The sequence below is a fragment of the Mycobacterium sp. URHB0044 genome (genome assembly GCF_000620625.1).
Taxonomy (GTDB): domain Bacteria; phylum Actinomycetota; class Actinomycetes; order Mycobacteriales; family Mycobacteriaceae; genus Mycobacterium.
This window is the reverse complement of sequence record NZ_JIAW01000002.1, coordinates 167,970-281,028: the sequence shown is the minus strand read 5'-3', so window position 1 is coordinate 281,028 and position 113,059 is coordinate 167,970. Positions and strand designations below refer to the sequence as shown.

121 protein-coding genes (2 of these 121 only partly in view) are annotated in these 113,059 nt (G+C 66.9%); 69 read left to right on the top strand and 52 right to left on the bottom strand.

Annotation, left to right across the window (positions count from 1 at the left end):
* Positions 1-415, bottom strand: the 5' end (the start) of a protein-coding gene (locus N536_RS0105425; RefSeq protein WP_029112677.1) for an APC family permease. The gene continues 1,583 nt to the left of window position 1, outside the view; only the first 415 of its 1,998 coding nucleotides appear in the window; it begins with the start codon at positions 413-415; the stop codon falls past the left edge of the window.
* 99 nt (positions 416-514) lie between these two features.
* Here N536_RS0105425 and N536_RS0105420 point away from each other — a divergent pair, with 99 nt between their 5' ends.
* Entirely contained in the window at positions 515-1,189 is a 675-nt protein-coding gene (locus N536_RS0105420; RefSeq protein ID WP_029112676.1) for a TrkA family potassium uptake protein, read from the top strand.
* 7 nt (positions 1,190-1,196) lie between these two features.
* Entirely contained in the window at positions 1,197-1,865 is a 669-nt protein-coding gene (locus N536_RS0105415; protein WP_029112675.1) for a TrkA family potassium uptake protein, read from the top strand.
* Here N536_RS0105415 and N536_RS0105410 read toward each other — a convergent pair.
* The 3 genes from N536_RS0105410 to N536_RS0105400 all read right to left on the bottom strand — a co-directional run bounded on the left by N536_RS0105410 (position 1,862) and on the right by N536_RS0105400 (position 4,457).
* Positions 1,862-3,322 carry an MFS transporter gene (locus N536_RS0105410; RefSeq protein WP_029112674.1) on the bottom strand — a complete coding sequence of 487 codons (1,461 nt, stop codon included), beginning with the start codon at positions 3,320-3,322 and terminating at the stop codon, positions 1,862-1,864. The genes N536_RS0105415 and N536_RS0105410 overlap by 4 nt on opposite strands.
* Positions 3,323-3,333: 11 nt before the next feature.
* Positions 3,334-3,993, bottom strand: a complete 660-nt coding sequence (locus N536_RS37530) for a DUF3159 domain-containing protein (protein ID WP_155948461.1) — start codon at positions 3,991-3,993, stop codon at positions 3,334-3,336.
* 92 nt (positions 3,994-4,085) lie between these two features.
* Positions 4,086-4,457: an OB-fold nucleic acid binding domain-containing protein gene (locus tag N536_RS0105400; protein ID WP_029112673.1), complete on the bottom strand. Its 372-nt coding sequence runs from the start codon at positions 4,455-4,457 to the stop codon at positions 4,086-4,088.
* 136 nt (positions 4,458-4,593) lie between these two features.
* Between N536_RS0105400 and N536_RS0105395 the strand changes: the two genes are divergently transcribed.
* Positions 4,594-5,307, top strand: a complete 714-nt coding sequence (locus N536_RS0105395; protein WP_029112672.1) for a hypothetical protein — start codon at positions 4,594-4,596, stop codon at positions 5,305-5,307.
* On the opposite strand, the gene N536_RS0105390 is transcribed toward N536_RS0105395, so the two are convergent.
* On the bottom strand, positions 5,294-6,055 hold the full coding sequence (locus tag N536_RS0105390) for a DUF3710 domain-containing protein (protein WP_029112671.1): 762 nt from the start codon (positions 6,053-6,055) through the stop codon (positions 5,294-5,296). The genes N536_RS0105395 and N536_RS0105390 overlap by 14 nt on opposite strands.
* The gene (dut, locus tag N536_RS0105385) at positions 6,055-6,519 is read right to left on the bottom strand and encodes a dUTP diphosphatase (RefSeq protein WP_029112670.1); all 465 of its coding nucleotides are present in this window, start codon (positions 6,517-6,519) and stop codon (positions 6,055-6,057) included. The genes N536_RS0105390 and dut overlap by 1 nt, the downstream gene beginning before the upstream one ends.
* A 25-nt stretch (positions 6,520-6,544) precedes the next feature.
* On the opposite strand from dut, the gene N536_RS0105380 reads away from it, so the two are divergent.
* A complete protein-coding gene (locus N536_RS0105380; RefSeq protein WP_029112669.1) occupies positions 6,545-7,024 on the top strand; it encodes a DUF3093 domain-containing protein in 480 nt (159 codons plus the stop codon).
* 50 nt (positions 7,025-7,074) lie between these two features.
* Here N536_RS0105380 and N536_RS0105375 read toward each other — a convergent pair whose 3' ends face one another.
* A complete protein-coding gene (locus tag N536_RS0105375) occupies positions 7,075-7,377 on the bottom strand; it encodes a DUF4193 domain-containing protein (protein ID WP_029112668.1) in 303 nt (100 codons plus the stop codon).
* Between the two features lie 162 nt (positions 7,378-7,539).
* Between N536_RS0105375 and cei the strand changes: the two genes are divergently transcribed.
* The gene (gene cei, locus N536_RS0105370; protein ID WP_029112667.1) at positions 7,540-8,190 is read left to right on the top strand and encodes an envelope integrity protein Cei; all 651 of its coding nucleotides are present in this window, start codon (positions 7,540-7,542) and stop codon (positions 8,188-8,190) included.
* Positions 8,191-8,230: 40 nt separating this feature from the next.
* Here cei and N536_RS0105365 read toward each other — a convergent pair whose 3' ends face one another.
* Entirely contained in the window at positions 8,231-9,076 is an 846-nt protein-coding gene (locus tag N536_RS0105365; protein WP_029112666.1) for an inositol monophosphatase family protein, read from the bottom strand.
* Positions 9,077-9,191: 115 nt separating this feature from the next.
* Between N536_RS0105365 and ppgK the strand changes: the two genes are divergently transcribed.
* The 12 genes from ppgK to N536_RS0105310 all read left to right on the top strand — a co-directional run bounded on the left by ppgK (position 9,192) and on the right by N536_RS0105310 (position 18,697).
* Positions 9,192-9,992, top strand: a complete 801-nt coding sequence (gene ppgK, locus N536_RS0105360) for a polyphosphate--glucose phosphotransferase (RefSeq protein WP_029112665.1) — start codon at positions 9,192-9,194, stop codon at positions 9,990-9,992.
* A 206-nt stretch (positions 9,993-10,198) separates the two neighbouring features.
* Positions 10,199-11,632 (top strand): RNA polymerase sigma factor, encoded by a 1,434-nt coding sequence (locus N536_RS0105355; protein WP_029112664.1) that lies wholly within the window; start codon positions 10,199-10,201, stop codon positions 11,630-11,632.
* A gap of 92 nt (positions 11,633-11,724) precedes the next feature.
* Positions 11,725-12,633, top strand: coding sequence for a tyrosine-type recombinase/integrase (locus N536_RS0105350; protein ID WP_081809062.1), 909 nt, complete (start codon positions 11,725-11,727; stop codon positions 12,631-12,633).
* Between the two features lie 86 nt (positions 12,634-12,719).
* Entirely contained in the window at positions 12,720-13,091 is a 372-nt protein-coding gene (locus tag N536_RS0105345) for a hypothetical protein (RefSeq protein ID WP_155948433.1), read from the top strand.
* A 386-nt stretch (positions 13,092-13,477) separates the two neighbouring features.
* Positions 13,478-13,738: a hypothetical protein gene (locus N536_RS37525; RefSeq protein ID WP_036435533.1), complete on the top strand. Its 261-nt coding sequence runs from the start codon at positions 13,478-13,480 to the stop codon at positions 13,736-13,738.
* Positions 13,739-13,871: 133 nt separating this feature from the next.
* The gene (locus N536_RS40630; protein WP_051574265.1) at positions 13,872-14,243 is read left to right on the top strand and encodes a hypothetical protein; all 372 of its coding nucleotides are present in this window, start codon (positions 13,872-13,874) and stop codon (positions 14,241-14,243) included.
* Positions 14,240-15,118: a hypothetical protein gene (locus tag N536_RS42065; RefSeq protein ID WP_155948432.1), complete on the top strand. Its 879-nt coding sequence runs from the start codon at positions 14,240-14,242 to the stop codon at positions 15,116-15,118. Before N536_RS40630 ends, N536_RS42065 begins: the two co-directional genes overlap by 4 nt.
* Positions 15,115-15,654: a hypothetical protein gene (locus N536_RS40625; RefSeq protein WP_051574264.1), complete on the top strand. Its 540-nt coding sequence runs from the start codon at positions 15,115-15,117 to the stop codon at positions 15,652-15,654. The genes N536_RS42065 and N536_RS40625 overlap by 4 nt, the downstream gene beginning before the upstream one ends.
* Before the next feature lie 125 nt (positions 15,655-15,779).
* Positions 15,780-16,028 (top strand): hypothetical protein, encoded by a 249-nt coding sequence (locus N536_RS42060; RefSeq protein WP_155948430.1) that lies wholly within the window; start codon positions 15,780-15,782, stop codon positions 16,026-16,028.
* Positions 16,029-16,344: 316 nt separating this feature from the next.
* Positions 16,345-16,629 carry a hypothetical protein gene (locus N536_RS0105320; protein ID WP_029112660.1) on the top strand — a complete coding sequence of 95 codons (285 nt, stop codon included), beginning with the start codon at positions 16,345-16,347 and terminating at the stop codon, positions 16,627-16,629.
* Positions 16,613-16,771 (top strand): hypothetical protein, encoded by a 159-nt coding sequence (locus tag N536_RS42055; RefSeq protein ID WP_155948428.1) that lies wholly within the window; start codon positions 16,613-16,615, stop codon positions 16,769-16,771. The genes N536_RS0105320 and N536_RS42055 overlap by 17 nt, the downstream gene beginning before the upstream one ends.
* A gap of 207 nt (positions 16,772-16,978) precedes the next feature.
* A complete protein-coding gene (locus N536_RS0105310; RefSeq protein WP_029112659.1) occupies positions 16,979-18,697 on the top strand; it encodes an HK97 family phage prohead protease in 1,719 nt (572 codons plus the stop codon).
* 738 nt (positions 18,698-19,435) lie between these two features.
* Here the strand turns inward: N536_RS0105310 and N536_RS0105305 are convergent.
* The 6 genes from N536_RS0105305 to N536_RS0105280 all read right to left on the bottom strand — a co-directional run bounded on the left by N536_RS0105305 (position 19,436) and on the right by N536_RS0105280 (position 25,146).
* The gene (locus N536_RS0105305) at positions 19,436-19,927 is read right to left on the bottom strand and encodes a hypothetical protein (RefSeq protein WP_155948426.1); all 492 of its coding nucleotides are present in this window, start codon (positions 19,925-19,927) and stop codon (positions 19,436-19,438) included.
* Positions 19,928-19,960: 33 nt separating this feature from the next.
* On the bottom strand, positions 19,961-20,365 hold the full coding sequence (locus N536_RS41245) for a helix-turn-helix transcriptional regulator (protein ID WP_231514435.1): 405 nt from the start codon (positions 20,363-20,365) through the stop codon (positions 19,961-19,963).
* 45 nt (positions 20,366-20,410) lie between these two features.
* On the bottom strand, positions 20,411-20,629 hold the full coding sequence (locus tag N536_RS0105295; protein WP_029112656.1) for a hypothetical protein: 219 nt from the start codon (positions 20,627-20,629) through the stop codon (positions 20,411-20,413).
* Between the two features lie 712 nt (positions 20,630-21,341).
* On the bottom strand, positions 21,342-22,742 hold the full coding sequence (locus tag N536_RS37510) for an FAD-binding oxidoreductase (RefSeq protein WP_036435530.1): 1,401 nt from the start codon (positions 22,740-22,742) through the stop codon (positions 21,342-21,344).
* Positions 22,739-24,223, bottom strand: coding sequence for an APC family permease (locus tag N536_RS0105285; RefSeq protein ID WP_029112655.1), 1,485 nt, complete (start codon positions 24,221-24,223; stop codon positions 22,739-22,741). The genes N536_RS37510 and N536_RS0105285 overlap by 4 nt, the downstream gene beginning before the upstream one ends.
* 137 nt (positions 24,224-24,360) lie before the next feature.
* Complete coding sequence (locus N536_RS0105280; RefSeq protein ID WP_029112654.1) at positions 24,361-25,146, bottom strand: hypothetical protein; 786 nt, start codon at positions 25,144-25,146, stop codon at positions 24,361-24,363.
* Positions 25,147-25,218: 72 nt separating this feature from the next.
* Between N536_RS0105280 and N536_RS0105275 the strand changes: the two genes are divergently transcribed.
* Together N536_RS0105275 and N536_RS37505 are read left to right on the top strand one after the other, a co-directional pair.
* Positions 25,219-26,310 (top strand): methyltransferase, encoded by a 1,092-nt coding sequence (locus N536_RS0105275; RefSeq protein ID WP_029112653.1) that lies wholly within the window; start codon positions 25,219-25,221, stop codon positions 26,308-26,310.
* A 10-nt stretch (positions 26,311-26,320) separates the two neighbouring features.
* On the top strand, positions 26,321-26,695 hold the full coding sequence (locus tag N536_RS37505) for a RidA family protein (protein ID WP_036435526.1): 375 nt from the start codon (positions 26,321-26,323) through the stop codon (positions 26,693-26,695).
* Here the strand turns inward: N536_RS37505 and N536_RS0105265 are convergent.
* A complete protein-coding gene (locus N536_RS0105265; protein WP_029112652.1) occupies positions 26,677-27,054 on the bottom strand; it encodes a DUF952 domain-containing protein in 378 nt (125 codons plus the stop codon). The two genes, N536_RS37505 and N536_RS0105265, sit on opposite strands and share 19 nt — an antisense overlap.
* A gap of 128 nt (positions 27,055-27,182) precedes the next feature.
* On the opposite strand from N536_RS0105265, the gene N536_RS0105260 reads away from it, so the two are divergent.
* Positions 27,183-27,374 carry a hypothetical protein gene (locus tag N536_RS0105260; RefSeq protein WP_029112651.1) on the top strand — a complete coding sequence of 64 codons (192 nt, stop codon included), beginning with the start codon at positions 27,183-27,185 and terminating at the stop codon, positions 27,372-27,374.
* 64 nt (positions 27,375-27,438) lie between these two features.
* The gene (locus tag N536_RS0105255; protein ID WP_029112650.1) at positions 27,439-28,467 is read left to right on the top strand and encodes a YihY/virulence factor BrkB family protein; all 1,029 of its coding nucleotides are present in this window, start codon (positions 27,439-27,441) and stop codon (positions 28,465-28,467) included.
* Here N536_RS0105255 and N536_RS0105250 read toward each other — a convergent pair.
* A complete protein-coding gene (locus N536_RS0105250; RefSeq protein ID WP_029112649.1) occupies positions 28,457-28,693 on the bottom strand; it encodes a DUF3039 domain-containing protein in 237 nt (78 codons plus the stop codon). The two genes, N536_RS0105255 and N536_RS0105250, sit on opposite strands and share 11 nt — an antisense overlap.
* 77 nt (positions 28,694-28,770) lie before the next feature.
* Between N536_RS0105250 and N536_RS0105245 the strand changes: the two genes are divergently transcribed.
* From N536_RS0105245 to N536_RS0105235, 3 genes are all read left to right on the top strand, one after another.
* Complete coding sequence (locus N536_RS0105245; RefSeq protein ID WP_029112648.1) at positions 28,771-29,169, top strand: DUF3099 domain-containing protein; 399 nt, start codon at positions 28,771-28,773, stop codon at positions 29,167-29,169.
* Positions 29,170-29,319: 150 nt separating this feature from the next.
* Complete coding sequence (locus N536_RS0105240; protein WP_029112647.1) at positions 29,320-30,279, top strand: sigma-70 family RNA polymerase sigma factor; 960 nt, start codon at positions 29,320-29,322, stop codon at positions 30,277-30,279.
* A gap of 127 nt (positions 30,280-30,406) precedes the next feature.
* Entirely contained in the window at positions 30,407-31,096 is a 690-nt protein-coding gene (locus N536_RS0105235) for a metal-dependent transcriptional regulator (RefSeq protein ID WP_029112646.1), read from the top strand.
* Here the strand turns inward: N536_RS0105235 and N536_RS0105230 are convergent.
* Entirely contained in the window at positions 31,093-32,148 is a 1,056-nt protein-coding gene (locus N536_RS0105230) for a DUF4192 domain-containing protein (protein ID WP_029112645.1), read from the bottom strand. The genes N536_RS0105235 and N536_RS0105230 overlap by 4 nt on opposite strands.
* A gap of 159 nt (positions 32,149-32,307) precedes the next feature.
* On the opposite strand from N536_RS0105230, the gene sthA reads away from it, so the two are divergent.
* Positions 32,308-33,723 carry a Si-specific NAD(P)(+) transhydrogenase gene (sthA, locus tag N536_RS0105225; protein ID WP_029112644.1) on the top strand — a complete coding sequence of 472 codons (1,416 nt, stop codon included), beginning with the start codon at positions 32,308-32,310 and terminating at the stop codon, positions 33,721-33,723.
* On the opposite strand, the gene N536_RS0105220 is transcribed toward sthA, so the two are convergent.
* Positions 33,720-34,508 (bottom strand): serine protease, encoded by a 789-nt coding sequence (locus N536_RS0105220; RefSeq protein ID WP_029112643.1) that lies wholly within the window; start codon positions 34,506-34,508, stop codon positions 33,720-33,722. The two genes, sthA and N536_RS0105220, sit on opposite strands and share 4 nt — an antisense overlap.
* A gap of 185 nt (positions 34,509-34,693) precedes the next feature.
* Between N536_RS0105220 and N536_RS0105215 the strand changes: the two genes are divergently transcribed.
* The 3 genes from N536_RS0105215 to N536_RS0105205 are packed head-to-tail and all read left to right on the top strand — an operon-like array spanning position 34,694 to position 37,496.
* A complete protein-coding gene (locus tag N536_RS0105215) occupies positions 34,694-35,677 on the top strand; it encodes a proteasome assembly chaperone family protein (protein WP_029112642.1) in 984 nt (327 codons plus the stop codon).
* A 51-nt stretch (positions 35,678-35,728) separates the two neighbouring features.
* Entirely contained in the window at positions 35,729-36,751 is a 1,023-nt protein-coding gene (locus N536_RS0105210; RefSeq protein ID WP_029112641.1) for an alpha/beta fold hydrolase, read from the top strand.
* Between the two features lie 46 nt (positions 36,752-36,797).
* On the top strand, positions 36,798-37,496 hold the full coding sequence (locus tag N536_RS0105205) for a PhzF family phenazine biosynthesis protein (protein ID WP_029112640.1): 699 nt from the start codon (positions 36,798-36,800) through the stop codon (positions 37,494-37,496).
* A gap of 9 nt (positions 37,497-37,505) precedes the next feature.
* Here the strand turns inward: N536_RS0105205 and nrdR are convergent, their stop codons facing one another.
* Together nrdR and N536_RS0105195 are read right to left on the bottom strand one after the other, a co-directional pair.
* Positions 37,506-37,967 (bottom strand): transcriptional regulator NrdR, encoded by a 462-nt coding sequence (gene nrdR / locus N536_RS0105200; RefSeq protein WP_029112639.1) that lies wholly within the window; start codon positions 37,965-37,967, stop codon positions 37,506-37,508.
* A gap of 96 nt (positions 37,968-38,063) precedes the next feature.
* Positions 38,064-38,504 carry a LysM peptidoglycan-binding domain-containing protein gene (locus tag N536_RS0105195; RefSeq protein ID WP_029112638.1) on the bottom strand — a complete coding sequence of 147 codons (441 nt, stop codon included), beginning with the start codon at positions 38,502-38,504 and terminating at the stop codon, positions 38,064-38,066.
* A 211-nt stretch (positions 38,505-38,715) separates the two neighbouring features.
* On the opposite strand from N536_RS0105195, the gene lexA reads away from it, so the two are divergent.
* On the top strand, positions 38,716-39,384 hold the full coding sequence (gene lexA, locus N536_RS0105190) for a transcriptional repressor LexA (protein ID WP_029112637.1): 669 nt from the start codon (positions 38,716-38,718) through the stop codon (positions 39,382-39,384).
* 13 nt (positions 39,385-39,397) lie between these two features.
* Here lexA and N536_RS0105185 read toward each other — a convergent pair whose 3' ends face one another.
* Both N536_RS0105185 and N536_RS0105180 read right to left on the bottom strand, forming a co-directional pair.
* Positions 39,398-41,341: an LGFP repeat-containing protein gene (locus N536_RS0105185; RefSeq protein ID WP_029112636.1), complete on the bottom strand. Its 1,944-nt coding sequence runs from the start codon at positions 41,339-41,341 to the stop codon at positions 39,398-39,400.
* A 149-nt stretch (positions 41,342-41,490) separates the two neighbouring features.
* A complete protein-coding gene (locus N536_RS0105180) occupies positions 41,491-42,660 on the bottom strand; it encodes an acyl-CoA dehydrogenase family protein (RefSeq protein ID WP_029112635.1) in 1,170 nt (389 codons plus the stop codon).
* A gap of 117 nt (positions 42,661-42,777) precedes the next feature.
* Here N536_RS0105180 and N536_RS0105175 point away from each other — a divergent pair, with 117 nt between their 5' ends.
* Positions 42,778-45,066, top strand: coding sequence for a molybdopterin guanine dinucleotide-containing S/N-oxide reductase (locus N536_RS0105175; RefSeq protein WP_029112634.1), 2,289 nt, complete (start codon positions 42,778-42,780; stop codon positions 45,064-45,066).
* Positions 45,063-45,569 carry a hypothetical protein gene (locus tag N536_RS0105170; RefSeq protein ID WP_029112633.1) on the top strand — a complete coding sequence of 169 codons (507 nt, stop codon included), beginning with the start codon at positions 45,063-45,065 and terminating at the stop codon, positions 45,567-45,569. The genes N536_RS0105175 and N536_RS0105170 overlap by 4 nt, the downstream gene beginning before the upstream one ends.
* A 15-nt stretch (positions 45,570-45,584) precedes the next feature.
* Here the strand turns inward: N536_RS0105170 and N536_RS0105165 are convergent, their stop codons facing one another.
* On the bottom strand, positions 45,585-46,385 hold the full coding sequence (locus tag N536_RS0105165; RefSeq protein WP_029112632.1) for a hypothetical protein: 801 nt from the start codon (positions 46,383-46,385) through the stop codon (positions 45,585-45,587).
* Between the two features lie 174 nt (positions 46,386-46,559).
* Here N536_RS0105165 and N536_RS0105160 point away from each other — a divergent pair, with 174 nt between their 5' ends.
* Positions 46,560-48,164, top strand: a complete 1,605-nt coding sequence (locus N536_RS0105160) for a hypothetical protein (RefSeq protein ID WP_155948425.1) — start codon at positions 46,560-46,562, stop codon at positions 48,162-48,164.
* Positions 48,165-48,168: 4 nt separating this feature from the next.
* Here N536_RS0105160 and N536_RS40620 read toward each other — a convergent pair whose 3' ends face one another.
* Genes N536_RS40620 through N536_RS0105130 form a run of 6 tightly spaced genes read right to left on the bottom strand, consistent with a single transcriptional unit; the run spans position 48,169 to position 53,953 of the window.
* Positions 48,169-49,068: an alpha/beta fold hydrolase gene (locus N536_RS40620; RefSeq protein ID WP_051574263.1), complete on the bottom strand. Its 900-nt coding sequence runs from the start codon at positions 49,066-49,068 to the stop codon at positions 48,169-48,171.
* Between the two features lie 13 nt (positions 49,069-49,081).
* Entirely contained in the window at positions 49,082-50,491 is a 1,410-nt protein-coding gene (gene hflX, locus N536_RS0105150) for a GTPase HflX (RefSeq protein ID WP_029112630.1), read from the bottom strand.
* 51 nt (positions 50,492-50,542) lie between these two features.
* Positions 50,543-51,412: a diaminopimelate epimerase gene (gene dapF / locus N536_RS0105145; RefSeq protein ID WP_029112629.1), complete on the bottom strand. Its 870-nt coding sequence runs from the start codon at positions 51,410-51,412 to the stop codon at positions 50,543-50,545.
* A 4-nt stretch (positions 51,413-51,416) separates the two neighbouring features.
* Positions 51,417-52,370 (bottom strand): tRNA (adenosine(37)-N6)-dimethylallyltransferase MiaA, encoded by a 954-nt coding sequence (miaA, locus tag N536_RS0105140; RefSeq protein ID WP_029112628.1) that lies wholly within the window; start codon positions 52,368-52,370, stop codon positions 51,417-51,419.
* Complete coding sequence (locus N536_RS0105135) at positions 52,367-53,056, bottom strand: hypothetical protein (protein ID WP_029112627.1); 690 nt, start codon at positions 53,054-53,056, stop codon at positions 52,367-52,369. The genes miaA and N536_RS0105135 overlap by 4 nt, the downstream gene beginning before the upstream one ends.
* Before the next feature lie 9 nt (positions 53,057-53,065).
* Positions 53,066-53,953 (bottom strand): DMT family transporter, encoded by an 888-nt coding sequence (locus N536_RS0105130; protein ID WP_029112626.1) that lies wholly within the window; start codon positions 53,951-53,953, stop codon positions 53,066-53,068.
* A gap of 199 nt (positions 53,954-54,152) precedes the next feature.
* On the opposite strand from N536_RS0105130, the gene N536_RS0105125 reads away from it, so the two are divergent.
* The gene (locus N536_RS0105125) at positions 54,153-55,484 is read left to right on the top strand and encodes a DUF349 domain-containing protein (protein WP_081809059.1); all 1,332 of its coding nucleotides are present in this window, start codon (positions 54,153-54,155) and stop codon (positions 55,482-55,484) included.
* Between the two features lie 10 nt (positions 55,485-55,494).
* Here N536_RS0105125 and N536_RS0105120 read toward each other — a convergent pair whose 3' ends face one another.
* A complete protein-coding gene (locus tag N536_RS0105120; RefSeq protein WP_369798380.1) occupies positions 55,495-56,070 on the bottom strand; it encodes a hypothetical protein in 576 nt (191 codons plus the stop codon).
* Positions 56,067-57,596, bottom strand: a complete 1,530-nt coding sequence (gene miaB, locus N536_RS0105115; RefSeq protein ID WP_029112623.1) for a tRNA (N6-isopentenyl adenosine(37)-C2)-methylthiotransferase MiaB — start codon at positions 57,594-57,596, stop codon at positions 56,067-56,069. Before miaB ends, N536_RS0105120 begins: the two co-directional genes overlap by 4 nt.
* Positions 57,597-57,765: 169 nt before the next feature.
* Here miaB and N536_RS0105110 point away from each other — a divergent pair, with 169 nt between their 5' ends.
* The 4 genes from N536_RS0105110 to N536_RS0105095 are packed head-to-tail and all read left to right on the top strand — an operon-like array spanning position 57,766 to position 60,941.
* Positions 57,766-58,494, top strand: a complete 729-nt coding sequence (locus N536_RS0105110; RefSeq protein WP_029112622.1) for an amino acid ABC transporter ATP-binding protein — start codon at positions 57,766-57,768, stop codon at positions 58,492-58,494.
* A gap of 23 nt (positions 58,495-58,517) precedes the next feature.
* The gene (locus N536_RS0105105; protein ID WP_036435618.1) at positions 58,518-59,348 is read left to right on the top strand and encodes a glutamate ABC transporter substrate-binding protein; all 831 of its coding nucleotides are present in this window, start codon (positions 58,518-58,520) and stop codon (positions 59,346-59,348) included.
* A gap of 27 nt (positions 59,349-59,375) precedes the next feature.
* Entirely contained in the window at positions 59,376-60,056 is a 681-nt protein-coding gene (locus N536_RS0105100; protein ID WP_029112620.1) for an amino acid ABC transporter permease, read from the top strand.
* Positions 60,057-60,941: an amino acid ABC transporter permease gene (locus N536_RS0105095; RefSeq protein ID WP_029112619.1), complete on the top strand. Its 885-nt coding sequence runs from the start codon at positions 60,057-60,059 to the stop codon at positions 60,939-60,941.
* Between the two features lie 136 nt (positions 60,942-61,077).
* On the opposite strand, the gene recX is transcribed toward N536_RS0105095, so the two are convergent.
* Positions 61,078-61,623, bottom strand: coding sequence for a recombination regulator RecX (gene recX / locus N536_RS0105090; protein WP_029112618.1), 546 nt, complete (start codon positions 61,621-61,623; stop codon positions 61,078-61,080).
* Entirely contained in the window at positions 61,589-62,641 is a 1,053-nt protein-coding gene (gene recA / locus N536_RS0105085; RefSeq protein ID WP_029112617.1) for a recombinase RecA, read from the bottom strand. Before recA ends, recX begins: the two co-directional genes overlap by 35 nt.
* Before the next feature lie 287 nt (positions 62,642-62,928).
* Between recA and N536_RS0105080 the strand changes: the two genes are divergently transcribed.
* From N536_RS0105080 to N536_RS37495, 18 genes are all read left to right on the top strand, one after another.
* On the top strand, positions 62,929-63,258 hold the full coding sequence (locus tag N536_RS0105080) for a hydrogenase maturation nickel metallochaperone HypA (protein WP_029112616.1): 330 nt from the start codon (positions 62,929-62,931) through the stop codon (positions 63,256-63,258).
* A gap of 2 nt (positions 63,259-63,260) precedes the next feature.
* Positions 63,261-64,055, top strand: a complete 795-nt coding sequence (gene hypB / locus N536_RS0105075; protein ID WP_029112615.1) for a hydrogenase nickel incorporation protein HypB — start codon at positions 63,261-63,263, stop codon at positions 64,053-64,055.
* Between the two features lie 112 nt (positions 64,056-64,167).
* Positions 64,168-65,223: a hydrogenase expression protein HypE gene (locus N536_RS0105070; protein WP_029112614.1), complete on the top strand. Its 1,056-nt coding sequence runs from the start codon at positions 64,168-64,170 to the stop codon at positions 65,221-65,223.
* Between the two features lie 61 nt (positions 65,224-65,284).
* Positions 65,285-67,081, top strand: coding sequence for a nickel-dependent hydrogenase large subunit (locus N536_RS0105065; protein ID WP_029112613.1), 1,797 nt, complete (start codon positions 65,285-65,287; stop codon positions 67,079-67,081).
* A 3-nt stretch (positions 67,082-67,084) separates the two neighbouring features.
* The gene (locus tag N536_RS0105060; RefSeq protein ID WP_029112612.1) at positions 67,085-68,026 is read left to right on the top strand and encodes a NifU family protein; all 942 of its coding nucleotides are present in this window, start codon (positions 67,085-67,087) and stop codon (positions 68,024-68,026) included.
* Positions 68,023-68,655, top strand: coding sequence for a DUF5947 family protein (locus tag N536_RS0105055; protein ID WP_029112611.1), 633 nt, complete (start codon positions 68,023-68,025; stop codon positions 68,653-68,655). Before N536_RS0105060 ends, N536_RS0105055 begins: the two co-directional genes overlap by 4 nt.
* Positions 68,652-69,296, top strand: coding sequence for a DUF6084 family protein (locus tag N536_RS0105050; protein ID WP_029112610.1), 645 nt, complete (start codon positions 68,652-68,654; stop codon positions 69,294-69,296). The genes N536_RS0105055 and N536_RS0105050 overlap by 4 nt, the downstream gene beginning before the upstream one ends.
* Positions 69,293-70,636, top strand: coding sequence for a hypothetical protein (locus N536_RS0105045; RefSeq protein ID WP_029112609.1), 1,344 nt, complete (start codon positions 69,293-69,295; stop codon positions 70,634-70,636). Before N536_RS0105050 ends, N536_RS0105045 begins: the two co-directional genes overlap by 4 nt.
* A gap of 72 nt (positions 70,637-70,708) precedes the next feature.
* Entirely contained in the window at positions 70,709-71,251 is a 543-nt protein-coding gene (locus N536_RS0105040) for a hydrogenase maturation protease (protein WP_051574260.1), read from the top strand.
* Between the two features lie 3 nt (positions 71,252-71,254).
* On the top strand, positions 71,255-71,503 hold the full coding sequence (locus tag N536_RS0105035; protein WP_029112607.1) for a HypC/HybG/HupF family hydrogenase formation chaperone: 249 nt from the start codon (positions 71,255-71,257) through the stop codon (positions 71,501-71,503).
* Positions 71,500-73,791, top strand: a complete 2,292-nt coding sequence (gene hypF / locus N536_RS0105030) for a carbamoyltransferase HypF (protein ID WP_029112606.1) — start codon at positions 71,500-71,502, stop codon at positions 73,789-73,791. Before N536_RS0105035 ends, hypF begins: the two co-directional genes overlap by 4 nt.
* 3 nt (positions 73,792-73,794) lie before the next feature.
* Entirely contained in the window at positions 73,795-74,547 is a 753-nt protein-coding gene (locus N536_RS0105025) for a DUF6390 family protein (RefSeq protein ID WP_036435519.1), read from the top strand.
* Positions 74,548-74,653: 106 nt separating this feature from the next.
* Entirely contained in the window at positions 74,654-75,397 is a 744-nt protein-coding gene (locus N536_RS0105020; protein WP_029112604.1) for a HypC/HybG/HupF family hydrogenase formation chaperone, read from the top strand.
* Positions 75,394-76,071, top strand: coding sequence for an SIS domain-containing protein (locus N536_RS0105015; protein ID WP_029112603.1), 678 nt, complete (start codon positions 75,394-75,396; stop codon positions 76,069-76,071). Before N536_RS0105020 ends, N536_RS0105015 begins: the two co-directional genes overlap by 4 nt.
* A complete protein-coding gene (gene hypE / locus N536_RS0105010) occupies positions 76,068-77,168 on the top strand; it encodes a hydrogenase expression/formation protein HypE (protein WP_081809058.1) in 1,101 nt (366 codons plus the stop codon). The genes N536_RS0105015 and hypE overlap by 4 nt, the downstream gene beginning before the upstream one ends.
* 13 nt (positions 77,169-77,181) lie before the next feature.
* A complete protein-coding gene (locus N536_RS0105005; protein WP_029112601.1) occupies positions 77,182-77,454 on the top strand; it encodes a HypC/HybG/HupF family hydrogenase formation chaperone in 273 nt (90 codons plus the stop codon).
* Positions 77,455-77,471: 17 nt separating this feature from the next.
* Positions 77,472-78,635 carry a hydrogenase formation protein HypD gene (gene hypD, locus N536_RS0105000; protein WP_029112600.1) on the top strand — a complete coding sequence of 388 codons (1,164 nt, stop codon included), beginning with the start codon at positions 77,472-77,474 and terminating at the stop codon, positions 78,633-78,635.
* A 77-nt stretch (positions 78,636-78,712) separates the two neighbouring features.
* On the top strand, positions 78,713-79,201 hold the full coding sequence (locus N536_RS37495) for a hypothetical protein (protein WP_029112599.1): 489 nt from the start codon (positions 78,713-78,715) through the stop codon (positions 79,199-79,201).
* Between the two features lies 1 nt (position 79,202).
* Here N536_RS37495 and N536_RS0104990 read toward each other — a convergent pair whose 3' ends face one another.
* Together N536_RS0104990 and N536_RS0104985 are read right to left on the bottom strand one after the other, a co-directional pair.
* Complete coding sequence (locus N536_RS0104990) at positions 79,203-79,397, bottom strand: DUF3046 domain-containing protein (protein WP_029112598.1); 195 nt, start codon at positions 79,395-79,397, stop codon at positions 79,203-79,205.
* A 9-nt stretch (positions 79,398-79,406) separates the two neighbouring features.
* On the bottom strand, positions 79,407-80,579 hold the full coding sequence (locus N536_RS0104985; RefSeq protein ID WP_029112597.1) for a glycosyltransferase: 1,173 nt from the start codon (positions 80,577-80,579) through the stop codon (positions 79,407-79,409).
* A 64-nt stretch (positions 80,580-80,643) separates the two neighbouring features.
* On the opposite strand from N536_RS0104985, the gene N536_RS0104980 reads away from it, so the two are divergent.
* Both N536_RS0104980 and N536_RS0104975 read left to right on the top strand, forming a co-directional pair.
* The gene (locus N536_RS0104980; RefSeq protein ID WP_029112596.1) at positions 80,644-81,081 is read left to right on the top strand and encodes a limonene-1,2-epoxide hydrolase family protein; all 438 of its coding nucleotides are present in this window, start codon (positions 80,644-80,646) and stop codon (positions 81,079-81,081) included.
* Between the two features lie 10 nt (positions 81,082-81,091).
* Entirely contained in the window at positions 81,092-81,508 is a 417-nt protein-coding gene (locus N536_RS0104975) for a DUF5313 domain-containing protein (protein WP_029112595.1), read from the top strand.
* Positions 81,509-81,512: 4 nt separating this feature from the next.
* Here the strand turns inward: N536_RS0104975 and N536_RS0104970 are convergent, their stop codons facing one another.
* From N536_RS0104970 to pgsA, 4 genes are all read right to left on the bottom strand, one after another.
* On the bottom strand, positions 81,513-82,331 hold the full coding sequence (locus tag N536_RS0104970; protein WP_051574259.1) for a hypothetical protein: 819 nt from the start codon (positions 82,329-82,331) through the stop codon (positions 81,513-81,515).
* Between the two features lie 11 nt (positions 82,332-82,342).
* Positions 82,343-83,155 (bottom strand): phage shock protein PspA, encoded by an 813-nt coding sequence (pspA, locus tag N536_RS0104965; RefSeq protein WP_029112593.1) that lies wholly within the window; start codon positions 83,153-83,155, stop codon positions 82,343-82,345.
* Between the two features lie 162 nt (positions 83,156-83,317).
* The gene (gene clgR / locus N536_RS0104960) at positions 83,318-83,650 is read right to left on the bottom strand and encodes a transcriptional regulator ClgR (RefSeq protein WP_029112592.1); all 333 of its coding nucleotides are present in this window, start codon (positions 83,648-83,650) and stop codon (positions 83,318-83,320) included.
* Positions 83,651-83,736: 86 nt separating this feature from the next.
* Positions 83,737-84,333 (bottom strand): CDP-diacylglycerol--glycerol-3-phosphate 3-phosphatidyltransferase, encoded by a 597-nt coding sequence (gene pgsA, locus N536_RS0104955; RefSeq protein WP_036435517.1) that lies wholly within the window; start codon positions 84,331-84,333, stop codon positions 83,737-83,739.
* Positions 84,334-84,393: 60 nt separating this feature from the next.
* Here pgsA and N536_RS0104950 point away from each other — a divergent pair, with 60 nt between their 5' ends.
* Positions 84,394-84,894: an amino-acid N-acetyltransferase gene (locus N536_RS0104950; RefSeq protein ID WP_036435514.1), complete on the top strand. Its 501-nt coding sequence runs from the start codon at positions 84,394-84,396 to the stop codon at positions 84,892-84,894.
* Between the two features lie 14 nt (positions 84,895-84,908).
* On the opposite strand, the gene N536_RS0104945 is transcribed toward N536_RS0104950, so the two are convergent.
* On the bottom strand, positions 84,909-87,443 hold the full coding sequence (locus tag N536_RS0104945) for a DNA translocase FtsK (RefSeq protein WP_029112589.1): 2,535 nt from the start codon (positions 87,441-87,443) through the stop codon (positions 84,909-84,911).
* Positions 87,444-87,591: 148 nt separating this feature from the next.
* Here N536_RS0104945 and N536_RS0104940 point away from each other — a divergent pair, with 148 nt between their 5' ends.
* Genes N536_RS0104940 through N536_RS0104930 form a run of 3 tightly spaced genes read left to right on the top strand, consistent with a single transcriptional unit; the run spans position 87,592 to position 89,609 of the window.
* Positions 87,592-87,906 (top strand): putative quinol monooxygenase, encoded by a 315-nt coding sequence (locus N536_RS0104940; protein ID WP_029112588.1) that lies wholly within the window; start codon positions 87,592-87,594, stop codon positions 87,904-87,906.
* Between the two features lie 8 nt (positions 87,907-87,914).
* Positions 87,915-88,733 carry a mycofactocin-coupled SDR family oxidoreductase gene (locus N536_RS0104935; protein ID WP_029112587.1) on the top strand — a complete coding sequence of 273 codons (819 nt, stop codon included), beginning with the start codon at positions 87,915-87,917 and terminating at the stop codon, positions 88,731-88,733.
* Positions 88,734-88,736: 3 nt separating this feature from the next.
* Entirely contained in the window at positions 88,737-89,609 is an 873-nt protein-coding gene (locus N536_RS0104930; protein ID WP_029112586.1) for an SAM-dependent methyltransferase, read from the top strand.
* Here the strand turns inward: N536_RS0104930 and N536_RS0104925 are convergent.
* A complete protein-coding gene (locus tag N536_RS0104925; protein ID WP_029112585.1) occupies positions 89,606-90,484 on the bottom strand; it encodes a mycofactocin-coupled SDR family oxidoreductase in 879 nt (292 codons plus the stop codon). The two genes, N536_RS0104930 and N536_RS0104925, sit on opposite strands and share 4 nt — an antisense overlap.
* A gap of 286 nt (positions 90,485-90,770) precedes the next feature.
* Between N536_RS0104925 and N536_RS0104915 the strand changes: the two genes are divergently transcribed.
* Together N536_RS0104915 and N536_RS0104910 are read left to right on the top strand one after the other, a co-directional pair.
* Positions 90,771-91,556, top strand: coding sequence for a spirocyclase AveC family protein (locus N536_RS0104915; RefSeq protein ID WP_029112584.1), 786 nt, complete (start codon positions 90,771-90,773; stop codon positions 91,554-91,556).
* A 32-nt stretch (positions 91,557-91,588) separates the two neighbouring features.
* Positions 91,589-92,791, top strand: a complete 1,203-nt coding sequence (locus N536_RS0104910; RefSeq protein ID WP_029112583.1) for a cytochrome P450 — start codon at positions 91,589-91,591, stop codon at positions 92,789-92,791.
* Here the strand turns inward: N536_RS0104910 and N536_RS0104905 are convergent.
* From N536_RS0104905 to N536_RS0104870, 8 genes are all read right to left on the bottom strand, one after another.
* A complete protein-coding gene (locus tag N536_RS0104905) occupies positions 92,784-94,055 on the bottom strand; it encodes a cytochrome P450 (protein WP_029112582.1) in 1,272 nt (423 codons plus the stop codon). The genes N536_RS0104910 and N536_RS0104905 overlap by 8 nt on opposite strands.
* Positions 94,052-95,278: a cytochrome P450 gene (locus tag N536_RS0104900; protein WP_029112581.1), complete on the bottom strand. Its 1,227-nt coding sequence runs from the start codon at positions 95,276-95,278 to the stop codon at positions 94,052-94,054. Before N536_RS0104900 ends, N536_RS0104905 begins: the two co-directional genes overlap by 4 nt.
* An 18-nt stretch (positions 95,279-95,296) precedes the next feature.
* Positions 95,297-96,745, bottom strand: a complete 1,449-nt coding sequence (locus N536_RS0104895) for an aldehyde dehydrogenase family protein (protein WP_081809057.1) — start codon at positions 96,743-96,745, stop codon at positions 95,297-95,299.
* Positions 96,746-96,767: 22 nt separating this feature from the next.
* The gene (locus N536_RS37490; protein WP_036435613.1) at positions 96,768-97,793 is read right to left on the bottom strand and encodes an SDR family oxidoreductase; all 1,026 of its coding nucleotides are present in this window, start codon (positions 97,791-97,793) and stop codon (positions 96,768-96,770) included.
* Positions 97,786-98,934, bottom strand: coding sequence for a spirocyclase AveC family protein (locus N536_RS0104885; protein WP_029112579.1), 1,149 nt, complete (start codon positions 98,932-98,934; stop codon positions 97,786-97,788). Before N536_RS0104885 ends, N536_RS37490 begins: the two co-directional genes overlap by 8 nt.
* Positions 98,935-98,938: 4 nt before the next feature.
* Positions 98,939-100,054 (bottom strand): ABC transporter substrate-binding protein, encoded by a 1,116-nt coding sequence (locus tag N536_RS0104880; RefSeq protein WP_029112578.1) that lies wholly within the window; start codon positions 100,052-100,054, stop codon positions 98,939-98,941.
* A 101-nt stretch (positions 100,055-100,155) separates the two neighbouring features.
* Positions 100,156-100,995 (bottom strand): CbbQ/NirQ/NorQ/GpvN family protein, encoded by an 840-nt coding sequence (locus tag N536_RS0104875; RefSeq protein ID WP_051574258.1) that lies wholly within the window; start codon positions 100,993-100,995, stop codon positions 100,156-100,158.
* Positions 100,996-101,021: 26 nt separating this feature from the next.
* Positions 101,022-102,683 carry a nitric oxide reductase activation protein NorD gene (locus tag N536_RS0104870; protein ID WP_051574288.1) on the bottom strand — a complete coding sequence of 554 codons (1,662 nt, stop codon included), beginning with the start codon at positions 102,681-102,683 and terminating at the stop codon, positions 101,022-101,024.
* Positions 102,684-102,821: 138 nt separating this feature from the next.
* On the opposite strand from N536_RS0104870, the gene N536_RS0104865 reads away from it, so the two are divergent.
* The 4 genes from N536_RS0104865 (at position 102,822) to N536_RS0104850 (ending at position 107,866) form a co-directional block, all read left to right on the top strand.
* Positions 102,822-103,979, top strand: coding sequence for an acyl-CoA dehydrogenase family protein (locus N536_RS0104865; RefSeq protein ID WP_029112575.1), 1,158 nt, complete (start codon positions 102,822-102,824; stop codon positions 103,977-103,979).
* Positions 103,976-105,130, top strand: a complete 1,155-nt coding sequence (locus N536_RS37485) for an acyl-CoA dehydrogenase family protein (RefSeq protein ID WP_051574257.1) — start codon at positions 103,976-103,978, stop codon at positions 105,128-105,130. The genes N536_RS0104865 and N536_RS37485 overlap by 4 nt, the downstream gene beginning before the upstream one ends.
* Positions 105,131-105,140: 10 nt before the next feature.
* Positions 105,141-106,421 carry an amidohydrolase family protein gene (locus N536_RS0104855; RefSeq protein ID WP_029112574.1) on the top strand — a complete coding sequence of 427 codons (1,281 nt, stop codon included), beginning with the start codon at positions 105,141-105,143 and terminating at the stop codon, positions 106,419-106,421.
* 203 nt (positions 106,422-106,624) lie between these two features.
* Positions 106,625-107,866 carry a TetR/AcrR family transcriptional regulator gene (locus N536_RS0104850; protein WP_029112573.1) on the top strand — a complete coding sequence of 414 codons (1,242 nt, stop codon included), beginning with the start codon at positions 106,625-106,627 and terminating at the stop codon, positions 107,864-107,866.
* Between the two features lie 31 nt (positions 107,867-107,897).
* Here N536_RS0104850 and N536_RS0104845 read toward each other — a convergent pair whose 3' ends face one another.
* The 3 genes from N536_RS0104845 to N536_RS0104835 are packed head-to-tail and all read right to left on the bottom strand — an operon-like array spanning position 107,898 to position 111,321.
* A complete protein-coding gene (locus tag N536_RS0104845; protein ID WP_051574256.1) occupies positions 107,898-109,607 on the bottom strand; it encodes a ribonuclease J in 1,710 nt (569 codons plus the stop codon).
* Positions 109,604-110,506 carry a 4-hydroxy-tetrahydrodipicolinate synthase gene (dapA, locus tag N536_RS0104840; RefSeq protein WP_029112571.1) on the bottom strand — a complete coding sequence of 301 codons (903 nt, stop codon included), beginning with the start codon at positions 110,504-110,506 and terminating at the stop codon, positions 109,604-109,606. The genes N536_RS0104845 and dapA overlap by 4 nt, the downstream gene beginning before the upstream one ends.
* Before the next feature lie 47 nt (positions 110,507-110,553).
* On the bottom strand, positions 110,554-111,321 hold the full coding sequence (locus N536_RS0104835; RefSeq protein WP_029112570.1) for a FadR/GntR family transcriptional regulator: 768 nt from the start codon (positions 111,319-111,321) through the stop codon (positions 110,554-110,556).
* 88 nt (positions 111,322-111,409) lie between these two features.
* Between N536_RS0104835 and N536_RS0104830 the strand changes: the two genes are divergently transcribed.
* Both N536_RS0104830 and N536_RS0104825 read left to right on the top strand, forming a co-directional pair.
* The gene (locus N536_RS0104830) at positions 111,410-112,324 is read left to right on the top strand and encodes a proline iminopeptidase-family hydrolase (protein ID WP_231514424.1); all 915 of its coding nucleotides are present in this window, start codon (positions 111,410-111,412) and stop codon (positions 112,322-112,324) included.
* Between the two features lie 28 nt (positions 112,325-112,352).
* Positions 112,353-113,059, top strand: partial view of an APC family permease gene (locus N536_RS0104825; RefSeq protein ID WP_029112568.1) — the 5' portion only. The gene runs 691 nt beyond the window's last position; only the first 707 of its 1,398 coding nucleotides appear in the window; the start codon lies at positions 112,353-112,355; the stop codon falls past the right edge of the window.

Below are 113,059 nucleotides of genomic sequence, written 5' to 3'. Positions count from 1 at the left end.
CGGATCCGATGTTGGACATCGCCGAAGCCATCGACACCGCCACGGTCAGCACGTAGTCCACCAGCAGCGCGCTCGCCACCGTCAGGCCGGCGGTCCCGCCGAGGTTCGTGGTCACCACCTCGTAGTCACCACCGCCGGAGGGGTAGGCGTGCACGTTCTGCCGGTAGCTCGCGATCACGATCAGCATCACCACGGCCACGGCGAGGCCGATCCAGGGCGCCATCGTGATCGCGCTCAGGCCGGCGACCGACAGCACCAGGAAGATTTCCTCAGGCGCGTAGGCGACCGAGGACAGTGCATCGGAGGCGAAGACCGGGAGCGCGATCCGCTTCGGCAACAGCGTGTGCGCCAACGTGTCGCTGCGGAAGGGACTTCCTATGAGCAATCGGCGGGCGGCGGTCGAGAGCTTGGACACGAGAGCCAAGAGTATGCGCATGCACCGATGGCTGTAGCGTTCCGTGTGCGCAGGTTGGGCACGAGCTTTTTCTGGGAGACCGGCTGGAAGGACCGACGCGTGCGTGTAGTGGTGATGGGATGCGGCCGAGTAGGCGCGTCGCTGTCGGACGGCCTGGCCCGCATCGGCCACGAAGTGGCCGTCATCGATCGCGACGGCACCGCCTTTCACCGGCTGTCCCCCGAGTTCTCGGGCGAGCGGGTGCTCGGCATGGGCTTCGACCGAGACGTGCTGCTGCGCGCGGGCATCGAGGAAGCCGGCGCGTTCGCCGCGGTGTCCTCCGGTGACAACTCCAACATCATCTCGGCGCGGGTGGCCCGGGAGACCTTCGGCGTGGAACGCGTGGTCGCCAGGATCTATGACGCCAAGCGCGCCGCGGTGTACGAGCGGCTCGGCATTCCGACGGTGGCGACGGTGCCGTGGACCACGGATCGGCTGCTCAACGTGCTCACCCGGGAGACCGAGACCACGAAGTGGCGAGATCCGTCGGGCAACGTCGGCGTCGCCGAACTCACGCTGCACGAGAACTGGATCGGTCACCGCGTCACCGCCCTGGAGGCCGCGACCCGCGGCCGGGTGGCCTTCATGATCCGCTTCGGCAGCGGGCTGTTGCCCGACCCGAAGACCGTCATCCAGGCCAGCGACCAGGTGTACATCGCGGCAGTCTCCGGCCACATCGCCGAGGCCATGGCGATCGCGGCGCTACCGCCCGGCGACGACGTCGAGGATCAGTGAGGATGCCGTGAGGGTTGCCATCGCCGGGGCCGGGGCAGTCGGCCGGTCCATCGCCAGGGAACTCGTCGACTCGCACGACGTCACGCTGCTCGAGCGCAACCCCGAACACGTCGACGTCGACGCCATCCCCGCCGCGCGCTGGCGCCTGGGCGACGCGTGCGAGCTGAGCCTGCTGGAATCCGTCAAGCTCGAAGAGTTCGACGTCGTGATCGCCGCCACCGGCGACGACAAGGCCAACGTCGTGGTCAGCCTGCTGGCGAAGACGGAGTTCGCGGTGCCGCGCGTCGTGGCACGCGTCAACGACCCGCGCAACGAGTGGTTGTTCGACGAGAACTGGGGCGTCGACGTCGCGGTGTCCACTCCCCGCATGCTGGCGTCGCTGGTCGAGGAGGCGGTGTCCGTCGGCGACCTGGTGCGGCTGATGAGCTTCCGCAAGGGCCAGGCCAACCTCGTCGAGATCACCCTTCCCGACGACACACCGTGGGGCGGCAAGGCCGTCAAACGCCTCGATCTGCCCCGCAATTCATCGTTGGTGACCATTCTGCGCGGGGCCCGGGTGATCGTGCCCGAGGGCGACGAGCCGCTGGAGGGCGGCGACGAACTGTTGTTCGTGGTGATCGCCGAGGTCGAGGACGAATTGCGCGAGAAGGTGCTGCGCCCCGGCACACGCCCCTAATCCGATTGCACGGAGGCAGGCGGCGCCGCCACGCGGTCGCGGCACGGCGCGACCGTACCGGCCGACAGGCGCCCGAAGTCACACTGTCGGTTGCTGATCCCGATGGCAGAGACCAACCCGGCGACGGCGAACAGCACCGCGGTGACCAAGACGCCCTGGCGGAAGCCGGCGAAGTCACCGGGCGCGAAGCCCGAATCGCCTGTCGCGCCGATGATCACGCCGGTGAAGGCGACCGCGATCAGGCCGGAGATCCGGGAAACGGCGTTGTTCACCGCCGAGCCGATGCCACTTTGGGTCGGGTCGACCGCCGCCAGCACCGCCGCGGTCAGTGGCGACACGGTGACCGACAGACCGATTCCGAAGACGATCAAGCCGGGCAGCATCTGCGTCCAGAAGTCGAACGGTGCGCGCGCCGACATCATCAGCAGGAATCCCGCGGCGGCGACGAGCGGTCCCACCGCCATGTAGAGCCGTGGCCCGTGCCGGCCCGCCAGGGCGCCGAACGGACGCGCCAGGAAGAACGACAGCACCGGAATGGGCAGGCTGGCCAGACCCGCCATCGCGGCGGACAGGCCGACGACCTCCTGCAGGAACAACGCGACGAGCAAGATGCCCAGTGACACGCCTGCGTAGAGGAAGACCGTCGCGACGTTGCCCACCGCGAAGTTGCGCGCGGCGAAGAGTTGCAGGGGCATCATCGGGTTCGGCGCCCGTCGCTCCCAGAACACGAAAGCCACCAAGCCCGTCAGCCCCACGGCGAGCCCGCCGGCCACCGCCGGATGCGACAGCCCGAGCCGGTTTTGTTCGATGAGCCCGAACACCGCGGCGCTCAGCCCGACCGCGCACAGCGCTGCGCCGACGAAATCGATTCGGCGCCAATGCCGGTCGACGACGTCGTCGTTGACCAGTCGGGTGGTCAGGTACAGCGTGGCAACCAGCGGAACGATGTTGATGCCGAACACCCAGCGCCAGTTCAGGGCGTCGACGAGGACGCCGCCCAGCGGCGGACCCACCACGAACGCCGTACCCGTCCAGGCCGTCCAGGTGCCGATCGCGCGGGCCTGGGCGGCCCCGGTGAAATGGGCGTTGATCATGGCCAGCGAGCTGGGCACCAGGAACGCCGCCCCGACACCCTGCAGGCACCGGGCGGCGACCAGCACCCAGCCGCTCGGGGCGAAGGCGCACAGCACCGACGCGACCGCGAACACCGCCAGGCCGGACCGCAGCACGGCCAGCCTGCCGAACTGGTCCGACACCCCGCCCGCCACCAGGATCAGTGCTCCCAGCGCCAGCAGATAGCCGTCCACCACCCACTGCTGCAGGGCGAGCCCACCCCCGAGGTCGGCGGCTATGGCTGGCAGCGCCAGGTTGACCACCGAGCCGTCCAGGAATGCGACGAACGACGCCAACACCGCCACCGCCATCAGGGATCGGTCGGCGAGGCGCTCGTCCTGCACGCGGCTGCCCGTCAGTCGGAACGCGCCTCGGTCGCCTGCGGTGTCTCGGTGGACTCCGTCACGTCCGCAGCATCCGAGATCTGCGCGGCTTGGGCGCCCTCGTGCTCGTGCAGCGCACGTTGGGCGGTCCGGATGGCCAGGTAGGTCACCAGCGCAGCGACGGCGGTCAGCGGCCAGCCCATCGCAATGCGCGCGACGCCCAGCATGCCCGTCTGATCGGCGTCGTAGAGATGGTTCTGCACGACGAACCGTGCGCCGAACACGGCCACCCATGTGAGAGTGGCCACATCGAAGGCCAACACGGCCTTGCGCACCTTGCGCCAGGCGCGGTCGCGTCCGTTCACCCAGCCCCAGATGTAGCCGACGAGGGGCCGCCGAATCAGCACCGAGACCGCGAACACCGCCGCGTACAGCAGCGACGACCAGATGCCCAGCAGGAAGTAACCCTTGGACGCCCCCACGACGTAGGCGATGAGCGCACTGACTCCGACTGCGAAGAAACCGGAGAATGCCGGCTGCAGCGACTCCTTGCGGATCACGCGCCAGATCAGGATCAGCGTGGCCACACCGACGGCCGCGCCGATCGCCGGCATCAGACCGAACATCGACGACACCGGGACGAACACCAGCACCGGCAGCGACGAATAGATCAGACCGCTGATGCCACCCATCTGCTCGAGCAGCGCTTGGGCGTTGAGCTTCTTCTCGGGTTCGCCTGGCTCACCCGGCGTGGCCTCGTCAGCAGTCCCGTTGTCGGGACGACTCACTTCTGAATCTCGTAGTGCGGGTTGTAAATCGCCTTGCTTCCGTTCTCCAGCTTGCCCAGGCGTCCGTGCACGCGCAGCGTGCGGCCGGAGTCGATGCCGGCGATCCGGCGCTGACCGAGCCAGACCAACATCACCGAGTCGGTGCCGTCGAACAGTTCGGCGCGGACGCCGCCGGCGCAGCCCTTCGCGTTGGTCTCGACGCAACGCAGCGTGCCGACCATCGTGACTTCCTGGCCGCGCTGGCAATCAATGGCCTTCTGCGCACCGCTGTGGCTAGCTTCGTCGCTGAGTTCCTCGACGTCGCGCTGTTCCGGGTCCTCCGTCAGCCGGCGCGTCAGCCTGCGCAGATAACCTTCGGCCGTAGCCATGGCCTCTCCTGACCCCTTCGCGAGTCCACCATGGACTCACCTTGACAAACGCCACGGTAGACCTCTTGGTTCCGAATCGCCACGCCGCCGCGTCGTGTCCGCCGCGCGGAGTTGACGCGCACGGCACGATCTACTGATGGCCGTCAATCTGCGCGGAATCACGGTGGTTCTGCTGCCAGGAACGGGGTCTGACGACGACTACGTCTACCGCGCCTTTTCCGCCGCATTGCACGACGTGGGAGCGATCGTGGTGACGCCCGCGCCCGAGCCCGAACGGCTGCTCGACGGGTATCGACGCGACCTGGACGGCGCCGCGCGGCGCGGTCCGATCGCCGTCGGCGGGGTGTCGATCGGAGCGGCCGTCGCCACGTCGTGGGCGCTGGCCCATCCCTCACACGCCGTCGCCGTGCTGGCCGCGCTTCCCGCGTGGACGGGCTCACCCATCGACGCCCCTGCCGCGCTGACGGCCCGGCATTCTGCACACGCGTTGCGCCGCGACGGACTGGGCGCTGCGGTCGCCGCGATGCGGGCGTCCAGCCCCGCCTGGCTGGCCGACGAACTCACCCGGTCGTGGGTGAATCAATGGCCCGCTCTGCCGGACGCGATGGAGGAAGCGGCGGGCTACGTCGCGCCGACCTGCGAGGAGCTCGAAGTCCTAGCCGTGCCGATGGGGGTGGCCGCAGCGATCGACGATCCGGTCCATCCTGTCGAAGTCGCGCTCGAGTGGGTCGCCGCCGCACCAAGGGCGGCGCTGCAGACCGTCACGCTCGACGCCATGGGCGCCGATCCGGCGGTCCTGGGTGCTGCGTGCGTGGCCGCGCTCTGGGAGGCGTCCTCTAGCCACCGGTAATCGTGCGGAGCTGTTGCATCGCCGACCCCTGCTCGCTGCGCCGGGCGACGGGCGCCGCTTCCTGCGGCGGCGGAACGGCCTGCTGGCCCTGCTCGGCCACCATCTGCTCGGCCCGGGCACGCAACCGGTTCACCAGCGACTCGGACAGCTGCAGCGGCAGCATGTTGCGGACCGGCTGAGGGGTGTCGCCGCGACGAACGACGGTGTCGGTCAATGCGTTTCGAACATCGGCCGCAATCGCGTCGGCGCTCTCCGGCGTGCCGATCGCCGCACCGCGAACCATCCACCGGTAGCCGTCCACACCGACGAACCGCATGACGACGGGCTCCGGACCCTTGGTCACCAAGCCGACGACTTCACGGCCCCACGGCCCGTCCTCGATGCTGACCTGCGCCTCGTCGTTGCGCAGCGACTCGGCGATCTCGGTGACGACCTCGCGCCACAACCCGCCGGTCTTGGGCGCGGCGTAAGCGGTGATGTTGTACCGCCCGTTCGGCGTCACCATCCACACCATGGTGGGCACACCCTGCTGGTTGACCTCGACCGCCAATTCGGCGGACTCGTTCTCCGGGATCAGCACGGAACCCAGATCGTGCCTGCCCACCGTCACCACCGATGGATCGTCGAACTCCTCGACGTCGAACGGGCCCTCGGTGTCGTCGACGCCTGGCGAACCGGCGACCTCGCCGGTGTCGGGCGCCTCGTCCGCGTCGCCGCTCTTGCCGCTCTTGCGCTTGCCGAATGCCATTACAAACTCTCGTGTCCGCCGGAGGAACCGTGGCCGCCTTCACCACGGGATGTGTTGCCGAGTCCTGCCTCGTCGAACGAGGTGACCTCGACCAGTTCGGGAAGCTCCACCCGTTGCACCAACAACTGCGCGATGCGATCCCCGCGGCGCAGGATGATCGGCTGCTCGGGGTCGAGATTGATCAGTGCCACTTTGATCTCTCCGCGGTAACCGGCGTCGATGGTTCCGGGGCTGTTCACGATCGAAAGACCTACGCGCGACGCCAATCCGGAGCGGGGATGCACCAACCCGACCATCCCGTGCGGGATGGCGACGGCGATTCCGGTGGGGACGAGGGCGCGTTGGCCGGGAGCCAGTTCGACGTCGACGGAGGTGCACAGGTCGACGCCGGCATCGCCGTCGTGCGCCCGGGAGGGCATCGGCAGGTCGGGATCCAGTCGCACGACCGCCAGAGAGGTGGACACGATCCACGAGATTACTCTTGGCCGCGTGTCAGACACGCGCGCAACCTCCCAATCCGTGCGCTATCAGGAGCGCTTGCGGGTGCCGTGGTGGTGGTGGTTGCCCGGCTTCGGGTTGGCCGCACTCATCGCGGTCGAGGTCAACATGGGCGTCGAGGCCATCCCCGACTGGGTGCCGTTCGCGGTGCTGTTCGCCGTGGCGGCGGCCGTGCTGGTGTGGTTCGGCCGGACCGACCTGCGTGTCGTCGGCGACGATCAGAACGGAGCCGAATTGTGGGTGGGCGCGGCGCACCTGCCGGTCAGTGTGATTTCCCGTTCGGCCGAGGTGCCGCGGTCGGCGAAGTCCGCTGCGCTTGGTCGCCAGTTGGATCCTGCCGCCTACGTCGTACACCGGGCGTGGATCGGACCGATGGTTCTGCTGGTGCTCGACGACCCGGACGACCCAACGCCTTACTGGCTGGTGAGTTGTCGACGGCCCAGTCGCGTGCTGGCGGCGCTTCGCAGCTGACCGCCAGCCCGTGCGACCGTCTCCTGGGTCGCGTTACTCGCGCGCGTCGATCAGGCCGCGCAGTCGGTGCAGATCATCACGCCGTTCTTCTCGCTTGCGAGACGGCTGCGGTGGTGCACCAGAAAGCAGCTCGAGCACGTGAACTCGTCGGCCTGCTTCGGGATGACCCGTACAGATAGTTCTTCCCCGGACAGATCTGCTCCGGGCAATTCGAACGATTCTGCTGACTCGGTTTCATCCACGTCGACGACCGCCGATTGGGCCTCGTTGCGCCGAGCCTTCAGTTCCTCGAGCGAATCCTCGGAAACGTCATCGGTCTCGGTACGCCGTGGGGCGTCGTAGTCGGTAGCCATCCTCTTCCCCTCCGTTAACCATGCGACAGAGCTTTGTACCAGCGCAGAACGCATCCACCAAATGATTCGTGCCCCAATCGGCCACCGATTGGATGTGATTTATATCACACTCTAAAACCCCAGGTAGGGACGGGTGGCGTGGCCTGGCCTTACAGTGCAGGAGTGGTAGCGCAAATCACGTCGGGCACGGCGTTCGACAAACACGGCCGTCCGTTCCGCCGCAGAAACTACCTGCCGGGCATTCTGACGTTGGTCGCACTGGCGGCCGTCACGCTCATGGTGTGGGTGTTCGCCTTCAACCGGCCCACCGACGTCCACGAGGTCGCGAGCTGCAACCCGCCTCCGCCCGCGACCGACGCCACCCAGGCCGCACTCGGCGACCAGGTCATGCCCGCCACGATGACCGAGGTGGCCCCCGCGAAGCTCGCCGACACCAAGATCCGCGTCCTGAACGCCAGCGGTCAGGGCGGCCAGGCCGGCGAGGTGGCCGGCGCCCTGCGCGATCTCGGCTACGCCCCGCCCACCGCGGCCAACGACACCGTGTACGAGAACACCCGCCTGGAGTGCCAGGGCCAGATCCGGTTCGGACCTGCGGGCCGAGCGGCCGCTGCCGCGCTCTGGCTGGTCGCGCCGTGCACCGAGTTGTATCAGGACCAGAGAAGCGACGACACAGTCGATTTCGCGATCGGCACCGAGTTCGAGGATCTGAGCCACAACGACGACACCGACGCCGTGCTGGCCAGTCTGCGTCCGGACGCGACCCAGCCGGCGGATTCCTCGCTGCTGGCCAAGGTCCACTCCGGCGCCTGCTGACCGCTAGCCACTTCCCGTCACTTCGCTCGCCCCGCTAGCCCTAGCCGGCACCCAGGGTCCGCAACGCCGCGTCCAGTTCGGCCGCGATACCCGGCGCGGCGGCCACGATGAGATCCGAACCGCCGCCGTCGACGGACGGCAGGACCAGCCAGGCGCCCGCCTCCGCAGCGATCAGCGCACCCGCGGCCCAGTCCCACACGTGCACACCGTCCTCGTAGTAGGCGTCCAACCGGCCGGCAGCCACCATGCACAGGTCCAGGGCGCACGACCCCAGCCGGCGCACGTCGCGCACGTCGGGCAACAACCCGGCAAGCACCTGCACCTGCCGGACGCGCTGCTCCTTGGCGTAGCCGAACCCCGTCCCGACCAGCGCCATCGACAGGTCCTCGACGGGCGTGCACCGCAACGGCGTCGACACGCCTGCGCGCAGAACGTGGGCGCCGCACCCCACGGCGGCCGAGAACACCTCACCCGTCGGCACGTTCGCCACGGCCCCGGCCACCGAAAGACCGTCGATCTGAACGCCTACCGACACCGCGTAGGCGTCGATGCCGTAGACGAAGTTCACCGTGCCGTCGATCGGATCGAGCACCCACAGCGGCTGGCCCGGCTGCGTCCGGACGGCGCCGCCGCCTTCCTCGCCGAGCACGGCTTCGCCGGGTCGCAGTTCGGCGAGCCGGTCGCGCAGCAGCCGCTCGGTCTCGGTGTCGACGACCGTCACCGGGTCGGTCGGTGTGCTCTTGGTACGCACCGAAGCGGAGTCGTCGCGTTCGGCGCCAGCACCGAAGACTTCCGCGCGCCTGCGCAGAACGAACTCGGCGGCTTCAGCGGCCAGACCTTCGGCGACCGCCCGTAGCGTCGCGGGGTCGGAGTCGATGTCCGTCACATTGACATCGCAGCACAAATTGGGCCGACCGGGTTATGCGGCAGGCCGACATCACGTTTGACGACGCACTAATGTGTGGTTCGCGTCGCACCTGCCTGCCTCTCGAGGAGAGCTCATGACCGCCACCGAAACCCCAGCCGCCGACCCGAGCACCAATGGATCGTCACGTCGCGGATTCGGCGTCGACGTCGGTGGCAGCGGCGTGAAGGGCGGCATCGTCGACCTCGACACCGGCCAGCTCATCGGCGAGCGGTTCAAACTGCCCACCCCCCAACCCTCCACGCCGGATGCGGTCGCGAAGACCGTCGCCGCCGTCGTCCGCGAGTTCGGCTGGACCGGCAGCCTGGGCGTCACCTACCCCGGTGTGGTGACCGACGGCACGGTCCGGACCGCCGCGAACGTCGACAAGGGGTGGATCGGAACCAGCGCCCGCGATGTCATCTCCGCCAAACTCGACGGCCAGCCGGTGACGGTCCTCAACGACGCGGACGCCGCGGGCCTTGCCGAGGAGAAGTTCGGGGCGGGCAAGGACAACACCGGCGTGATCGTTCTGCTGACGTTCGGCACCGGCATCGGCTCGGCCGTGATCCACAACGGGATCCTGCTACCGAACACCGAGTTCGGGCACCTCGAAGTCGGCGGCAAGGAGGCCGAGCACCGTGCCGCGTCGTCGGTCAAGGAACGCAAGGACTGGAGCTACGAGCGCTGGACGCAGGAGGTCACGACCGTGCTCGTCGCGATCGAGAACGCGATCTGGCCCGACCTGTTCATCGCCGGCGGCGGCATCAGCCGCAAGGCCGACAAGTGGATTCCGCTGCTGAAGAACCGCACCCCGGTCGTGGCGGCTGCGCTGCTGAACACGGCCGGTATCGTCGGCGCCGCGATGGCCGCCGAGGTCGACGCGGCGGCCCACTAACCGGTCGGTTGCGGCTCGCCCGGAACACCAAAATTGCTGTCGGAGCGGCAGTAGCTCACACTGTCGTTACAATGGTCGATGGCGGCCGCATAACGGATAGCGGCGAGTATCCGAGTTGAGATCAACGCCAACATTCGACAGCCGACGCTTTTCGGTGGCGCACGCACGCCCACGCCTCCGAGATCCGCAAGACCGAAAGGGTGCACGTGGCAGCGACAAAGGCTAGGCCGGCCACCGACGAGCCGGTGACGCACAACGCCACCAAATCCCCCGCCAAGAAGGCTCCGGCGGCCAAGCGGGCCGCCAAGACCGCAGGCGCGAAGGCCGACTCCCCCGCGGCGAAGGGGCCCGCTGCCAAGCGCGCACCCCGCGCCAAGGCCGGCGACGCGCCCGGCACCAAGGGCGACGGCCTCGAGGCCACCGATGATCTGGAAACCACCGACGACCTCGACGGCGAGCCCGACGTATTGGTCGACGAGGCCGACATCGACCTCGAGGTAGACCTCACCGGCGACGACGAAGCGCTCGAAGACGGCGACGACAAGGCCGCCGCGGGCAAGACCACCACCAAGGCCGTCGTGGAGCCCGTCGAAGGCGCTGCGGTCGCCGACGAAGACATCGCCGAGCCGTCCGAGAAGGACAAGGCCTCCGGCGACTTCGTCTGGGACGAAGAGGAATCCGAGGCGCTGCGACAGGCCCGCAAGGATGCCGAACTCACCGCGTCCGCGGACTCGGTGCGCGCTTACCTCAAGCAGATCGGCAAGGTCGCCCTCCTCAACGCCGAGGAAGAGGTCGAGCTCGCCAAGCGCATCGAGGCCGGGCTGTACGCCACCCAACTGATGAGCGAGATCGCCGAGAAGGGCGAGAAGCTGCCCGCCGCGCAGCGTCGCGACATGCTGTGGATCTGTCGCGACGGTGACCGCGCGAAGAACCACCTGCTCGAGGCGAACCTGCGCCTGGTGGTATCGCTCGCCAAGCGCTACACCGGCCGCGGCATGGCGTTCCTGGACCTGATCCAGGAAGGCAACCTGGGCCTGATCCGCGCCGTCGAGAAGTTCGACTACACCAAGGGCTACAAGTTCTCCACGTACGCCACGTGGTGGATCCGCCAGGCGATCACCCGCGCCATGGCCGACCAGGCCCGCACCATCCGCATCCCGGTGCACATGGTCGAGGTCATCAACAAGCTCGGCCGCATTCAGCGTGAGCTGCTGCAGGACCTGGGCCGCGAGCCCACGCCAGAAGAGCTCGCCAAGGAAATGGACATCACGCCGGAGAAGGTGCTGGAGATCCAGCAGTACGCGCGTGAGCCGATCTCCCTGGACCAGACCATCGGCGACGAGGGCGACAGCCAGCTCGGCGACTTCATCGAGGACTCCGAGGCCGTGGTGGCCGTGGACGCGGTGAGCTTCACGCTGCTGCAGGATCAGCTGCAATCGGTGCTGGAGACGCTCTCCGAGCGCGAGGCAGGCGTCGTGCGGCTGCGGTTCGGCCTGACCGACGGTCAGCCCCGCACCCTCGACGAGATCGGGCAGGTCTACGGCGTCACCCGCGAGCGCATCCGCCAGATCGAGTCGAAGACGATGTCGAAGTTGCGGCACCCCAGCCGTTCTCAGGTGCTGCGCGACTACCTGGACTAGGCGACTTGCGGAGCGACAGCTCTGACCTGCAGATATGGGGCTTAGTCCAGAAATAGTGGACATGCACAGCGCTCTTAGTAAAGATAGCGGCTATGGCGCGACGCAAAGCTGCACCCCTCGATCTTGCCGTTCTGCTGCCCTCCTGGCTGCTCGCGCTGCGGTCTGAGCGCAAGTCCCCGGCGACGGTCAAGGTCTACGGCGACGGTGTCCGGGCGTTCCTCAAGTGGTGTTCGGAGCACGGTCACACCCCTGCCTTGGACCGCGATCTGATGAAGGCGTTCGTCGCTGATCTGCTCGACGCGGGAGCGGAGGCCAGCACTGCCCGGTCCCGGCAGCTTGCGATGCGCCGGTTCTCGACGTGGCTGGAGGAGGAGGGCGAGATCGACTCCGATCCCTTGCTCGGGTTGAAGGCACCGAAGCTCGACACGAAGGTCACCGAGTCGCTCTCCGATGACGAGTTGCGCCGTCTGGTCAAGGCGTGCAGTGGTAAGGATTTCCGGGACCGCCGCGACGAGGCCATCGTGCGCCTGATGGCTGAGACCGGGATGCGAGCCGGGGAGGTCATCGGCCTGGGCGTCGATGACGTCGACCTGACGCGTGGTCTGGTGACGGTGCGCCGAGGCAAGGGCGGCAAGGGCCGGATCGCCCCGTTCGGCGCTCAGACCGGTCTCGCGATTGATCGCTACATCCGGGCGCGGCGCAGTCACGCGCTGGCCGACACTCCCCCGCTGTGGCTCGGGGACCGGAGCAAGGGACTGAACTACGACGGGCTGCACAAGACCCTGGGATACCGGGCTGAGCTGGCCGGGTTGAAGGGCTTTCACCCCCACCTGTTGCGGCACACCGCCGCGTCACGCTGGCTGGCCGCAGGTGGCTCCGAGGGAGGGCTGATGGCCGTCGCCGGGTGGTCCAGCCGGGACATGCTGGACCGGTACACCCGGTCGACTGCTTCAGATCGTGCCGCCGCCGAAGCGCGCAACCTCGGGCTGGGTGACCTGTGAGCCGCCCGGCTGTGACGGTTTACTGCGAGGCCGAGTCGCATGAACCGTGGCAGCGCATCTACACCCGCGATGAGGAGGGGGTGTGGGTGCCCGACCTGTTCGACTACTTCGGGGAGCCCGACCCTCTGAACGATTACCTCGGTGACCGAGTGCGCAAGGCCCGTCGCGACGGCGGAATGGAGTTCCTCGACGCGGCGACGGAGAAACCGCTGCGCGTGTTCGACTCCGGCCGGTCGCTAGCCGACGCCGCCGACCGGATCGAACCGGCGATGGAAGGCGTCATTGTGGTGCGCCGCCGCTACGTCATCCGCTGTCCCGGCTGCCGCGAATCGCTGCCGCGCACCGAGGCCAACCTGGCTAGACAGTTCGATTCGCTTGTGTCACAAGGGATTAACCGCGTGACAATACCGATGCTTCGTGGGCGGACTCGCGGAGATGACGAGCTTTCGGGCCGGTAGCGCAGTGCCGAGGTAGATTGTCCTCTGCGCGTCGGATGACCCTCCGACCGATCCCTCTAGGGGAGGGCCTGGCTTGCGAAAGCATGCCCTCATCCCCGGAGGCTTTCCGTGTCCGAATACCGCAATGGCGATCTTTCGCCCGGCGAACGACGCCTGCGTGCGTCTCTCGCGTCTCACGCCAGCTGGGCCAAGACCACCGACCGGACGGCCCGAACTGCAGCGGCCCGACGCAAATTCGATGAACGCTTCGAGCGGGAGGTAGACCCGGACGGGGTCCTCTCCCCTGCAGAGCGCACCAGGCGAGCCGCCAACGCTCGGAAGGCCTACTACGCCCGGCTCGCGTTGGCGTCGGCGAAGGCACGTCGTCGGCGCGGGGGTGCGGCCTGATGTCGCGCCCGGAGTGCCGGGAGGACCCGCAGCAGCGCGAGGCGCAGGACCGGAGCGATGCCTACTTGATCGCGGCGGGGCTCGCGGCCGCATCCGAGGTGTTCCCAATCCTGCACGGGGAACAAGCATCTCGCGCAGACGTGTCCGCCGAGGGCGACGTGATCACTGTCGTGGTGACCGATCACCGGACGGTCGCGAAGCGGGAGTACCGGGCCGAGATCCGGCTCGTCGGCGAGACCAGCGGCGGCGGTGCGCCATGAGCCCCCCGGAACGAAGAAACCGCCCCAGCGGGCAGCGGGGCGGCTCCATCAAGTCCTTGGTGAGGGACAACTCGAATCATACCGCCCGGAGCGACAACCGACGAGACCTCCTGCACGACACAGGGGGTGCGTGATGGGTGACGCGAATTGGGACGAGGTCATCTTCGTTGACCGGGATCGATCAGCCCCGCTGTGGGACGTCGGGGCACCCGGCTACCTGGCTGCGACGGGGATCGACAGCGACGGCGAAGAGTATCTCGCCCTTGTGGAGGTCGACCGGCTGGGTCGCGACGGACACTCGGTCGACGTGGCCTGCCCTAGTGCCCCGCACGAACAACTCGACGCGGTGGCGAATCACATCATGTGGCGGGTCAGGGTCGCCCGAACGTTCCGCTGTGGTCGCATCACGCAGGCCGGTACGCCCTGCCGAATCCGGATTGCAACCGTGGGTGCCGCCTGCGAGTGGCACCGGACGCGGGCCGCGAGCGACCGGAGCACACCATGAGCGGCCAACTGGTAGGAGAAGTGCTCACGGCACGCTCCGGCATATTGGCCGACCTGACGCAAGCGCAGACGCTCGCGCTCATCGCGGTCGCGGAGAAGTGCCACGCGGATTCCCGTCAGGGTTCCGTGCGGATCTCTCACGTGGAGGCGACGCTCGGAAGATCGCGGCGAACAGCGGTGCGGACTCTGGAGCAACTCAAGGACCGGGGCCTCATCCGAGTGGTGAAGCGCGGCTACAAATCCCACGGAGTAAGCCGGGCGAGCATCTACGAATTGCCTGTGCTTGCGCCACCCACGATGGCGCAAGCGGAGGACGGTGGTTGCGCCACTCAGGATGGCGCAACCGCACCCGATGTGCTTGCGCCATTTCCGGATGTGCTTGCGCCATTTCCGGATGTGCTTGCGCCACCCATGAGTGGCACACATGACGGTTCTATTGACGGTTCAATTGACGGTTCTAGTTCTCTCTCTCCGTTACGTAACGCGGACGTGCATGAGCGTGGCGAGGAGCGCGGGCAGGAGCTGGGCCGGTCGAATGCGGTCGACGTGTCAGCGTCCCGGCTCGTTGCCACGCTCGTCCCGAGCAACACCCCGGCAGCCGTCAAGACCGCGCTCCGACTCAAGGCGTCGGAGCTGATTCGCGGCGACGGCTTGCCGCCCGAGGTCGTGGCCGAGGCACTCCGGCGATGGCAGGCCCGGCCCGATGCCGGGGTTGGTCTCCTGCCGTACATCGCATCCGAGGTGCTCCGGGAGGGCACCGCGCCGCCGCCGAAGTCGAAGCAACGCGACTGGGCCGAACTCCTGGCCGAACAGCGCGCCAAGGAGCGCGCTGCCGAGCAAGTCGAACAACTGGATCGAAAGGCCCTGGAGCAATGACCTCGACCGCAGACGCCATCGAAGTACTCACCTTGATCTCGCTGCTCCACCGGAGGACCGCCCCCCGGCTCGACGACCGGCAGGCAGCGATCGCGATGGCCACGCTGTGGGCCGAACTGTTCTCGGCACACAATCTGGCGCTGCCGGATCTCATCGCTGGCGTGAAGCTCCGAGCGCAGCACCACCCGGACGCGCCGGAGCCGTCCGAGATCATCGAGTTCGCCCGGAAGGTTCGGCGCGCCGAAGACTCCGGGATGCCGAAAGACGTTGCGGTGCAGCCTCATTTCACGGAGCGTCAATCAGCAGCAGCAGCAGCGATAGCCGCGTGTGGTCTCTGCGACTCGCAGGGCTACACCGGATCGGCGCGGGTCTGCGATCACGTCGACCGGCGCGAGATCGCTGCTCGCGGGTCGGCGCTGGTCCGGGCCGAACTCGCGAAGGCTGCAGAGGCCCGGCGTGCTGCCGCGCCTCCGGCACCGGAGCCACCCCCGCTCCGGCCCCCGGTCCCGGAAGATCCGCAGGCGCTGGCGTCGTGACGGCCCCGTGCGACGCCAGCGCGTCAGCAGGCCGGGCCGGTCTCCCAGTGCCGGACAGGCCTCCCCGAATCGCTCTCGGGGCCGCTCAGCCTGTTTCCGGTCTCCGGCTCGGAGGACGACCTCCGGTGAGCACTCACCCCGTCGAGCGGCGCGGCGTGCTGGTCTGCCACTGCATCGACCGGAACGGGAACCCGGCCAGCCCCGAGTGGACGTACTGGCGGGACCTGGCGGAGGCGCGGCAGGCCCGAGACGCGCTCTCGCCGTGCGGGTCTCGGTGCGGCGGTGTCCACACCTGCATCGAAGTCGACGTGCCCCCCCGACGCGCAGAGGGACCGCGACGGGCGTCCCGAACCCCCACCCAGGAGATCGCATGACACGACGCCGGAAAACGCCTGCGCCCGTGCCGCTTCCCGTGGTGGACCTGCTGGCCGCGATCCTCCGTGACACGCCACGCCTGCAGGGGGCACGCTGCCGCACCCACCCTGAGGTGTTCGACGCCACGCACCCAATCGGGCGGGGGGCCTGCTCGACTCGACATCACGTCGACGCCCGAGCTGCCGCCGTCGCCGTCTGCCAGCGGTGCCCTGCCCTCCCGGCGTGCCGGGCGTGGCTCGAATCACTCCCCGCCAGCCAACGACCGTCCGGCATCGTCGCCGGGCAACTCACCACAACGAAGGGAACCGAAACACCATGAGCAGCAACCCGACCGCGCGCGCGAAGTACCAAGACGTGGCGCTGGCCGCAAGGCTCGTCGCCGCCATATCAGCCGAGGACCAACCCGGGTGGGTCGCGGTGATCGCCGAAGCTCGTCAGTCCGGGCGGATGGAGGAACTCGCGCTCGCGCTCGGTATCCGCCTCGTTCAGGTTGCAGGCGAGTTCTACGACACCGACCGGCAGGCCATCCTCGACGCGTTTGCCTTCGACGCCAACGGGATGGCCAACCGGGAGAGGGGCAACCATGACGACGCCGAGTGAACCCAAGGACGGCGCAGCACCGGCCAAGATCAGCGTGCCGTACCGGCTCGGCGACGGACTCTTCACGCGCACCGAGCACGCCCGCGTCGACCCCGCGAACGCCGACCAGTGGGATGAACGCAGATGGCGCGACCGGCCGTGACATCCCCGTGCTCGTCCGGCCCCGGTGCTACCGTGGCGTCCGGAGCAGTCGCCTGCGCGGAGGTCGGGTCTCAGAGAGATCCCGCTGACCGCGCCGTGTACGAATCCACCGATGCACCGCTGACGCCAGAGGCGCAGCACCGCCCAGCTAGGCGGGGCGCACCGGCTGTCGATACTCCAATTCCGCTGTCCCAGAAGGACATTCACCATGCAGCATAAAACCGTGTCCATTGTGGGCATCAAGACCGCTGGCCTGGCCGAAGGCCAATTCGAGGGCTGGGCATCGACGTTCGGCAACACCGACTCGCAGAACGACCGGGTGATGCCAGGCGCGTTCGCCAAGGGCCTCACCAGCGACCGGATCGTCCCGCTCAACTGGGAGCACCGTGGGAGCGTCGACCCCAGAGCGCTCGTCGGCCAGCTCGTCAAGGCCGAGGAGGTCCCCGAAGGTCTGCACGTGACAGGTCAATTCGACCTCGAAACCGAGTTCGGCGCTGCAGCCTACCGAGCCGTGAAGGCACGTCGAGTCGGCGCGCTGTCCATCGGCTACGCCGTGAACAGGGCCACGAAGGCAGCCGATGGCGTCAACGAACTGCACGACCTGGACCTGATCGAGGTGTCGATCGTGGCGCGGCCGGCCAACGACCGCGCCGTGATCACCGCAGCGAAATCCGCTGACACCACCGCCATCCGCGAGCGCATCGTCCGTACCCGCATCAAATACCAAGGAGCGACCATGACCACCAAGACCACCGGCCCGGACCGATTCACCAAGGGCATCGACGAGCAGCTCGCGCTGGCGAAGCAGATCGTCGAAGCCGCCGCCGAACTGGAGCGTGACCTCACCGCCGACGAGACCGCCCAGGTCGAAAAGCACCTCGACGCCGCCGACGAATTCCAGAAGGCAATCGACGGTGCCGCGAAGTCCTCCGACATCCTTGCCCGGCTCGACGCGATGGCCGCGAGCGCAGGCGACGGGTTCAAGCCTGCCGACCCCGACTCCGGCTCCGGCTCCGGCGAGACGCTGCACCTCGCCCTGACAGGCACCGGCCTCAAGAGTCTCGCGCAAAACGTGGTCAAGGCGTCCCGGATCGAAGGCACCAAGGCCCTCGCGTCGGGGGTGCAGACCACCAGCACGATTCTGCTGCCGGAGGTCGTGCCGACCGGTCGCCCTCTGGTGTCGGTTCTCGACGTGCTGCCGACGAGGATTGTGCCGCCGTCCTATTCGTTCCTCCGCCAGTCCGTCCGGACGCTGCAAGCGGCACCCGTGGCGGTCGGCGGCACCAAGCCCACGTCGGTCGTGTCGCTGCTCCCCGTGGAAAACCGTTTGAGGGTCGTGGCGCACATCAGCGAGCCGATGGACGAATACATGATCAGCGACAACGTCAACCTCTCCCGGTTCGTCACCGACGAACTCCTCTACGGCCTGCGCCGCGCCCTGGAGAACGAAGTCATCGGCGGTGACGGCACCGGGGAGCACTTCACCGGCATCCTGAACACCAGCGGCATCGTCGTGCAGGCGTTCGCCACCAACGCGCTCACCAGCGTCCGCAAGGCCATCACGCTGCTCGAAGCGAACGGCTACACGCCCGGTGTCATCTGCCTGTCCGCTTCGGACTGGGAGTCGATCGAGCTACTCGAAATCACCAGTGGCGCAACCGATGTCCGTGGCGTCCCGGTGGATCCGGTAGCCCGCCGCCTGTGGGGCTACCCCGTGACGTTGAATCAGGGCCTCGGCGCGAAGACCGGCCTCGTGATCGGCGAGGGCGCGGTCACCCTCGACCACGACAACGCCGTCAGCGTCAAGTGGTCCGACGCCGTCAACGCCGACTTCACCCAGAACCAGGTCCGCTGCCGCGTGGAAGGGCGCTGGGGCCTCTCAGTCAATCAACCGTCCGCCGTCGTGAAGGTCGGCACCGCCGCATAGGTCCGGGAAGCGGCGAGGTCGGTGACCCCTCACGGCACCGGCCCCGCCGCAACCCCCCCAGCAGACCCCGCAGCTACCGCCCGGCTGCGGGGTCTCCTGCATCCCGGAGGGAACCCATCGTGCCGAGCACCCACGCACCAGCAGCACAGCCACCCCCGGAGAGATCCCGTGGCACGCAGGGCCGACGCACCCGCCGGAGCAGCCGGACGGTCAGGGCCACGCCCGCACAGGCCGACCGCCCACCGCACTCCCGGCGCACACCTCCGAGACTGGTGACGAGCACATGCCGCAGACAGGCCCTCACAGGACGGAGACCGTCCACACCGCTCACACCGTCCTGCAGCCGTCCCGCGCTCACACCGTCGCCCTGGTTACCAACCAGAGACACAGGGATGACACAGGGATAGGGGGTCGGACGCGCTAGCCGCGCGACCTTGCGGGCAACGCCGCGGTGCGTTGCCCTCTCCCCCCGAGGTCGGTTTTCGAATGATCGAGGCATCATGCGGGGGCCTGACCGGCTAGTTCGCAACGCGGAGTGCCGCGTCTGCGTGCAGAGGGCCTGTCGCTCCGGGAGATCGGGCAGCTGTTAGGGCCATCTTTGTGGAGCGGTTGGAGGCTCTGCTCGCGGCGGTGTGGCCGGGAGCGATGGCCGGCGACCACGCGGCGGGCGAGGAGTGCCTGCAGTTGCTCAACCAGCAGGCCCGGCTCTACGGGCTGCATGACCCCAGTCGTACTGCGCTACTGCAGCTTGCCCCATGCCCACGCACTGACATCCGTCAGTGACACCCGAAGATATTCGTGGTCCACGGAATGGGCGGACCCACCGGACCAACACTGTGCGTTCTTCAGCGCGACGAATGAGGTGAGGTTGAATCCATCGAGCATGACGTTCTCTGCCCGTTCGGACGGAGTCAGCCTCGAGTACTTGTAGAAGTTGATCTCGGCGAATTCGGCGATGGCATCGGCCCATCCTTCGGGCACATCGTCGGGGAGGGTCCCGGCGACTGCGCTATCTCCCAGATGCCGGTAGTACTCGTTTGGGTTTGCTGTGTGACCGGAAGCAATGCCCCATGGCATATAGAAGGTGATCGGGAAGCCGACAAATTCGGCCATGTTGGCGATGGCCACCAGATTGCTATCTGGCCGTTGATATAACGGGACAACTGGCGTGATTTTTAACGGCTCGGGCGGGGAGTCACCCGCAACGGGTTCTTGATCTTCAGGTGCCATCTGTCACTTCCGTCACCGGCGGGAGGGATATTTTCAGTTCCCGGCGTAGCGAATGCCCGCGGGCACCAACTCGCGACGGGAAGGTGGCTGTGACGCCACGGAGGTCTCTCGACGCGCGAACACGAACACCTGGGCAAGTGGCGCGGGTTGCGGACCGCTGTTGACGAAATCGGTGACGTCGTGCTCAACCAGTGCACCAATCGCACGGGCATAGCGCCGCACCGTCGACATGCGGGGATCAGAATCTAGACGTTCGAAGCGGCTCACGGCGCTTTTGTCTCGCCCAAGCTCGGCAGCTACGGCCTCTTGAGTCAGCCCCTTGTCTTGTCTCAGCCTGACTAGGGCAGCAAGCATCTGCAGGTCAGCGCGTGCAAGCGCCTTTGCGTTGCGCTCGGACGCTGTGAGGTCGTCGATCGCGAACGGGTTTGAAGGTGGCATCTGATTCACTCCTCCGCAACTGTTGTTGTGGTATTCCGCAACATGCTAGTCCCCGCTCGTCATCTCATGATCCGTCAGCCAACGAAGGAACAGGTCGCGGGCCGCCCGGATGTCGCTGTCTTGGGCTTGCCGGGTCGAGTCGCGCCTGGGGAAGGTCCGCTTGAGCCGAACACACAGCCCGACCGCGATGTCAGCCGCCTGATCCGGCTCGCCGTAGTACAGCCGGTACATCCCGGTGCTCCCGGTGGCCTTCAGCTCGCCCATCCAATGCTGTGAGAGATTCCTCAGTGGTGACACGTGATTGCCTACAAGACCACTTTCTGCCTCAGACATAGCAATGAGTTCGCCCAGAAAGATCCAAGCATCGTTGTCGGTGTTGCGGAGTTCTGCGAGGTGGTCGATGCAAGTTTCAGTGTGCTCCCATTGGCAACTTCCACGATTCAACCGGCAGTGGCCGTTCGTGCACTGCTCGCACTGGTTGTCGGCTATCAGAGCCCCCCTGCGATGTCGACCAATGACGCCAAGCTTCAGTCCAGGATATCGGTATCCACACGGTTGCACCGCGACGTGCGTCTTCCGAGCACAGGCACAGCGCATATCGGTCTCTAGTGCGCGACTACCTGGACTAGGCGGCCGACCCTCGTCCCAGTCTATGGCTGGGGCGGGTCGGGAAAACCCGCTGTGCCCGTGTGCGGGGGCGCTGGTTCGTGGAACGGCGCCCCGCTATCGTCCTCAGGCGGAATCCTGTCGGCGCTCGAGGCCCCAGCACCTATTGCACCGTCGACGACCGAAGTGCCGCCAGGGCCTACGTGGCCGTCGCTCGTGGCAAAGGCGCCCGCCGCGCCCTCAGCTTCGTGTGAAGTCTGCTCCGAGGCTTGGATGTCATGGTCCACGGTGTGCTCGTGGGTTTCCATGATTGGTGGTTCTTCGGCTGGCATTTGCTCCCCAGTAGTGTGTTACGAAGGTCGGATGACGGTCACAGATGGTCGTCGGCGGGCGGGATGCTCTGCTCGAAGCTGAACACGTCGTGCGGGTCGTACTTCGCCTTGATGGCCCGAAGTTCGTCGACTCCCGCTCCCCAATAGGCGCTCGCCCAATCCGCCATTCCCGCGTTCGGCACGTTGACGTACGCGCCATTCACGAAGGGCGCCAACGCCTGACCGAACTCGTCGAGCCAGGACAGGCACCGCGGTGTCAGTGGATCGGCCGCGCCGGGTTCCTCGACGAGCACGTGGCCCCGCCGTGGTCCCCAGCCGGCACCCGGTTCGGCGTAGAAGAGCGCCCCGCGGTGCGCGAACACCGATCCGCCCGGCGGTTCACTGCTCCTGACGGCTCCACCGAAGGCGTTGGTGAAGTAATTGCAATCCGCCGTGGGGGCGTTCGCCATGAACGCCGCGACGATCTCGATGGCTTCTGCCGGAAATGGTTCGGAGATGAACTGCGAGTTGAACTTCCAGTTTCTCGGCTCATCGGGTGTGGGGATCTGGAAGCCCGCGTAGGTCTCGGCCCAGGCCGCCTCCTTCATCGAGACGTCGGGATGACCGACCGACAGAACGGGCGCCAGGAGCCGGCTCGCCTCCGCCTCCGATCCGGCAATCAGAACGCCGATCAGCTGAACCTCGTCGCGGCGTATCTCGAGCTGGCTGGTGAGACGGTCATCCACGTGCGGGGCGGAGCGCTGCCACGCGTCGAACACCTCGGGTAGATCGCCAAGGCCGGACCAACTCGCAGTGACGTAGATGGGCTGAGCGAGGGGATGAATCGCGTAGGTCAACGACGTGACGATTCCGAAGTTCCCGTTGCCCGCACCGCGCAACGCCCACAGCAGATCCGTATTGTTCGCCGCGTCGGCGATGATAACCTCGGCCCCGTCGGTGCCCGACGCGACGACGACCTCTGCTGCCACCAGGTTGTCGGAAGCCATGCCGAACCGGCGGGTGAGCAGCCCGAAGCCGCCGCCCAGCGTCGCGCCGACGAGGCCGACGGACCCTTCGGTGCCGGTCGGCGCGGCGAAGCCGGTCTCGCCGAGCGCCGTCACCGCCTCCAGCTGGTTGAGCCCGGCGCCGACGGTCGCGGTGTGTGCTACGGAATCGATTGTGGCCGACTTCATTTCGCTGACGTCGATCACGATGCCGTCGTCGACGTTGGACCAACCCTCGAGGCAGTGCCCACCGCTGCGCACGCGAAGCGGGACGCCGTTCTGCCGCGCCCACGCCAATGCGTTGACGACGTCCTGCGTCTCCTGGGCGAAGACGATCACGAGCGGCGTGAAGACGAAGAATTGGTTCCAGCAGGCGCGTGCCACCGGGTACTCGCCGTCGTCGGGACGTACGACGCGACCGGTCAGCTGGACCGGCCGTGCCGTGGTGGACGTCATTCCGTCGTTCCTGGTGCGGCCGCGAAGATGTCCTCGCCGGGCTCGGTGTCGAGCACCTCGCGGTTGAAGAACATCATGTACGCGAAGTAGACACCGCCGAGGAGGATCAGACCGACGACGATCATGGTGGGAACGCCCGCGTCCTCCGGTGTCATCAGCACGAACAACACGAACGCCACCCAGATCAGCGCGGCGACCGCCACCGGCAGCTCGGCGCGGCCAAGGCTGAAGCCACCCGCCTTGTGCTCCAGTCGTTTCCGCACCGCCAGGTACAGCACCACGATCGCGCCATAGATGAGCGCCGGCAGGATCGTCGAGCCGATGATCAACTGCAGCAATGCATCACCGGGCAGCCCGAGCATCAGCACCACTCCGACGGCCAGGATCAGGACAGTCGCCGGAACCGGGGTCTGCGTCTTGGGGTTGACCTTTCGCATCAGCCCATGCGCCGGGAACCGCTTGTCACGTGCCATGGCGAAGACCTGCCGCGAGCAGGCGGCCATCACCACCATTCCAGCCCCGAACATCGCAAACGCGAGTCCCGCCAACAGGATTCGCTCGGTGACCGCGCCGAGCTGGCTGCGGATGATCGCTGCCACCGGCGAACCGCTGTTGGTCACCGCCGGGACGTCCTTGATCGCGATGGTGAGCGCGATCAGGAACAGCAACCCCAGCACCCCCGCCGCGACCACCGATGCCACGATCGCCCGCGGGACGCTACGGAACGGATCCTTGGCCTCCTCTGCGAGGTTGGCCGCGGAGTCGAAGCCGACGAGCGTGGTGAGACCCATGATCATGCCGGCCATCAACCCGCCGCCGATGGCGAAGTAGTTTGGCGAATCCACGGTGATTCCACGCGAGGTGAGATTGCCGAGATCTCCGCTGCCGGTGAACACCATGACGACTGCCAAGGCGATCACCAGCACCACCACGATGCCGAGTTCGATGCCCACCGCACCCGAGGTGATCAGTCCGACCAGCCGCGTCGACGCAATGACCAGCGCCGCCTGAATCACCAGGATCGCCACGGTGAGCAGTCGCGCCGTGGTCTCGTTCTCCGCCATCCCCACCAACGGCATGAAGGCTTGGCTGGCCAGCGCGTTGTCGACGGCGACCACGGCGATCGCCAGGTACCAGAACGTGAGCCACCCGAACAACCAGCCGATCTTCGGATTCGCCAGCCGCGAGGCCCATTGGTAGGACGAGCCGCTCAGCGCAATGCGCGCCGCGAACTGCGCGACCACCAGCGCTACCAACGCCTGTCCCACTGCAGCAAGGATCCACAACCAGATCCCGACCGGGCCCGCGTTCACGAGGACGTCGTCGTACGTCGCGAAGATCCCGACGGCCACCGAGATGAACGCGAAGGACACCGCGAACACCTGGAAGCCACCCAGAGTCCGCTTCAGCTCCGGTTCGTACCCACAATCGACGCACTCGACGTCCGCCGGGTCCGCGTTCACCACACCCTCTGCCGTCATCGCGAGCACCTGGCCTTGTCGTAGGGGTCCACGAACACTAGATGAGGGCAGGTGTCTCCACAGCCAAAATTTGCGTTTGCGTCAAAAGTTATTCCGTTGGTTACGCCGCAGTTCAGGAGGCTGCCGTCGAACGACCCTCAGCGGCGTGGACGGACCTTGTACGTCGCGGGCCACGACTCCCGGGACTCGTCACCGGTCAGGGGCACACCCGCGCTACCGACCTGAACGTCGAACGCCTCCATGCCGGCTCCGACTTCCCGTTCGACCTTCTGCCGCGCTAGGTAGTACAGCTCGTCGATCGCCAGTTCGCGGAAGGCGACGAAGGAGGTGCGACGCACCACGTCCGGGCTGTTGGCCGCGGCTGTCATCCGGTCCACCAGGACGTGCGCCGCGACGGCCGCGACGGCCAGCAGGGCGAACGGAACGATCCAGTAGCAGACGAACGACAGTGGCGTCCGCAGGTCCAGAATCGTCGCGTCGTCGTGCACGATCGCGGGAATCGACGCCGACACCGCCATGCCCGCGAAGGCACCGACCCACACCCACGTGACCCGGATGTGCATCCGCGCGAACAGCTCGCTTCGGGTCTCGTCGGTGGGCCCAGACGCGTCGGCGTACTCACCGGCGAACGGCCTACCGATCAGCACGCCGAGCAAGGCGGCCAGCAGGAGCCCGATGATGCTGACCGGCAGGATCCACCGCTCGACTGCCGACGCGCTCAACGCGACCGTCAGGATCGTCACCACCAAAAACGTTGCGAAGGCCCCGATTTCGAGTACCCGCCAAGAGTTTCCCTGCCAGCGCCCGACCGAGACGGCCGAGATCGCGACCGCGAGGGCAACGACAGCGGCGGCGGTCAAGGGCACGTTTCCGACCAGGACCCAGTAGACGATCCACGGCGCGAGGCCTGACAGAATTCCCACGATTTGTAAGTCTAGGTAGGCGCCGTTTCGACACGGCCGTCGGCCTCCATCGGTGCCGGTATCCTTCGATCCGTGCCCGACTCCCGCAAACCTCCGCCGCCCTGGCTGATCAACGGCATCGGCCGAATCCGCGCAGGCCTCCAGTGGCTCAACCGCTCGACCATTCCCGCCGATCTGGCGTTGTTCGAAGTCGCTCAGGGTGCGTGGCTGACACAGGCGCTGTGCGTGGTCGCCAAGCTCCGCATCGCGGACGCGCTCGCCGACGGGCCGCGCAGTGCCGACGACGTGGCGCGCCGCGTCGGCTCGGATCCTGGCGCGACCTTCCGGCTGATGCGTGCCGTGGCGAGTTCGTCGATGCTCAAGCAGCGTCGCGATGGCCGGTTCGAGCTCACTCGCCTCGGCCAGAAGCTGCGGACCGACGTCCCGGGCAGCATGGCCCCGATGCTGCTGTTCCTCGGCCACCCGCACCACTGGGCCGACTGGGGCAACCTGTCGTACTCGGTGCGCACCGGCAAGCCAGCCGTCGACCAGCTGCACGGCATGCCGTTCTTCGACTTCCTGGAGACCGACCCCGAATACGCGGCCGTCTTCAACGACTTCATGACCGGCGTATCGAGCATGGCCATCGAAGCCGTCTCCCCCGCATACGATTTCACCGACCGTCGGCTCATCGTGGACGTCGGCGGCGGACACGGTGCGCTTCTCGGCGCGGTGCTGGCCGGCGCACCGGATGCTCGCGGGGTGTTGTTCGACCTGCCGTCGGTGGTGGCGAACGCCGGTCCGGTTCTCGACGCGGCCGGGGTGGCGTCACGGTGCACCGTGACGGGTGGTTCGTTCTTCGACGCGGTGCCAGAAGGCGGCGACGCCTACCTCCTCAAGACGATCATTCACGACTGGGAAGAGGCCAGCGCGCTGACGATCCTGCGCAACGTCCGCACCGCGATGGCGCCGAACGGCAAACTGCTATTGCTGGAATTGGTGCTTCCCGAGGGCACCCCGTCGCATCCGGGCATGTTTCTCGATCTCGAGATGCTGGTGACCGCCGGTGGCCGGGAGCGCACCGCGGTCGAATACGCGGAGTTGTTGTCACGCGCGGGTTTTCGGCAGACCCGCGTGATACCGACCGCGGGTCCGGTCTCGATCGTCGAAGCCGTCCCCGCCTAGCGTGCCGGGGATGTCTGAACACCGGGTGACCGTGTCGTCGGGATCGCCGTTCGAGTCCGCGGTCGGATACGCGAGGGCGGTACGCGTCGGCCCCCTCATCGTCGTCGCGGGCACCACCGCACCGGGCGACGGCATCGCCGCCCAGGCCCGGGAAGCGTTGCGTCGCATCGACTTAGCGCTGCGCGAAGCCGGCGCCTCGATGACCGACGTGGTGCGCACCCGGATCTTCGTCACCGACATCGGCCGGTGGGAGGAGGTCGCAGCGGTGCACGCCGAGGTGTTCGGAGACATCCGACCCGTTGCGACGATGGTCGAAGTGTCGGCGTTGATCTCCCCCGAACTGCTCGTCGAGATCGAGGCCGACGCCTACGTCGCCTCGGACTGATCGACCGGCAGTTCCGCGAACGTCCCATCGGGTCGAGGTAGGTACGCAGTGATACTCATCACAGCTGCCACGGGCAGCGGCCCGTACAGATGGGGAAAGAGCATCGCGGCCGGATCGGTTGGGACGCCTGGTTCCCAACGCACCGGTGCTCCCAGCAACGCGGAGTCGCACCGCAGCAGGACCATGTCCGTGCGGCCGCCGTAGAGCCGGTTGGCCGGCAAATGAACCTGTCCGACGGCGGAAAGGTGCACGAAACCAACGTCGTCGAGCGACGGTGGCCGAAGCTCGCCCACCTCCTGCGCACGGTGCCAGTCGTCGGCCGTACACAGATGGACCAGCACACGTGGCGTCGGGATCATGCGCCCAGCCTGCCGTGCCCGCAACTTCGCCAATACGTGAGACACGACACACCGATGAACGGCCGGGGAACAAGGCCGGAAGCTAAAACGTCTGACACAGTAGAGCCACGCGACCGGAGGAGGAGCCCATGAACGCAACTCTGACCAGCCCCGAACTGACCCGGGCTGATCGCTGCGACCGCTGCGGCGCAGCCGCTCGCGTCCGCGCGAAGCTGCCCTCAGGAGCAGAACTGCTGTTTTGCCAGCATCACGCCAACGAGCACGAGGCAAAGCTGATCGAGCTCGCCGCCGTGATCGAGGTCGGTCCGGCCGAGTCCTGACCGACCCACCGCGTGGTCGCCTTCAGGGCGTAATCGCGCGGTATGGGGTATTGCTGGTGGGGCCATGAGCGACCAACCCCCACCGGTGAAACCGTCCCGGCACCACATCTGGCGGATCACCAAGCGCACGTTGTCCAAGAGTTGGGACGACTCGATCTTCTCCGAGTCGGCCCAGGCGGCATTTTGGTGCGCACTCTCGCTGCCGCCGCTGCTGCTGGGCATGTTGGGCAGTCTCGCTTACGTGGCGCCACTGTTCGGGCCGCAGACGCTACCGACCATCGAGGATCGGCTGATCCGCACCGCCGACAGCTTCTTCTCGCCCAACGTCGTCAACGAGATCATCGAACCGACGATCCGCGACATCTTGCTTGGCGCTCGCGGCGAGGTGGTGTCGATCGGTTTCGTCATCTCGCTGTGGGCCGGGTCGTCGGCGGTGTCCGCGTTCGTCGACTCCATCGTCGAAGCGCACGACCAGACCCCGCTGCGACACCCGGTACGCCAACGCTTCTACGCGCTCGGCTTGTACATCGTGATGTTGGTCTTCGTCATCGTCACCGCGCCGCTCATCGCGCTGGGGCCGATCAAACTCGCGGAGTACATCCCCGACAGTTGGGCGAACGAAATGCGCTTCGCCTACTACCCGGTGCTCTTCATCAGCCTGGTGCTGGTGTTGGGCTTCCTGTACCGGGTGTCATTGCCCAGACCCCTGCCCACTCACCGGCTGCTGCTGGGCTCCGTGCTGGCCGCCATCGTGTTCCTGGTGACCACGGTGGGGCTGCGGCTCTACCTGACCTGGATCACGGCAACCGGTTACACCTACGGCGCGCTGGCCACCCCGATTGCCTTCCTGCTGTTCGCGTTCTTCCTCGGCTTCGCCATCATGCTTGGCGCCGAGCTGAATGCCGCCGTGCAAGAGGAGTGGCCCGCCCCGGTCACCCATGCCCATCGCCTGCGCGGCTGGATCGAGGAGCAGGCCGAGTCGCTCAAGGAATCGCAAACCGCGACGGTCAACAAGGACGTCCCGAAGGACGAGCCGGCCCCCGTCGTCGAGGACGAGCCGGTCGTCAAGGACCGGCCGGCGGCTACTTCTTGAGCGACTCGTAGATCCGCTTGCAGTCGGGGCAGACCGGGGAGCCCGGCTTGGCCGACTTCGTCACCGGAAACACCTCACCGCACAGCGCCACCACATGCGTGCCCATCACGGCACTCTCGGCGATCTTGTCCTTCTTCACGTAGTGGAAGAACTTGGGGCGGTCGTCGTCAGTCCCCTCGTCGACGCGTTCGTCGCTGTCGGTGCGCTCGATGGTGTCGGTCTGCATGACGTTCATTGTGCCCGGGATCGGATGGGTTAGAAACCGAACCGTTTCGCCTGGGCGGGATGTGGAACAGTAGAGGTATGAAACACGGCCAAGAGCTGAGTTTCGACGACGATGGTCGGCCGGTCCTCATCACACGTGCGGCGCAGCCCTACGAAGAGCAGCATCGCGAGCGGGTACGCAAGTACCTCACGATCATGTCGTTCCGCGTGCCCGCGCTCCTGCTGGCCGCCCTGGCGTACGGCATCTGGCACAACGGGTTGATCTCGTTGGCCATCCTGGTGGCGTCGATTCCCCTGCCGTGGATCGCCGTGTTGATCGCGAACGACCGGCCCCCGAGGCGGGCAGAGGAACCACGGCGATATGCGGGCGGATCCCGGATTCCGCTGTTTCCGACCGCCGAGCGGCCCGCATTGGAGCGGCACATCGACCTCCCGCCGCAACCCGAATCGACGGAGTCGCGGCACGACGTTCCCTGATGAGGGAAATCTTTCGCCTTTCTCAGGACATTCTCAGGTCGCCGCACAATACATGCAGGTCAGAAGGTGTGAACTGGGCGATCGGTGGGAACTCAAAGAGCCGCTACGACGTTATAGCTCTTGACAGTCCCAGCCGACTAGGAGGCCGTAATGGCAACTGCGACCGCAAGCCGTTTCGACAGCGATCTGGACGCCCAGAGCCCCGCCGCTGATCTGGTACGCGTGTACCTCAACGGCATTGGCAAGACCGCCTTGCTCAACGCGGCCGACGAGGTGGAGCTCGCGAAGCGCATCGAAGCTGGGCTCTACGCGCAGCATCTTCTCGACACCAAGAAGCGACTGGGCGACAACCGCAAGCGCGAACTCGCGGCCGTGGTCCGCGACGGCGAGGCCGCCCGACGTCATCTGCTCGAGGCGAACCTCCGCCTGGTGGTGTCGCTGGCGAAGCGCTACACCGGACGCGGCATGCCTCTGCTCGACCTCATCCAGGAAGGCAACCTCGGACTGATCCGCGCGATGGAGAAGTTCGACTACGCCAAGGGATTCAAGTTCTCGACGTACGCCACGTGGTGGATCCGCCAGGCCATCACCCGGGGCATGGCCGACCAGAGCCGCACCATCCGGCTGCCGGTCCACCTCGTCGAGCAGGTCAACAAGCTCGCCCGCATCAAGCGTGAGATGCACCAGAACCTCGGCCGCGAGGCCACCGACGAGGAACTGGCCGAGGAGTCGGGCATCCCCGCCGAGAAGATCGCCGATCTGCTCGAGCACAGCCGCGACCCGGTAAGCCTCGACATGCCGGTCGGCAGCGACGAAGAGGCGCCGCTCGGCGACTTCATCGAGGACGCCGAGGCCATGTCGGCCGAGAACGCCGTCATCTCCGAGCTGCTGCACACCGACATTCGGCACGTCCTTGCCACCCTCGACGAGCGCGAGCAGCAAGTCATCCGACTCCGGTTCGGCCTCGAAGACGGCCAGCCCCGCACGCTGGACCAGATCGGCAAGCTGTTCGGACTGTCCCGTGAGCGTGTCCGCCAGATCGAGCGCGAGGTGATGGCCAAGCTGCGCAACGGTGAGCGGGCCGAACGGTTGCGCTCCTACGCCAGCTAGACCCCCCCTGTGATACCCGCCGCGGCACCCGCGGCGGGTATCACATTGCGACGCGGTGATGTCGGCCCCTGCTGGGGCGTCTGCACCGGTAGACTCGGCTGAGACGCTGGGCTTTGGGAAGGCGCACATGAACGACCTGATCGACACCACCGAGATGTATCTGCGGACCATCTACGACCTCGAAGAAGAGGGCGTGGTGCCGCTGCGCGCCCGGATCGCCGAACGCCTCGAGCAGAGTGGCCCCACCGTCAGCCAGACCGTGTCGCGCATGGAGCGCGACGGGCTGCTGCACGTCGCCGGTGATCGCCACCTGGAACTGACCGACAAGGGCCGCGCGCTGGCCGTCTCCGTGATGCGCAAGCACCGGCTGGCCGAGCGCCTCCTCGTCGACGTCATCGGCCTCCCGTGGGAAGAGGTGCACGCCGAGGCCTGCCGCTGGGAACACGTCATGAGTGAAGACGTCGAGCGTCGCCTGGTCCAGGTGCTCGACAACCCGACCACCTCGCCGTTCGGCAACCCCATCCCCGGGCTGTCCGAGCTCGGCATCGTCGGCTCGGGTTCCGAAGACGTGTCGCTGGTCCGGCTCACCGAGCTGCCGACCGGTTTTCCGGTGGCCGTGCGGGTACGTCAGCTCACCGAGCACGTCCAGGGCGACACCGACCTGATCGCGCGGCTCAAGGACGCAGGCGTGGTCCCCAACGCGCGCGTGACCGTGCAGGTCAGCGATCACGGCAGTGTGTTGATCGTCATCCCCGGCCATGAGCAGGTGGAGTTGCCGCACCACATGGCACACGCCGTCAAGGTCGAGAAAGTCTAACCCGCCCGCCTGCCAAACCCTTGGCGCGGCGGCATGTCCACGCCGAGCTGCTTGGCCATCCGGTAGCCGGTGAGCGCCAACTCCCGGATCTGCTCGGGGCGCATGCCCGTCTGCAGCGCCTGGTCCAACATGCCTGCCATTCGGTGCTCGGCATCGCATTGGAGCGCAGCATCCAGCGACACCCCGGCCAGCGGACCGTCGCCACGCGCGTACGCCGAGAAGGCCAGCAACACCAGCGCCTCTAGGCGCCACGGTTCGGGCAGGGTGCGCGCCAACAGCGCCCACAACGACTCCGCGGACCCGGCGTCGCGTCCAACTGCCAAGGCGTACAACGTGTCCCGTACCCGCGAGTCGGTCAGCCCGCACGCCAGCCTCGCCAGGTCCGCATCGGCTGGAAACCGCCCCTCGCTGGCATTCGCGGCCGCAGCCATGGCATGCCGGACGTCGGCGCGCGCATCCCCGGGTGGGCGTTGGTCGCCGTCGAACGACGCCGCGACGTCGGTGATGACGCCGCGCAGGGCGGCGGTGCGGACGGGGTCGGCCACGGCGATCACCTCCTGCAGCTCGGCCCGCCGGGTGTAGAGCCGACGGCCGTCCAGGACGGCCGCGGCCGCCATCGGCGAGGCCAACGGATCCTCGATCGTTCCGTTGTTGCCGCAGCCGTCCGCGCAGTGCCACCGGCCGCCTGCCTCCACCCGGTCGACGACGTGGGCGCCCCACAGCAGGATGCCTTCCTCGGATAGCGCGTCCCCGAGGGCGTCGACCAGTTCGCGGTGATCGTCCTTGCACATCCGGCACGCCGCCCCGTCCTCGTCCACGATCACCGCGATCGCCGCCTCGGGGCAGCTCGCGGCGGCCACCTCCGCCATCCGGTCGATCGATTGGAAGACGTCATCCGAAAGATCAACACGCATAACGCAACCCATCTCGCCGCCGTCGATCGTCACCAGCACGAGGGATCTCTCCGGAACGAAACCCAGCACCGCCGGTATGGCGGCAATGAGCTTGCCGGGCTCGTGGAGCGGAAAGTCGTCATTGAAGAAGATCGTCATGCGCAGAACGTCTCAGCGGGCCCCGTCGAACTCCGGGCGCAGACGGCGTCTGCGGCGCCGACTGTGGACGAATTCGCGTCTGGGGATGAAGGCCGTTGTTCACGCGCTATTGACCCCGTCGGCATGCAAGATCAGCGCAACCGGCGTAGGACTACTCCCATGGGTTCCACGCAGGAATACGACCTCGTCGTCATCGGTTCCGGGCCGGGCGGGCAGAAGGCCGCCATCGCCGCCGCAAAGCTGGGCAAGACGGTCGCGGTGATCGAACGCGGCCTCATGCTCGGCGGCGTCTGCGTGAACACCGGAACCATCCCGTCGAAGACGCTGCGCGAGGCGGTGGTCTACCTCACCGGCATGAGCCAACGCGAGCTGTACGGCGCCAGCTACCGGGTGAAGGAGAAGATCACCCCGGCCGACCTGCTGGCCCGCACCCAGCACGTCATCGGCAAGGAGATCGACGTCGTCCGCTCGCAGCTGCTGCGCAACCGGGTCGAGCTCTACATCGGGCACGCCCGCTTCATCGACGCGCACTCCCTGCAGATCGAAGACCCCAGCCGCGCCGAACGAATCACCGTGTCGGGCCGCAACATCGTCATCGCGACCGGCACCAAGCCGCTGCGGCCGGCAGGCGTCGAGTTCGACGAACAACGCGTGCTGGACTCCGACGGAATCCTCGACCTCAAGACCATCCCCAACTCGATGGTGGTGGTGGGCGCCGGGGTGATCGGCATCGAATATGCCTCCATGTTCGCCGCGCTCGGCACCAAGGTCACGGTCGTCGAGAAGCGCGATTCGATGCTCGACTTCTGCGACCCCGAGATCGTCGAGGCGCTGCGCTTCCACCTGCGCGACCTCGCGGTCACGTTCCGCTTCGGCGAGGAGGTGACGGCCGTCGACGTCGGTTCGTCGGGCACCGTGACCACGCTGGCCAGCGGCAAGCAGATTCCCGCCGACACCGTGATGTACTCGGCGGGCCGGCAGGGCCAGACCGAGCACCTCGACCTGCCCGCCGCCGGACTGGAGGCCGACAACCGCGGCCGCATCTTCGTCGACGACAACTACCAGACCAAGGTCGACCACATCTACGCCGTCGGCGACGTGATCGGGTTCCCGGCACTGGCGGCCACCTCGATGGACCAGGGCCGCCTCGCCGCGTACCACGCGTTCGGCGAGCCCAGCAAGGGCATGACCGAGCTGCAGCCCATCGGCATCTACTCGATCCCCGAGGTGTCCTACGTCGGCGCCTCCGAGGTCGACCTGACCAAGGACTCCGTCCCCTACGAGGTCGGGGTGTCGCGCTACCGCGAACTGGCGCGCGGCCAGATCGCAGGCGATTCCTACGGCATGCTCAAGCTGCTGGTCTCGACGGAGGATCTGCGCCTTCTCGGCGTGCACATCTTCGGCACGAACGCCACCGAGATGGTGCACATCGGACAGGCCGTCATGGGATGCGGCGGCACCGTCGAATACCTGGTCGACGCGGTGTTCAACTACCCGACGTTCTCCGAGGCCTACAAGGTGGCGGCGCTGGACGTGATGAACAAGCTCCGCGCGCTGAGCCAGTTCAGGGCTTAACAGTCGTCGTCGAAGACCGTGGGTGCCTCGTCGGGCGGTCCCCCCGCCTCGGCACGGACCAACAGCCGCGCGACGGCGTCGTCGAACGGCGGCGAGTAGGACACCTTCTCCTCACAGCCGCCACCGTCCAGGCCCCCGGTCAAGCCAGCGATCACCGAGCCCACCACCCACGGTGAACCACTGGTTCCATCGACCAGACCCCCGCAGGGCAGCGACGGAAACCCCCGCTCGGTGGCCGACGTGTGGGTCGTGCAGCCGATCGGCTGCCCGCCCTCCCCGACCGGGTAACCCGTCACGGTGACGTCGGTACCTGCCTTGGGCGCCGTTCCCAGCCGGAATCCCCCGCCCGCCTGCGCTTCGACCGAACTGCCACCGTCGCGGCCGACCCTGGCGATGGCGAAGTCGGCGACCGGATCCTGGTCGGTCACCCAGCGCGGGTCCAGGTAGACGGCGTCCACGTGGAAGAAGTCGGCGCCGGCGGCGGTGTCGGCGAATCCTGGCACGAAGTACGTATCGATGCCGTCGGCCATGCAATGGGCCGCGGTGAGAATCAGGTCGCCTGCCGTCGAATCGAGCACCGCCGCGGAACAGGCGTGCAGGGATTGTCCGCCGATGAACACCGCCCCGACCCGGGGCTGCGGGGGCACCGCCTTCGCGGCCGCGAGCGAGGACGTGGTGGTCGTGGTCGTCGTCGTGGCCGCGGCAGGTGTGGTGGGCGCCGGGCCTGCACAACAGACCCCCGACGCCACGACGGCCGTCAACAGAACGATCCGGGCGGCGCGCATGACCACCGATCTTGCCCGACGACGCTGTGTCGCGGCGGGTTCGATTCCCAGTCCCTGAGCTCCCCGCCACTGCCGCGGGCGGAATGAGCTGGTACACGACGCTTGTTCGAACTGTTTGCGTGGGCCAGCGATGGCAATCACTGCAAAGTGCGCGACACTAGGTGTCACCAAGGAGGCGAAGCAGCATGGCCGATCACCCAGAAGGCCCTGAGCAGTACCACCCGGAGCAGACCGGGATGTACGAGTTGGAGTTCCCTGCGCCGCAGCTGTCGTCTGCGGACGGGCGGGGCCCCGTACTGATACACGCACTCGAGGGATTCTCCGACGCCGGTCACGCGATCAAGCTGGCGGCAACTCACCTGAAGGACACCCTCGACACCGAGTTGGTGGCGTCCTTCGCGATCGACGAATTACTGGACTACCGGTCGCGTCGGCCGTTGATGACGTTCAAGACCGACCACTTCACGCACTATGACGACCCGGAACTGAACCTCTACGCGCTGCACGACACCGTCGGCACGCCGTTCCTGCTGCTCGCCGGCATGGAGCCGGATCTGCGGTGGGAGCGTTTCATCACGGCGGTGCGGCTGCTTGCCGAGCGGCTCGGCGTCCGCCAGGTCATCGGGCTGGGCACGATTCCGATGGCGGTGCCGCACACGCGGCCCGTCACCATGACCGCGCACTCCACCGACAAGGAGCTCATCGCTGAGCACCAGCCGTGGGTCGGCGAGGTTCAGGTGCCCGCGAGCGTCTCCAACCTGCTGGAATACCGGATGGCGCAGCACGGCCACGAGGCCGTCGGATTCACCGTGCACGTGCCGCACTACCTGGCGCAGACCGACTATCCGGCGGCGGCGGAGGCGCTACTCGCCGAGGTCGCCAGGACGGGTAGTTTGCAGATTCCGCTCGGGGCGCTGGGCGAGGCCGGCGCCGAGGTGCTTACCAAGATCAACGAGCAGGTCGAATCGAGCGCGGAAGTCGCTCAAGTGGTGACCGCCCTCGAGCGCCAGTACGATGCGTTCGTTGCCGCTCAAGAGAACCGGTCGTTGCTGGCGCGAGACGAAGATCTCCCAAGCGGTGATGAACTCGGTGCCGAGTTCGAGCGGTTCCTTGCCCAGCAATCGGGCGAGGATCCCAGAGACGGGGACGGCGGCACCGCAGGCTCTTGACCTGACCGCCCTGACCGGGCCCGACGATGATGTTGGCAAGGAGTGGCGATCATGACGGAGCGAAAGCCCAATCTGCGCACCGTGCGTGAACTCACTCCAACTCTGCAGTACCGCACCATCCACGGGTACCGGCGTGCGTTCCGGGTGGCCGGCACCGGGCCGGCGATCCTGCTGATCCACGGCATCGGCGACAACTCCACGACGTGGAGCACGGTGCAGTCGAAGCTGGCGCAGCGCTTCACCGTCATCGCCCCCGACCTGCTGGGCCACGGCCGGTCGGATAAGCCCCGCGCGGACTACTCGGTTGCGGCCTACGCCAACGGAATGCGTGACCTGCTGAGCGTGCTCGACGTCGAGCGGGTCACCGTCGTCGGCCACTCGCTGGGCGGTGGGGTTGCGATGCAATTCGCCTACCAGTTCCCGCAACTGGTGGACCGGCTGATCCTCATCGGCGCCGGCGGCGTGACCAAGGACGTCAACGTCGCGCTGCGCGTCGCATCGCTGCCGATGGGCACCGAGGCACTTGCGCTGCTGCGGCTACCGCTGGTGCTGCCCGCCCTGCAGGTGGTCGGGCGACTCGGCGGCGCCTTGTTCGGATCGACCGGCCTCGGCCGCGATCTTCCCGACGTGTTGCGCATCCTCGCCGACCTTCCCGAGCCGACCGCGTCGTCGGCGTTCGCCCGCACCCTGCGCGCAGTGGTGGACTGGCGTGGCCAGGTGGTGACGATGCTCGACCGATGTTATTTGACGGAATCTGTTCCGGTGCAACTGATCTGGGGGTCACGCGACTCGGTGATCCCGGTCAGCCATGCCCGGATGGCGCACTCTGCCATGCCCGGATCGCTACTCGAGGTCTTCGAGGGTTCGGGTCACTTCCCGTTTCACGACGACCCGGACCGCTTCGTCGAGGTCGTCGAGAAGTTCATCGATTCGACCGAGCCCGCGGTGTACGACCAGGACATGCTGCGCAGCCTGCTCCGCAACGGCATCAGAGAAGCCACGATCACCGGGTCGGTCGGCACCCGAGTGGCCGTGCTCGACGCGATGGGCGCCGACGAGCGCAGCGCGACCTGACCGACAGCCAACCGCGCCGCCCCGCTGACGAAGTAGCATCGGGCACATGGCCATCGACGTGAGCGTGCTGCGCGTATTCACCGACGCGGACGGCAATTTCGGCAATCCCCTCGGCGTCGTCGACGCCAGCCAGGTGAATCCCGGCGATCGGCAACGCATCGCCACGGAGCTTGGTTACAGCGAGACCATCTACGTCGCATTACCAAAATCCGGCGCCAACACCGCCGTTGCGCACATCTTCACGCCCGCGGCCGAGTTGCCGTTCGCCGGACACCCGACGGTGGGGGCGGCGTGGTGGTTGAAACAGCGTGGAACGCCGATCAAGACGTTGCAGGTGCCCGCCGGCGTCGTGCAGGTGGAGTACCAGTCGGAACCCGACGGGGAGTTCACCGTGATCAGCGCCCGCTCCGACTGGGCGCCGGACTTCTCGATCTACGATCTGAGCTCGGTCGACGAGGTCCTGGAAGCGGATCCCGAGGACTACAGCGACGACGTCGAGCACTACCTGTGGGCGTGGATCGACAAGGGCGAGGGCACCATTCGGGCCAGGATGTTCGCCAGCCACCTCGGCATTCTCGAAGACGAGGCCACCGGCGCGGCGGCCGTGCGCATCACCGACCACCTGAGCCGCGATCTGTCGATCACGCAGGGCAAGGGCTCACACATCCGCACCGTCTGGAGCCCGGAGGGCTGGGTCAAGGTGGCCGGGCGCGTGGTCGACGACGGGGTCAGACAAATCGACTGACGTCGGACGTCAGCTCGACGCCACGCCGCGATGCGCCCGCAGCGCCTCGATCTCACGCTCGAAGTCGTCGGCCGAGGAAAACGAGCGGTACACCGAGGCGAACCGGAGATAGGCGACCTCGTCGAGGTCGCGCAACGGGCCCAGGATGGCAAGGCCGACCTCGTTACTGGGCACTTCGGGTGATCCGGCCGCGCGAACGGCGTCCTCCACCTGTTGCGCCAGCAGGTTCAGGGCGTCGTCGTCGACTTGGCGCCCCTGACACGCGCGCCGCACACCGCGGATGACCTTCTCGCGGCTGAACGGCTCGGTGACGCCACTGCGCTTCACGACGGCGAGCACGGCGGTCTCCACGGTGGTGAATCGACGGCCGCACTCCGGGCACGACCGGCGACGCCGAATCGCCTGACCTTCATCGGCCTCGCGGGAATCGACCACCCGCGAGTCGGGGTGACGGCAGAACGGACAGTGCATCACCGCTCCTTCGCCGCCGTCGACAAGCCCGAGCACCTCGGTCGAGTACGAGCGTACCGTTGCACGGCAGCGAGTTTGATCCCGCACCGGGCCCGCTCATCCGACGGGCGCGATCAGTGTCTGCCCGGCGTCCACCGCGGCCGAGTCGAGCGCGTTCAGTTGGCGGATCTGGTCGACCACCGAACCGACCGGCGCATCGGGCGCCACGCGCTGCGCGAGTTGCTGTAGCGACTCTCCCGTCTGCACCTGGACCACCGCCAGACGACTGGGTACCTGCTCAGTCGACTCGGCAGGGGCGCCCAATTGGGCCACCAGACCCAGCCACACCGTGATCCCGGCGGCCACCAGCGCGAGCAGCACGGTGGTCAACGGCGTGATGGGCTTGCGGCGATGCGATGCGCGCGACATGAGCACGCCCGTGCCGTGGTAGCGCAGCGGCGCCCCGGCCGGGCGGCTGGACCGTGGCCGACGCTGCGCGGCGGGTCGAGCGGGCCGGACGACGACATCGGTGGGATTCTCGCGGGTGATGATGGTCATCTGCGGGGCCTTTCGGTGTGTTCGATGGTGCGTGTGTTCGCTCTTGTGTTCGAAACCATAATCGCTCAGGTGTTCGATGACTAGAACATGTGATCGAACTGTTGCAAACGATAACGGGGGGCACCGACAAGTCCCGGTCCGAGCCGACGCGCTGCGACACGCCTCGAACACATGTTTGATTATCGCGCCGAGGGCGACTACATTCGGCGCCATGAGTGACAGCAGCGACAGCCGGGACACCGCCCTCACCGAGCGTCAACGCACCATCCTCGAGGTCATCCGCTCCTCGGTGACCACCAGGGGATATCCGCCGAGCATCCGCGAGATCGGTGACGCCGTGGGGCTGACGTCCACCTCGTCGGTCGCCCATCAGCTGCGCACGCTCGAGCGCAAGGGCTATCTGCGGCGGGACGCCAACCGCCCGCGCGCGGTCGACGTGCGCAGCGCCGACGATGTCGCCGCGGCCACCGTGACCACCGACGTCGACGGCTCCGATGCCCTACCCGTACCGACGTTCGTACCCGTTCTGGGACGCATCGCGGCCGGCGGACCGATCCTGGCCGAGCAGGCCGTCGAGGACGTGTTTCCGCTGCCGCGTGAACTCGTCGGCGAGGGCTCGCTGTTCCTGCTCAAGGTCGTCGGCGAGTCGATGGTGGATGCCGCCATCTGCGACGGCGACTGGGTGGTCATCCGTCAACAGAACGTCGCGGAAAACGGCGACATCGTCGCGGCGATGATCGACGGCGAGGCGACGGTGAAGACCTTCAAGCGCACCCGCGGTCAGGTCTGGCTGATGCCACACAACCCGGCGTTCGATCCCATCCCCGGCAACGAAGCCGCCATCCTGGGCAAGGTCGTCACCGTCATCCGCAAGGTCTGACGGCTCGGCCTGCTCAACCCTTGACGAAGCCGTTCGTCAACGCGAATTCCTCGCTGGCAAACCAGATTTCGGCGCGCGCCTCGTCGTAGCGGCCGTTCCCCGGCAGCCAGTAGAGGCCGGTCGTGGTGTCGGCCTTGACCGGATATCCGTCAGGTGCGTGATACGGATCGCCGTGCGCCAACCGAAATGCCGTCTGTGCGGGCGCCGGCTCCTCGATGACGATCGCGGCGTGCCGACCACTGGGCGGGCCACTCGGGGGCTCGGGTTCAGGGTCGGGTTCTTGGTCCGGTTCGGAATCCACCTCGGGCGCAGGACCCGTCGCGGCGGCGAACGCCTCGGCGTGCGCCTCCTCGATGCGCGTCGGCGCGGTGTCGATCGAGTCCTGGTCGTCGGGGAAGCCTTCGGGCAACGCAGCGGTCGCCCGAGTGGGTTCGTCGTCCCCGTCGTGATCATCATGATCGGGGTGAACGTCGCCTGCCGACATCCACGCATTCGGCGGTGCGAACGCGTCGCCGGCACCCCGGTCGGCCAACGGCATCGGTCCGGATTCGAAGACCCCGTCGTCGTGGTCGTCGAACTGGTTCAGCGGCGCCCGGTCATCGCCCCGCCGGCCGTGCAACACCACCGCCGTCGCGACCGCCGCCACCAGCAGCACGACCGGGATGATCGCCGCCAGCCACCACCACTGCAGGTTCGAGTACCACTTGCCGCCGTCCTCGCTCGATGCCTGCGCAGCGGGCGGCGCCTCCGGCGCACTCAGTCCGGGCACTTCCAGACCCGAGAGCGCCGAGGCGAGAGCCGGCGGTTCGGTGCTGAACGCCTTGGTCGACTTGTTCCAGGAGATGGCGCCGCCACTGAACTTCTGCGTGACGACATCGCCGTTCTCGGTCTGGTCGGCGGTCGGCGCGCCGAGTTCGCCCGTCGCTCCCCCGAGCTTGGCCCACGCCGCATTCATCGCACCGCGCACGATGACGGCGCCGAAATCGGGCGTCCAGAAGATCACCGGTTGATCGGCCGCGGAGAACGTGGCGATGCGACTCATCGGCGCCAAACCACCGTCGGACTCACTGCCCGTGGGGAAGCCGAGGTCGCCGCCCGGACCGCCGACGCTCTCGTACTTGGCGAGGACCTGGCCGGTGACCACGCTGGCGCCGGTCGCGGGGCTGTAGAAGATCTTGCCGCCGGCGAAGGTCTGCGTCAGTCCGTCGGCGCCGACCTCGCTCGGCGGCCCTTCCGCGGCGCCCAGCGGACCCAGCGGGCCCCCGGCGGCCCGGCGTGCCGCGTTGATGGCCGAGGTCGCGTCGCCCGGAATGGCCAGGCCCGCAAGTTGATCGGCGAGCTCGGGCGGTGTCGTGGTGAACGCCTTGGTCTTCGAGTTCCACGACACCTGGCCGCCGGAGAAGTTCTGCGAAACGACGTCGCCGCTGTACACCTCGTCCTCGGTCGGTACGCCGAGCACTCCCGCCGATCCGCCGAGTTTGTCCCATGCCGCGTTGATGGCGCCACGAACGACGCGCGCACCGGTGTCGGGCGTCCAGAAGATCACCGGGTTGTCGGCGGCGCTGAACGTGGTGTTCCGACTGTTCGGGGCCTTGCCCCCGCCCTCGTCGATGTTGGGGAAGCCCAGATCGCCGTCGGCGGGCCCGCCCAGCGACATGTACTTGTCGAGGATCGCCCCCTGCATGATGTGCGCGCCGGTGTCCGGGGTGAAGAACACCTTGCCGCCTGCGAAGTTCTGTCCGAATCCAGCGCCGACGGGGTAAACGCCGCCGTCCTTCGGCCCGAGCGGGCCGGTGGCTCCCCCGCCGGCCTCCCACGCGCCATTGATCGCGGCGTCGGCATCGCTCTCCGGCGTCGCCGCGGCGATGGGAGCGAGCAGTACGACGGCGGCGGCCATGGCAAGCGCCACGCCCGCGCGCCTCGCAACCGTCCCCAACACGGTTCGTAGCCCGCTCATCCGTCTTCACCCCGATCCGGCACAAGTCCCCAGTAAGTATCGCGCCCGTCAACTGTGCGTCAGACGACGTCCATCTTGAGGGATATCCAACCGGTCGCGGGACTGTGTCGCGCGGGCAACCCGGGAAACTCGTGTTTCCACAAAGCGGGCTAGACGCCGAGGCTGCGGCCGATGATCTCCTTCATGATCTCCGTGGTGCCGCCGTAGATGGTCTGAATCCGCGAGTCCAGGAACGCCTTGGCGACCGGATATTCGCGCATGTAGCCGTATCCACCGTGCAGCTGCAGGCAGCGATCGACCAATCGGACCTGCGCCTCGGTGGAGTACCACTTCGCCATTGCCGCCTGCTCGACGGACAGCTTCTCCTCGAGATGCAGGCGGAGGAACTCGTCGACCATGATCCGCACCGTGGTGGCCTCGGTGGACAGCTCGGCCAGCGTGAAGCGGGTGTTCTGGAAGCTGCCGATCGGCTTGCCGAACGCCTTGCGCTCCTTGGTGTATTGCAACGTCGAGGCCAGAACTTCTTCCATGGCCGCGGCCGCCATGACGGCGATGCTGATCCGTTCCTGGGGCAGGTTCTGCATCAGGTAGAAGAACCCGAGGCCCTCCTCGCCGAGGAGGTTTTCGGCGGGCACCTTCACGTCGGTGAAGGACAGCTCGGCGGTGTCCTGCGCGTCCAGCCCGATCTTCTCCAGATGGCGGCCGCGCTCGAACCCCTCCATGCCCCGCTCGACGACCAGCAGCGAGAAGCCCTGCGCGCCCTTGTCCGGGTCGGTGCACGCAACGACGATGACCAGGTCGGCGTGGATCCCGTTGGTGATGAACGTCTTGGATCCGTTGAGCACGTAGTGGTCGTCGTGCTTGACCGCACGGGCCTTGATGCCCTGCAGGTCGCTGCCGGTGCCGGGTTCGGTCATTGCGATCGCCGTGATCAATTCACCCGAACAGAACCCCGGCAACCAACGCTGCTTCTGTTCGTCGGTGGCCAGGCGCAGGAGGTAGGGCGCGATGACGTCGTTCTGCAGCGTGAAGCCCAGGCCGCTATACCGGCCTGCCGTGGTCTCCTCGGTGATGACGACGTTGTAGCGGAAGTCGGGATTGCCGCCGCCGCCGTACTCCTCGGGCACCGCCATGCCGAGAAAGCCCTGCTTGCCGGCCTCGAGCCACACGCCGCGATCGACGATCTTGTCCTTCTCCCACTGCTCGTGGAACGGCGCGACGTGGCGGTCGAGGAATGCGCGATACGACTCGCGGAACAGATCGTGCTCGGGCTCGAAGAGGGTGCGGTCGTACTTGACTACCTGGCTGGACGAACCCATGGATGACCTCCGAGATCGGGAGTGGGATGTGACGAAGAATTGGGCCCGAGCTTATACCACCCAACCGGATGGTTGGGAGCGCGGAGGCCGTCGGCGCAGCGCCCTAGACTCGGCGCCATGGCGACCGGTCGGACCTCACTGACGCACTGGGGGGCGTTTCACGCCGACGTACGCGATGGCGACATCGCGTCCGTGCGGCCATTCGACGGGGACGACGACCCGTCGCCGTTGCTCGGCAACCTGCCCGGCTCGCTTCGGCATTCGTCGCGGATCGCCGGCCCAGCGGTGCGGCGCGGCTGGCTAGACGACGGACCCGGTCCCAGTTCGCGCCGCGGCGCCGACGAGTTCGTCGCCGTCGGCTGGGACGAGTTGACCGAGCTGCTGGCCGACGAACTGCGCCGCGTCGTCGACACCCACGGCAACGAGGCCATCTACGGCGGCTCGTACGGGTGGGCCAGTGCGGGGCGGTTCCATCACGCCCAGGGCCAAGTCCACCGCTTCCTGAAGATGCTTGGCGGATATACCTTCTCGCGACACTCCTACAGCCTCGGCGCCACCGGAGTGATCATGCCGCGCGTGGTCGGCACGCACGACGACCTGTTCAAGCGATCCACGCAATGGGATGTCATCGCCGAAAACACAGACCTGATGGTGTGCTTCGGCGGTGTGGCACTGAAGAACTCAGCGGTCAATCCTGGCGGCGCTACAGAGCACCCCACCCGCAGCTCGATGCAGCGGCTCCGCGAGCGCGGTGGAAAGGTCGTGTCGATCAGCCCCCTGCGCGACGACCTGAACGGTGACTGCGAGTGGTTCGCCCCCGTGCCGGGTACCGACGTCGCCATCATGTTGGCGCTCGCCTACGTGCTCGCGACCGAAGGGTTGGCCGACCGCAGTTTCCTCGAGACCCACTGCACCGGTTACGAACCCTTCGAGCGGTATCTGCTCGGCGCCGCCGACGGCACGCCCAAGTCACCGCGGTGGGCCTCGGCCATCTGTGGGCTGCCCGCCGACGCGCTGACCAGCTTGGCCCGACGGATGGCCGCCGGCCGCACGTTGGTGACCGTCAGCTGGTCGCTGCAACGGGTCCGGCACGGCGAACAGGCGCCGTGGATGGGATTGGTACTTGCCGCGATGCTCGGCCAGATTGGGCTTCCTGGAGGCGGTTTCGGGCACGGATACGGTTCGCAGAACGAAGTCGGCATGCCACCCCTGCGCTGCCGGTTGCCGACGATTCCGCAGGGCTTGAATCCCGTTGCGACGTTCATTCCGGTTGCCGCCGTCAGCGACATGCTGCTACACCCTGGCGAGGAGTTCGACTACAACGGGCGGCGGTTGACCTACCCCGACATCCGATGCGTGTACTGGTCCGGCGGCAACCCGTTTCATCACCATCAGAACATCCCTCGGCTGCGCCGGGCGCTTTCCCGCCCGGACACCATCGTCGTGCACGACCCGTACTGGACGGCGATGGCCAAGCACGCCGACATCGTCGTACCTTCTACCACCGCATACGAACGCGACGACTACTCCGGCTCGCGCAACGACCCGCTGCTGGTGGCCATGCCCGCGCTGGCGAAGCCGTACGCCGACTCCCGAGACGACTACACCACGTTCTCGGCCTTGGCACACCGACTCGGCTTCGGCGAGCAGTTCACCGAGGGCCGCACCGCCCAGGAGTGGCTGGTGCACATGTACGACAAGTGGTCCGCCGAACTGGATTTCGCCGTTCCATCGTTCGAGGAGTTCTGGAGAGCCGGCCAGCTGCGGCTGCCCACCGAGGCCGGGCTGACACTGCTCGCCGACTTCCGCGCGGACCCGGTGGCCCATCGACTGGGCACGCCGAGCGGTCGCATCGAGATCTTCTCGACCGACATCGACGGGTTCTCCTACGAAGACTGCGCCGGTCACCCGAGATGGTACGAGCCCACCGAATGGCTCGGCGGTGACCGCGCAGACACCTATCCGCTGCACCTGCTGGCCAACCAGCCCGCCAGCCGCCTGCACAGCCAACTCGACGGTGGAGGCACCAGCCAGAACTCGAAAGTCCTAGGGCGTGAGCCGATCCGGATTCACCCCGCGGACGCAGCCGACCGTGGCCTGGTCGATGGCGACGTGGTGCGGGTGTTCAACGACCGCGGAGCCTGCCTGGCCGGCGTCGTGATCGACGACGGTCTGCGCCCCAGCGTCGTACAACTGTCGACGGGCGCATGGTACGACCCGCAAGACCCGGCCGACCCCGACACACTGTGCGTACACGGCAACCCCAACGTGCTGACCGCCGACATCGGCACGTCGTCGCTGGCGCAGGGCTGTACGGGCGCGCACGTTCTGGTGCAGGTGGAGAAGTTCACCGGCGAGCTGCCGCCGGTGCGGGCGCACCATCCGCCGGCGATCGTGTCCCGATGACCGAGACTGTCACCGTCGAAGAACGCGGTCAGACAATCACTTTCACGTTCGACGACCTGCTGCGCTACGCCGGGCCGCATTCGCCGGCGGGCGTCGCGATCGGGTTCAAGGCGCTGCGCCGTGCGTTCGATCTGCTCTCCCCCGGCACACCACCCGAACGTCGGACGATCACCATACGCACGCCGTTCCGCGGTCCAGGTGCCCGCGACGCCTTCGAAGCCGTCACCCGTGCCGTCACCGACGGCCGATTCACGGTCGACCGCACGTCGGTGCGCCCCGACCGCGGCAGGCTACTGGAGGACTTCGTATTCGAGATCGGCGTCGGCGTCGAATCGGTGACCTTGCTGCTGCGCGACGGGTTCGTCACCGACGAGTTCATCGACCTGGCCCACACCGACTCGCACACTCCCGCTCAGGAGCATCGGCTCGATGAGTTGAAAGCCCATCTTGCCCAACGCGTATCGAGCGCCGATACCGAGGCGCTCTTCGACGTCGAGGCATGACGGCCGGGCCGGCTGCTAGGCGACCGTGAACTCCGCGGCATCGACGCCGCCCGAGAACTCCGGCGGGACGCCCAGCACGCTGACCGCGAGGTAGCGTCCGGGCGCCAACGTGAAGGCGCCGTATCCGGTTCGACCGTCGCCCGGTTGTACACCGGACACGACGTCGGCGACATCGGCGAAGTCCACCTTTTCCGACGTCACGTCCTGCACCGAAACCGTCGCACCATCCCTGACCCGCGCGACGAGCAGAACGAAGGCGTCGCGGGACGGCTCGCCGGTGTTGGCGAACCGGACCACCACCGGACCCGCGTGCAGCGTCGTCGGCATGGGACCGAGGCGACCATCCGCGCTGACGGCGTCGAGCCGCTGCAGGCCGCACTCGTCGAACAGGAAGCCGCCGATGGCGTTGGAGGCCGCGGTGCTTGCGGGATCCTGCACGTTCAGGCGCTCGCCGCGCTGGGCCTTCTGAAGCTCGGCACGCTGTGTCGCCACGGCGTTCGCCAAGTCAGTGGGGACGCTCGCGGCGAAGACCTCGAAGTCGGGGACCACCGTTGCGGCCCAGTCCTTCATCTGCTGCGGCGTGGGATCGGGCTCGTCCGGGTCGGCTCCTGGCGGAATGCTGCCGCTCATCCGCACGCCCGCCTGGCAGGCCGCCACCGTATCGGGCACTCCCGGCGGCGACGAGGCAACCGTGGTCGAAGCAGCGGTGGTCGCGGAAACCGTGGTCGTCGCCGCCGGCTCCGAGCCCGCCGTAGCACCGCCGCCCTGCGTTCCACATCCCGTGAGCCCGCCGACGCCGAGCACGAGCATCGCCACACCAACGATTCCGCAAGCTCTCATGTCGTCCCCCGTCGACCAGGCAGCAAACCGTCAGACTAGGCCAGCCGAGGAAGTTGCGGGGAGTTTGTGCGCAAACCACGGAACGTCGCGAACTCGAGTCGCTTCCGCCATTTCCCTGACCGACCGCAACGAGCTGTTGATACTCGTGCGATGGGCATTCGGGATATGTACGTCAAACGCCTGCAGAAGAAGTGGGAGCAGAAGTCGCCCGAGGAGCAGGCCGCCATCGAGGCGAAGATGGCGCAGCGGTACGCGGCGAACACGTCCCGCGTCGCCGCGGGAACCGAGTTGGCGGACGCAGAGTGGGAACGCTCGCGGGCCGAGCACGAGGCGCGCCTCGACGCCGAGGTACTCGGTGGTCCCGCAGGCGCTCACTTCTGGGGCACTGTTCCCGATTCGGTGCGACCGAGTGAGGCCGCCCGCAATCCGCCAAGCATCAAAGGCGAACTCAAGAAGTCGTTCCGTGATCTCACGGACACCGCCGCCAGTCTCGCCGACCCGAAGGCATTGCTGGGCATCGGCAGCGAGTTCGGTCCCGATCCCGAGCCCGAGCAGCGCCGGCTGATCGTCGAGAGCGAGCGAGCCGTCCGCGACGCCGCGCGTCGGCCCTACCTGGCTCACGATCGAACGGCGCCGGTGCTGAGCAGGATCGCAACCCGTGGCAATGCTCAGTTCGAGGACCTCGCCAACCATCTCGCGGCGACGGGTCTCGCGGCCCGACCCGATCTCGTCTTCGGCGTCTATCGCGTGCCGGATCGGCTGAACCCGAAGATGCCGGGGCCCGAGTCGGGCAGGGTCGTCGAGTGGGACATCGTCCACGCACCACTGCCGTCCCTGGCTCCGGGCGCGGTTCCGCAGCGGGTTCGCTTCGATGGCGAAGCGCGTTGGGTCAGTCGCCGCAAGGGTGATCCCGCGGTGCTCGACGAGGATCTGGCGCTCGCCTGGATGACGGCAGTGGGCATCCAGCCGAGCCAGTGCCTCGGCATCGCCCGTGAAGTCGTCATGCAATCGAGTGACGGTTGGCTGGGCGGCGGCGATCTCGACGACGAGTCGTCCGACGTCTACGCCCGCGTCGCCGGCGTCAGCGTTTTTCACGTCGCGGGCGCGGCGCCGCATCCCACGGGCACGGTCGAGGTTCCCTTCGACGGTGTCGCGGGCACGCACGTGGAGGTGCTCAACTGGGGCGCGGTCGCCGTGGCCGTTCATCCCCGTCCGCAACGCCTTGCCGAGGCTCCTTCGCCGTTTCCCTATCTGCCGTCGACCCCGCAGGAGCTGCTCGTGGCGTACCTCGAGGTCGTCGGCGTTCGCCCCGCGGACTGTTACGGCGCGGCAGTGACGATCGATCGCTTCTCCGAATGCCGCGAGATTCACACCCGCACGGAGGAGCAGATCTCGATGGCCAGCCTCAAGCTGACCGACGCGCCGAAACTTCCCTGCGCAGACGGGAGTTACCGACGTCGGTTGCATGGCGGCACACGAATCGTGATCAGTTACCGCGACAGTCCCGCGTATGCGGAGGGACGCCGGCGGTGGCTGGACTATCAGCGCGACGTGTTGTTCGCCCGACTGCATCTCAAGACGCAAGCCCGCCGCCCGATCGGCGATGCGTACGACGATCTCGGTCGCTTGGGCGGGGCGTTGCGCCGAGCCGAGCGGTTGAACAACGCGGTCGAACGGATCACGGCCCTGCGCTCGAATGACCCGGCCTACCTACGGTTCCGGGATCAGGCGCGGTACTGCATGCCTCTCGACTGAGGGATTACGTCAGTCCCAGAACCAACTCATCGGCCAGTCGCCGAGGGCAGTCGACAGTCAACCAGTGGTTTGCTCCTGGCAACGCGCTCACGGCTACATTCGGGATGAGCTTCTGCGCGCGTGCCAGCGCTGCCCGTGGGCCGCCTCGGTAGATCACGTCGCGGTCGCCGATGAGAACCGTTGTCGGCGCATTGATTCGGCGGAGGGTGTCGTCCTTCAGAACGGTCGGCGATGGCACACCCAGCCGGAGGAATCGGCCTGACACCAAGTTCGTCAGCGCCAAGTCCAACGTCGGATCCAACGACGCGCCCGGCGTGCTGGACAGCCACTGGACGGCCTTCCGGGCCATGGCCGGTGACCTCAGCGGGCCCGGTGAGAACACGCGGAAGTAGAACTCGACGGGGATCGGTGCGAATGTCGCTGCCGGAGCCAATAGGACCAGCCGGTTGACGAGCTCCGGCGCATGTACGGCCAGATTCGCGGCCATCCAGCCGCCGTACGAGAATCCGGCAACGCGCGCACTGGCGGGGACGCCGAGCGCGGTGAGCACCTGCCTCAGCCAGCCGACGAGCTTCGACACCCCGAAGACTCGCCGAGTGGGCATGCTCTTGTTCGGTTCCGTGATCGTGTCGACGCAGTAGCAGCGATAAGAGGCACTGAGCGCCTCGATGACCGGGCGCCACATCACCGCCGTGGTCGTCGCGCCGTGAAGCAATATCAGCGGCGGCGCAGATGAGGGCCCACAGGCGATCACGTGGGTGACGCCGGCGTCGGTGTCGACGTCGACTTCTTCGTACGGCACTGGCCAGTCGGCCAATACGGCGTCGTACGTCGCGATGAACTGTGCCCGTTGCTCTGGGCTGCGAAAGAAGTCCAGTTTCCCAACCGCGGCTTGATCGTTCACCTATCTACGACGACTAGAACGTCGCGAACTCACGCAGCCCAGCCGCCAGCGCCACCGGCACCCGTGCCTTGATGCGCGTGCCGTCGTCCGTGTGCTCGGTCGCGTCGATCCGGCCCTCGGCGTGCATGCGGGCGACGAGGTCACCGCGGTCATACGGCAGAGTTACGTCGACGGTGACGTCGGTGGGCGGCACCAGTTCACTCATCCGGCTGCGCAGCCGGTCGATGCCGTCGCCGGTGCGGGCCGACACGAACACGGCGTCGGGCAATGCCCGCCGCAGCTGCGCCAGCCCCAGCCCGGTTGCCGCGTCAGTCTTGTTGACTACCAATAGTTCTGGTGGCGGAGCGATGTCGTATTCGCGGATGACTTCGTTGACTACCTGGCGTACCGCGTCGATCTGGGCCAGCGGCGTGGCGTCGGAACCGTCGACCACGTGCACCAACAACTGTGCGTCGACGACCTCTTCCAGCGTGGAGCGGAACGCCTCCACCAACTGGGTGGGCAGGTGCCGCACGAACCCGACGGTGTCGGTGAGTACGAACGGCCGGCCGTCGTCGAATTCGCCACGGCGCGTGGTGGGTTCGAGCGTCGCGAACAACGCGTTCTCGACCAGCACGCCGGCGCCGGTCAGGGCGTTGAGCAGGCTGGACTTCCCTGCGTTGGTGTAGCCGACGATCGCCACCGACGCCAGGTCGCTCTGCAGCCGCCGTCCGCGCTGGGTGTCGCGGATCTTCTTCATGTCCTTGATCTCGCGCCGCAGCTTGGACATCCGCTCGCGGATCCGGCGTCGGTCCGTCTCGATCTTCGTCTCGCCGGGACCACGGGTGCCCACTCCGCCGCTGGAGCCGCCTGCGCCACCACCCTGCCGCGACATCGACTCACCCCAGCCGCGCAGCCTCGGCAGCATGTACTCCATCTGCGCGTAGGCGACCTGCGCCTTGCCCTCGCGGCTGGTGGCGTGCTGGGCGAAGATGTCGAGAATCAGCGCGGTGCGGTCGACGACCTTGACCTTGACCGCCTTCTCCAGCGCGTTGAGCTGGGCGGGGCTGAGTTCGCCGTCGCAGATCACGGTGTCCGCCCCGGTGGCGGCCACGATGTCGCGCAGTTCGGCGGCCTTGCCCGACCCGATGTAGGTGGACGCGTCCGGCTTGTCGCGCCGCTGGATCAGCGCTTCGAGGACCTCGGAGCCCGCGGTTTCGGCCAGCGCCGCCAGTTCGGCCATGCTTGCCTCGACGTCGGCGGCGCTGCCCTCGGTCCAGACACCCACCAGCACAACGCGTTCCAGACGAAGCTGGCGGTATTCGACCTCGGAGACGTCGGTGAGTTCGGTCGAAAGCCCGGCGACCCGGCGCAGGGCCGTGCGGTCTTCGAGTGCGAGTTCGCCGAGGCTGGGCGCGGTGTAGCGGTCGTCGTATTCAGTCATGAGCAGCTTCCGATCGTGTCATGGCGTACCCACGAATGCATCCGAATAACGTCACGCGTGGGCGCGCCACCACGAGTCGGAGATGTCGCCGTCGGCTACCAGCATCGACGGTCCGCGCAGGTAACTGGTGGCATCGGTGACGGTGACGTCGACCTCGCCGCCCGGGATGCGCACCCGCAGCGTGCCCGTCGAGTCCCCGCGGTGATGCAGCGCGGCCACCGCGGCGGCCACCGTCCCGGTACCGCACGACCTGGTCTCACCGACCCCACGCTCGTGCACCCGCATCGTCACCGCATCGTCGACTGCGCGGGTCAGCACCTCGACGTTGACGCCGCCGGGGAACTGTTCTGAGTCGAACCGAACCGGGGCGGCCACGTCGAGCGCGCGCAGGTCGTCCACGGTCAGCGTGGCGTCGACGCACGCCAGGTGCGGATTGCCCACGTCGACCGCCAAACCGGTGAACTCGCGTCCGCCGACGACCGCCGAACCCGTGCCCACCTGGTTGGCCTTGCCCATCTCGACGGTGACGTCCGCCGCCAGCGCGTCCACCGAGTGCAACACCACCGGTCGCGGACCAGCCAAGGACGCCACCACGAACTCGTCGCGCCGCTCCAGGCCGGAGGCACGCAGGTAGTGCGCGAAGACCCGGACGCCGTTGCCGCACATCTGGGCGATCGATCCGTCGGCGTTGCGGTAGTCCATGTACCAATCGCCCGCCTGAACACCCTCGGGCAGCCGACCGAAGACGCCTGCGGCGAGTGCCGCGCCGGCCGTCGTCACGCGCAGCACGCCGTCCGCGCCGAGCCCTCGGCGCCTGTCGCACAGCGCGGCCACCGCAGCGGGGACCAGCGCGATGCGGGCATCGAGGTCGGGCAACACCACGAAGTCGTTCTCCGTGCCGTGCCCCTTGGCGAACTTCACCTGATCAGGATACGTCCGACCCTCCCGGCTGTTCCGTCCCCGCACTTCGCTCCCGCCATACCCGCAGCGCCGCGTCGACGTTGTCGTCCGCGGTTCCGTCGAGCCAGCGCACCCGGTGGTCACGGCGGAACCACGACCGCTGGCGGCGCACGTAGCGGCGAGTGCCGATGAACGTCCGCACCCGGGCTTCGGCGAGCGCGTCGTCGCCGCCACCGGCGTCGAGCGCCTCGATCACCTGTGCATAGCCCAGCGCGCGCGACGCGGTGACGCCGTCGCGCAACCCGCGTTCGAGCAGGGCGGTGACCTCACCGACCAGACCGTCGGCGAACATGGTGTCCGTACGCAATGCCAAGCGTTCGACGAGAAGCGCTGTGTCCCAGTCCAATCCGACGATCGCGGTGTTCCAGCGGGGAGCACCGATCGTCGGCGCCGACGCCGCGAACGGTTTCCCGGTCAGCTCCACCACCTCCAGTGCGCGCACGATGCGGCGACCGTCGGTGGGCAGGATCGACGAGGCGGCCGCGGCGTCGACGCGGGCCAACTCCTCGTGCAGAACGCCGACCCCGACCTCGGTCAGCCGGTCCTCCCAGCGCGCCCGCACGTCCGGGTCGGTCGCCGGGAATGCCCATTCATCGAGCAGCGACTGCACGTAGAGCATCGATCCCCCGACGAGAACCGGCACCGAACCCCTGGCGGCGATCGCCTCCACGTCGGCGGCGGCGGCCTGCTGGTAGCGCGCGACGGTGGCGGTCTCCGTCACGTCGAGGACGTCGAGTTGGTGATGCGGGATGCCGCGACGTTGGATGACGGTCAGCTTGGCGGTACCGATGTCCATCCCGCGGTAGAGCTGCATGGCGTCGGCATTCACCACTTCACCGCCGACCCGCTCGGCCACCTCGAGCGCGAGTGCGGACTTTCCGGTGCCGGTCGGTCCGATGATCGCGATGGGCCTCGTCACTGTGGCAGCCAGACGCCCGCGTAGTACCCCACCCCGTACGGCGCGCCGCGGTAGATCTCCTTCGCCGTACGTGGTCCAGGTTCGGCCAGCCCGGCCAGCACCTGATAAGCCACCCGCCCGACGATCTCCTGCGGTAGGCGGGTCAGCGCGGCGGCATCGCCGGCGGCCAGCGCGTCGTCGAGCGCGCTCTGCGCAGCGACGGAGTCGGGGGCGTAACCCCCGGGCGCAGACGGGGTCAGGGTGTTGGCGCCGTCGGCCACGATCAGGACGCCGACGGCGTCGGCGACCTCGTCGATTTCGGCGCGCAGTCGTCGGCCGACGGCCACCGCGCCGTCGACGTCACAATCGGTGCCGTATGCCCGCACTTCCGCGCGCGCCGCTGGATTCGCCTGCCCACGGATCCAGCCGGTGATCAAGGCGCACAGGGGCATCGGTGCCGGCTCTTCGGTTGGGTCGGGAGACAGCGCGATCCGCACGTCGACGCCGTAGCCGCCGAAAGTCCCGACCCGTCCGTCACCGATGACGACGTCGGATTGCCCGACGCCGACGGCCACCCACCGGGCGGGTAGCGACGCCGCTGCCGCGAGCACCGCGGCACGGAGGTCGGCCAGCTCGTCGGCCGCGCCGGAGGCCAGCTCGGGAATCATGACGGGTGCCGAGGGGACGATGGCGATGGCGCTCAGCACGCCACCACGCTAGCCAGCGTCGCGCGGCGCGGGTTCTTCGGTGCCCAACGTCGCCGCCTCGCCGCGGGCCAGCGCCACCGTCGCGACGACCATCACCACCACCGCGATGCTCAGCGTCACCCAGCCGGCTTCCCCCGGCCGCAGAGCCTCCCCCAGCACCACCACACCGAGAACCGATCCGACGACGGGCTCCGTGACGGTCATGGTGGGCAGCGAGGCGGTGAGCGAGCCCGCCCGAAACGATGACTGCTGCCACGCGGTGCCCGCGATGGCCACCAACACCCAGGCGTACAACTCCGGCGTCTTCACCAACGCCACGATGCCGTCGTCGATCCGGTCGACGACGCCCTTCGTCAGCACCGCGAACAGTCCCCACAGCGCACCGGACACGATGGCCAGAAGCACCGCGCTCACGGGTCCGGAGAAGATCCGGGCACCGATCACGCAGGCCACCAGGGCGGGCCCGAGCACGGCGAGCACCAGCGTCCACGTTTCGAACGACGCCCGGGAATGGCCCTCGGTGGGATTGCCGACCGTAACGATCACCACCACCGAGACCGCCAGCAGCGCCGCCCACGTCCACTGGAACCGGGACACCCGGTGCTTCGTCAACCGGGCGTTGATCGGCAGGGCGAACAGCAGCGACGTGACCAGCACGGCCTGCACCAGGAGCACCGACCCGAGGCCCAGCGCGGCGGCCTGCAGCCCGAATCCGGCAGCCGAGACCAGGCTGCCGATCCACCACTGACGGTCCCGCAGCAGCCGGGTGAACAGCTCCAGATGACCGACCGGTTCGTCGGTGACCTCGTGCGCCGACCGCTGGTGCACGACGTCGCCGACAGCGATGAAGAAGGCGGCGCCCAGCGCCAGCAGCGCGGCGATGTCCGCCTTCTCCACCGCCGACCTCCCCGCCATCCCGGATCGTTCCCCGGTCGCTCCGCTCCTACGCTTGAGAAAGAGCCTAGGCAACCCGTGATGCAAAGGCGTGGGCACGCCGCGCGGCGACCTGCTTCAATAGCGTGCGAGAACGCACACGGCGCCGCGTCGCGCGGCAGGAGCGCGGGTAACTCCCGCGGAGGGTATGAGGGATACGGATATGACCACCAGCGAGTCAGGCGGGCCGCCGAGGCCTACACCCCGACCCGGACCACCCCGACCCGGACCACCGCGTGCCGTTCCCCGGCCCGGCGGCGCCGCTCCCGTCGTGGCGGTGGCTTCCGTCGACCCGCACCGGTTCGGCCGCGTCGACCCCGACGGCACCGTGTGGCTGATCACCTCCGCAGGCGAACGGCAGATCGGGTCCTGGCAGGCCGGCGACACCGAAGCGGCCTTCGCGCACTTCGGTCGCCGCTTCGACGACCTGCAGACCGAGGTCGCGCTGATGGAACGGCGGCTGGAGTCGGGTACGGGCGATGCGCGCAAGATCAAGTCCGCCGCCGCCGTGCTGGCCGAGAGCCTGCCCACCGCCGCGGTGCTCGGGGACGTCGAGGCGCTGGCCGCCCGGTTGAACGCGATCGCCGAGCGGGCCGACGTCAGCGCCCAAGAGGACCGTGCGCGACGCGACGAGCACCGCGTTGCCCAGACGGCGCGCAAGGAAGCGCTGGCCGTGGAGGCCGAGGACATCGCCGCCAACTCCACGCAGTGGAAGGCGGCAGGTGACCGGCTGCGCGAGATCCTCGAGGAGTGGCGGACGATCTCCGGGCTGGACCGCAAGACCGACGATGCGCTGTGGAAGCGCTATTCGGCTGCTCGGGAGACGTTCAATCGCCGCCGCGGGTCGCACTTCGCCGAACTCGACCGTGAACGGGTCGGGGCCCGGCAGGCGAAGGAAGCGCTCTGCGAACGCGCCGAAGAACTCGCCGACTCGACCGACTGGGGCGCGACCGGCGCGACGTTCCGCGACCTGCTGACCCAGTGGAAGGCCGCGGGCCGGACGTCGAAGGAGGTCGACGACGCGCTGTGGCAGCGGTTCAAGGGCGCCCAGGACAAGTTCTTCTCGGCCCGCAACGCCGCCAACGCCGAACGCGACGCGGAGTTCGAGGCTAACGCCGACGCCAAGCAGGCGCTGCTCGCCCAGGCCGAGGCCATCGACATCACGGACGTGGAGGCCGCCCGAGCCGCCATGCGGACCATCGGCGACAAGTGGGACGCGATCGGCAAGGTGCCCCGCGAACGCGGCGCCGAACTCGAGCGACGTCTGCGCGTCGCGGAGAAGAAGGTGCGCGACGCGGCATCGACCGGCTGGTCGGATCCGGAGGCGCAGGCCAGGGCGGACCAATTCCGGATTCGCGCCGAGCAGTACGAGCAGCAGGCAGCCAAGGCGGACGCGGCGGGCAAGACCAAGGACGCCGAGCAGGCGCGGGCGAACGCCGCGCAGTGGCGGGAATGGGCCGAGGCCGCGGTCGAGGCGCTCGGCAAGAAGCGCTAGGCGGGCACGGCTACGCGGAGTCGTCGCCGAAGTCGTCCAGCAGCCCCTTGCGCTGCCGGTCGGCGACCGCCCTGCGGCGTTCCTCTTCGGCGGCGAGCTGCACCGCGGTCCGCGACCACACCACTCGCGCCCAGTGGAAGCTGAGCAGGATCACCGCGATCCACGCCAGGATCAAGCCGATGCCAGGTCCGGGATGTCCAGCGGCCACGGTCTGCCGGGACCACACGGCCAGCATTCCGAGCGGACACGCCACCGCCGACCCGGCCAACGCGATCCAGGCCAAGGCCCAGCGCCGGGTGGTCAACGCCAAAATCGAGAAACCGACGCTGAACACCAAGATCAGCCACACGAATACCCGCGACGGCAGGGCTATCCGGGCGCCGATGGCCGCGTCGTCGCCGACCAGCACGTCCAAGCCCCTCGCGGCACCGGTGTGCGGCAGGACGAACGACGCGAGGATGACGAACACCAGGATGGCGACGACGAGAGCCCTTGCCCCCGGGTCGATTTCCCGTGCGACACGGCGTTCCGCGTCCTCGATGTCACCCTTGAAGTCCTCGAAGTCCGGATCGTTCCGGTCGGTCACAGGGCGCACCCCGTCGTCGCGGGTTGCGGAGGTGGCGCGCCGACGCCCGGGATTCCGAGTCCGATGTTCGTGCTGACCCGGCGGCCGGCTTCGTGCCCGTCGCCTGCGCGCGTGCGCCGGTGCTCGAGGACTTCGGTGTCGGCGATCAGGTGGTGTGGCGCGGCACCAGTGACCGTGGTGACGACGATGTCGCCGGGGCGGACGTCGCGGTCGCCGGGTGCGAAGTGGACGAGCCGGCCGTCGCGGGCCCGGCCCGACATCCGCGCGGTGCTGGCGTCCTTGCGGCCCTCACCGGTTGCGACGAGCAGTTCGACGCGCGACCCCACCTGGGCGGCGTTCTCCTCCAGCGAGATTCGCTCCTGCAGGTCGACCAGTCGCTGATAACGCTCCTGCACAACGGCTTTCGACACCTGGTCGGGTAGCTCCGCGGCCGGCGTTCCGGGCCGCTTGGAGTACTGGAAGGTGAACGCGCCGGCGAACCTGGCCCGCTCCACCACGTCGAGCGTGGCCGCGAAGTCCTCTTCGGTCTCGCCGGGGAACCCGACGACGAGGTCGGTCGTGATGGCCGCGTTGGGTATCGCTGCGCGGACCCTGTCGATGATGCCGAGGTAGCGCTCCGCGCGATAGGAGCGCCGCATGGCCTTCAGGATCCGATCCGACCCCGACTGCAGTGGCATGTGCAGCGTGGGGCAGACGTTGGGCGTGGCCGCCATGGCCTCGATCACGTCGTCGGTGAACTCGGCGGGATGCGGAGAGGTGAACCGGACCCGTTCCAGTCCGTCGATCCCACCGCACGCGCGCAGCAACTTCGCGAACGCACCGCGGTCACGGGGGACGTCCGGGTCGGCGAACGACACGCCGTACGCGTTCACGTTCTGCCCGAGCAACGTCACCTCGAGGACGCCCTGATCGACCAACGACTGAACCTCGGCCAGGATGTCGCCGGGACGCCGGTCGACCTCTTTGCCGCGCAACGCGGGCACGATGCAGAACGTGCAGGTGTTGTTGCAGCCCACCGAGATGGAAACCCATGCGGCATAGCCGGATTCCCGAGCAGCGGGCAGTGACGAGGGGAATTCCCGCAGCGCCTCCTCGATCTCCACCTGGGCGACTCTGTTGTGCCGGGCGCGGTCGAGCAGCGCGGGCAGCGAGCCGATGTTGTGCGTGCCGAACACCACGTCGACCCACGGTGCCCGCTTGAGCACGGCGTCGCGGTCCTTCTGGGCCAGGCAGCCGCCGACGGCGATCTGCATGTCGGGGTTGGCCTGCTTGCGCGGCACCAGGTGGCTGATGTTGCCGTAGAGCTTGTTGTCGGCGTTCTCCCTGACCGCGCAGGTGTTGAACACCACGACGTCGGCGTCGGTGCCTTCGGCCGCCCGCAGGTATCCGGCCTGCTCGAGCAGCCCGGCAAGCCGCTCGGAGTCGTGCACGTTCATCTGGCAGCCGTAGGTGCGGACCTGGTAGGTGCGGCCGACGGCGTCAGCCGGTCGGTCGCCGGCGGCGGCCGACGCGCCGCGCGTCACCATCGAAGTCACGGACCAATGGTACGGGGGTGCATCGGCAGACCCAATTCACGCAAATCGCCCGGATTGCCGAGAGCCCGGCGAGCTGAGCGTTACCTGGGTAAGGTCTCGTCGCATGGAGACGGACGGGTCGGCGACCGCCACCGGAGAACTCAGCCGCGACGCCGGGCCAATGCTCTCAATGCAGGCCGTCAACAAGCACTTCGGCAGCCTGCACGTGCTCAAGGACATCAACCTCGAGGTCGATCGCGGCCAGGTGGTGGTGGTCCTCGGGCCGTCGGGATCGGGCAAGTCGACGTTGTGCCGCACCATCAATCGGCTCGAACCGATCGACTCCGGCACCATCTACATCGACGGTGAGGTGCTGCCGTCGGAGGGTCGCAAACTCGCACAGCTGCGCTCGGACGTGGGCATGGTCTTCCAGTCATTCAACCTGTTCGCGCACAAGACGATTCTGCAGAACGTCATGCTCGCGCCGATGAAGGTTCGCAAGCAGTCGAAGGACGAGGCCAGGGCCAACGCGATGAAGTTGTTGGAGCGGGTGGGCATCGCCAACCAGGCGGATAAGTACCCCGCCCAGCTCTCGGGCGGACAGCAACAGCGCGTCGCCATCGCACGATCGCTCGCGATGAACCCCAAGGTGATGCTGTTCGACGAGCCCACCAGTGCGCTGGACCCCGAGATGATCAGCGAGGTGCTGGGGGTCATGACGTCACTGGCCGCCGAGGGCATGACCATGGTGGTGGTCACCCACGAGATGGGCTTCGCGCGCGGTGCCGCCAATCGGGTCATCTTCATGGCCGACGGCGCGGTCGTCGAAGACGCAGTGCCAGAAGAGTTCTTTTCGAACCCGAAATCCGACCGTGCCAAGGACTTCCTCGGCAAGATACTCAACCACTGATGCACCGGCGAAAGGATCCGACCGTGTTCTCCCCTTCCAAGTCGTCTCTGCGATTCCGGGTGGCCGCCGCGGTGGCGCTCGCCATCGCACTGCCACTGTCCGTCACCGCTTGCGGCGGCGGCGGTGGTGGCGACTCGAGCAAGATCACCATCGGCACCAAGTTCGACCAGCCGGGCCTCGGGTTGAAGAACCCTGACGGCACGATGAGCGGCTTCGACGTCGACGTGGCCACCTACGTGGCGGGCCAGCTCGGCTTCAAGCCCGAGGACATCGAGTGGAAGGAATCCCCGTCCGGGCAGCGCGAGACGCTGATCCAGAACGACCAGGTGAAGTTCATCGCGGCGACGTACTCGATCACCGATGCCCGCAAGGAGAAGGTCGACTTCGCCGGGCCGTACCTGCTCACCGGGCAGAGCCTGCTGGTCCGCGCCGACAACACCGACATCACGGGCGCCGAGTCGCTGCAGAACAACAAGAAGCTGTGCTCGGTGTCGGGTTCGACGCCTGCGCAGCGCATCAAGGACAAGTACCCCGGCGTGCAGCTGCAGCAGTACGACACGTATTCGGCGTGCGTCGAGGCACTGAAGAACGGCGCGATCGACGCCGTCACCACCGACGAGGTCATCCTGGCCGGCTACGCGGCGCAGAGCCCGGGCGCCTTCAAGGTCGTCGGTGGAACGTTCTCCGAGGAGAAGTACGGCATCGGCCTGAAGAAGGGCGACACCGAGTTGCAGACCAAGATCAACGACGCCATCACCAAGATGGAAGCCGACGGTGCGTGGAAGACGGCGTGGGACAAGAACCTCGGGCCCGCCGGGATTCCTGCGCCTGCACCGCCGCCGGTCGCCAAGTAAGCGGTCTGGGCCGTCTCGGTAGCCGCCGTGGAGTTGTTCAGTAAGTATCAGAGTCAGATCTTCGAGGCGTTCTGGACCACGATCCAATTGACGGTCTTCTCCGCCATCGGCGCGCTCGTCCTTGGGACGCTGGTGGCTGCGATGCGGCTCTCGCCCGTGCCGATGCTCAACTGGCTCGGGACGACCTACGTCAACGTGATTCGCAATACGCCCCTGACGCTGATCATCCTGTTCTGTTCGTTCGGGCTGTCTCAGACACTGGGGATCACGCTGGTCGATTCGAAGTCGCTGACGTCGATCGAGGACAGCAACTTCCGGCTGGCAGTGCTCGGGTTCACCGTCTACACGGCGGCGTTCGTGTGTGAGACGGTGCGGTCCGGTGTGAACACGGTGCCGTTGGGCCAGGCGGAGGCTGCCCGGTCGTTGGGCCTGACGTTCGCGCAGAATCTGCGAATCGTGCTGCTGCCGCAGGCGTTTCGGGCAGTGATCAGTCCGCTCGGCTCGGTGTTGATCGCGCTGACGAAGAACACCACGATCGCGTCGGCGATCGGCGTCGCGGAAGCGGCGTTGTTGATGAAGACGATGATCGAGAACGAGGCGGCACTCATCTACATCGGCGGCATCTTCATGATCGGGTTCGTCATCTTGACGCTGCCGATGGGGCTGTTCTTCGGATGGCTGGGCAAACGGCTGGCGGTGGCACGGTAGATGGCTGGTTCAGTCCTCTTCGACGCGCCGGGACCGCGCGCCCGCGCCCGCAACCGGATATTCAACGTCGTCACGGCGGTGGTCATCGCACTGGTGGCCTGGGTGGTGTACTCCCAGCTGAACTCGAAGGGTCAGCTCACTGCCGCGAAGTGGGAGCCGTTCCTGACGGGCAACCTGTGGAAGACGTACATCCTGCCCGGTGTCCAGGGCACGCTGACGGCGGCCGCTGTGTCGATCGTGTTGGCATTGTTGCTGGGATTCGTGCTCGGCGTCGGCAGGATGTCCACCCATCGCGCGGTGAATTGGACGTGCTCGGTGATCGTCGAGTTCTTCCGCGCCGTGCCGGTGCTGATCATGATGATCTTCGCCTACTTCCTGTTCGCCACGTACGACGTGTTTCCGTCGAAACACCTTGCGCTGGCAGGTGTCATCACCGGTTTGACGTTGTACAACGGCGCGGTGATCGCCGAGATAGTCCGCGCCGGTGTGCACGCCCTGCCGCGCGGTCAGTCGGAGGCGGCGTCCGCGCTGGGACTGCGTTGGGGACAGACGATGCGGGCGATCCTGCTGCCTCAGGCCGTCACGTCGATGCTGCCGGTCCTGGTGTCGCAGATGGTGGTGGTTCTCAAGGACACCGCGATCGGCTACCAGATCACGTTCCTGGAAATGGTGCGACAAGGCACGCAGGTGGGCTCGTCCTACGGCAACTACATCCCGGCCCTCATCGTCATCGCCGTGCTGATGATCACCGTCAACTTCACGCTGTCGTGGTTCGCGACACGGCTGGAGGGCCGGATGCGCCGTTCCCGCAAGGGGCCGGAGCCCATGCACATCCAACCCGTCACGCAGGGGTCGTTCGGCGGGGGCGGCGGCGGCACCATCTGACGCTGCGGCTGCCGAGCGTGAACTTGTGTGCGAGAAATCGTCGAAAAGTCATGCACAAGTTCACGTTCGAGCGTGCGATCGGCGGCGGCGGCACCATCTGAGCCGGGCGCGCCAACGCTGCAACCGGTGGGCTAGTTCACACCCGGCGACGTTCCCGCTCGCTGGCCAACGCCACCTTGACCACGTCCAAGGCCATCGACTGGTTGTAGCCGCGACGGGCGAGCATTCCCACCAGTCTGCGTGCCACCTTGACGTCGTCGGCTTCGTCGGTCAGTCGCTCCCGCCGCAGCTTGTCCCCGACCAGTTGTTCGGCCCGCGTTCGCTCGGCGTCGGCGTCGATGTCGGCCAATGCATCGGCGATCACCTCGTCGTCGACGCCCTTGGTACGTAGCTCAGCCGCCAAGGCGCGCTTGCCCTTTCCGGCGTGGACGCGCCGGGAACGCACCCACTGCTCGGCGAAGTCCTCGTCGTTGATCAGTCCGACGTCGGCGAGCCGGTCCAGAACTCCGGCACTGACGTCGTCGGGATAGCCCCGCTTGGTCAGTTGTCCGGCCAGCTCTGCCCGGGTTCGCGCCCGCGCGGTGAGCAGGCGCAGGCACAATGCCCGCGCCTGCTCCTCGCGGGAAGCCGAATCCGCTTGCGGCGACTCAGAAGTCGACGGGGGCGGGCAGGGCTTCGACATTGGTGGTGTCGTTGGTCAGTACGGCGCCAATCCCGAGCTTCTCCTTGATCTTCTTCTCGATCTCGGCGGCCACCTCGGGGTTCTCGAGCAGGAAGTTCCTGGCGTTCTCCTTGCCCTGGCCCAGCTGCTCCCCCTCGTAGGTGAACCAGGAACCGGACTTGCGGACGAAGCCGTGCTCGACGCCCATGTCGATGAGCGAGCCCTCCTTCGAGATGCCCTTGCCGTAGAGGATGTCGAACTCGGCCTGCTTGAACGGCGGCGCCATCTTGTTCTTGACGATCTTGCAGCGGGTGCGGTTGCCGACCGCGTCGGTGCCGTCCTTGAGCGTCTCGATGCGCCGCACGTCGAGGCGAACCGAGGCGTAGAACTTCAACGCCTTTCCGCCCGTTGTCGTTTCGGGAGACCCGAACATCACGCCGATCTTCTCGCGGAGCTGGTTGATGAAGATCGCGGTGGTGTTCGAGTTGCTCAGCGCGCCGGTGATCTTGCGCAGCGCCTGGCTCATCAGTCGCGCCTGCAGGCCGACGTGGCTGTCGCCCATCTCGCCCTCGATCTCCGCACGCGGCACCAGGGCGGCGACCGAGTCGATGACCAGGATGTCCAGCGCGCCCGAACGGATCAGCATGTCGGCGATCTCGAGTGCCTGCTCACCGGTGTCGGGTTGGGACACGAGCAGGGAGTCGGTGTCGACGCCCAGCTTCTTGGCGTAGTCGGGATCCAGCGCGTGCTCGGCGTCGATGAAGGCCGCGATCCCGCCGGCCGCCTGCGCATTCGCGACGGCGTGCAGCGCGACGGTGGTCTTACCCGAGGATTCCGGGCCGTAGATCTCTACGACGCGGCCGCGGGGCAGCCCGCCGATGCCGAGTGCCACGTCCAGGGCAATCGAACCGGTCGGGATGACCGAGATCGGCGCACGCACCTCCTCGCCGAGTCGCATCACCGAACCCTTGCCGTGACTCTTCTCGATCTGTGCGAGAGCCAGCTCGAGGGCCTTCTCGCGATCTGGGGCTTGCGCCATGGTGGTGTCTCCGTCCTCGTGGGTGTCGTTTGATCGTTGTTCGATCAAGTGGCCGTGACGCTAGAGGCCGGTACCGACAAGTCGGGTTGACCAGCATCTTCTCCGTCGAACACTCACCACAGTAGACGAACACCTGTTCGATTCAAGCTGACACGCCGCGTGTCGTGAACGAGCCTTCGTCGGACTCGCCGTGAACTGGGCGAACACCCCCTGCCGAGGATTTACGTCATTGCTCGCGGGCTTCGGCAGTCCTATCGTGACGTCATCCGGCCCGAACGGGGGCTTGCGTGCATGAAATGGCGATAACGCAGAGCGTCGTCGACGCGGTGTGTGAACACGCCGCGGGCCGTCGTGTGCACAGCGTCAGGCTCGAGGTCGGCGCGCTGTGCGCCGTCGTGCCCGACTCGATGCAATTCTGCTTCGAGCTCGCCACTCAGGGCACGGTCGCCGACGGCGCTCGGCTCGACGTGGATCTGACACCCGGAACGGCACACTGCCGGACCTGTGACCTCGAATTCGAGCTGCCCGACTTGATCTTGCTGTGTCGATGCGGCAGCGCCGACGTCGAAGTGATGACCGGTCGTGACCTGAGAATCCTCTCGATGGAAGTGGGTTGACCATGTGCGCAACATGCGGCTGCGGGGACGACGGAGCGGTGATCACCCTGGCCGGCAACGGCCAGGCGCACGGCCACACCCACCCGCACACTCACCCGCACGGCGACGCGGAAGGCCACGTCCACACCGAGACGATCTCGCTCGAGCAGCGGGTCCTGGCGAAGAACGATCTCATCGCGGAACAGAACCGCCGCTGGCTGACCGAGCGCAACATCCTGGCCTTGAACATCCTGAGTTCACCCGGAGCCGGCAAGACCACCCTGCTCGAGCGGAGTGTGGCCGCGCTCGCCGCGCACCGTCCCGTCACGGTCATCGAGGGCGACCAGGAAACGCTGCTCGACGCCGAACGCATCCGTGCGGCGGGCGCCCGAGCCGTGCAGATCAACACCGGAGCCGGCTGTCATCTCGACGCTCAGATGGTGCGACGCGCGCTGGAGACTCTCGATCCCGCGCAGGGTTCGCTGGTGTTCATCGAGAACGTCGGAAACCTGGTCTGCCCAGCCCTGTTCGACCTCGGCGAGCACAGCAAACTGGTGGTCATCTCGGTCACGGAGGGTGCGGACAAGCCCCTGAAGTACCCACACATGTTCGCTGCTGCCGCACTGGTGATCGTCAACAAAGTCGATCTGCTGCCCTATGTTGACTTCGACCTGGAGATTTTCGGGCGGCACGTGACGTCCATCAACCCGAGGGCAGAAATCCTGCCGCTCTCCGCTACGCGGGGTGATGGTATCCCAGCATGGCTCGACTGGATCGAAGTTCGAGCAAACCCGGATCAGGTCACGACGATCCGTTGACATAACAAATCCCCCGGAGTAAACCGAGGAACTAGCGCTGAAGAAGCCGGCGCGCAAAAAATTGAATCCTGCAACCGGGGGCCGCCAGCCCCGGCCCCGGAAAGCTGTGACAATGCCAACGGAGGCAGCAGTCAAAGCGGAGGAGACACTGATCCACGTTCTGTGGATCAATGCCGGATTGAGTTGTGACGGCGATTCTGTGGCGCTGACTGCCGCCACTCAACCAAGTATCGAGGAAATTGCGCTCGGCGCTCTGCCGGGACTTCCGAAAATCGCCGTCCATTGGCCATTGATCGACTTCGAGTGCGGACCGAACGGCGGTGCCGACGACTTCCTCGAGTGGTTCTTCAAGGCCGATAGAGGTGAGTTGGAACCGTTCGTACTTGTCGTCGAGGGGTCGATACCCAACGAACGATTGCACGATGAAGGGTACTGGTGCGGATTCGGCAATGATCCGGCCACGGGCCAGCCGATGACCACCAGCGAGTGGCTGGATCGGTTGGCGCCCAAGGCGACCGCGATCGTTGCGGTCGGCACCTGCGCGACGTACGGCGGCATCCACGCGATGGCGGGAAATCCGACCGGAGCGATGGGTGTGCCGGATTATCTCGGTTGGAGCTGGAAGAGCAAGGCAGGCATACCGATCGTCTGTGTGCCAGGCTGTCCGATCCACCCGGACAACCTGTCCGAGACGCTGACCTACCTGCTCTACATGGCCACCGACCAGGCGCCGATGATTCCGCTCGACGATGCGCTGCGACCCAAGTGGCTGTTCGGCCAGACCGTACATGAGGGGTGCGACCGAGCCGGCTACTACGAGCAAGGCGACTTCGCCACGGAATACGGCTCACCGAAATGCATTGTGAAACTGGGGTGTTGGGGCCCGGTGGTGAAGTGCAACGTTCCAAAGCGCGGCTGGATCAACGGCATCGGCGGCTGCCCCAACGTCGGCGGAATCTGCATCGGGTGCACGATGCCCGGCTTCCCCGACAAGTTCATGCCGTTCATGGACGAACCACCCGGCGGGAAGGTGTCCACCGCGGCATCCGGCCTCTACGGCTCGGTCATCCGCAGCCTGCGCCACGTCACCGGTCGCACGGTCGACAAAGAGCCGCGTTGGCGGCACCCGGGCACAACGCTCGAAACCGGAGCAACCCGCACCTGGTAGGTGCGAGCGGATCCGCGTTGCGCCCTTGGGGTTCAACGCGTTTCTAGAGAGAGAAGTTCGAATGACTACGACCATTCCCGAGCCGTCACACGTCAAGCGCGATCCCGGCTCATTGGTGGAGATGGCTTGGGATCCCATCACCCGCATCGTCGGCAGCCTCGGCATCTACACCAAGATCGACTTCGACAACCGCGAGGTGGTGGAGTGCCACAGCACGTCGTCGATCTTCCGCGGCTACTCGATCTTCATGAAGGGCAAGGATCCCCGCGACGCACACTTCATCACCAGCCGCATCTGCGGTATCTGTGGTGACAACCATGCGACGTGTTCGTGCTATGCACAGAACATGGCGTACGGAGTGCGACCGCCGCACATCGGCGAGTGGATCGTCAACCTCGGTGAAGCCGCGGAATACATGTTCGACCACAACATCTTTCAGGAGAACCTGGTCGGCGTGGACTACTGCGAGAAGATGGTCGCCGAGACCAATCCGAGCGTGCTGAGCAAGGCCGAGAACACCCTCGCGCCCAACTCCGACGCACACGGCTACCGGACGATCGCCGACATCATGCGGACGCTCAACCCGTTCACCGGCGAGTTCTACCGGGAAGCCCTACAGGTCAGCCGGTGGACGCGCGAGATGTTCTGCCTGATGGAGGGGCGCCACGTGCATCCGTCCACGCTGTATCCGGGCGGCGTCGGCACGACTGCGACCATCCAGCTGATGACCGACTACATGTCCCGCTTGATGCGCTACGTCGAGTTCATGAAGAAGGTCGTCCCGATGCACGACGACCTCTTCGACTTCTTCTACGAGGCGCTGCCCGGCTACGACCAGGTCGGCCTGCGACGCACTCTGCTCGGTTGCTGGGGATCGTTCCAGGATCCCGAGTTCTGCAACTTCGCGTACAAGGACATGGAGGAGTGGGGCCGCAAGATGTTCGTCACGCCCGGCGTGGTCGTGGACGGCAAGCTCGTCACGACATCGCTGGTGGACATCAACCTCGGCATCCGGATCCTTTTGGGCAGTTCGTATTACGACGACTGGACCGACCAGGAGATGTTCGTCAAGACCGATCCGCTCGGCAACCCCGTCGACCGGAGGCATCCCTGGAACCAGCACACGAACCCCAAGCCGCAAAAGCGCGACATGGACGACAAGTACAGCTGGGTGATGTCACCGCGCTGGTTCGACGGTGAAGACCATCTGGCCCTCGACACCGGCGGCGGGCCGCTGGCGCGCCTGTGGTCGACCGCCTTGGCCGGCCTCGTCGACATCGGCTACGTCAAGTCGACGGGTCACAGCGTGCAGATCAACCTGCCGAAGACGGCACTCAAGGGTCCGGTCGAATTGGAATGGAAGATCCCGCAATTCGGGTCCAACACCATCGAACGCAATCGCGCCAGGACGTACTTCCAGGCTTATGCGGCGGCATGTGCGCTGCACTTCGCGGAGAAGGCCCTCGTCGAGATCCGTGCGGGCCGGACGAAGACGTGGGAGAAGTTCGACGTGCCCGACGAGGCGATCGGCTGCGGATTCACCGAAGCCGTCAGGGGTGTGTTGAGCCACCACATGGTGATTCGAGACGGCAAGATCGCGAACTACCATCCATATCCCCCGACGCCGTGGAACGCCAATCCCCGCGACAGCTACGGCACCCCAGGGCCGTACGAAGATGCGGTCCAGGGACAACCGATCTTCGAGGAGAACGATCGGGAGCACTTCAAGGGCATCGACATAATGCGCACGGTGCGCAGCTTCGACCCGTGTCTGCCGTGCGGGGTGCACATGTACCTCGGGGACGGCAAGACTCTCGAGAAATTGCACTCCCCAACGCAGTCCGTCACCGGGGAATGACGTATGGCCGATCCCCCAGAAAGCGTCGGGGACGACGCCAAGTGGCGCACGGCGGGCGATCGAATACAGACATTGCTCGACGCCAGTGCCTCAGGTGGGGCGGCGGCACGGGAGCGCGCGATACAGCTGGTCGGTGAGGTAACCGACCTCTACGGCGCTGCGCTGGCGCGCATGCTGCGCATCGCGGTCGCCAACGACCCTGCGATCGCGGAGGAGTTCGTCGGCGACGAGTTGGTGGCAAGCCTGTTCCTCGTGCACGGACTGCATCCGCACGACGTGGAGCGACGCATCATGCACGCGTTGGACGGCGTCCGGCCGTACCTCGGTTCGCACGGCGGCGACGTCACGCTCCTCGACGTCGTCGACGGTATCGTCCGCCTGCAGTTCACGGGCAGTTGCAAGAGCTGCCCGTCGTCGGCCGTCACACTGGAGCTGACGGTCGAGGATGCCGTGCGGGCGGCCGCACCGGAGATAGCGTCCATCGAAGTGGTTGCCGCCGAACCGGCGCCCACCACGACGAGCGTGATTCCGGTCGAGTCGCTGATGAGCCGGGTGCATCAGAACGGTCGTCAACCGGCGGTGTGGCATCCAGTGCCGGAGATCGCCGATCTGACGCAAGGGGAAGTCGGCGGGTTCCGGGTGGCCGGCACGACGGTGCTGGCCTGCCGAGTCGGGGACGGACTGTTCGCATACCAGGACCGGTGCGGCAACTGTGAACATTCGCTGGCCGGCGCCGCGCTGCATCGGCCGATGGGCTCCCCCGTCGGCGAGGCGGTGTTGCGTTGCCCGCACTGCCACGCTCACTTCGACGTCGTCCATGCCGGTCGCCGTGTTGACGAAAATAATGGCAGCGGTGCACATCTCGACCCGATACCGCTCCTGGTGCGGGAGGGCGTGCTCTCCATTGCGGTGATGGCGGAACCGACGGGGGCGGGGATGGCATGACCGGTGCTCACGAGGTGCTGGCTCGGATACGGGCCAACCGCAGCGCTCCCGTCCCGGCAGGCGAGCGGTGCGAGATGTGCTCGGAGGGCATCGCGGACGAGCACCAGCACGTCGTGAACACCGAAGGCCGGCAGCTGATGTGCGTCTGCCGCGGCTGCTACCTACTGTTCACCGACGCCAGTGCCGAGTTGCGGTTTCGGGCCGTGCCCGACCGCTATCTGTCGTTTCCGGGTTTCGCGCTCGGCCGTCGCGAATGGCAGCTGCTGCAGATTCCGGTTGGGCTGGCGTTCTTCTTCCGCAACTCGGCGCTGGACCGCACCGTCGCGTTCTACCCCGGTCCCGCCGGAGCAACGGAATCCGAACTCGACCTGTCCGCATGGAATGGGATTTGGGCGGCCGACCCGCGGGTCGACATGCTCGCCGACGACACCGAAGCGCTGATCGTGCGCGTGCCCGAAGAACCGGATCGCCCGCCCGAGTGCCACCTGGTTCCGATCGACGCCTGCTACGAGTTCGTCGGGCGGCTTCGGATGCTCTGGCACGGTTTCGATGGCGGCCAGCACGTGCGCACGTTCGTCGACGAGTTCTTCGCACACGTGGAATCGCGCAGCAAGGTGGTCACTTTATGAGTGACGTGACGTTCGCGGTGCTCGACGTGACCCCCGAACCGTATGCGGTGACACCGGTGTTGACGGCCCGCATCGGCGTCGCCGCCGTCGGCGAGGATCCCGTGCATGCCATCGCGTTGCGGTGCCAGGTTCGCATCGAACCCCTCCGCCGCGGTTACACCGACGAGGAAGCGGTGGGACTGCTCGACATGTTCGGTCCCCGCGAACGATGGGGCACCACCCAACACAACTTCCTCTTCCTGCACAGCAGCACGATGGTTCAAGGCTTCACCGGCGCCACGCAGGTCGACCTCCCGCTGGAATGCACCTATGACTTCGAGGTCACCTCGGCCAAGTACTTCCATGCGTTGCGCGACGGCAACATTCCGCTGCAGTTCCTCTTCAGCGGCACCGTGTTCACCAAGGGCGAGAACAACTTCGCGGTCCAGCAGATCCCGTGGGACCGGGAGGACCACTACGCCATGCCCGTCACGGTGTGGCACGACCTGATGGCGAAGCACTATCCGAACACCGGCTGGCTGCGCTTGAACCGCGACACGATCGAAGCACTGGCTGCGTACAAGTCGACTCACGGAATGCTCGGGTTCGACGACACCATCACCGAGCTCCTCGCCACCCGCGCCGTCGAGGACGCCCGATGACAACCAGCTGGGACCGGGTCCGCGCCATCGCCGATGCGGTGCTCTACGAGGGCTACCTGCTCTACCCCTACCGTGCCACCTCCGGAAAGAACCAGTCCCGCTGGCAGTTCGGCGTCCTTGGACCGCAGGGCGCCTCGGAACGTGGCATCGGTGAGGACGACACGATGTCGGCCCAGGTACTCGTGGATCCGGGACCCGGAGCAGCGCTCACGATCGTGGTCCGCTGTCTGCAACTGCAGCGGCGAATCGTCGAGCGCGACATGGGCGGTGGCGATTATCAACGGGTCGACCAACTCACCGCCGGCGCGCAGTCGTGGCTGACGTGGGACGAAGCGGTGGAATGCGAAGTGACGTTCGGCCCGTTCACACCGCTCGACCTCCAACGGGCACGCGCGCTGCCCATCGTCATCGACGGCGGCTGCAATGTCGAACCCGTCTACGGTGGTCGCCTGGTTCGCAGCCGCCACGAGTTGCGCGGGGAGCTTTCGTTGGCCGCCGAGCCGGACGGCGGACTACTGCGAATCAGCCTCGCGGCAAGCAATGTCGCTGCGCCACCGGTGGACAAGGATCACGCGATCGCGACCTCGCTGATCGGCACGCATCTGATCCTGGAGGTCACCGACGGCGAATTCGTGTCGTTGCTGGAGCCACCGGCGTCGGCCGTCGAGGCGGTCGGCCATTGCCGACAACACCGGTGCTTTCCCGTGCTGGCCGGTCCACCCGGCGACAAGGACGTGGTGTTGGTCTCGCCGATCATCCTCTACGACCATCCCGAGATCGCCGAACAGAGCGAGGGTGCGCTCTACGACTCCACCGAGATCGACGAGATCCTCACGTTGCGGGTGATGACGATGACCGACGACGAGAAGGCGCAGGCGCGGGCCACCGATCCGCTCGCCGCCCAGATCATCGACCGCTGCGACGCGATGTCGCCGGAGGCGATGCTCAATCTGCATGGCGTGCTGCGCAATCCCCGAAACGATCCGCGCCCTGGACTCATCCCCGAGGTTCCGGACGGCGTCGACTGGTGGGATCCGTTGGCCGACGAAGCCGTCCGACCGGACATCGACGCCGTGCTCGTGAATGGCGTTCCGATCACCAACGGCAGCAGGGTGGTGCTGCATCCGTCGCGCCGAGCCGATGCGCAGGACATCTTCTTCGCGGGCATGACTGCGCGTGTGACGTCCGTGCACGAGGACGTCGACGGTGAGCAGCACGTCGGCGTCGTACTCGAGGACGATCCCGCGGCGGATCTGCACGAATGGTATGGCCGCTACCTGTACTTCGCGCCGGACGAAGTCGAACCGTTGAGTGAAGGGAGTCCGACATGGCAACAGTAGGTTACGTCGCCGTAGCGGCGGTAGGGCTGGTGGTGATTGGTGGGCTGGTGGTTGGCTTGCGATCCATCCCGGATGCACGTCGCTATCTCAAGATGCGCCGGATGTAACGGGTCTGGTGACGTCACGCCCGGAATTCTGGTAGCCGGCATCGGCAACATCTTCCTCGGAGACGACGGCTTCGGCCCCGAGGTGCTGCGCCACGTCTGGCAGCGCCCCGCGAGCCCGGACGTCCGGGTCACGGACTACGGCATCCGCGGGATGCACCTGGCCTACGATCTCCTCGACGGCTGGGACGCGCTGGTCTTGGTCGACGCCGTACCCAGCCGAGGCGCACCAGGCAGCCTGCACGTCTTCACGGCCGAACACGAAACCCTCTCGACTACAACCGGTCTCGATGCCCACGCCATGGATCCCCAAACCGTCTTCGCCAGCCTGAACGCGCTCGGCGGTTCGCCGCCACACACCGTCGTGGTGGGCTGCGAGGTGGAAGACGTGGCGGAGGGCATTGGTCTGTCGGAAGGGGTAGCGGCCGCCGTCCCCAGGGCGGTCGGCCTGGTCGAGGAGGTGGTGACGCAACTGTTGGCGCGTAACACCATGTCGGTACGGGAGGTCTGAGCCATGTGTCTGGGGATTCCGGGTCGAGTCGTCGGGATGCTCGAGGGTTACGGCGGACAACTGGCGCTCGTCGACGTCTCCGGCCAGCAGCGCAAGGTCAACGTCGGCATGCTGCCCGAGGAGACGTTCGCGCCCGGCGACTGGGTCATCATCCACATGGGCTTCGTCGTCGAAAAGACCGACGAGGCAGGGGCCGATGCCGCGATGGCCGGTCTCGAACTGATGGGGCGCGGCCGCGAGGACGCACCATGACCGACCGCCGCCGACTGCGCGCACGCGTGCACGGCGTCGTCCAGGGGGTCGGCTTCCGGCCGTTCGTCTACACCACCGCTGCCGCTCTGGGTCTGTCCGGGTCGGTGCGCAACGACAGCTCCGGCGCGATCATCGAAATCGAGGGCAGCCCCGAAGACGTCGATGACTTCCTCGGCGCGCTGCGAAACCGACCACCTCCCCTGGCCGTCGTCGAAGCCGTTGACACCGAAGCGATCCCGCTCGTCGGCGGTACCGGATTCGTCATCGGTGACAGTTCACGATCCACTGGAAGCCGTACGCTCGCCTCCCCCGACATCGCCATGTGCGCCGAGTGCGCCGCCGAACAACGTGACCACAACGACCGTCGGTACCGCCACCCGTTCGTCAACTGCACCAACTGCGGCCCGCGATTCACCATCATCGGCTCCCTGCCCTATGACCGCGCCGCCACCACGATGGCGTCGTTCACGATGTGCGCGGACTGCGCCCGCGAATACACCGATCCCGCCGACCGCCGATTCCACGCCCAGCCGGTGTGCTGCCCGGCGTGCGGACCCACGCTGCGTTACCGCGACCGCGACGGTCGACTGACGAATGGAGACGCCGGACTCCAGGCCGCCCGACGACTGCTCCGCGAGGGCGGCGTACTCGCGGTCAAGGGCGTCGGCGGCTACCACCTCGCCTGCGACGCCGCTGACGAACAGGCGGTCACGGAACTGCGGCGACGAAAGCGCCGCGGCGACAAGCCCTTCGCGGTGATGGTGCCGGACGTCGCGGCGGCACGGACGATCGCGACGATCGACGACGCCGCGGCGCGGGTACTGGCCAGCCCGCAGCGCCCCATCGTGCTGCTCCCCAGGCGGACGGGAAGCGATGTCGCCGACGCGGTGGCACCGAACAACCCCGACCTCGGTGTGCTGCTCGCCTACACGCCGTTGCACGTCCTGCTGTTCGGACTGCCGGGCGACGAACCGGGGCCGCGCACCTTGGTCATGACGTCGGGCAATCTCGGCGGCGAACCGATCTGCTACGCCGACGACGACGCGATCGACCGACTGACCCACCTCGCCGACGGCTGGCTGATGCACGACAGGGACATCCTGGTGCCCTGCGATGACTCCGTGATCCGCGTCGTCGACGGTGCCGTACTCCCGATCCGCCGCTCCCGCGGTTACGCGCCGCTACCCGTAGCGCTTCCGGTGGCCGTGCCCCCCACGTTGGCCGTCGGCGCGGATCTGAAGAACACGTTCGCCGTGGCAGAGCGCAAGTACGCCTGGCTGAGTCAACACATCGGTGACATGGACGACGTGGCTACCCTGTCCGCCTTCGGGGCAGCCGAGCGGCACATGGAAGCGCTGACCGGCGTCGTACCCGAGGTCATCGTGGCCGACGCACATCCCGGCTACCGGTCGACCTCGTGGGCGGAGCGGCACGCCGGCGATCGGCCGGTCCGGTTGGTGCAGCACCACCACGCGCACGTCGCGGCGGTGATGGCCGAACACGGACTGGACGGTTCGGAGCCGGTGTGCGGCTTCGCGTTCGACGGGACCGGATACGGTCCGGACGGCGCGGTGTGGGGTGGCGAGGTCCTGCTTGCCGACTACAAGGGCTACCAACGGCTGGCGCACCTGAAGTACGTGCCGCTGGCCGGCGGTGACGTCAGCGTGCTGCGTCCCTACCGGATGGCGCTCGCGCATCTCTGGGCTGCCGGCCTGCCGTGGGACGAGGACCTGCCGCCGGTGGCCGCGTGCCCCGCCGACGAGCGCCGCGTGCTGGCGCTTCAACTGGAGAACGGTGTTGGCTGCGTGCCCACCTCGAGCATGGGCCGACTGTTCGACGCGGTGTCCGCGTTGGTCGGCGTCCGTCACGTGGTGGCGTCCGAGGCGCAGGCCGCGATCGAGCTGGAAGGTCTGTCCCGGGCGGCCGACCCGGGCGAGAGAAGCTATTCGTTCACCCTCGACTCCGGGCAACCGTCGGCGGTGGTCGTCGACCCGGGGCCCGTGCTCGCGGCCGTCATCGCCGACCTGCGCGCCGGTGCGACGCCCGCCGTGATCGGGGCCCGGTTCCATCGCGCCGTCGCGGCGTTGGTGGTCGAGCTCGCAGGCCTCGACGAGGCCAGTGACCGTACGGTGGCGCTGTCCGGTGGGGTGTTCCAGAACGCGCTGCTGCTGCATCTGACCCTGGACTGCCTGCGCGGCAAGGGTTTCCGCGTGATCACGCATCGGCACGTGCCACCCAACGACGGCGGCCTGGCGCTTGGTCAGCTGTTGGTCGGGAATGCGGGGTAGACGATGACCTTGATGCCCGACCAGCGAGTGCCTGCCGGATACGCGTTGTTCGCCCAATACGCGTTCCCCCCGAACGAGCTCGGCTACTGCGGGCCGGCCGACGCCGACGTGCTGTTGCGTGCCGACGACCCGTCACGAGTGGCAGCGCACGCCAAGGCCTTCGACGGGGCATGGCCGTACCTGAGGGCCATCGCCGACGCGGCCGGTTCGGCGGATGCGCTCGACGCGGAGGTGGTCGGCGCCTACTGGGTCGGTGGTCCACTGCTCGATCGGGTCGACCCCGGAACACTGCTGACGGGGTTGCGGCGGGCGTTCGAGGGGCAGGTCACCGGACTGCTCGACGACCTGCCGGTGTCGACGGGCATCCGAGCGCACCACAGTTTCCACGTCTTCGTCGTCTACCCGTGGGTGCGCTTCCTCGACCGTGATTCCGCCACCGCGCTCAAGGTGTTGCAGGACTGTCGAATTCGCTGGGGCACCGTGGATGCCATCGAGGGTGACCACGCCGTGGTGCTGTCGCGACCGCTGACGTTCGATGGCGCCGTCATCGCACTCGGCGAGGCCAGCCACGAGCGCGTGCGGTGGCGCAAGGCCGATGCCTCGCTGATCGCCGCGCCGCGATCCGGTGACGTCGTTGCCGCTCACTGGGACTGGGTGTGCGGCGCCCTCACTGAATCGGAGGCAGCGGCTCTACGCGACGCAACGCAGACGGCCTTGGACGTGGTGAACGGCGCCCGGGCGGAGCAAAGACGATGAGATACGAGGCAACCGGACGCGAGAAACGACTAGGCCTGCCAAAACCATTCATTACTCGCGGCACCGGAGGACACTGGATCTCAGCAACGTGCAGGGGGTGTCGCCAATGACGGTTACCGAGCAACCCGGTGCGACCTTCGTCGGCGTGGAGCTTTCCGCCGATCTCGCCGCGGCGGCGCTGGACGTCGCCCGCCGGTTCCACGACGGCGCGACGCTGTGGGTCATCTCACCCCAGTGGGAACCGCACGCACACCACGTTGCAGTCGAATTCGTGCACCCGGTGATCATGGGCAAGCGCGCGCTGCCCTCCGTCGCGCTCGTCGAGCCCGACCCGGTGGCGCAGGCCCGCGTCGCGAGCCAGCCCGGTGACCTGTTGCTCGCGGTCGCCTCGGCAGACCAGCCGATGGTCGTCGACGCGATGCGGCGCGCCACCGCATGGGGTGTCACGACGATCTGGATCGGCTCCGGTCCACGCCCACCCGCCGGCGCCGCCAACCATGTCCTGTGGGTCGATTCGGACGATCCGATGGTGCCCGCCACGGGACGGTTCGTGTTGCTCTATCACCTGCTGTGGGAACTCACCCATGTCTGCTTCGAACATCCCGGACTGCTGAAACCGGCGGCCGACCAGTGCGCCGAGAACGTCTGCATCACCTGTGGCGACGAGGGCCGGCTCGGCGAGGTCCTGCTGGCACCATCCGACGCTTCGGAACCGGCGTTGGTGCGCACCGCAGGCGGCGAGGAATGGGTCGACGTCACGCTGCTGGGAACCGTTTCCCCCAACGACCTGGTGCTGGTGCACGCAGGAGCGGCGATCACCCGCCTCCACGACGAGGAGGCCGACCGATGAGCCAGGAGACGGAGTCGACCGGTTTTCTCTACCCGTTCATCGACGCGGAAGAGACCGATGCCACCAGCCTGCTCGACGACCTGGCGTCGTCGGCGAGGAGCAAGGCCGCCGAAAGCGCCCAGCTGCAGACCGCCTCGCTCGACGAGTACGGCGACCAATTGGCCGCGGCGGGAACCGAAATGGCCGAGAGATTCGGCCGTGGCGGTCGGCTGTACACCTTCGGCAACGGCGGCAGTTCTACCGACGCCGCCACGCTCGCTTCACTCTTCAGCCGCCCAGCCAGGGGTCGCCCAGTCGCGGCGTGGTCGCTGGCCGCCGACGAAGCCGTGGTGACCGCGCTGGGCAACGACGTCGGATTCGAGCTGATCTTCAAGCGACAGCTCATCGCCCACTCCCGCGACCGCGACGTCGCGATCGCACTGTCGACGTCGGGAAGCTCGGCGGACCTGATGACGGCGATCACCGAGGCAAAGCAGCGGGGCCTGCTGACCATCGGCTTCTCCGGCCATGACGGCGGCCGGATGGCCGTCGCCGAGGAGCTCGACTTCTGTTTCACCGTGCACAGCCAGAGCATTCACCGCATTCAGGAAAGCCACGCGCTGCTCGGCTACCGGCTGTGGTCGGTGGCCCAGGAACACATGGCACGTCGGAGCAACGGAGCACACGCCAGATGAGCGCAACCGAGGCGATGACCGCCGCCCAACGCGAAGACCGGGTGCTGAACCGCATCGACGAGTTCCGCCAGCGCCGCCCACGCCTGCTCGACGACGTGGTGACGCTCGCCCATGGCGCCGGCGGGAAATCGTCGGCGGCACTGGTCGATTCGGTGTTCCTCGAGGCCTTCCGCAACGAGGAGCTCGAACAGCTCGGCGACGCGGCAGCGCTACAGCTGCCGTCGGGTGAGCGCCTGGCCTTCTCCACCGATTCGTATGTCGTAGCGCCACGCCGGTTTCCCGGTGGCTCGATCGGCCATGTCGCCGTGCACGGAACCATCAACGATCTCGCCGTCTCCGGCGCGCACCCGCAATGGTTGTCGGCGGCCTTCGTGATCGAGGAGGGTTTTCCGATCGCCGAACTGCGGGAGATCGTCGCCGACATGAGCGAAGCCGCGGCGAAGGCGGGCGTCCAGATCGTCACCGGTGACACGAAGGTCGTCGGCAAGGGCGCCGCCGACGGGATGTACATCTCGACCGCCGGAGTCGGAGTGATCCCCGCGGGCAGGCGGCTGGGGCGCGACCGCGTCCGGGCGGGCGACAAGGTGTTGTTGTCGGGAACGATTGGCGAGCACGGGATGGCCGTCATGCTCGCCCGCGGCGACCTCGCCATCGACGCCGACATCGCCTCGGACACCGCACCGGTGCACGAACTAGTCGAACTGCTGATGACAGCGGCGCCGTCGACGCGGTGGATGCGCGACGCGACCCGCGGCGGGGTCGGCACGGTGTGCAACGAACTGGTCAAGGACGGCGCCTTCGCACTGATCCTCGACGAGTCGAGCCTGCCCATCCAGCCACAAGTCCTCGGCGCCTGCGACATGCTCGGCATCGATCCCCTCTACGTCGCCAATGAGGGGAAGTTCGTCGCGATCGTCGCACCCGAGGAAGCCGACGCGGCGATTACCGCGCTGCGCGCGCACCCCCAGGGCGCCGCCGCCACCATCGTCGGCGAGATCGTGCCAGAACCGCACGGCATCGTCGCACTGCGAACATCGTTCGGCGGCAGCCGGATCGTCGACATGCTCGTCGGCGATCCACTTCCCCGGATCTGCTGAAGGGAGACCGACCATGTGTCTTGGGATACCGGGTCAAGTCGTCGACATCGTCGACGCCGAGCAATGCCTGGCCAAGGTCGACGTCAACGGCGTGCGGCGGAACATCAGCGTGCGACTGCTGGCCGACGACAATCTGCAGGTCGGTGACTGGGTGTTGGTCCACGTCGGCTTCGCGATGGCCAAGATCGACGAACTGGAGGCGGCGATGACGCTGAACCAGGTCGAGAAGATGGGCGCCGACTACGTCAACGAGATCGCAGCGTTCAACTCGTCCGAGATCACCTGAGCCCGAAGGGATCACACATGAAATTCGTCGACGAATTCCGGGACCCGGCGGCAGCGCGCGCCCTGGTCAAATCGATCACCGAACTCGCGACCGGTGATCACTTCAAGTTCATGGAAGTGTGCGGCGGCCACACGCACACCATCTACCGCCACGGCATCGAACATCTGCTGCCGGAGTCGGTCGAGTTGGTGCATGGCCCGGGTTGTCCGGTCTGCGTGATCCCGATGGGTCGCGTGGACGACGCGATGTGGCTGGCCGAGCAGCCTGGCGTCATCTTCACGACGTTCGGCGACATGATGCGGGTGCCCGGCTCCAAGGGAAACCTGATCGAGGCGAAGGCACGCGGGGCGGACGTGCGGTTCGTGTACTCCCCGCTCGACGCGCTCAAGGTCGCCATCGACAATCCCGACCGCCACGTCGTGTTCTTCGCCGTCGGCTTCGAGACCACGGCGCCCTCCACGGCGGTGACCTTGGTGCGGGCGCGGACGCTCGGCGTCGAGAACTTCAGCGTGTTCTGCAACCACGTCACGATCGTGCCGCCGATCAAGGCGATCCTGGAGTCACCGGATCTGCGGCTGTCGGGGTTCCTCGGACCCGGTCACGTGTCGACGGTGGTGGGACTACGGCCCTACCGATTCGTCTCCGAGGTGTACGGAAAACCCATGGTGGTCGCAGGGTTCGAACCACTCGACATCCTGGCGTCGGTGCACATGCTGCTCGAGCAGATCCGCGACGGGCGGTGCGAAATCGAGAACCAGTACACCCGAGTCGTGCGGCCGGAGGGCAACACCCAGGCGTTGAAGTTGATGGCCGAGACGTTCGAGCTGCGACCCCACTTCGAATGGCGCGGACTGGGATTCATCTCGCAGAGCGCACTGAAGGTGCACGCCGACTATGCCGAGTACGACGCCGAGCTGAAATTCGACATGCCGGGCATACGGGTGGCCGATCCGAAGGCTTGCCAGTGCGGTGAAGTCCTCAAGGGCGTCATCAAGCCGTGGGAGTGCAAGGTATTCGGGACCGCGTGCACCCCCGAGACGCCGATCGGCACCTGCATGGTCTCCCCCGAAGGCGCCTGCGCCGCGTACTACAACTTCGGCCGACTTCATCGGGAGACCGCGCAGCTGCTCGGACAACGCGCGCAACCAGTCGACCTCGAATTGAGCCCCACCACCCGCTGACGGATTTCGCGTGGACGTCAATGGGTAATCGTCAACCAGCGCCGTTGCGGCTCGCGCGGCGGCCGTGAGGAGTTGTCATGTCCACTTCAGACAAACAATCCAGCGAAGAGAGCCAAGACGAGCGCGGAGCCCCGGGATCCCGTGACACCGGCTCCGACGAGCCATCGGGCGGTCCAGTCGACCGGCCCTCCGGCGAATACAAGGGAGATGAGACGGTCCCCACCTATGGTGGGCCCGAGATGCCGGAGGGCTCCACCGAATTCACCCAGCGGCCGCCCTCGGATGCCAAGCCGGCCGTGCCACCGTACGAAGGTCGCCAGACCGCCGCCAAGCCGGAAGGCGACTCGACGAAGGGCGCCGGTGATGCGGAGGTCGGCGGTGCGGTGAAGCCGGTCGCCGATTCCGACTACAAGGCGCCGCCGCCGGGCGAAACGGCAGGTGGAGCGACGGCCTCACCCGCCGACGAGCAACCGGCGTCGCAGGCTCCCGAGACCAACCTCGGCGACGACATGGTCGACGCGCCCGCGCACACGCCTGGAACCGGGCGCGGCGAGGACAAGCGCTGACTCACCACTGATCGCGGGGCACGTCGAAGTCGGCGCACAGCGCGCGCCACACCTCGCGAGGATCCACCCCGTCATCGATGGCTTGTACTGGCGTACGTCCGCCCAGCCTGGTCAGGACGTAGTCCACCAATAGGGATGACCCACGCACCGGGCCGAACTGCGCCTCGACGAGTTCGTTGAATTCGGTCAGCCGCACGGCACCAACTTACGCCGACGACGACAGCGCTTCATGGCACACCCGTACCGGATCGGCGACCCCGCTGACGTCGTCACCGGCGCGGCGAGCGGCGTCGCGGAACTGGGGCGAGGAAATCACCTCGCCCACCGCAGCGGTCAATGCCTCACCCGTGAGCGGCCGGACGAGTACCGCACAGCCCTGTCGCGCAACCCGATTGGCGATCTCCCACTGGTCGCCACCTCCGGGGACCACCACCATCGGCACTCCCGCCTGCAGCGTCTTGGACACCATGCCGTGCCCGCCACCACAGATCACCAGATCCGCTCGCGTCAGAAGCTCGTCCTGGCGGCCGAGGCCGACCGTTGCCCAGGGTGGCACCTCCACGTCCGGCCCACCGAGTCTCGACACCACCACGCGTGCACCGGAAGGCAGCGTGCTGCCCGGTATCAACGTCTGCAACGCCAGTTCGGCGAGGCCACCCGCACCCGTCGTCGCCGTCGACGGTGCGACCACCACCACCGGCCCGTCGCCCTCGGGCACGTCGAGCACCTCCGCCGTCGGCTCGAAGTGCAGCGGACCCACCACGACGGCTTCGGACGGCCAGTCCGGACGAGGCACCTCCAGCGCGGGCAGCGTCGCGATCAGGCGCCGCACCGGACCGGGATCGTCTGCGGGCAGCCCGATCTCGGCGCGCGCGGCGGTTCGTTGCCGAAGACCGATGCGCACCGACCGGGAGCTCAGCGCCCGCAACACCGCGTCGCGCACTCGACCCCGAACACCCGTACCCGGCGCCAGTCCGCTGCCCACCGGCGGCAGGCCCCTGGAAGGCCGGTACAGCGGATGCGGGCTCAGTTCGACCCACGGCACGCCGAGCAGTTCGGCAGCAAGGCCGCCGCACGTGGTGATGACGTCGGACACGATCAGATCCGGTGCCAGGGCCTTCAGGCCCGGCTGGTTGAGCACGGCCATTCGTGCGCCGCGCCGGTGGATCTTCTCCCCCGAATCGGCATCGTCGTCATCGTCCGTCGGATCCAGCCCGACGAGTTCTGCGGCATCGACACCGGCCGCACGGGCCGTGTCTAGCCACTGAGTGCCGGTGAGCAGCGTGGGATCGTCACCGGCAGCGGCAAACTTCAGACAGAGCGCGAGCGCGGGAAATGCGTGTCCCGGGTCGGGGCCGGCAACCACCACGACGCGCATCCGCCATACCCTGCCACAGCGCCACGAGCGCTTGCGTGAGGCACAGGAGACTAGGCTGCGGGGCATGACCGATCAGACATCGGCTGTAACCAGCGCGACTCAGGCGCTAACGGTCGAGACATTCCTCTACGCGTTGCAGGATCAGGACTTCGACACGGCAGATTCCCTGCTCGCCGACGACCTGGTGTACGAGAACGTCGGCCTTCCGACGATCCGCGGCCGGACCCGGGCCATGGCCCTGTTCCGGCGCATGGAGGATCGGATCGGGTTCGAGGTGAAGATCCACCGCATCGCCACCGAGGGTGACGCGGTCCTCACCGAGCGCACCGACGCCCTCGTCATCGGGCCGCTGCGCCTGCAGTTCTGGGTGTGCGGCGTGTTCGAGGTGCGCGAGGGACGGATCACCCTGTGGCGGGACTACTTCGACCTCTTCGACATGGCGAAGGCAACCGTACGTGGGATCGCGGCGACGGTGTTCCCGTCACTGCGGCCGAGATGGTGATGGTCCGGGAATGACCCAACCGACAGCCCGCACCCGGCCGAACGCGTGGGAGTACGTCACGTACTGCTACGGGCGCCGCCTACCGAACTCGATGCACGAGTGGGTGGCCAACGACCTGGCCGGCCCGGGTGCCACCGTGCGGATGATGGTCCGGGTGTTCATTCCGGCGGTGCTGATCCTCACCCCGTTCTGGATCATCCCCATGTCGTTGTACCTGCATCTGTCCACGACGCTGCCGATCCTGATCCCGTTCGTGTTCTTCTCCCACGCCCTCAACAAGGTGTGGCGGCGCCACATGCTGCGAAAGCACGGGTTGAACCCCGGCCTGGTCGACGCGCGCGCCCGCGTGCGCGACGCGCACATCCATCAGGCCTACATCGACAAGTACGGACCCCGGTCGGGTCCGCCGAGCAGCCACGACGTCTGAGACGTCAGGCGCGGCGCAGGTGGCCCAGCTCGTCGAACGCCTGCGCCCAGCCGGTTAGCCGGTCGGTCGCGGTGCCCAGTTCGTGGCGGTAGCGCTGCGCCGACATCGGGGAACTGGACATCGTCCCGCTGTTGGCCGCCGATACCAATTGCGCTGCGGCGGTGACCATTTCGTTGTACTGCCGGACGCCGCTGTCCAACTGCGCGGCGAACGCGGCGATAGTGGGCGCCAGGTGCGCGCGCGACTGTGGCGAGGAGCCGGCCGCCCGCTCCATCGACACGACCTCGGTGGCGGTCGCCGCCATGGTGGCAGCGGTCTGATTGGCCGCGACGGTCACCTCGTGCAGTTCGTCGTCGGGCAGCATCCTGCCGCGCTGCATCACGCCGAGCAACGAGAACATCCCCCGCTCGGCAGACGCCAGCGCCGCCATGGGCTGGCGCGCCGCCGACCCCCACGGCGGGAGGCGCCGCATCGAGCGTTGCGCGGGCAGCGGGGTCCTCTTCAGCCAGCGGTAACGCAGGAAGGACAGCGTCGCCAGAAACGCCGCGCCGACCGCGATCGCGCCGGGAATGGGCAGTGCCCACGCCGGTGTGCTCCAGGACGCCAGGACCGCCGTCACCAGAATCCAGAAGCCCGTGGCGAAGGCGAAGAACAGGAATGCGCGAAACGCCCAGCGGCGCTTGCGCAACAGCTTGGCCCGAGGGTCAGCGGCGGCGCCCAATTTCTGCGCAAGCGCGTCGGTGAGATCCGCGGCAGTGTCCACGCCACGCTGCGCGATGGTGCGCCACGCCTCCTTGTGTCCGGTTCGCGACTCCAGTGCCATGATCGTGAGTGTTACTGCGACAGTGGATTTTCCGGCGCTGAGGCCGGCGGGTTGGCGGCTGGGGTGGCCGGGGCAGCAGACGCGCCTCCGGTGGGCAGGGCATCGCCGCGCATCGAGGCACGGATCTGCTCGAGCCGCGAATGCCCGGCCATCTGAACGCTGGCCTGCTGCACCTCGAGCATGCGGCCCTGCACCGAGTTCTGCGCCAATTCGGCGGAGCCCATCGCATTGGCGTAGCGGCGCTCGATCTTGTCCCGGACCTCGTCGAGCGTCGGCGTCGAGCCGGGCGCGGCAATCTCGCTCATCGACCGCAGCGACGCGCTGACCTGCTCTTGCATCTTCGCCTGCTCGAGCTGGCTGAGCAGCTTGCTGCGCTCGGCGATCTTCTGCTGCAGCACCATGGCGTTCTGCTCGACCGCCTTCTTCGCCTGACCTGCGGCCTGCAACGCCTGGTCGTGCAGCCCCTTGAGGTCCTCGACGCTCTGCTCGGCGGTCACCAGCTGCGCCGCGAACGCCTCGGCGGCGTTGGTGTACTCGGTGGTCTTCGCCGCATCACCCGTGGCGCTGGCCTGGTCGGCCAACGTCAACGCCTGGCGGACGTTGACCTGCAGCTTCTCGATGTCGGCGAGCTGCCGGTTCAGCCGCATCTCCAGCTGACGCTGGTTGCCGATCACCTGCGCGGCTTGCTGAGTCAGCGCTTGGTGCTGCCGCTGCGCCTCCTCGATGGCCTGCTGGATCTGCACCTTCGGGTCGGCATACTCGTCGACCTTGGAGCTGAACAGCGCCATGAGGTACTTCCACGCCTTGGTGAACGGATTGGCCATGAGAACGTTTCCGCCTTCGTGTCGTTTCTATGCCCGCCGGTAACTGGCTGGCGTGCTTTGCGCTAGTGCCAACTTATCGGTTTCACGCAGCTGACCACACCCCTGCCGATGTTTTCGGCGAGTCCGCGGACGCTCGTGCTCCGGGTCCGGTGCCCGAAGGTGCTACGCCACCGCCATCGCGGTGACGTGCGGGATGACCACCTTGGTGGTGACGTCGATGTTCGCCGTGCTGGCGGCCCCGGAGTTCGTCGGGACGCGCTCTTGACGGGCGAGTTCCTCGCCGGCGTCGGACAGCACCCGTGACATCGGAACGTCGAGCGCCCCGCAGATGGCGCTCAACAGCTCGCTGGAGGCCTCCTTGCGCCCGCGCTCGACCTCCGACAGGTAGCCGAGGCTGACCCGGGCGTCGTCCGACACCTCGCGCAGCGTGCGGCCCTGATCGGTTCTGGCCTGCCGCAGCACGTCGCCGATCACTTCGCGTAGCAGTGCCGTCATCGTGCTCTCCTTCGTCCGCCGGTCACTACAGGCTGAACGCCCGCGCGCGTGCAAATGGTTCCCGACAAATTCCGACGATTTCCCGGCTACACCGCCAACGGCGGTTCGCGTCCGTCCCTGAACGCCGACACGACGTACTCGACGCCGGTGACCACGGTCAACGCGATCGCAGCCCACATGAAGACCCAGGCGCCCGTCAGCCAGGCGCCGGACAACGGCAGGACGAACAAGCCGATGGCCACCGCCTGCACCAGCGTCTTGAGCTTGCCGCCGCGGCTGGCGGCGATGACACCGCGACGCAGCACGACGAAGCGCAAAATCGTGATCCCGATCTCACGAGCCAGGATGAGAATCGTCACCCACCACGGCAGGTCGCCGAGCAGCGACAGGCCGATGAGCGCCGCACCGATCAGCGCCTTGTCGGCGATCGGGTCGGCGAGCTTGCCGAATTCGGTGACGAGGTCGTAGCTGCGGGCCAGCGCACCGTCGAAGCGATCGGTGATCACCGCCGCCGCAAAGATCGCGAATGCGATTACGCGCCAACGGGTTTCGTGGCCGTCGCCGACGAATAGCGCCAGCAGGAACACGGGCACCAGTGCCATGCGCACACCGGTGAGCACGTTGGCGATGTTCGCGATACCGGCGCGCGGAATCACCGGGTCAGTATCTGGTGGCACCGGCACGTGACCAGGATATCCGTTGCGCCAGCGGATATTCTCGCAGCTGTGAATGCAGCGCCCCAGATGGATGGGCTGGTCGTCCGTCGGGCCCGCACCTCCGACGTCCCGACGATCAAGCAGCTGGTCGACGTATACGCCGGCAAGATCCTGCTCGAGAAGAACCTCGTCACTCTCTACGAATCCGTCCAGGAATTCTGGGTCGCCGAGGTCGACGACGAGGTGGTGGGCTGCGGCGCACTGCACGTCCTGTGGGCCGACCTCGGCGAGCTCCGCACGATTGCAGCGCACCCCAAGGTGCGCGGACGTGGCGTCGGGCACGCCGTGGTGTCGCGCCTGCTGGACGTGGCGAGGGAACTACGCCTGGAGCGGATCTTCGTGCTGACCTTCGAGACCGAGTTCTTCGGCGGCCACGGCTTCAAGGAGATCGACGGCACCCCGGTGACCGCGGAGGTCTACGAGGAGATGTGCCGCTCGTACGACCTCGGTGTCGCGGAGTTCCTCGACCTGTCCTACGTCAAGCCGAACATCCTTGGCAACACCCGGATGCTGCTGACGCTGGACTGACCGCCGCGCCGCGGTCAGTCCTCGTCATCGCCGCCGTTGGCATCCGAGCCGCCCCGAATCAGCATCAGCGTCCCCGCCAGCTCGTCGGGCTTGACCAGCACCTCACGGGCCTTCGATCCCTCACTGGGGCCGACGATGTTGCGTGTCTCCATCAGGTCCATCAACCGGCCGGCTTTCGCGAACCCGACCCGCAGCTTGCGCTGCAACATCGACGTCGACCCGAACTGAGACGACACCACCAGCTCGACGGCTTGCAGGAAGACGTCCATGTCGTCACCGATGTCGGGGTCGACGTCGGTGCGCTCGTTGGTGGGCTTCGCGGCGGTGACGCCCTCGGTGTACTCGGGCTCAGCCTGGTCCTTGCACGCCTCCACGACGGACGAGATCTCCTCGTCGCTGATGTAGGCGCCCTGGAATCGGATCGGCCGGTTGGCACCCATGGGCAGGTACAGACCGTCACCCATGCCGACCAGCTTCTCGGCGCCCGGCTGATCCAGGATCACTCGGCTGTCGGTCAGCGACGACGTGGCGAACGCCAGCCGCGAGGGCACGTTGGTCTTGATCAGACCGGTCACCACGTCCACCGACGGCCGCTGGGTGGCGAGCACCAGGTGGATGCCCGCCGCACGGGCCTTCTGGGTGATCCGCACGATCGCGTCCTCGACGTCGCGGGGCGCGGTCATCATCAGGTCGGCGAGCTCGTCGACGATGGCCAGGATGTACGGGTACGGCTTGTACACGCGCTCACTGCCCAGCGGCGTGGTGATCTCGCCGGAGCGGACCTTGCTGTTGAAGTCGTCGATGTGACGCACCCGCGACGCCTGCATGTCCTGGTAGCGCTGCTCCATCTCCTCGACCAGCCAGGCCAGCGCAGCTGCGGCCTTCTTCGGCTGTGTGATGATCGGGGTGATCAAGTGGGGAATGCCTTCGTACGGCGTGAGTTCCACCATCTTCGGGTCGATCAGGATCATCCTGACCTCTTCGGGGGTGGCCCGCGCCAGCAGCGAGACGAGCAGTGAGTTGACGAAGCTCGACTTGCCAGAGCCGGTCGAACCCGCGACGAGCAGGTGCGGCATCTTGGCGAGGTTGGCCGAGAGGAACTCCCCCTCGATGTTCTTGCCGAGGCCGATCACCAGCGGGTGGTGATCACGGCGGGTCGTCGGCGAGGTGAGCACGTCGGCGAGCCGCACCATCTCGCGGTCCGTGTTCGGCACCTCGATGCCGACAGCGGACTTGCCAGGGATCGGCGCGAGCATCCGGACGCTGTCGGTGGCCACCGCGTAGGCGATGTTCTTCTGCAGGGCGGTGATCTTCTCGACCTTGACGCCCGGCCCGAGTTCGACCTCGTAGCGGGTGACGGTGGGACCGCGGGTGCAGCCGGTGACCGCGGCGTCGACCTTGAACTGCTTGAGCACCTCGGTGATCACTTCGGCCATCTGGTCGTTGGCCGCGGTGCGCTTCTTCGGTGGGTCGCCTGCGACGAGGAGGTCCATCGACGGCAGGTTGTACGGGCCCTCGACCACGCGGTCGAGCGCGAGCGTCTCCTCCTTCTTGGCCGGCTTCTCCTTCTTCCTGCGCGACGCACGGACGGACGGCTCGGGGACCGTGGGGGCGTCGTCCTCCAGCGGGTAGTTGTCGTACGGCGTGCCGACCGGCTGCGTGGCGTCCTTTGGCCCCGAACCCGGCCAGGCCTGCGCCTCGTCGCCCTGGTAGCCCGCGGGATCGTCGTAGTACCCGTCGGAGAAGTCCTCGGACTGTCCGGCCGCCTGCGGCTGGTCGTCTTCGTCGTCGTAGTAGTCGTCGCCGTATTCGTCGCCGCGGTAGCCGGTGCCGAACAGCTCCCGCAGGGTCGAGGGCACCTCGCGGATCGTCGTGCCCGTGACGAGCAGCAGGCCGAACAGCACCCCGATGATCAGCAGGGGCGTGGCGATCCAGGGCGTCAGACCGTCGGCGAGGGGTCCGCCCAGCGCGAAGCCGGTGAACCCGGCGGCGTCGCGGCGTGCGACCGGATCCGCGGGCGCACCGGCCCACAGGTGCCACAACCCGAGTGCGGGCAGCGCGATCATGGCGGAGCCGAGGATCAACCTCGGCCGCGCCTCGGGATTCGGTTCGGTGCGCATCAGCACGACGGCGATGGCCACGAGCAGGATCGGCACCAGTACCACCGCTGAGCCGATCACGACCCGCACGACGGTGTCGATCCAGCCCCCGACGGGACGGGCCGCGTCGAACCACGAACTGGCCGCCAACACCATCGCAAGGCCAAGCAGGCCCAGGGCGATGCCGTCGCGGCGGTGCCCGGGCTCCAGGTCACGCGCACGCCCGACGGAGCGTGCGGTCGTACCGGCACCCTTGGCGAGCATCATCCAACCGGCCCTGGCACCCCGGCCGATGGCGGCTCCAGCCCCCGCGGCGGCCGTGGACGATGCCGGGCGTCGCGCGGGCTTGCGGCGCGGGGCAGCGGGCCGAGCCGGCCGCGCTGGGCTCCGCGATCCGGTCTTCGACCTGCTCGAACGTGCTCCCGAGCGGGCAGCGGTCTTACTTGCCATGGCGGCCAGCCTAGTCGCAGAGGCCCCATAACCACCATCAGCCACACTGGTCACAGGTCGATTGCAATCTTTCTAGCTTGTCTTCGCATTAGTAGGGTGGACACTTGTCCGGTCGTCACCCCCGAACTCACCGAGGAGCCCATCCCCCATGCCCGTCGTCGTCGTCGCCACCATGACCGCCAAGCCCGAATCCGTGGACACCGTCCGCGACGCCTGCAAGCGCGCGATCGAGGCGGTGCACGACGAGCCGGGATGCGAGCTGTACGCGCTGCACGAGGCCAACGGCACCTTCGTCTTCGTCGAGCAGTGGGCAGACGAGGAAGCACTCAAGACGCACAGCACCGCTCCCGCCGTCGGCGCGCTGTTCGGCACCATCGGCGAGCACCTGGACGGCGCACCCGACATCAAGATGCTGCAACCCGTGGTCGCGGGCGATCCCGCCAAGGGCCGGCTGCGCAGCTGACCGTCGACATGGGTTCACTGAGCGGGCGGGTCGCCTTCATCACCGGTGCGGCCCGCGGGCAGGGCCGCGCACACGCGGTGAAGCTTGCGTCCGAGGGAGCCGACATCATCGCGGTCGATCTGTGCGACCAGATCGCGTCGGTCCCCTACCCCCTGGCCACACCCGAGGATCTGGCCGCCACCGTCAAGCTCGTCGAGGACACCGGTGCCCGAATCGTCGCCCAGCAGGCCGACGTGCGGGATCGCGCCGCGCTCAAGAGCGCACTGATGACGGGCGTCGAGGAACTGGGCGGCCGGCTCGACATTGCCGTGGCCAACGCGGGCATCGCGCCGATGGCCGGCGAGGATGCGTGGCAGGACGTGATCGACGTCAACCTGACGGGCGTCTACCAGACCGTCGACGTCGCGATGCGGCCGATGATCAAGGCGGGCAACGGCGGAGCGATCGTCTTGACCAGCTCCGTCGCCGGTTTGGTGGGACTCGCGTCCCCGATGGCCGGCTCATTGGGTTATGCCGCCGCCAAGCACGGGATCGTCGGGCTGATGCGTGTGTACGCCAACCTCCTTGCACCGCACAGCATCCGGGTGAATTCCGTGCATCCGGCCGGAGTGAACACGCCGATGATCGACAATGAGTTCATCCGCAGCTGGCTGGACGGTCTGGCTCAAGAGGAGCAGGGCGGCCCCGACATGGGCAACGCGCTGCCGGTACAGACGCTCGAGCCAGAGGACATCGCGAACGCCGTCCTGTGGCTGGTGTCCGACGCGGCCCGCTACGTCACCGGCGTCACGCTGCCGGTGGACGCCGGGTACGTCAACAAGCGCTGATCCGTGGCTCGAAATCCTGCGGCCCAGACGGCCTTTGGCCCCATCGTGCTGTCGGCAATCGAGCAGCACGAACCGCCCGACCAGCGCTTGGTGGATGACGACTTGGCGGCATCGTTCCTGCCGCGGTCGCTGCAGGCGCTCGTGCGCGCCACCCGCTTCGCCCAGGTGCGCCGCGCCGTCATCGCGGCGTCCGAGCGGTCCGGTCCGGGCCTGTGGGCGAACATCACGTGCCGCAAGAGCTACATCGACGACAACCTGGCGGAGTCGCTCGCGGACGTCGATGCCGTGGTGATCCTGGGCGCCGGGCTGGACACCCGTCCCTACCGCCTCGCCCGGCACGCGAATGTTCCCGTCTTCGAAGTCGACCTGCCGGTGAACATCGCACGCAAGCGTGCGGTAGTGGCAAGGGTTTTCGGCGGGGCGCCACCCTCGGTGCGGCTGGTGTCGGTCGACTTCGAACACGACGACCTGATGGCGACGCTCGCGTCGTACGGCTACCGCGCAGACTCCCCCACCTTCTTTGTCTGGGAGGGAGTCACGCAGTACCTGACCACCGCCGCGGTCGAGGCCACGTTCAATCAACTCCGCCAGGCGGCCAGCGGCAGCAGACTCGACTTCACGTACGTGCGGCGCGATTTCATCGAAGGCCGCAACCTGTACGGCGCCGCGAGCGTCTACCGGAGGTTTCGTCAGCGCAGCCAGGTGTGGAAGTTCGGCATGATGCCCGAGGACGTCGACGGGTTCCTCGCCGAATACGGCTGGCGGCTGATCGACCAGGCCGGGCCCGACGAGCTGATGGACCGCTACGTCCGGCCGGCGGGTCGGAATCTCACTGCGTCGCAGCTGGAATGGTCGGCCTACGCCGAGAAGATCTAGCCGCCTGGACCGTTCGGCCACTTGAGTAGCGAGCCCGCATCGACGCGGATTTGTTGTCCGGTGATGTAGCGACTCTCGTCGCTGGCGAGGAAGACCCCGAGGTTTGCGATGTCCTCTGGTTCGACGTACGGGATCGGCATGGCCTGGAAGATGGTGAACAGCGGTTCGGCGTCCTCGCGCGTGGCCTTCTTGCCTTCCGCGGTGAGGTCGGGGCGAAACATGCTGTACATGCCGTCGTTCTGGAGCAGGTCGGTGTTGCAGTTGGTCGGGTGGATGGCGTTGACCCGGATCAGCCGCGGGGCCAGGTGCAGGCACATCTCCTCCACGTACTCCATCACGATGCGCTTACTCCACCCGTAGCCCGCACCGCCGGGCCCCATGTTCGGGTTGTCAGTCGTGCCGCGAATCATCCCCGCGGTCGACCCCGTCACGATGATCGACGACCCGTTGGGCAGGTGTGGCACCGTGACGGCGACGGTGTTCATCACACCGAGCAGGTCGACGTCCGACGCGTCGACGAACTGCATCGGGTCGGGCTTGCCCATGGCCATCGGGAGGATGCCGGCGTTGGCCACGACGGTGTCGATCTTGCCCAGGTCGGCTAGCCCCGCCTCTACCGCGTCGCGCAGCTCGTGACGCTCCCGCACGTCGGCGATTCTCGCGACGACGCGGCGGCCGAGCGCCTTCACCGACCGCTCTGTCTCCGCAAGATCGTCGGGTGTTGCCAGCGGGTACGGGTTCGAATCGATCTGCCGACAGATGTCGACGGCGAGGATGTCGGCCCCTTCCTTCGCCATCGCAATCGCGTGGGCACGTCCTTGTCCACGTGCTGCCCCAGTGATGAATGCGACCTTGCCGTCGAGCCTTCCGGCCATGTGACCTCCGTCAGTCTGTGCGGGCTGAGCGCCCCGCAATGGAACTCTGACTGAACGTATGGCCCATGAATGGGCAAAGCAAGCATTTCGGACCAATTCTTTGGTTCGGGTTGGGTAAGGTCCACCATTGGTGGCACACAATGTGGACACTATTACTCGGTGAAGGTGTGGTCGTGGGACAGGTCATCATGCTGGGAACGCTGCTCGCGTTGATCGTGCTGATATTTGGACTCGTCATCTACTTCGATCCCGAGGCGCGCGGCCACGCGGACGACGAGCCGAGAAAATGAACACCGACTTGACACCGCTGCTGACGGCGTCGGTGATCTTCGGCTGGGTGAGCGGTGGCGTGTTCCTGGTCATCGGGGTGTACCTCAGCGTCCGGCGCGGGCGACTGCACCCCCTTCTGCTGCTGTGTATCTCGGCGATTTCGTTCTCGTGGATCGAGGCACCGTACGACTGGGCGATGTACGCGCAGTTCCCGCCGGCCCTGCCGCGCATGCCGTCGTGGTGGCCGCTGAACATGACCTGGGGTGGGCTGCCCTCGTCGGTACCCGTTGGCTACATGGGGTATTTCGTATTGCCCGCCGTGATCGGTTCGGCACTCGGGCGGTCGCTGAGCGCGCGTTTCGGCTGGCGCAGGCCGATCACGTTGCTCGCCGCGGGCTTACTCGTCGGTTTCTGCTTTGCCTTGCTCTTCAACGGAGGCATCGGCGCACGTCTCGGCGTCTTCTACTACGCATACGTGATCCCAGGCCTTGGACTGTTCGAGGGCTCCGTCCATCAGTACCCCATCTATGACGCGATCGCGATGGGCGTGCAGGTGATGGTCTTCACCTATCTGCTCGGGCGCACCGACTCCGAAGGGCGCAATGTCATCGAGATGTGGTCCGACAAGGTGTCGAAGACCAAGTTGCAGTCGGCGGTGCTGTCCGTCGTCGCCGTGATCGTGCTCGGAAATGTGGTCTACGGAGCGGTTTTCGCACCGCACCTCGTCACGAAGCTGGGCGGCTACGTGACTTCGGGATCGGGGGAGCAACTGTTCCCCGCGGTGCCGAACCAACCCCAATGATGTCCTGACCCAAGCGCGAAAGAGGTATTGCGGTGACGATCGACCCAGCTGTCGACCTGTACTACGACCCGTTCGACCACACGATCGACGACGATCCCCATCCGGTGTGGCGTCGGATGCGCGCAGAGGCGCCGCTGTACTTCAACCAGAAGTACGGTTTCCATGCGTTGAGTCGCTACGAGGACGTCGCGCGGGCCCTTCCGGATTGGCAGACCTACCGGTCGGGACACGGAACAACCGCCGACATCTTGTTCAGTGGCATCGAGGTGCCGCCTGGCATCCTGCTGTTCGAGGATCCACCGTTGCATGATCTACACCGCCGCCTGTTGTCGCGCGTCTTCACCCCGCGCCGGATGCTCGCCGTCGAGGACTTGGTCCGCGAGTTCTGCTCGCGCGCACTGGATCCGCTGCGCGACGCCGACGGGTTCGACTTCGTGACCGATCTCGGGGCATTCATGCCGATGCGCACCATCGGTTACCTCTTGGGTATCCCCGAAGAAGGACAGCAGCAGATCCGCGATCTCAACGACGAGAGCATCACGGTCGCGGCAGGGGACGGATCCGGCGACATCAGCCCGACGATCTTCCAAGATTCGATGGCCTTGTTCGTCGAGTACGTCGAGTGGCGTTCTACGCACCCGTCCGACGATCTGATGACCGAACTGCTCAACGCCGAAGTGGACGAGCCAGACGGAAGCCGACGCCGGCTCGAACGCACCGAAGTGCTCGCATACACCGCAATGATCGCGGGCGCCGGCAACGAAACCACCGCCCGCCTCATCGGTTTCATGGGCCAGTTGCTCGGTGAGCATCCCGACCAGAGACGTGAACTCGCTGCCACTCCAGCGTTGATCCCGGCTGCGGTGGAGGAAACTCTGCGGTTCGAGGCTCCCTCCCCCGTGCAGGCACGCTACGTCGCGCGCGATGTCGAACTGTACGGTCACACCATCGCCGAGGGTTCGTACATGTTGTTACTCAACGGTTCTGCCAATCGTGACGAGTCGCGATTCACCGAACCCGATCGCTATGACGTCCACCGCACGGGCGGACACCTCAGCTTCGGCCAGGGCGCGCACTTCTGCCTGGGCTCAGCCTTGGCGCGGCTCGAGGCACGCGTCGCGTTCGAAGAGGTCCTCAAGCGATGGACCGACTGGGAAGTCGACTACGCCAACGCCACCCGCGCACGGACATCTAGCGTGCGGGGCTGGGCGAAGCTGCCGGTGAAGGTCACCTAGTCGAAACCGGGTCGAACTCCACATGCAGTGCGCTGAGTCCCCGCATGATGAATGTCGGATCGTAGTCGTACGTGCGGTTCCCGGCTGGGCCGTGCGCCGCCTCGGAGATCCTGATGCTGGACATCCGGTCCAGAATGCGATTCATCGAGATGCGCGCCTCGGCGCGTGCCAGCGGCGCGCCGGGGCACGAGTGAGCGCCGCGTCCGAACGCCACGTGCTCGCGCACATTGCGCCGATCGTGCTGGAATTCATTCGGATTCTCGAATTTCCGTGGGTCACGGTTGCTGGCACCGGGAAGCAACATGATGATCGTCCCGGCCGGGATGTCAACGTCACCAATGCTCGTCGTGGAGCGCGCCAAGCGGAAGTGGCTCTTGACCGGGCTCTCCATTCGCAGCGACTCTTCGAGAAACGCCGGGATCTGCGACCGGTCGTCGCGAAGTGACTGCTGGATGTCGGGACGCTCGGCGATCACACGCATGCCGGTGCTGAGCAGCTTCGTCGTGGTCTCCATTCCAGCCGCGAACAGGAACGTCGCCAGCTTCACGACGTCGTCGACGTCGGGCACGGAGCCGTCCGGGTATGTCGCGGCGGCGAGTTCGGTCAGCACGTCCGCACGGGGTTCGCGCCTGCGATCGGCGATATAGGTCCTGAATTTGTCGTCGAGCCACGCCAATGGGTTGTGGGTCACGGTATCTGCTTCGCCGAGCTCACCGACGAGTTCATTGCCCAGAACCGACCGGAACTCATCGTGATCCTCGAGCGGAACGCCGAGCAGGTCCGCGATCACCAACAGCGACAGCGGTTTCGCGTAGTCCTCCATGAATTCGCAGGAACCACCCTCAACGAACTCATCGATCTGCAGATCGACCAGCCGCCAGATGAAATCCTCGTTCTCACTGAGTCGCTTGGGGGTGATCAGCTTGCTCAACAGGCCCCGCGTCTTCGCATGGTCGGCGGAGTCCATCGTCACGACGTGTTCGGCCATCGGTATGGCGTCGCGGTGCTCGGCGATCTGCGCGCTGATGTCATCGCCTTCCGGTGTAAAGGGCAGCGGCGGAAACGGTCCCGCGACCGCAACGCAGGATGAGAGTGCCGGGTCCTTGTACGCCGCGAGTGCCTCGGCATGGCCGGTGATGGCGACGACCCCGTGCGGTGTCGCCGGTCGTACCGGACATTGTGAACGCAGATAGTCGTAGTACGGATATGGGTCGGGGACGAGGGACTGATCGAAGAAGTAGTCGACTGACTCGAAATCGCTCATGACGTCTGAGTTGTCGGATCGAACAGCACGGGCAGCGACGTCGGTGAGCGAAACACCTGGCCGCGGATGTGCGGGTCGTCGCCGTCGGGATCCATCCGCAAGTTGGGTAGCCGGTCCAACAGGAGATTGATCGCCGTCCGCATTTCGAGGCGGGCCAGGTGCATGCCGAGGCAGACGTGTACGCCATGCCCCCAGCCGAGGTGTCCCCTCGCCTGCCTGAAGATGTCGAACTTGTCGGGGTCCGGATAGCGGTCATCCTGTCGGTTCGCCGCCCCCAGCATCGGCATCACCGACGAGCCCTCGGGAATGTGCACCCCGCCCAGTTCTGTGTCGCGGGTAGCGACCCGCGTGATGGTCAGCAGCGGCGGATCCCAGCGCACCGCTTCCTCGATGGCCTGTGGCAGCAGCGACCGGTCGGCACGAACCGCTTCCAGCTGAGCTGGATCCGAAAGCAGCGCGAAGAGCAGGTTCCCCAACGATCGATACGTGGTCTCCACACCGGCAGGCAGGAGCAGGCGCAGGAACGAGAAGATCTCCTCGTCGGCGAGTTTCTCGCCCTCGATCTCGGCGTCAGCGAGGCGGCTGATCAAGTCGTCCCTGGGTTCCGCGCGGCGCGCTTCGAGTATCGGCGCGAAATAATCACAGAGCGCAGCCGAAGCAGCAAGGCCCCGTTCCGGATTCACCATCCAACTCAGCAGCGAGATGGACCAGCGTTGGAACTGTGGGTAGTCCTCTCGCGGCAGCCCCAGCAAGCCCGCAATGATCTGGCTCGGATAGGCGAAGGTGAACTCCTTCACGAGGTCGGCCTTCCCGTTTGCCGAGAACTCGTCGATCAGATCGTTTCCCACGCGGCCGACCAGTTCATCTTCCCAATGGGCCAAGGCCTTCTGCGAGAACGCCTTTGACACCAGAGCGCGCAACCTGCCATGCACCGGTTCGTCCATGCCGAGCATCACGCGCTCGCCTAGGACCGGGCCGAACGCCGCGATGACGCCCGACGACGAGAACGTCTCGTTGTCGCGCAACATCTGTTGGGCGTCCTCGTGTCGGTACACGATGAAGACGGGCTTGCCTTCCTCACCGGGCATCGCGGACATGTCGATCCGCTGTATCGGCTCTTCGCGGCGTAGCCGCGCCAGCTCCGGGTAGGGATCCCGCACGTCGCCCGAGACGACGTCGTCGAACGATCCGAAGTCTTCCAGGTCGTCGAATAGGTCTTCCATGTTGCTCCCCTGTCCTTTTCAGTCGACCGGGTAGGCGACCGATTTGATTTCGGTGTATTGATCGAAGCCGGCCGTGCCGTTCTGCCTGCCGACACCGCTGGCCTTGTAACCACCGAACGGGGTGTCGGCGCCGTATCCGACCGTGCCGTTGAGGCCGATGAAACCCGCTCGAATCCGGCGCGCCACAGACAGCGAACGATCCAACGACCCGGACATGACGTTGCCCGCCAGTCCGTACTTGCTGTCGTTCGCAATCCGGATGGCGTCGACCTCGCCGTCGTAGGGAATCACCGCGAGCACCGGGCCGAAGATCTCCTCCTGAGCGATGGTCATCGAGTTGTCGACATCTGCGAACAGTGTTGGCTTGACCCAGAATCCCTTGTCGAAGCCTGCAGGTGCGTCGACACCACCCGACACCAGCGTGGCGCCCTCGTCGATGCCCTTTTGGATGTAGCCCACGACGCGCTCCCGCTGCTTGGCCGAGATCACCGGCCCGCACAGAGTCGCTGGATCCTGGGGGTCGCCCGGAGCGACGTTGTCGTAGATCCCCTTGAGGATCGCGATCCCCTCGTCGTAGCGCGACCTTGGGAGCAGAAGGCGGGTGGGATTGGCGCAGCCCTGGCCGGCGTGCATGCACGGCCCGATCCCGACCAGGCATGCCGTGGCCAGGTCGGCGTCGTCGAGGACGATGGTCGCCGACTTTCCGCCGAGCTCGAGGAAGAGACGTTTCATGGTGGCTGCGCCCTTTTCCATGATGCGCTGGCCGACAGCGGTCGATCCGGTGAAGGAGATGAGGTCGACCTTGGGAGAGAGGGTCAACTCCTCCCCCACCAAGTGGTTGGACGCGGTAACGATGTTGACCACGCCGGCTGGGATATCCGTGGCCTCGGCGATCAACCGCCCAAGTCGGGTGGCGTTGAAGGGGGTGGCCGGTGCGGGCTTGACGACGAGGGTGTTGCCGGTCGCAAGTGCTTGGGCAACCTTGTGGATGGTGACCTCGAACGGGAAGTTCCACGGCACGATCGCGCCAACGACTCCGACTGGCTCCCGCCACACCTTGCGCCTGGTCGTGCGCCCAGTCAGCGCAATGAAGGCATCGCCGAGGTCGGTCTCCCACGGGTAGCGGTCGATCAGCTCGGCGGGGTACTTGAGGGCGTCGGACAACGGCGCATCCAGTTGCGGGCCGTACGTGATCGCACGGGGACACCCCGCCTCCAGAATCAATTCCTCACGCAACGCTTCCTTCTCATGCTCGAGCGCATCGTGAAGTTGAAGAAGACACCGTTGACGGAACTTCGGGCTTCGCGACCAATCGGTCTCGTCGAAGGCTTTACGCGCAGCATCGATGGCGCGGTTCATGTCGGCCCTCGATGCATCGGCGACCTCGCCCAGGACTGCCTCGTTCGCGGGGTTGGTGTTGGTGAACGTCCCCGCCTCGCCGTCGACGAGCTTGCCGTCGATCAACATCCGCGCCTCGAAGGCAGCAGTTTCAGACATCGTCTCCACTCTCGTGTCCCGGTGCTTCGCTGGGTTTGGGCTTCGGGCCGAACTTCATGACCAACAACGCGATTCGCTGCATAACGGGCGCTGGCAGCGTGGTTGCGGCGCGGATCATCAGCCGTTGCCCGATGCTCAACGGCACTGCGCCGTCACGTATCGCGCCCTGGCGTGGAAGTCCCATCGCGACCCGGCTCATCTGATACATCGCGGCCTGCGGAAGCAACCGATTGACCAGCACCAGCATTCGGGCGTCGGGCCCAACGGGATGCTTGGTGTAGGGCGCGGTGTCCTCGAGCGCCTTGCTGAGTGTTCGGGCGAACTTGTCCGGTGGGCTGGCCATGCGCATGGCGAAGCGGCCGCGTCTGTCGATCGAGGTGTGCAGCCGGGTGTACGGTCCGTCGAAGTCACGCAGGTCGGAAGTACCCGCGTCGGTGATGATGTCGGTGTCGAACGTCCCCGTCACCAACACCGTGACCCCGAGTCCGAACGGTGCGATCTCGCCTGCCATCGACTCGGCCCACCGTTCCAACGCCCCCTTGGACGCCGAGTACGCGGCGATCGAAGGCATGCCGCGGACGCCGCCCTGACTGGACACCATGACGATGCGGCCTCGACCAGCGGTCCGCATCGCAGGCAGCAGGGCCTGGGTGAGTTGCACCGGTCCGACCACATGAGTCTGAAACATGTTCTCCCACAGATCGAGTGGCGATTCTTCGACCATCCCGGCTGCCGAGATTCCGGCGTTGTGGACCACAGCGTGGGGCGCGCCGACGGCTTCGTCGACGATCTTGGCGGCGGCCGTGATCGACGCTCGGTCACCGAGGTCGAGCTGAACGCCGATCAGTCGGTCGTCGTCCTGCCGAGCACCAGTGGCCTGCCGCAGGAGCGCAAGGCCCTTGTCAGGCGACCGCATGGCCGCGACGACCCGCCAGCCCTGCCCGTAGAGGTGCACTGCGGACGCGAAGCCGAGCCCGCGGGAGGCGCCGGTGATGACGACACTGCGCGGCTCAGCCATTCTGCTGCTCGGGTGCGCACCGGCCATCGCCGAGCGGCGGCGGCTCGACATTCGGCCGTCCGTTCGGAACGCCGCTCTGCCACGTCGCCCACTTTCCAACCGAGAACGGGCCCTGGGCGCCTTCCTTCTCGTAATACCCTTGCGGGTCAAACACCTTCGCCTCGGGGTACGGCCACGGACAGGCGACCGACGTGGCTGCGCCGCTCATCTTGATGGCGGCGAACCAGGCACCGTAGGTGAAGTACGCCACGTTGGTGATCGCGAACATCACGAGGAACGTGCCGAGCACCGGCTTCGTCGGAAATAGCCTCGCCTTGGCCGCGAGCTTTTCCGCCACCGACTTCCCGGTGTCATCGCGGTAGACGAGGATGCCCGCGGGAATCATGACGAAGGTGACCGAGAGCGACTCCCAAATCAGCGGGAACTGGAACGGAGTTCCGACGAAGACCGAGCCGAATGGAATCACCTGCGAGTAGATGTACATCCCGGTGCGGATCGAGCCAATCTCGAGCATCGCGTCGAAGACGAACCCAATCACCAGGATCAGCAGACCTAGACTGATCAGCGGATGGCGCCAGACGAATGCCTCTGGAGCCCGCTTGGCTTGCAGTTTGCGAAGGATCCACACCGCCACGAAGTACGGGCCGAAGTAGAACGTCACGTAGCCGAACACGATGAAGGGTTCGACCGTCGGAGACATCATGATCAGCGGCCACGATTCGGGCCAGTGCAGGAGATCGGGGTTGTACACCGCGAAGGGCGCCCAGTTCATGATTGGGTCCTGCCACACGATCAAGGTGGTGCACAGGACCATCAACATCACCGGACTTCCCGGGTTGCGCCTCCAGCCGATGATGAAGATGACGACCAACTGCACCAGCATGAGGGCAGTTCCGATCTGGACCCACCACATCCAGTTGCCGAATCCGAAGAGGTACTCGACGGGACGCGGTCTACCGTCGGTATTCGGGTTGGCGACGCGGGGGTCGAGCGCCGTCCGCGAGACGGCGAGGAACAAGCCGACGAACGCGAGCAAGCCGATGCCCGCGAGCCACGAACCCCAACTGCCGCCGGGCTTTCCGGAGCTCGTCGACGGTTTCGTCTGCTCCGACACCGCCGCCGCGGATTCGTCTGTGGTCATTGCTTCATTCCTCCCCGAAGCGATCGACGAGATGCGAGTTGACGCCGTCGGCATCGAGGGTCCGTGCGACCAGGTATCCGGAACCCATCCAGGCGCGGCGGGTCCAATTGCCAAGGGACACCCGGGTTCCGGGCGCACCCGACGCGGCGGGCAACATCTTCACCCGCTCCAGCGCTTCCTTGACTCCCCGCGGGCTGAGCGGATGGGCATCGGTGAAAGCGCGGACCAGGGTGGCGGCGACGTCACGGTTCACCACCGTCACGCAGAACTCGGGACGACTGCCGTTGTACCTGTCGGCGTACTGGTCCAGGAAGTTCTGTCCGATCGGGTTCCCCTCGTCGTACTGGTCGACCCCGACCCACCCCATGAACGCGTTCCACATGATCGGGTTGACCCAGGCGTTCTGGAACGCCGTGGTGGTGAATCGCGGAGGGTCCCACCCGAGCGTCTCGAGCGCCGGGTTGATGAAGACGATCCCGAATCCGAAGCCCAGGTGCACGATCGCCTCGGCCTTCGCGTCGTGCAGGGTCTGCACGGCGGTGTTGATGTCCTGCGCCGTCTGCGCGATCTCGACCTCCGCGACGATCCGAATACCCTTGCGGCGACACGCGCTTCGTAGGTTCTCCAGGTAGCTCTCGCCGATGAGGCTCTGCTCGACCAGGACGCCGATCTCGGTGAGCCGGCGCTTGGCGACCAGGTCTGCCAGGAAGATCGGCTCGTCGGTCATGGACCCCTGAGGAAAGGCGAAGGTCCACTCGCCCAGCCAGTCGTCGGTACCGGTCACGCTGATGGCGGGCACCTTGAAGCGTTCCTCGATCGCCTCGCGCACGGGCACGCAGTTGTCTGTGATGTTCGGACCGAACACCACCAGGCACCCTTCGTCGACGAGTTCGCCGTACGCATCGATCACCGCCTTGACCGAGCCCTTGGGCAGACCCTCCACTTCGCGATAGATCATTTGCACTGGACGGTCCATCAGCCCCTGCTCGACGGCCTCTTCGAAGACGAGGTCGAAGCACTGGGTGAAGGAGGCGAAGAGCTCCTCCGGAAAACCCGGAGGGAGCGTGAAGTCCATCAGGTAGCCCACCTTGATCGGCTCAGCGGTGCTTTCGTACGACATTTGACCTCCATGGCAATGCGGTGCTGCAACGCAATCGCGGACAACCTAATATTTGTTCTGACAGTAATGGGCGGGACTCCACAGCGTCAATGACGGGCCGACTAGCCCGGCTCGCCCAGGTATACGTCGATCATCTCGAGAAGGCCCCGCGTCACCGACGGATCGTCGGTGAGTGGACCCGCGATGGCGGCTCGTGCGGCCTCTCGAATACCGAGTCCCTCGACGATCAAGCGCCCGGCGGCGATCAGCACTCGGGTCGAGGCGACCTCCCGCAATCCACCGGTCTCCAGCCGGCGAATCGCCTGCGCGAACCGGATCAGTTGAGTGGTCGTCTCGTGGTCGATGCCTGCCTCGTAGGAGACGATGCGTTCTTCGACGCCTGGCTCCGGGAATCCGAACTCGATGGCGACCATGCGCTGTCGCGTGGAGTCCTTGAGGTCCTTCAGCACGCTCTGGTAGCCGGGGTTGTAGGACACGACCAGGCCGAAGCCGGGCGCCGCATCCAATGTGTTGCCGAGGCGGTCGATTGGCAACTGACGGCGGTGGTCGGCCAGCGGGTGTAACACCACCGTGGTGTCCTGGCGGGCCTCGACCACCTCATCGAGGTAGCAGATGGCTCCTTCGCGCACGGCGCGGGTAAGGGGTCCATCGACCCACTCGGTGTCGCCGCCCCGCAGGAGGTAGCGGCCGACCAGGTCGGCGGTGGTGAGGTCGTCGTGGCAGGACACCGTGATGAGCGGCCTACCCAGGTCGTGGGCCATCGCCTCGACGAATCGAGTCTTCCCGCAACCGGTCGGTCCCTTCAGAACTATCGAAAGGCCCTGCCGATAGGCAGCTTTGAAGACCTCTTCCTCGTTGGCGACCGACTCGTAGTAGGGACGGGGCTCTCGCACCGGTGCCTGCGCTCCATCGAGCTCGGCGTCAGATCGGTTGAGCGTCACGTTGTCGCTCTCCCTTCGTGAACGGGCTAGTTCGGAACATATCTTTGGTACCCTCTACGGCTCTCGGCACGATTGAGCGCCACGCGAAACAGTGGGCCGATCACCTGGCTGAGCTGTTCGGGTGTCGCGACGGTCGCATGGGCCGCAGACCCGAACACGCGGCGGAGCTCCGCGATGCCCGTGGAGGCGCCGACGGTCAGGCACAGGCACCCGATGCCATGACGCCCGGCCTCCGCCAGTGCACGTCGTGCGTCCGCCGCGCCGTACACCCGCTCGTAGCCATGGTCGTAGGCCAGTCCGTCCGAGAGGACCACGAGGAGGCGTCGCGGGGTCCCCGACCGATCGCGCAACACCGCGGTGCCGTGGCGGATCGCCGCGCCCAACCGTGAGTAGGCGCCCGGCTTGAGGCCGTAGAGCCGCCGCATCGCGGCGGTGTCGAACCGGGCGTCGAATCTCTTGACCGGTGTCAGGCGCACATCCGAGCGGCCCTGTGAACGAAACGCGAAGAGCGCTACCCGGTCACCAAGCTCGTGCAAGGCCTTCGTCAGCGCCGCCGCCGCCGACCGTTGTTGGTCGTGCACGGTCTGTCCGCAGGTACCCGCCTCGGCCGCCGAGCCGGAGATGTCCAGCAGGATCAAAACGGACAGATCGCGTCTACGCCGCAGCGTGTCGACGTAGATCGCGTCGTCGGGGGCCGACCCGGCCAGTAGCTCGACGCGTCCTTCTACGGCGGCATCGATGTCGATGTCGTCGCCTTGCCTCTGGCGGTGGTGGTGGCTCATCCCCATGCCCAGGCGGGCCAGTGCACGCCTCAGGGCGTGGCCATCCGGCACCGTCCACCCCTCGGCGAGACGACTGGCCTCGATCTCCCGCACCGTGCACCAGTCGTGTCGGTAGCGTCGCCGATGTCCGTCCCACTCCGGGTATTTCACGCCGGCACCGTCAGCGGCATTGCCGTCATCCCGATGGGGTGCGGGCCTCAGTGACGAAACCACCGCTCCGGCCCGGGGGGTCGCCGAGCGGCGCCTGCGGGTGGCAGCGTCCGCGCCGGGCGGGCCGCCACCGCCGAGCTGACGCACATTGCTCAGCAACCGCTGCAACGCTTTGCCGATCGCGCCGCCGCCGCCGACCGCGCTGGAGAACGGATCGACGACCTCTTCGTCCTCGTCGGCCGCCTCGTCGAGTTCGGGCAGCGCGGAATCCGCCGTCCTGCGCGGCACATGCCGGCCCGGCGGGCCGGTGTCGGCGGACTTCTCCGCCGCGCGCTCGGCGGCGAGTAGCCTGCGGGCCCTGATCACCCCGAAACTTGCAGGCGGATCGGCGATGAGCTCCCGACTTTCAGCGATCGCGAGCGACGAAGCAGGCGAGTCGGTCCTTTTGGCGACCCCTTCGTCAGTCAGGGATCGCATGCGCCAAGGCAGCAGGTCCCGATTGGCGCCGAGCGCCCGGTGTGCTTCCACGGCGAGGTAGCGGTGTGCGAGCGCCGGGCGCCTGGTGAGCCGGCGCACGATCTCGGGCTCCAGACTTCCCATGGCCAGCATGGACGCCTGCACCGCGAGTGTTTGCAGCTGTTCGTGAGCGCCAGTCTCGGGTGCCAGGAACACGGTTCTGCCGTCAGTCCAAGACCGCTCGCCTGCATCCGCCGCCGTCACCGTCAGCGGGCGCCCGGCCAGTGCCGATGCCAGCATCCCGAGCCCCTGCACCTCATCCTCGACGCCCTCCACACGGCTCCCGTCCGGTCGACACCAACACGTTGACCAAATATCTGTTCCACGGTAGTGTCCCGGATGAGTCGCAGTCAATCCCCTTCACATTGACGGAAGCACGTGGACTTCTCTTACTCGCAGCAGGCGGAACAGTTCCGCGAAGAACTACGATCCTGGCTGTCTGCGCATCTGACCGACGACGTGATCGACTGCGGCGCAAGGCGCGGCACCGATGAGCGCGCGTTCGAGACCTTACGCGCGTGGAACGCCACCGTGGCCGACGCCAGCTGGGCCGCGGTTTCCTGGCCCGGCGAGTACGGCGGGAGAGGGGCTGGCGCGCTCGAGCAACTCGTCTACGCGGAGGAGACCACGCGGGCACGGGTTCCGGTCCCGCTCAACATCATCGGCATCAACAACATCGCTCCCGCGATCATGCAGTACGGCACGGAAGTCCAGAAGGCGGCACTGCTCCCCCGCATGTTGCGCGCCGCCGACATCTGGTGCCAGGGCATGTCCGAGCCAGAGGCCGGCTCGGACCTCGCCTCACTGCGCACCAAGGCGGTGCGCGACGGCGACGACTTCGTGGTGTCCGGGCAGAAGATTTGGACCTCACTGGGCCATCGCGCCAACTGGTGCCAGCTGTATGTCCGGACCGACCCGGAAGCTCCCAAGCACAAGGGCATTTCGTGCCTCATCGTGGACATGTCCCTGCCCGGAATCGACGCGCGTCCTCTGGTCACGCTCAACGGCGACACCGACTTCGCCGAGGTCTTCTTCAACGACGTGCGCGTACCCGCCGATGCACTGCTCGGTCCACTGAACATGGGATGGCAGGTCGCCACGACCACGCTGAGCCATGAACGTGCAGGTGCAGCGAGGCTGTACGCCGAGATGCAGGTGCGGCTGAAGGACCTCGTCACCGACCTGGCATGTACCCAGTCAAACGGAAGAACTCCACTCGAGGACCCAACGACGTTGTGCCGCCTAGGAGAACTCGACGTGCGCATCAAGAACCTCGAGGTGCTGTGTCAGCGCTCGATATCGGCGGGGATGCACGGCGGAGATCCGTTCGCCACCGCCAGCCTGGCCAAGTCGGTGTGGGGTGGGATCGGCAAGGATCTCGCCGCGCTGGCGTTCGACGCGCTCGGGCCCGGCACCGCCGGGGGGCGCTGGGACGAGTTCCGCCTGACGTCACATGCGCTCACCATCGCCGGCGGCACCACCCAGATCAACAAGAACGTCACCGCGCACCGAGTACTCGGACTACCGCGCTCGTGAATCTCGAACTGACAGACGAACAGTTGGCGTTGCGTGACACCGTGCGTCAGTTCCTGGCCGAGAAGGCTGCCATCGGCGATCACGTGCGGCCGATGCTGGACGATCCGGCGGGAACGACCGACGCGGTGTGGCGCGGCCTGGCCCAACTCGGAACCACGGGGTTGCTCGTTCCGGTGGAGTACGGCGGCGAGGGCACGTCGATGATGGAAGCCGGGTTGGTGTGCGAGGAATTGGGCGCCGCACTGCACCCGGGACCGTGGCTGTCCAGTGCCGTTGCGGCTTCCCGCGCGCTCTTTCGCTTCCGTGCCGACCGGCGAGCATCCGCGTTGTTCGCCGGCATCGCCGATGGTTCCTTGGTGGTCACCGTTGCCGTCAAGGCGCCAGCCGACAAGCTCTCCATCGCCGACCGGGATGGCGACGTGACCCTGCATGGCGAGATCGAGCAAGTCTATGATGCCGCGGCGGCAGATGTTCTGCTGGTCGTGGCTGGGGATGCCCGTACCGTGCTGGTCGCCGTGCACATGACGTCACCAGAAGTCGACATCCAAGCCAACCCGGGAATCGATCAGAGCCGCAAGCATTTCCGGGTCACCTTCAACGGGGCTCGCGCGCAGATCATCGCCGAGTCCGACGATCGGGCCGCCGAAGCCCTGATCGACGACATGCTCATTGCGTGGGCGGCTGACGCGCTCGGCGCGGCCCGCCAGGTTCTGCAGATGACCGTGGACTACGCCAAGGTGCGCCGCCAATTCGGCGTGCCCATCGGGAGTTTCCAGGCGGTAGCGCACCTGTGCGTGGATATGCACGAGACGGTGGAACTGGCTCGCAGCGGAGTGCTCCATGCGTTGTGGGCTACCGACAACGGAACTAGTGCCGAGCGCCACCTGGCCGCGTTGCGCGTCAAGGCGTTCGCCGGCCACCTTGCCGGCGTCGGGGACACGGCGATCCAGGTGTTCGGCGGCATCGGTTTCACCTGGGAGCACGACGCCCAGTTGTATCTCAAACGCCTGCTGAGTTTCAGCCGCTTCCTCGGCAGTCCCGGCGACTATCTGGAGCTAGTCGGCGCGCAGCTCGCAGCTGGCGCTGGCACTGAGCCCGAGATCGAAGTGAACAGGGGCATCACCGCGAGTCCTGACCCCACGAAACCCTAAGGAGCACAACATGGAAATGAACGACCTCGTCCTCGTCTCCGTCGACGATCACCTCGTTGAGCCGCCGGACATGTTCGACGCCCACATCCCGGCCAAGTACAAGGACGACGTACCCAAGCTGATCCAGCGCGAAGATGGCACTGACGCATGGGTTTTCGAGGGCCAGGAAGCCACCAACGTCGGCCTCAACGCCGTCGCCGGTCGTCCACCGGGTGAATATGGCGCTGAGCCCACCAAGCTCAGCGAGATCCGGGAGGGCTGCTACAACATCCACGAGCGCATCCGCGACATGAATGCCAACGGTGTTGCCGCGGCGCTCAACTTCCCGTCCTATCCGCAGTTCTGCGGCCAATACTTCGCGAGGGCACAGGACAAGGACCTCGGGCTCGCGGTACTTCGGGCCTACAACGATTGGCACATCGACGAGTGGTGCGGCGCCTACCCCGGGCGGATGATTCCGCAGGCGCTGCCGCCGATCTGGGATCCGCAGCTGATGGCTGAGGAGGTCCGGCGGGTGGCGAAGAAGGGCTGCCATGCGGTGACGTTCTCGGAGAACCCCACCAAGATCGACTACCCGTCACTGCACGATCCGCACTGGGATCCGTTCTGGCGGGCCTGCAGCGATGAGAACACCGTCGTGAACTTGCATATCGGCTCGTCCTCGAGCGTGGTGATCACATCGATCGACGCGCCGATCGACACCATGATCACCCTGCAACCGATGAGCATCGTGCAGGCCGCCGCGGACCTGGTCTGGTCACCGATGCTCCGCAGGTTCCCCGACCTGACGTTCGCGCTGTCCGAGGGTGGGATCGGCTGGGTGCCCTACTTCCTGGAGCGTGTCGACCGCGTGTACAAGATGCACAGGGCATGGACGCATCAGGACTTCGGCGACAAACTGCCCAGCGAGGTGTTCCTCGATCGCGTCCCCTTGTGCTTCATCGACGATGAGTTCGGGGTGGCCAACCGGGACAAGCTCAACCTGGACATGGTCACGTGGGAATGCGACTACCCCCACTCGGACTCGACCTGGCCGTTGGCGCCCGAGACCCTGGACATCTACCTCGATGGTCTGCCCGACGGCGAGATCAACCGGATCACTCACGAAAACGCGTTGCGGCTCTACTCCTTCGACATGTTCTCTCACATCCCCAAGGAGCAGTTGACGGTCGGCACACTGCGGGCGCAGGCAACGGACGTCGACCTCGGCTTCCGATCCTCGGAACGACTCAAGAAGACTGGAACCGACACGGTGTCCGTGCTCGACCTCGTGGCCAAGCTGCCGACGTAAGCCGCCCGTCGTGGACGTCGAACAGCTGCTCTCCGCAACGCGTTGCCACCGACGACGGACATCAATCGGTAGAATCACACTTCGCCGCGGTGGCCCTTTGCGCAGGGGTGTGAACGCCTAAGCGACGCTCGCCGACATGACAGGATCCGATGACCAAGCCAGCCAGCTCGAGGTCGACCAAGTCGGAAGCCTCAACGTTCGCCGTGGATGGACCAGACGCGACCCGTCGCGCCGAAATCCTGGAGACGGCGAACACGGTCATCGCGACATCGGGACTTCGGACCTCGCTCCAGCAGATCGCCGATGCTGCGGGCATTCTCGCGGGCAGTCTGTATCACCACTTCGAGTCCAAGGAAGCGATTCTGATCGAGTTGATCCGCCGGTACCACGCGGATCTCGACCGCATCGGCGACATCGCGCTCGCGCGACTCGACGATCCCGATCCGCGGCCGGTCGCCGAACAGATCATCGGACTGGGTTGCGCGATCGCGCGCTGTGCGGTCGCACACCGTGCAGCACTGCAGATGTCCTTCTACGAGGGCCCCAGCGCCGATCCCGAACTCATGGAGCTGACGCGGCACCGACCGACGAAGATCACCGAAGCGATGCTGCAGGCGTTGCGCGCTGGGCGGTGGAGCGGGTACATCCGGTCGGACGTCGATCTGCCCACGATCGCGGATCGCACCGTACAGAGCATGTTGCGCGTCGGCCTCGACATGATTCGCCACAAGGCGTCGAGCGATCAGGTGGCCACGCTGCTGTGCACGATCATCCTCGAGGGGCTCGCCGCGAAGGATCCCTCCGACGAGACCCTCGATCGGTCCAACGCCTTCGCCGCGGCCGACGAAGTCGTCAGAGCGTGGGGCGACGACGAACCCGACGGGGACGACAAGGCTGCACACGTGCGTGCCGTCGCGCGAGCGGAGTTCGGTCGCCGCGGTTATGAGATGACGACGGTCCGCGACATCGCGTCGGCGGCCGGACTAGGCACCGGCACCGTGTATCGAGTGATCGGCTCAAAGGAAGAACTCCTGATGTCGATCATGCTGTCGTTCGGCAAGAAGGTCGGTGCGGGGTGGACCGCCGTCCTCAAGTCGGACTCGACGCCCCTCGAGAAGATCGACGCACTCTCGTGGGTGAACATCAACGCGCTCGACCGATTCCCGGACGAGTTTCGGATCCAGCTGGCCTGGATGCGCCAGTCGCCGCCGGACGTGGCCGACCCGGGCTGGTCGTTCACGACCAGGGTTCGTCAGATGAAGTCGCTGCTATCCGAGGGCATCAAATCCGGTGAGATTCGGATCGACAGCCCCACTGCCGAGATGCTGGCCCGCTGCGTGATCGGCGAGCAATGGATCCCCGAGAACATTCTGCGCGACCTCGGCACCGGGCAGTCGTTGATTCATGCTCGCGACACGGTGCTGCGCGGCGTGGCAGTCCGATAACCCTGGTTTCGGAGCTGCTGGTGACCGAAGGTCAGTCGATCTCGAGAACGGTCGGCACGATCATCGGCTGACGCCGGTAGACCTCGCCCACCCACTTGCCGACCGCGCGGCGCACCGCCTGCGCGATGCGTGCGGGGTCGGTGACCTTCTCTGCGACCAGGACCTCGAGCGCCTCGGTCACCTTGCGGCTGGCCGGTTCGAGCGCCTTGGGATCCTCGGAGAATCCGCGCGAATGCAGATGCACGGGGGCCACCGGTTTTCCGGTGCCGCGCCGGACGACGACGGTCACGGAGATGAAACCCGAAGACAGCGTGAGCCGTTCGCCGACCGTCACCTCACCGACGTCACCGGTGATCAGACCGTCGACGAACATCTTGCCCAGCGGTACGGCACCCGAGACCTTGGCTTTGCCGCCCACCAGGTCGACGCTGACACCGTTCTCCGCCAGCACGATGTTCTCTTGTGCCACACCGGTACTCGCCGCAAGCGCCGCGTTCGCCCGCAGGTGGCGCCACGTGCCGTGCACGGGCATCACGTTGCGGGGACGCACGCCGTTGTAGAGGAACAGCAGCTCACCCGCGTAGGCGTGACCGGAGACGTGGATCCGGATCTGCCCGTTGGTGACGACCCGGACGCCGATCTTGGCGAGTGAGTCGATGACGCCGAAGATGGCCTCCTCGTTGCCTGGGATCTGCGACGACGACATGATGATGAGATCGCCGGACGTCAGCGTGATGCTGCGGTGCTCACCGCGCGACATCCGCGACAGCGCGGCCATGGGCTCGCCTTGAGTTCCTGTGGTGACGAGGGTGATTCGGTCCGCAGGCATCATCTCGGCGGCGCCGATGTCGATGACGTCGTCGTCGGCCACGGTGAGGAAGCCCAAATCACGGGCGATCCCCATGTTGCGCACCATCGAACGTCCCACGAACGAGACCTTGCGGCCCAACGCCACCGACGCGTCGATGATCTGTTGCACGCGAGCGACATTGGACGCGAAACAGGCGACGATGACTCGTCCCTCGGCCGAGCGGATCAGGCGATGCAGGTTGGGGCCGATCTCGCTCTCCGACGGGCCCACCCCGGGGATCTCGGCGTTGGTCGAGTCACACAGGAACAGGTCCACGCCGGCGTCGCCGAGCCGCGACATCCCCGGCAGGTCGGTCGGGCGGCCATCGAGTGGCAGCTGGTCGAGCTTGATGTCGCCGGTGTGCAGCACGGTTCCCGCGCCGGTGTAGACGGCGATGGCCAGCGCGTCAGGGATGGAGTGGTTCACCGCGAAGTACTCGCACTCGAACACGCCGTGCTGGCTGCTCTGCCCCTCGCTGACCTCGACGAACACCGGCTTGATGCGGTGCTCGCGACACTTCGCGGCGACGAGCGCCAGCGTGAACTTCGATCCGACCACCGGGATGTCGGACCGCAACTTCAGCAGGTGCGGGATGGCGCCGATGTGGTCCTCGTGGGCGTGGGTCAACACCAGCGCCTCGACGTCGTCGAGGCGGTCCTCGATGTGGCGGATGTCGGGCAGGATCAGGTCGACGCCCGGTTCGTCGTGATTGGGGAACAACACCCCGCAGTCGATGATCAGCAGGCGGCCGAGATGTTCGAAAACTGTCATGTTGCGGCCGATTTCGCCGATCCCGCCGAGTGCGGTGATCCGAAGGCCTCCCGGTGCGAGCGGTCCCGGCGGCGCGAGTGGGGGGTTCGCCACGGGAGCCGACTCGCTGGGGCGGTTCATCGCAGCACGCCGGCGGCCCGCAGATCGGCGGCGAGTTCCTCGACCTGCTCGGCCGTCGGAGGAATCTGTGGCAGCCGGGGTTCGCCGGCGTCGATGCCCAGCAGTCGAAGTCCCGCCTTGGCCATCGTGACGCCGCCCAGCCGGTTCTGCGCGTCGTTGAGCGGGCCGAGCGCGACGTGGCACTTGCGCGCGGTCGCCACGTCACCGGACGTGAACGCCGACCACATGTCGCGCAGCTGGCTGGCGGCGACGTGGCCCCAGACGCTAATGAATCCGGTGGCGCCCATGGCCAGCCACGGCAGGTTCAGCGCGTCGTCTCCCGAGTAGTAGGCCAGACCGGTTTCGGCCATGATCATCGCGCCGCCGTGCAGGTCTCCCTTGGCGTCCTTGATGGCGACGATGTTGGGGTGCTTGGCCAGGGTGCGGATTGTGTCCCATTCGATCGGCACGACCGATCGGGGCGGGATGTCGTACAGCACAAGCGGCAGCGGTGTCGCGTCGGCGACGGCGGTGAAGTGGGCGATCAGACCGGCCTGCGGCGGCCGCGAATAGTAGGGCGTCACGACCAGCAACCCGTGGGCTCCCTGATCGGCGCAGGCCTTGGCCATGTGCACGCTGTGCGCGGTGTCGTAACTGCCCGCACCCGCGATGATCCTGGCGCGGTCACCCACCGCCTCGAGCACGGTGGCCAGCAGGGCGATCTTCTCGTCGTCGGTGGTGGTTGGCGATTCACCGGTGGTGCCGAAGACCACCAGGCCGTCGCATCCCGCGTCCACCAGATGCGTCGCTACCTTCTTCGCGGCGGCCAAATCGAGGGAGCCGTCCGGGCCGAACGGCGTCACCATGGCAGTCAGCACGGTGCCCAGCCGTGCGCTGACGTCGATTCCGCTGGTGGTCACGAAGACAAAGATTACCCGCTCAGGCCCGGCGTTCCGGCAAGCCGGTCTCAGTCCGCGAGCACGCCGGCGCGGCGCATCGCCGCGGTGATGTGCTCGAAGTCGATTCCGACGTGCGCGCGGGCCAGTGCGTCGGCGTCGTCGGGACGACCGTCGGCGATCGCGTCGATCAACTCGACGTGCTCGTGGAGCGCCCGCAGCTCCATCTCGCGCATGGTCGACGGCTCGCCCCAGAGGTGGGTCGGGGCACCCGTGCTGACCGACGCCTCCAGGTCGACGAGCACCTGCTTGAGCACCGCATTGTGGGCGGCGTCCATGATCGTCACGTGCAGCCGGCTGTCTGCCTGCTGGGCGGCGACACCGCTGGCCGCGGTCCGGTAGCCCTCCAGCGCATCGCGCATGTCGGCCACGTCCGTCTCGGTGCGGGCTTCGGCAGCGGCCCGGCAGACCGCGCCGTGCAGCCGGCAGATGGCGTCACACCGGTCCCGCAGTTCGCCAAGGCGCGTGGTCAGCGTGCGACGCACGGCCTCGGTGGACGACTCGGGCCATTGGTCCACGACGTAGGAGCCGCCGCCGCGCCCCCGACGGGTCTCGAGCAGCCCCCGCTCGACCAGGCGGGCGAGCGCGGCGCGAACCGTCATGCGGCCCACGCGCAGTGACGCGGCGAGCTCGCGTTCGACCGGCAGCCGGGCGCCGGGCAGGTACTCGCCGATGGCGATCGCCGTGATCAGCCGATCGGTGATCTCGTCGACCCGCGAGGGCATGGCCAGTTGCCGCCCGAGCAAGCCGGATGACGGCACGGCGGCGTGTTCGGCCATCTGCGCTTACTCCCTCCCTCGATCCGGGAATGTTAATTCTAGTTAATTGGTCTTGCAGCGAGCCCATTTAGGGTTCATTCTGAGCGACATGCCCGTTCATACCCGCACGGTGCCGTTCCGGGACTCCGACACCTGGGTCCAGATCACCACGCCACGCACCCCGCGATTCGGGGCGCTTCCCCTGTTCGTGCTCCACGGCGGACCCGGGATGGCACACGACTACGTCCGCAACATCGCCGAACTCGCCGACGAGACCGGACGGGAGGTCATCCACTACGACCAGATCGGCTGTGGTCACAGCACCCACTTCCCCGACGCGCCTGCCGACTTCTGGACGCCGGACTTGTTCGTCGACGAATTCCACGCCGTCCGAACCGAACTGGGCATCGACCACTACCACCTGCTGGGCCAATCTTGGGGTGGCATGCTCGGCGCCGAGATCGCCGTGCGCGAGCCGGCGGGGCTGGCGTCCCTGTCGATCTGCAACTCCCCGGCGTCGATGGACCTGTGGGTCGAGGCTGCGACCGAGCTTCGGGCGCAGCTGCCTGCCGAGACCCAGGCCGCTCTCGATCGGCACGAGGCCGCAGGCACCGTCACGCATCCGGAGTACCTCGCCGCGACGCAGGAGTTCTATCGCCGCCACGTGTGCCGCGTCGTGCCCATGCCCGCCGACTTCGTCGCGAGTGAGAAGCAGATGGAGGCCGAACCGACCGTCTACCACACCATGAACGGCCCCAACGAGTTTCACGTGCTCGGGACCCTGCGCCAGTGGAGCATCATCGACCGCCTCGACAGGATCACCGCGCCGACGCTGGTGATCGCCGGCGAGTTCGACGAGGCCACCCCCGCCACCTGGCAGCCCTACGTCGAGCGGATCGCCGACGCCCGCAGCCAGGTCTTCGCCGACGCCAGCCACTGCACTCACCTCGAGAAACCCGAGGAGTTCCGCGCCGTCGTCGCCGAATTCCTCGCCACCTACGACCTCGCCTCGGCGCAGGCCTGACCACCCCATCAACCGACAGGACACCCGCATGCCCAAGTCCGACGCGCTCGTCCCGCCTGGCCAGCGCAGCCTCGAATCATTCGGCTACGCACAGGAACTCAGCCGGTCGGTGTCCACCCTCGACCTGCTGGTGTACGGGTTGGTCTTCATGGTGCCGATCGCGCCGTGGGCGATCTTCGGGACCGTCTACAACAGCGCGGGCGGCATGGTGCCGCTGGTCTACGTCATCGGCCTGATCGCGATGATCTTCACCGCGCTGGCGTATGCCCAGATGGCCAAGTCGTTCCCGCTGGCCGGTTCGGTGTTCTCCTACGTCGGCCGTGGCGTGCATCCCAGCCTCGGCTTCTTCGCCGGCTGGGCGATCCTGCTCGACTACCTGCTGGTGCCGACACTGCTCTACGTGTTCGCCGCCGAGTCGATGATCGGTCTGTTCCCCGGCACCCCCCGCTGGTTGTGGGCGATCGTCTTCGTCGTCGTCAACACCGTCATCAACCTGGCAGGCATCGGCTCGTTGAAGATCGCCAACCGGGTGTTCCTGGCCATCGAGTTGGTGTTCGTGGCGATCTTCCTGGTGATCGGCATCCGCGCGATCAGCGGGCACAGCCTGCCCGACGTGGGCTGGAGCACCCAGCCGATCTGGGACCCCAGCACGGTGAGCGCTCCCCTGATCGCCGCGGCATTGTCGATCGCCGTGCTGAGCTTCCTGGGATTCGACGGCATCTCGACACTGGCCGA

Coding starts and splice junctions, on each gene's coding strand:
- N536_RS0104885 (WP_029112579.1), bottom strand. CDS start 98,934: ATGACCACAGACGAATCCGCGGCGGCGGTGTCGGAGCAGACGAAACCG.
- hflX (WP_029112630.1), bottom strand. CDS start 50,491: ATGACTGAATACGACGACCGCTACACCGCGCCCAGCCTCGGCGAACTC.
- N536_RS0104985 (WP_029112597.1), bottom strand. CDS start 80,579: ATGCGCGTCGTGGTGGTTGCCGGCCCCGACCCGGGACACGCATTTCCC.
- N536_RS0104940 (WP_029112588.1), top strand. CDS start 87,592: ATGCCCGTCGTCGTCGTCGCCACCATGACCGCCAAGCCCGAATCCGTG.
- N536_RS0104980 (WP_029112596.1), top strand. CDS start 80,644: ATGACCGATCAGACATCGGCTGTAACCAGCGCGACTCAGGCGCTAACG.
- N536_RS0105220 (WP_029112643.1), bottom strand. CDS start 34,508: ATGCGCGCCGCCCGGATCGTTCTGTTGACGGCCGTCGTGGCGTCGGGG.
- N536_RS0104895 (WP_081809057.1), bottom strand. CDS start 96,745: ATGTTGATCGACGGCAAGCTCGTCGACGGCGAGGCGGGGACGTTCACC.
- N536_RS0105110 (WP_029112622.1), top strand. CDS start 57,766: ATGCTCTCAATGCAGGCCGTCAACAAGCACTTCGGCAGCCTGCACGTG.
- N536_RS42065 (WP_155948432.1), top strand. CDS start 14,240: ATGAGCGGCCAACTGGTAGGAGAAGTGCTCACGGCACGCTCCGGCATA.
- N536_RS0105040 (WP_051574260.1), top strand. CDS start 70,709: ATGCACGTCGCTATCTCAAGATGCGCCGGATGTAACGGGTCTGGTGAC.
- N536_RS0104925 (WP_029112585.1), bottom strand. CDS start 90,484: ATGGCCGGAAGGCTCGACGGCAAGGTCGCATTCATCACTGGGGCAGCA.
- N536_RS40625 (WP_051574264.1), top strand. CDS start 15,115: ATGACCTCGACCGCAGACGCCATCGAAGTACTCACCTTGATCTCGCTG.
- N536_RS0105070 (WP_029112614.1), top strand. CDS start 64,168: ATGCCAACGGAGGCAGCAGTCAAAGCGGAGGAGACACTGATCCACGTT.
- N536_RS0105240 (WP_029112647.1), top strand. CDS start 29,320: ATGGCAACTGCGACCGCAAGCCGTTTCGACAGCGATCTGGACGCCCAG.
- N536_RS0105265 (WP_029112652.1), bottom strand. CDS start 27,054: ATGATCCCGACGCCACGTGTGCTGGTCCATCTGTGTACGGCCGACGAC.
- nrdR (WP_029112639.1), bottom strand. CDS start 37,967: ATGCACTGTCCGTTCTGCCGTCACCCCGACTCGCGGGTGGTCGATTCC.
- hypF (WP_029112606.1), top strand. CDS start 71,500: ATGACCGACCGCCGCCGACTGCGCGCACGCGTGCACGGCGTCGTCCAG.
- N536_RS0105185 (WP_029112636.1), bottom strand. CDS start 41,341: ATGAGCGGGCTACGAACCGTGTTGGGGACGGTTGCGAGGCGCGCGGGC.
- N536_RS0105215 (WP_029112642.1), top strand. CDS start 34,694: ATGGCCGATCACCCAGAAGGCCCTGAGCAGTACCACCCGGAGCAGACC.
- N536_RS0105235 (WP_029112646.1), top strand. CDS start 30,407: ATGAACGACCTGATCGACACCACCGAGATGTATCTGCGGACCATCTAC.
- N536_RS0104935 (WP_029112587.1), top strand. CDS start 87,915: ATGGGTTCACTGAGCGGGCGGGTCGCCTTCATCACCGGTGCGGCCCGC.
- N536_RS0105400 (WP_029112673.1), bottom strand. CDS start 4,457: ATGGCTACGGCCGAAGGTTATCTGCGCAGGCTGACGCGCCGGCTGACG.
- N536_RS37505 (WP_036435526.1), top strand. CDS start 26,321: ATGTCTGAACACCGGGTGACCGTGTCGTCGGGATCGCCGTTCGAGTCC.
- N536_RS0104880 (WP_029112578.1), bottom strand. CDS start 100,054: ATGTCGTACGAAAGCACCGCTGAGCCGATCAAGGTGGGCTACCTGATG.
- N536_RS0105285 (WP_029112655.1), bottom strand. CDS start 24,223: ATGACGGCAGAGGGTGTGGTGAACGCGGACCCGGCGGACGTCGAGTGC.
- N536_RS0105005 (WP_029112601.1), top strand. CDS start 77,182: ATGTGTCTTGGGATACCGGGTCAAGTCGTCGACATCGTCGACGCCGAG.
- N536_RS0104915 (WP_029112584.1), top strand. CDS start 90,771: ATGAACACCGACTTGACACCGCTGCTGACGGCGTCGGTGATCTTCGGC.
- N536_RS37530 (WP_155948461.1), bottom strand. CDS start 3,993: ATGGGTGGCATCAGCGGTCTGATCTATTCGTCGCTGCCGGTGCTGGTG.
- N536_RS0105015 (WP_029112603.1), top strand. CDS start 75,394: ATGAGCCAGGAGACGGAGTCGACCGGTTTTCTCTACCCGTTCATCGAC.
- miaB (WP_029112623.1), bottom strand. CDS start 57,596: ATGGTGACGCGCGGCGCGTCGGCCGCCGCCGGCGACCGACCGGCTGAC.
- ppgK (WP_029112665.1), top strand. CDS start 9,192: ATGACCGCCACCGAAACCCCAGCCGCCGACCCGAGCACCAATGGATCG.
- N536_RS42055 (WP_155948428.1), top strand. CDS start 16,613: ATGACGACGCCGAGTGAACCCAAGGACGGCGCAGCACCGGCCAAGATC.
- N536_RS0105095 (WP_029112619.1), top strand. CDS start 60,057: ATGGCTGGTTCAGTCCTCTTCGACGCGCCGGGACCGCGCGCCCGCGCC.
- N536_RS0105055 (WP_029112611.1), top strand. CDS start 68,023: ATGACCGGTGCTCACGAGGTGCTGGCTCGGATACGGGCCAACCGCAGC.
- N536_RS0105260 (WP_029112651.1), top strand. CDS start 27,183: ATGAACGCAACTCTGACCAGCCCCGAACTGACCCGGGCTGATCGCTGC.
- N536_RS0105065 (WP_029112613.1), top strand. CDS start 65,285: ATGACTACGACCATTCCCGAGCCGTCACACGTCAAGCGCGATCCCGGC.
- N536_RS0104845 (WP_051574256.1), bottom strand. CDS start 109,607: ATGAACCGCCCCAGCGAGTCGGCTCCCGTGGCGAACCCCCCACTCGCG.
- N536_RS0105255 (WP_029112650.1), top strand. CDS start 27,439: ATGAGCGACCAACCCCCACCGGTGAAACCGTCCCGGCACCACATCTGG.
- N536_RS0104835 (WP_029112570.1), bottom strand. CDS start 111,321: ATGGCCGAACACGCCGCCGTGCCGTCATCCGGCTTGCTCGGGCGGCAA.
- N536_RS0105390 (WP_029112671.1), bottom strand. CDS start 6,055: ATGGCATTCGGCAAGCGCAAGAGCGGCAAGAGCGGCGACGCGGACGAG.
- N536_RS0105170 (WP_029112633.1), top strand. CDS start 45,063: ATGACCGAGACTGTCACCGTCGAAGAACGCGGTCAGACAATCACTTTC.
- N536_RS0105230 (WP_029112645.1), bottom strand. CDS start 32,148: ATGACGATCTTCTTCAATGACGACTTTCCGCTCCACGAGCCCGGCAAG.
- hypD (WP_029112600.1), top strand. CDS start 77,472: ATGAAATTCGTCGACGAATTCCGGGACCCGGCGGCAGCGCGCGCCCTG.
- recX (WP_029112618.1), bottom strand. CDS start 61,623: ATGTCGAAGCCCTGCCCGCCCCCGTCGACTTCTGAGTCGCCGCAAGCG.
- N536_RS0105250 (WP_029112649.1), bottom strand. CDS start 28,693: ATGCAGACCGACACCATCGAGCGCACCGACAGCGACGAACGCGTCGAC.
- N536_RS0104900 (WP_029112581.1), bottom strand. CDS start 95,278: ATGGAAGACCTATTCGACGACCTGGAAGACTTCGGATCGTTCGACGAC.
- N536_RS0105195 (WP_029112638.1), bottom strand. CDS start 38,504: ATGACCATCATCACCCGCGAGAATCCCACCGATGTCGTCGTCCGGCCC.
- N536_RS0105125 (WP_081809059.1), top strand. CDS start 54,153: ATGACCACCAGCGAGTCAGGCGGGCCGCCGAGGCCTACACCCCGACCC.
- N536_RS0105375 (WP_029112668.1), bottom strand. CDS start 7,377: ATGGCTACCGACTACGACGCCCCACGGCGTACCGAGACCGATGACGTT.
- N536_RS0105025 (WP_036435519.1), top strand. CDS start 73,795: ATGACCTTGATGCCCGACCAGCGAGTGCCTGCCGGATACGCGTTGTTC.
- N536_RS0105395 (WP_029112672.1), top strand. CDS start 4,594: ATGGCCGTCAATCTGCGCGGAATCACGGTGGTTCTGCTGCCAGGAACG.
- hypE (WP_081809058.1), top strand. CDS start 76,068: ATGAGCGCAACCGAGGCGATGACCGCCGCCCAACGCGAAGACCGGGTG.
- N536_RS0105045 (WP_029112609.1), top strand. CDS start 69,293: ATGACAACCAGCTGGGACCGGGTCCGCGCCATCGCCGATGCGGTGCTC.
- N536_RS0104905 (WP_029112582.1), bottom strand. CDS start 94,055: ATGAGCGATTTCGAGTCAGTCGACTACTTCTTCGATCAGTCCCTCGTC.
- N536_RS37495 (WP_029112599.1), top strand. CDS start 78,713: ATGTCCACTTCAGACAAACAATCCAGCGAAGAGAGCCAAGACGAGCGC.
- N536_RS0105350 (WP_081809062.1), top strand. CDS start 11,725: ATGGCGCGACGCAAAGCTGCACCCCTCGATCTTGCCGTTCTGCTGCCC.
- N536_RS0105320 (WP_029112660.1), top strand. CDS start 16,345: ATGAGCAGCAACCCGACCGCGCGCGCGAAGTACCAAGACGTGGCGCTG.
- N536_RS40630 (WP_051574265.1), top strand. CDS start 13,872: ATGGGTGACGCGAATTGGGACGAGGTCATCTTCGTTGACCGGGATCGA.
- N536_RS0104975 (WP_029112595.1), top strand. CDS start 81,092: ATGACCCAACCGACAGCCCGCACCCGGCCGAACGCGTGGGAGTACGTC.
- N536_RS0105060 (WP_029112612.1), top strand. CDS start 67,085: ATGGCCGATCCCCCAGAAAGCGTCGGGGACGACGCCAAGTGGCGCACG.
- N536_RS0105295 (WP_029112656.1), bottom strand. CDS start 20,629: ATGGGCGAGCTGAAGGCCACCGGGAGCACCGGGATGTACCGGCTGTAC.
- N536_RS37525 (WP_036435533.1), top strand. CDS start 13,478: ATGTCGCGCCCGGAGTGCCGGGAGGACCCGCAGCAGCGCGAGGCGCAG.
- N536_RS0105035 (WP_029112607.1), top strand. CDS start 71,255: ATGTGTCTGGGGATTCCGGGTCGAGTCGTCGGGATGCTCGAGGGTTAC.
- N536_RS0104970 (WP_051574259.1), bottom strand. CDS start 82,331: ATGGCACTGGAGTCGCGAACCGGACACAAGGAGGCGTGGCGCACCATC.
- recA (WP_029112617.1), bottom strand. CDS start 62,641: ATGGCGCAAGCCCCAGATCGCGAGAAGGCCCTCGAGCTGGCTCTCGCA.
- N536_RS0104855 (WP_029112574.1), top strand. CDS start 105,141: ATGGAAATGAACGACCTCGTCCTCGTCTCCGTCGACGATCACCTCGTT.
- sthA (WP_029112644.1), top strand. CDS start 32,308: ATGGGTTCCACGCAGGAATACGACCTCGTCGTCATCGGTTCCGGGCCG.
- N536_RS0104945 (WP_029112589.1), bottom strand. CDS start 87,443: ATGGCAAGTAAGACCGCTGCCCGCTCGGGAGCACGTTCGAGCAGGTCG.
- pspA (WP_029112593.1), bottom strand. CDS start 83,155: ATGGCCAATCCGTTCACCAAGGCGTGGAAGTACCTCATGGCGCTGTTC.
- N536_RS0105050 (WP_029112610.1), top strand. CDS start 68,652: ATGAGTGACGTGACGTTCGCGGTGCTCGACGTGACCCCCGAACCGTAT.
- N536_RS0105305 (WP_155948426.1), bottom strand. CDS start 19,927: ATGGCACCTGAAGATCAAGAACCCGTTGCGGGTGACTCCCCGCCCGAG.
- hypB (WP_029112615.1), top strand. CDS start 63,261: ATGTGCGCAACATGCGGCTGCGGGGACGACGGAGCGGTGATCACCCTG.
- N536_RS0105020 (WP_029112604.1), top strand. CDS start 74,654: ATGACGGTTACCGAGCAACCCGGTGCGACCTTCGTCGGCGTGGAGCTT.
- N536_RS0104870 (WP_051574288.1), bottom strand. CDS start 102,683: ATGCTGGCATCGGCACTGGCCGGGCGCCCGCTGACGGTGACGGCGGCG.
- N536_RS0104830 (WP_231514424.1), top strand. CDS start 111,410: ATGCCCGTTCATACCCGCACGGTGCCGTTCCGGGACTCCGACACCTGG.
- N536_RS0105245 (WP_029112648.1), top strand. CDS start 28,771: ATGAAACACGGCCAAGAGCTGAGTTTCGACGACGATGGTCGGCCGGTC.
- N536_RS0105310 (WP_029112659.1), top strand. CDS start 16,979: ATGCAGCATAAAACCGTGTCCATTGTGGGCATCAAGACCGCTGGCCTG.
- N536_RS37510 (WP_036435530.1), bottom strand. CDS start 22,742: ATGACGTCCACCACGGCACGGCCGGTCCAGCTGACCGGTCGCGTCGTA.
- N536_RS41245 (WP_231514435.1), bottom strand. CDS start 20,365: ATGCCACCTTCAAACCCGTTCGCGATCGACGACCTCACAGCGTCCGAG.
- N536_RS0104950 (WP_036435514.1), top strand. CDS start 84,394: ATGGATGGGCTGGTCGTCCGTCGGGCCCGCACCTCCGACGTCCCGACG.
- N536_RS0105205 (WP_029112640.1), top strand. CDS start 36,798: ATGGCCATCGACGTGAGCGTGCTGCGCGTATTCACCGACGCGGACGGC.
- lexA (WP_029112637.1), top strand. CDS start 38,716: ATGAGTGACAGCAGCGACAGCCGGGACACCGCCCTCACCGAGCGTCAA.
- N536_RS0105180 (WP_029112635.1), bottom strand. CDS start 42,660: ATGGGTTCGTCCAGCCAGGTAGTCAAGTACGACCGCACCCTCTTCGAG.
- N536_RS0105210 (WP_029112641.1), top strand. CDS start 35,729: ATGACGGAGCGAAAGCCCAATCTGCGCACCGTGCGTGAACTCACTCCA.
- clgR (WP_029112592.1), bottom strand. CDS start 83,650: ATGACGGCACTGCTACGCGAAGTGATCGGCGACGTGCTGCGGCAGGCC.
- N536_RS0105175 (WP_029112634.1), top strand. CDS start 42,778: ATGGCGACCGGTCGGACCTCACTGACGCACTGGGGGGCGTTTCACGCC.
- N536_RS0105160 (WP_155948425.1), top strand. CDS start 46,560: ATGGGCATTCGGGATATGTACGTCAAACGCCTGCAGAAGAAGTGGGAG.
- N536_RS37490 (WP_036435613.1), bottom strand. CDS start 97,793: ATGGCTGAGCCGCGCAGTGTCGTCATCACCGGCGCCTCCCGCGGGCTC.